Origin of the sequence: Azohydromonas australica DSM 1124 (assembly GCF_000430725.1) — a bacterium.
GTDB classification, from domain to species: Bacteria; Pseudomonadota; Gammaproteobacteria; order Burkholderiales; family Burkholderiaceae_C; genus Azohydromonas; species Azohydromonas australica.
Map to the genome: position 1 here is coordinate 33,714 of NZ_KE387216.1, position 113,332 is coordinate 147,045.

General features: G+C 67.2%; 103 protein-coding genes and 3 pseudogenes (1 of these 106 running past the window's edge). 64 read left to right on the forward strand and 42 right to left on the reverse strand.

Annotated features, from left to right (window positions below; translation table 11 throughout):
• The 7 genes and pseudogenes from H537_RS47870 to tnpB all read left to right on the forward strand — a co-directional run.
• Positions 1-2,010, forward strand: a 2,010-nt coding sequence (locus tag H537_RS47870) for a N,N-dimethylformamidase beta subunit family domain-containing protein (RefSeq protein ID WP_375136355.1), incomplete at its 5' end; no start/stop codon positions are given.
• Between the two features lie 236 nt (positions 2,011-2,246).
• A pseudogene (locus tag H537_RS47875) lies at positions 2,247-2,640 on the forward strand (helix-turn-helix domain-containing protein); the annotation flags it as partial.
• Positions 2,641-2,779: 139 nt separating this feature from the next.
• Positions 2,780-3,397: an IS4/Tn5 family transposase DNA-binding protein gene (locus H537_RS47880; RefSeq protein WP_169517173.1), complete on the forward strand. Its 618-nt coding sequence runs from the start codon at positions 2,780-2,782 to the stop codon at positions 3,395-3,397.
• 106 nt (positions 3,398-3,503) lie between these two features.
• Positions 3,504-5,168 carry an IS1182 family transposase gene (locus tag H537_RS0137090; RefSeq protein ID WP_029001896.1) on the forward strand — a complete coding sequence of 555 codons (1,665 nt, stop codon included), beginning with the start codon at positions 3,504-3,506 and terminating at the stop codon, positions 5,166-5,168.
• A gap of 37 nt (positions 5,169-5,205) precedes the next feature.
• Positions 5,206-5,526 (forward strand): IS66-like element accessory protein TnpA, encoded by a 321-nt coding sequence (tnpA, locus tag H537_RS56955; RefSeq protein WP_375136356.1) that lies wholly within the window; start codon positions 5,206-5,208, stop codon positions 5,524-5,526.
• A 34-nt stretch (positions 5,527-5,560) separates the two neighbouring features.
• The gene (locus tag H537_RS0137100) at positions 5,561-6,004 is read left to right on the forward strand and encodes a transposase (protein WP_029001897.1); all 444 of its coding nucleotides are present in this window, start codon (positions 5,561-5,563) and stop codon (positions 6,002-6,004) included.
• Positions 6,001-6,204 carry an IS66 family insertion sequence element accessory protein TnpB gene (gene tnpB, locus H537_RS53995; RefSeq protein WP_211235147.1) on the forward strand — a complete coding sequence of 68 codons (204 nt, stop codon included), beginning with the start codon at positions 6,001-6,003 and terminating at the stop codon, positions 6,202-6,204. Before H537_RS0137100 ends, tnpB begins: the two co-directional genes overlap by 4 nt.
• Before the next feature lie 63 nt (positions 6,205-6,267).
• Here tnpB and H537_RS54000 read toward each other — a convergent pair whose 3' ends face one another.
• The 4 genes from H537_RS54000 to H537_RS47890 all read right to left on the reverse strand — a co-directional run bounded on the left by H537_RS54000 (position 6,268) and on the right by H537_RS47890 (position 11,252).
• Complete coding sequence (locus H537_RS54000; protein WP_156902188.1) at positions 6,268-7,086, reverse strand: hypothetical protein; 819 nt, start codon at positions 7,084-7,086, stop codon at positions 6,268-6,270.
• A 550-nt stretch (positions 7,087-7,636) separates the two neighbouring features.
• Positions 7,637-8,569, reverse strand: coding sequence for a beta-1,6-N-acetylglucosaminyltransferase (locus H537_RS51930; RefSeq protein WP_084151242.1), 933 nt, complete (start codon positions 8,567-8,569; stop codon positions 7,637-7,639).
• Between the two features lie 171 nt (positions 8,570-8,740).
• Positions 8,741-9,688 carry an XrtA-associated tyrosine autokinase gene (locus H537_RS47885; RefSeq protein ID WP_043461846.1) on the reverse strand — a complete coding sequence of 316 codons (948 nt, stop codon included), beginning with the start codon at positions 9,686-9,688 and terminating at the stop codon, positions 8,741-8,743.
• Positions 9,689-9,707: 19 nt separating this feature from the next.
• The gene (locus tag H537_RS47890) at positions 9,708-11,252 is read right to left on the reverse strand and encodes an XrtA system polysaccharide chain length determinant (protein WP_169517174.1); all 1,545 of its coding nucleotides are present in this window, start codon (positions 11,250-11,252) and stop codon (positions 9,708-9,710) included.
• Between the two features lie 416 nt (positions 11,253-11,668).
• Between H537_RS47890 and H537_RS56150 the strand changes: the two genes are divergently transcribed.
• From H537_RS56150 to H537_RS0137195, 17 genes are all read left to right on the forward strand, one after another.
• Entirely contained in the window at positions 11,669-12,904 is a 1,236-nt protein-coding gene (locus H537_RS56150; protein ID WP_238446948.1) for a sugar transferase, read from the forward strand.
• Positions 12,905-12,926: 22 nt separating this feature from the next.
• On the forward strand, positions 12,927-13,907 hold the full coding sequence (locus tag H537_RS0137125) for an NAD-dependent epimerase/dehydratase family protein (protein WP_029001898.1): 981 nt from the start codon (positions 12,927-12,929) through the stop codon (positions 13,905-13,907).
• Positions 13,904-15,097: a DegT/DnrJ/EryC1/StrS family aminotransferase gene (locus tag H537_RS47900; RefSeq protein WP_084151245.1), complete on the forward strand. Its 1,194-nt coding sequence runs from the start codon at positions 13,904-13,906 to the stop codon at positions 15,095-15,097. Before H537_RS0137125 ends, H537_RS47900 begins: the two co-directional genes overlap by 4 nt.
• A gap of 236 nt (positions 15,098-15,333) precedes the next feature.
• Positions 15,334-16,956, forward strand: a complete 1,623-nt coding sequence (locus H537_RS47905; protein ID WP_084151246.1) for an O-antigen translocase — start codon at positions 15,334-15,336, stop codon at positions 16,954-16,956.
• 52 nt (positions 16,957-17,008) lie between these two features.
• Positions 17,009-18,037, forward strand: a complete 1,029-nt coding sequence (locus H537_RS51935; RefSeq protein WP_084151247.1) for a glycosyltransferase family 2 protein — start codon at positions 17,009-17,011, stop codon at positions 18,035-18,037.
• Between the two features lie 138 nt (positions 18,038-18,175).
• Positions 18,176-19,339, forward strand: coding sequence for a glycosyltransferase family 4 protein (locus H537_RS50480; protein WP_169517175.1), 1,164 nt, complete (start codon positions 18,176-18,178; stop codon positions 19,337-19,339).
• Positions 19,340-19,463: 124 nt separating this feature from the next.
• Complete coding sequence (locus tag H537_RS0137150) at positions 19,464-20,645, forward strand: glycosyltransferase family 4 protein (RefSeq protein WP_029001900.1); 1,182 nt, start codon at positions 19,464-19,466, stop codon at positions 20,643-20,645.
• Positions 20,642-22,054: an O-antigen ligase family protein gene (locus tag H537_RS0137155; RefSeq protein ID WP_029001901.1), complete on the forward strand. Its 1,413-nt coding sequence runs from the start codon at positions 20,642-20,644 to the stop codon at positions 22,052-22,054. The genes H537_RS0137150 and H537_RS0137155 overlap by 4 nt, the downstream gene beginning before the upstream one ends.
• 238 nt (positions 22,055-22,292) lie before the next feature.
• Positions 22,293-22,727: a class I SAM-dependent methyltransferase gene (locus tag H537_RS56960; RefSeq protein WP_169517176.1), complete on the forward strand. Its 435-nt coding sequence runs from the start codon at positions 22,293-22,295 to the stop codon at positions 22,725-22,727.
• Positions 22,720-23,559 (forward strand): hypothetical protein, encoded by an 840-nt coding sequence (locus H537_RS54010; RefSeq protein WP_156902189.1) that lies wholly within the window; start codon positions 22,720-22,722, stop codon positions 23,557-23,559. The genes H537_RS56960 and H537_RS54010 overlap by 8 nt, the downstream gene beginning before the upstream one ends.
• Before the next feature lie 92 nt (positions 23,560-23,651).
• Positions 23,652-24,773, forward strand: coding sequence for a glycosyltransferase family 4 protein (locus H537_RS0137165; RefSeq protein ID WP_029001903.1), 1,122 nt, complete (start codon positions 23,652-23,654; stop codon positions 24,771-24,773).
• Positions 24,760-25,647 carry a polysaccharide deacetylase family protein gene (locus tag H537_RS0137170; protein ID WP_029001904.1) on the forward strand — a complete coding sequence of 296 codons (888 nt, stop codon included), beginning with the start codon at positions 24,760-24,762 and terminating at the stop codon, positions 25,645-25,647. Before H537_RS0137165 ends, H537_RS0137170 begins: the two co-directional genes overlap by 14 nt.
• Positions 25,644-26,528, forward strand: a complete 885-nt coding sequence (locus H537_RS0137175) for a glycosyltransferase family 2 protein (protein WP_029001905.1) — start codon at positions 25,644-25,646, stop codon at positions 26,526-26,528. Before H537_RS0137170 ends, H537_RS0137175 begins: the two co-directional genes overlap by 4 nt.
• Positions 26,529-26,548: 20 nt before the next feature.
• Complete coding sequence (gene asnB, locus H537_RS0137180; protein ID WP_029001906.1) at positions 26,549-28,429, forward strand: asparagine synthase (glutamine-hydrolyzing); 1,881 nt, start codon at positions 26,549-26,551, stop codon at positions 28,427-28,429.
• A complete protein-coding gene (locus H537_RS0137185; RefSeq protein ID WP_084151250.1) occupies positions 28,429-29,391 on the forward strand; it encodes a glycosyltransferase family 2 protein in 963 nt (320 codons plus the stop codon). Before asnB ends, H537_RS0137185 begins: the two co-directional genes overlap by 1 nt.
• Positions 29,388-30,656: a polysaccharide pyruvyl transferase family protein gene (locus H537_RS0137190; RefSeq protein WP_169517177.1), complete on the forward strand. Its 1,269-nt coding sequence runs from the start codon at positions 29,388-29,390 to the stop codon at positions 30,654-30,656. The genes H537_RS0137185 and H537_RS0137190 overlap by 4 nt, the downstream gene beginning before the upstream one ends.
• Positions 30,653-31,933 (forward strand): Coenzyme F420 hydrogenase/dehydrogenase, beta subunit C-terminal domain, encoded by a 1,281-nt coding sequence (locus H537_RS0137195; protein ID WP_051244539.1) that lies wholly within the window; start codon positions 30,653-30,655, stop codon positions 31,931-31,933. Before H537_RS0137190 ends, H537_RS0137195 begins: the two co-directional genes overlap by 4 nt.
• Before the next feature lie 11 nt (positions 31,934-31,944).
• On the opposite strand, the gene H537_RS0137200 is transcribed toward H537_RS0137195, so the two are convergent.
• From H537_RS0137200 to H537_RS50120, 3 genes are all read right to left on the reverse strand, one after another.
• Positions 31,945-33,303 (reverse strand): hypothetical protein, encoded by a 1,359-nt coding sequence (locus tag H537_RS0137200; protein ID WP_029001910.1) that lies wholly within the window; start codon positions 33,301-33,303, stop codon positions 31,945-31,947.
• A gap of 43 nt (positions 33,304-33,346) precedes the next feature.
• A complete protein-coding gene (locus H537_RS47915; RefSeq protein WP_156902190.1) occupies positions 33,347-33,964 on the reverse strand; it encodes a fibronectin type III domain-containing protein in 618 nt (205 codons plus the stop codon).
• 1,281 nt (positions 33,965-35,245) lie between these two features.
• The gene (locus tag H537_RS50120) at positions 35,246-35,659 is read right to left on the reverse strand and encodes a hypothetical protein (RefSeq protein ID WP_051244540.1); all 414 of its coding nucleotides are present in this window, start codon (positions 35,657-35,659) and stop codon (positions 35,246-35,248) included.
• A 197-nt stretch (positions 35,660-35,856) separates the two neighbouring features.
• On the opposite strand from H537_RS50120, the gene H537_RS0137215 reads away from it, so the two are divergent.
• From H537_RS0137215 to H537_RS0137225, 3 genes are read left to right on the forward strand one after another with little or no spacing between them, the layout of a single operon-like run.
• The gene (locus H537_RS0137215) at positions 35,857-37,248 is read left to right on the forward strand and encodes an AAA family ATPase (RefSeq protein WP_029001912.1); all 1,392 of its coding nucleotides are present in this window, start codon (positions 35,857-35,859) and stop codon (positions 37,246-37,248) included.
• 7 nt (positions 37,249-37,255) lie between these two features.
• Positions 37,256-38,755 carry a VWA domain-containing protein gene (locus tag H537_RS47930; RefSeq protein ID WP_043461855.1) on the forward strand — a complete coding sequence of 500 codons (1,500 nt, stop codon included), beginning with the start codon at positions 37,256-37,258 and terminating at the stop codon, positions 38,753-38,755.
• Entirely contained in the window at positions 38,752-39,597 is an 846-nt protein-coding gene (locus tag H537_RS0137225) for a Rossmann-like domain-containing protein (protein ID WP_029001913.1), read from the forward strand. Before H537_RS47930 ends, H537_RS0137225 begins: the two co-directional genes overlap by 4 nt.
• A gap of 7 nt (positions 39,598-39,604) precedes the next feature.
• Here H537_RS0137225 and H537_RS0137230 read toward each other — a convergent pair whose 3' ends face one another.
• Positions 39,605-39,979: a hypothetical protein gene (locus H537_RS0137230; protein WP_064736122.1), complete on the reverse strand. Its 375-nt coding sequence runs from the start codon at positions 39,977-39,979 to the stop codon at positions 39,605-39,607.
• A 649-nt stretch (positions 39,980-40,628) separates the two neighbouring features.
• Here H537_RS0137230 and H537_RS0137235 point away from each other — a divergent pair.
• From H537_RS0137235 to H537_RS0137245, 3 genes are all read left to right on the forward strand, one after another.
• Positions 40,629-40,811 (forward strand): H-NS family nucleoid-associated regulatory protein, encoded by a 183-nt coding sequence (locus H537_RS0137235; RefSeq protein ID WP_169517178.1) that lies wholly within the window; start codon positions 40,629-40,631, stop codon positions 40,809-40,811.
• A 311-nt stretch (positions 40,812-41,122) separates the two neighbouring features.
• Positions 41,123-42,172, forward strand: a complete 1,050-nt coding sequence (locus H537_RS0137240; RefSeq protein ID WP_211235148.1) for an SGNH/GDSL hydrolase family protein — start codon at positions 41,123-41,125, stop codon at positions 42,170-42,172.
• 252 nt (positions 42,173-42,424) lie between these two features.
• Positions 42,425-43,621, forward strand: coding sequence for an acetylornithine transaminase (locus tag H537_RS0137245; protein ID WP_051244568.1), 1,197 nt, complete (start codon positions 42,425-42,427; stop codon positions 43,619-43,621).
• A gap of 341 nt (positions 43,622-43,962) precedes the next feature.
• On the opposite strand, the gene arsA is transcribed toward H537_RS0137245, so the two are convergent.
• The 8 genes and pseudogenes from arsA to H537_RS51945 all read right to left on the reverse strand — a co-directional run bounded on the left by arsA (position 43,963) and on the right by H537_RS51945 (position 52,039).
• On the reverse strand, positions 43,963-45,765 hold the full coding sequence (gene arsA, locus H537_RS0137250) for an arsenical pump-driving ATPase (protein WP_043461861.1): 1,803 nt from the start codon (positions 45,763-45,765) through the stop codon (positions 43,963-43,965).
• Between the two features lie 30 nt (positions 45,766-45,795).
• Positions 45,796-47,058: pseudogene (locus H537_RS47935) on the reverse strand (MFS transporter).
• Positions 47,051-49,006: an arsenic resistance N-acetyltransferase ArsN2 gene (gene arsN2, locus H537_RS47940; protein ID WP_084151252.1), complete on the reverse strand. Its 1,956-nt coding sequence runs from the start codon at positions 49,004-49,006 to the stop codon at positions 47,051-47,053. Before arsN2 ends, H537_RS47935 begins: the two are co-directional and overlap by 8 nt.
• A gap of 128 nt (positions 49,007-49,134) precedes the next feature.
• A complete protein-coding gene (gene arsB / locus H537_RS0137265; RefSeq protein WP_029001919.1) occupies positions 49,135-50,205 on the reverse strand; it encodes an ACR3 family arsenite efflux transporter in 1,071 nt (356 codons plus the stop codon).
• A gap of 18 nt (positions 50,206-50,223) precedes the next feature.
• Positions 50,224-50,727, reverse strand: coding sequence for an arsenate reductase ArsC (locus H537_RS0137270; RefSeq protein WP_029001920.1), 504 nt, complete (start codon positions 50,725-50,727; stop codon positions 50,224-50,226).
• A gap of 6 nt (positions 50,728-50,733) precedes the next feature.
• Positions 50,734-51,057, reverse strand: coding sequence for an ArsR/SmtB family transcription factor (locus tag H537_RS0137275; protein WP_029001921.1), 324 nt, complete (start codon positions 51,055-51,057; stop codon positions 50,734-50,736).
• A 58-nt stretch (positions 51,058-51,115) separates the two neighbouring features.
• Positions 51,116-51,892: a LysR substrate-binding domain-containing protein gene (locus H537_RS47945; RefSeq protein WP_051244541.1), complete on the reverse strand. Its 777-nt coding sequence runs from the start codon at positions 51,890-51,892 to the stop codon at positions 51,116-51,118.
• A gap of 27 nt (positions 51,893-51,919) precedes the next feature.
• Positions 51,920-52,039, reverse strand: a complete 120-nt coding sequence (locus H537_RS51945; RefSeq protein WP_084151253.1) for a LysR family transcriptional regulator — start codon at positions 52,037-52,039, stop codon at positions 51,920-51,922.
• Between the two features lie 146 nt (positions 52,040-52,185).
• On the opposite strand from H537_RS51945, the gene H537_RS0137285 reads away from it, so the two are divergent.
• Positions 52,186-52,614: a DUF2917 domain-containing protein gene (locus H537_RS0137285; RefSeq protein ID WP_029001922.1), complete on the forward strand. Its 429-nt coding sequence runs from the start codon at positions 52,186-52,188 to the stop codon at positions 52,612-52,614.
• Between the two features lie 22 nt (positions 52,615-52,636).
• Here the strand turns inward: H537_RS0137285 and tssH are convergent, their stop codons facing one another.
• Together tssH and H537_RS54015 are read right to left on the reverse strand one after the other, a co-directional pair.
• Complete coding sequence (gene tssH, locus H537_RS47950) at positions 52,637-55,243, reverse strand: type VI secretion system ATPase TssH (RefSeq protein WP_051244543.1); 2,607 nt, start codon at positions 55,241-55,243, stop codon at positions 52,637-52,639.
• 33 nt (positions 55,244-55,276) lie between these two features.
• On the reverse strand, positions 55,277-55,573 hold the full coding sequence (locus H537_RS54015; protein WP_156902191.1) for a type VI secretion system baseplate subunit TssG: 297 nt from the start codon (positions 55,571-55,573) through the stop codon (positions 55,277-55,279).
• Between the two features lie 5 nt (positions 55,574-55,578).
• On the opposite strand from H537_RS54015, the gene icmH reads away from it, so the two are divergent.
• Positions 55,579-56,337, forward strand: coding sequence for a type IVB secretion system protein IcmH/DotU (gene icmH / locus H537_RS0137295; RefSeq protein WP_029001923.1), 759 nt, complete (start codon positions 55,579-55,581; stop codon positions 56,335-56,337).
• Between the two features lie 169 nt (positions 56,338-56,506).
• Here the strand turns inward: icmH and H537_RS0137300 are convergent, their stop codons facing one another.
• The 4 genes from H537_RS0137300 to H537_RS56675 form a co-directional block, all read right to left on the reverse strand.
• Positions 56,507-57,163, reverse strand: a complete 657-nt coding sequence (locus H537_RS0137300) for an LbetaH domain-containing protein (protein ID WP_051244545.1) — start codon at positions 57,161-57,163, stop codon at positions 56,507-56,509.
• 9 nt (positions 57,164-57,172) lie between these two features.
• Positions 57,173-58,312 carry a DegT/DnrJ/EryC1/StrS family aminotransferase gene (locus H537_RS0137305; RefSeq protein ID WP_029001925.1) on the reverse strand — a complete coding sequence of 380 codons (1,140 nt, stop codon included), beginning with the start codon at positions 58,310-58,312 and terminating at the stop codon, positions 57,173-57,175.
• A 5-nt stretch (positions 58,313-58,317) separates the two neighbouring features.
• Positions 58,318-59,334 (reverse strand): Gfo/Idh/MocA family protein, encoded by a 1,017-nt coding sequence (locus tag H537_RS0137310; RefSeq protein ID WP_029001926.1) that lies wholly within the window; start codon positions 59,332-59,334, stop codon positions 58,318-58,320.
• Between the two features lie 129 nt (positions 59,335-59,463).
• On the reverse strand, positions 59,464-59,949 hold the full coding sequence (locus H537_RS56675; RefSeq protein WP_029001927.1) for an acyltransferase: 486 nt from the start codon (positions 59,947-59,949) through the stop codon (positions 59,464-59,466).
• Between the two features lie 924 nt (positions 59,950-60,873).
• Between H537_RS56675 and H537_RS56170 the strand changes: the two are divergent.
• Positions 60,874-61,040: pseudogene (locus tag H537_RS56170) on the forward strand (IS110 family transposase); the annotation flags it as partial.
• A 248-nt stretch (positions 61,041-61,288) separates the two neighbouring features.
• Here H537_RS56170 and H537_RS0137325 read toward each other — a convergent pair.
• A complete protein-coding gene (locus tag H537_RS0137325; protein WP_156902192.1) occupies positions 61,289-61,600 on the reverse strand; it encodes an HPF/RaiA family ribosome-associated protein in 312 nt (103 codons plus the stop codon).
• Between the two features lie 115 nt (positions 61,601-61,715).
• Here H537_RS0137325 and nhaR point away from each other — a divergent pair, with 115 nt between their 5' ends.
• From nhaR to H537_RS0137355, 6 genes are all read left to right on the forward strand, one after another.
• The gene (gene nhaR, locus H537_RS0137330) at positions 61,716-62,657 is read left to right on the forward strand and encodes a transcriptional activator NhaR (protein WP_029001929.1); all 942 of its coding nucleotides are present in this window, start codon (positions 61,716-61,718) and stop codon (positions 62,655-62,657) included.
• A gap of 123 nt (positions 62,658-62,780) precedes the next feature.
• Positions 62,781-63,854, forward strand: a complete 1,074-nt coding sequence (locus tag H537_RS0137335) for an NAD(P)-dependent alcohol dehydrogenase (RefSeq protein WP_029001930.1) — start codon at positions 62,781-62,783, stop codon at positions 63,852-63,854.
• A gap of 180 nt (positions 63,855-64,034) precedes the next feature.
• Entirely contained in the window at positions 64,035-64,733 is a 699-nt protein-coding gene (locus H537_RS0137340) for a Bax inhibitor-1 family protein (RefSeq protein ID WP_029001931.1), read from the forward strand.
• Positions 64,734-64,753: 20 nt separating this feature from the next.
• Positions 64,754-65,080: a hypothetical protein gene (locus H537_RS0137345; protein ID WP_029001932.1), complete on the forward strand. Its 327-nt coding sequence runs from the start codon at positions 64,754-64,756 to the stop codon at positions 65,078-65,080.
• A complete protein-coding gene (locus H537_RS54020) occupies positions 65,073-65,540 on the forward strand; it encodes a hypothetical protein (RefSeq protein WP_156902193.1) in 468 nt (155 codons plus the stop codon). Before H537_RS0137345 ends, H537_RS54020 begins: the two co-directional genes overlap by 8 nt.
• A gap of 152 nt (positions 65,541-65,692) precedes the next feature.
• Positions 65,693-66,097 (forward strand): FKBP-type peptidyl-prolyl cis-trans isomerase, encoded by a 405-nt coding sequence (locus H537_RS0137355; protein WP_029001933.1) that lies wholly within the window; start codon positions 65,693-65,695, stop codon positions 66,095-66,097.
• Between the two features lie 212 nt (positions 66,098-66,309).
• On the opposite strand, the gene H537_RS0137360 is transcribed toward H537_RS0137355, so the two are convergent.
• From H537_RS0137360 to H537_RS47960, 5 genes are all read right to left on the reverse strand, one after another.
• Complete coding sequence (locus H537_RS0137360) at positions 66,310-67,209, reverse strand: SHOCT domain-containing protein (RefSeq protein WP_029001934.1); 900 nt, start codon at positions 67,207-67,209, stop codon at positions 66,310-66,312.
• A gap of 97 nt (positions 67,210-67,306) precedes the next feature.
• Positions 67,307-67,780, reverse strand: a complete 474-nt coding sequence (locus H537_RS0137365; RefSeq protein ID WP_029001935.1) for a GFA family protein — start codon at positions 67,778-67,780, stop codon at positions 67,307-67,309.
• A 213-nt stretch (positions 67,781-67,993) separates the two neighbouring features.
• Entirely contained in the window at positions 67,994-68,473 is a 480-nt protein-coding gene (locus tag H537_RS0137370; protein WP_029001936.1) for a VOC family protein, read from the reverse strand.
• Positions 68,474-69,653: 1,180 nt separating this feature from the next.
• Positions 69,654-69,872, reverse strand: coding sequence for a hypothetical protein (locus tag H537_RS0137375; protein ID WP_029001937.1), 219 nt, complete (start codon positions 69,870-69,872; stop codon positions 69,654-69,656).
• A 470-nt stretch (positions 69,873-70,342) separates the two neighbouring features.
• Positions 70,343-71,011, reverse strand: a complete 669-nt coding sequence (locus tag H537_RS47960) for an SOS response-associated peptidase (RefSeq protein ID WP_064736123.1) — start codon at positions 71,009-71,011, stop codon at positions 70,343-70,345.
• Positions 71,012-71,155: 144 nt separating this feature from the next.
• Between H537_RS47960 and H537_RS0137385 the strand changes: the two genes are divergently transcribed.
• From H537_RS0137385 to recD, 4 genes are all read left to right on the forward strand, one after another.
• Positions 71,156-71,506, forward strand: a complete 351-nt coding sequence (locus H537_RS0137385) for an H-NS histone family protein (RefSeq protein ID WP_238446949.1) — start codon at positions 71,156-71,158, stop codon at positions 71,504-71,506.
• 356 nt (positions 71,507-71,862) lie between these two features.
• A complete protein-coding gene (recC, locus tag H537_RS0137390; RefSeq protein ID WP_029001939.1) occupies positions 71,863-75,270 on the forward strand; it encodes an exodeoxyribonuclease V subunit gamma in 3,408 nt (1,135 codons plus the stop codon).
• Positions 75,263-78,907, forward strand: a complete 3,645-nt coding sequence (recB, locus tag H537_RS0137395; RefSeq protein WP_029001940.1) for an exodeoxyribonuclease V subunit beta — start codon at positions 75,263-75,265, stop codon at positions 78,905-78,907. Before recC ends, recB begins: the two co-directional genes overlap by 8 nt.
• Positions 78,904-80,964: an exodeoxyribonuclease V subunit alpha gene (gene recD / locus H537_RS0137400; protein ID WP_310733042.1), complete on the forward strand. Its 2,061-nt coding sequence runs from the start codon at positions 78,904-78,906 to the stop codon at positions 80,962-80,964. The genes recB and recD overlap by 4 nt, the downstream gene beginning before the upstream one ends.
• A gap of 291 nt (positions 80,965-81,255) precedes the next feature.
• Here recD and H537_RS0137410 read toward each other — a convergent pair whose 3' ends face one another.
• From H537_RS0137410 to H537_RS0137420, 3 genes are all read right to left on the reverse strand, one after another.
• Positions 81,256-82,251 (reverse strand): Bug family tripartite tricarboxylate transporter substrate binding protein, encoded by a 996-nt coding sequence (locus H537_RS0137410; protein ID WP_051244548.1) that lies wholly within the window; start codon positions 82,249-82,251, stop codon positions 81,256-81,258.
• Positions 82,252-82,309: 58 nt separating this feature from the next.
• A complete protein-coding gene (locus H537_RS0137415; RefSeq protein ID WP_029001944.1) occupies positions 82,310-83,239 on the reverse strand; it encodes a dihydrodipicolinate synthase family protein in 930 nt (309 codons plus the stop codon).
• A gap of 77 nt (positions 83,240-83,316) precedes the next feature.
• Positions 83,317-85,053, reverse strand: coding sequence for an IlvD/Edd family dehydratase (locus H537_RS0137420; RefSeq protein ID WP_029001945.1), 1,737 nt, complete (start codon positions 85,051-85,053; stop codon positions 83,317-83,319).
• A gap of 110 nt (positions 85,054-85,163) precedes the next feature.
• On the opposite strand from H537_RS0137420, the gene H537_RS0137425 reads away from it, so the two are divergent.
• Positions 85,164-86,144: a LysR substrate-binding domain-containing protein gene (locus tag H537_RS0137425; protein ID WP_043461870.1), complete on the forward strand. Its 981-nt coding sequence runs from the start codon at positions 85,164-85,166 to the stop codon at positions 86,142-86,144.
• 12 nt (positions 86,145-86,156) lie between these two features.
• On the opposite strand, the gene H537_RS0137430 is transcribed toward H537_RS0137425, so the two are convergent.
• Positions 86,157-86,558 (reverse strand): dihydrofolate reductase family protein, encoded by a 402-nt coding sequence (locus H537_RS0137430; RefSeq protein ID WP_029001947.1) that lies wholly within the window; start codon positions 86,556-86,558, stop codon positions 86,157-86,159.
• Positions 86,559-86,880: 322 nt separating this feature from the next.
• Here H537_RS0137430 and H537_RS54785 point away from each other — a divergent pair, with 322 nt between their 5' ends.
• Positions 86,881-87,363 (forward strand): BON domain-containing protein, encoded by a 483-nt coding sequence (locus H537_RS54785; RefSeq protein WP_051244550.1) that lies wholly within the window; start codon positions 86,881-86,883, stop codon positions 87,361-87,363.
• A gap of 87 nt (positions 87,364-87,450) precedes the next feature.
• Here H537_RS54785 and H537_RS0137440 read toward each other — a convergent pair whose 3' ends face one another.
• Complete coding sequence (locus tag H537_RS0137440) at positions 87,451-87,678, reverse strand: hypothetical protein (protein ID WP_029001948.1); 228 nt, start codon at positions 87,676-87,678, stop codon at positions 87,451-87,453.
• A gap of 361 nt (positions 87,679-88,039) precedes the next feature.
• Here H537_RS0137440 and H537_RS0137445 point away from each other — a divergent pair, with 361 nt between their 5' ends.
• The 8 genes from H537_RS0137445 (at position 88,040) to H537_RS0137480 (ending at position 95,881) form a co-directional block, all read left to right on the forward strand.
• Positions 88,040-88,693, forward strand: a complete 654-nt coding sequence (locus tag H537_RS0137445; RefSeq protein ID WP_051244551.1) for a hypothetical protein — start codon at positions 88,040-88,042, stop codon at positions 88,691-88,693.
• Between the two features lie 82 nt (positions 88,694-88,775).
• On the forward strand, positions 88,776-89,801 hold the full coding sequence (locus H537_RS0137450) for a M14 family zinc carboxypeptidase (RefSeq protein ID WP_029001950.1): 1,026 nt from the start codon (positions 88,776-88,778) through the stop codon (positions 89,799-89,801).
• On the forward strand, positions 89,798-90,631 hold the full coding sequence (locus H537_RS47970; protein WP_051244552.1) for an alpha/beta fold hydrolase: 834 nt from the start codon (positions 89,798-89,800) through the stop codon (positions 90,629-90,631). Before H537_RS0137450 ends, H537_RS47970 begins: the two co-directional genes overlap by 4 nt.
• A gap of 64 nt (positions 90,632-90,695) precedes the next feature.
• Positions 90,696-91,664 carry a GntR family transcriptional regulator gene (locus tag H537_RS47975; protein WP_051244554.1) on the forward strand — a complete coding sequence of 323 codons (969 nt, stop codon included), beginning with the start codon at positions 90,696-90,698 and terminating at the stop codon, positions 91,662-91,664.
• A gap of 134 nt (positions 91,665-91,798) precedes the next feature.
• A complete protein-coding gene (locus H537_RS0137465; protein WP_029001951.1) occupies positions 91,799-92,863 on the forward strand; it encodes an isocitrate/isopropylmalate dehydrogenase family protein in 1,065 nt (354 codons plus the stop codon).
• A gap of 404 nt (positions 92,864-93,267) precedes the next feature.
• Positions 93,268-94,530 carry a 3-oxo-tetronate kinase gene (otnK, locus tag H537_RS0137470; RefSeq protein WP_029001952.1) on the forward strand — a complete coding sequence of 421 codons (1,263 nt, stop codon included), beginning with the start codon at positions 93,268-93,270 and terminating at the stop codon, positions 94,528-94,530.
• Positions 94,527-95,183, forward strand: a complete 657-nt coding sequence (locus H537_RS0137475; protein ID WP_029001953.1) for a class II aldolase/adducin family protein — start codon at positions 94,527-94,529, stop codon at positions 95,181-95,183. The genes otnK and H537_RS0137475 overlap by 4 nt, the downstream gene beginning before the upstream one ends.
• A 14-nt stretch (positions 95,184-95,197) precedes the next feature.
• Complete coding sequence (locus tag H537_RS0137480) at positions 95,198-95,881, forward strand: aspartate/glutamate racemase family protein (RefSeq protein WP_029001954.1); 684 nt, start codon at positions 95,198-95,200, stop codon at positions 95,879-95,881.
• Between the two features lie 477 nt (positions 95,882-96,358).
• On the opposite strand, the gene H537_RS0137485 is transcribed toward H537_RS0137480, so the two are convergent.
• From H537_RS0137485 to H537_RS0137495, 3 genes are all read right to left on the reverse strand, one after another.
• On the reverse strand, positions 96,359-97,357 hold the full coding sequence (locus H537_RS0137485; RefSeq protein ID WP_029001955.1) for a Bug family tripartite tricarboxylate transporter substrate binding protein: 999 nt from the start codon (positions 97,355-97,357) through the stop codon (positions 96,359-96,361).
• Between the two features lie 98 nt (positions 97,358-97,455).
• Positions 97,456-98,484: a porin gene (locus H537_RS47980; protein WP_051244556.1), complete on the reverse strand. Its 1,029-nt coding sequence runs from the start codon at positions 98,482-98,484 to the stop codon at positions 97,456-97,458.
• An 86-nt stretch (positions 98,485-98,570) separates the two neighbouring features.
• A complete protein-coding gene (locus tag H537_RS0137495; protein ID WP_051244558.1) occupies positions 98,571-99,578 on the reverse strand; it encodes a tripartite tricarboxylate transporter substrate binding protein in 1,008 nt (335 codons plus the stop codon).
• A gap of 664 nt (positions 99,579-100,242) precedes the next feature.
• Here H537_RS0137495 and H537_RS47985 point away from each other — a divergent pair.
• The 7 genes from H537_RS47985 (at position 100,243) to H537_RS0137530 (ending at position 106,526) form a co-directional block, all read left to right on the forward strand.
• Positions 100,243-101,157 (forward strand): amidohydrolase family protein, encoded by a 915-nt coding sequence (locus H537_RS47985; protein WP_051244559.1) that lies wholly within the window; start codon positions 100,243-100,245, stop codon positions 101,155-101,157.
• Positions 101,158-101,195: 38 nt separating this feature from the next.
• A complete protein-coding gene (locus H537_RS0137505) occupies positions 101,196-101,615 on the forward strand; it encodes a cupin domain-containing protein (RefSeq protein WP_029001957.1) in 420 nt (139 codons plus the stop codon).
• Complete coding sequence (locus H537_RS0137510) at positions 101,612-101,911, forward strand: antibiotic biosynthesis monooxygenase family protein (protein WP_029001958.1); 300 nt, start codon at positions 101,612-101,614, stop codon at positions 101,909-101,911. The genes H537_RS0137505 and H537_RS0137510 overlap by 4 nt, the downstream gene beginning before the upstream one ends.
• 36 nt (positions 101,912-101,947) lie before the next feature.
• Positions 101,948-102,922, forward strand: a complete 975-nt coding sequence (locus H537_RS0137515) for a Bug family tripartite tricarboxylate transporter substrate binding protein (protein ID WP_029001959.1) — start codon at positions 101,948-101,950, stop codon at positions 102,920-102,922.
• A gap of 51 nt (positions 102,923-102,973) precedes the next feature.
• Positions 102,974-104,038, forward strand: coding sequence for an isocitrate/isopropylmalate dehydrogenase family protein (locus tag H537_RS0137520; RefSeq protein ID WP_029001960.1), 1,065 nt, complete (start codon positions 102,974-102,976; stop codon positions 104,036-104,038).
• Between the two features lie 54 nt (positions 104,039-104,092).
• On the forward strand, positions 104,093-105,034 hold the full coding sequence (locus H537_RS47990) for a GntR family transcriptional regulator (protein ID WP_084151258.1): 942 nt from the start codon (positions 104,093-104,095) through the stop codon (positions 105,032-105,034).
• 100 nt (positions 105,035-105,134) lie between these two features.
• A complete protein-coding gene (locus H537_RS0137530) occupies positions 105,135-106,526 on the forward strand; it encodes an aldehyde dehydrogenase family protein (RefSeq protein ID WP_029001961.1) in 1,392 nt (463 codons plus the stop codon).
• A 45-nt stretch (positions 106,527-106,571) separates the two neighbouring features.
• On the opposite strand, the gene H537_RS47995 is transcribed toward H537_RS0137530, so the two are convergent.
• Genes H537_RS47995 through H537_RS0137550 form a run of 4 tightly spaced genes read right to left on the reverse strand, consistent with a single transcriptional unit; the run spans position 106,572 to position 108,482 of the window.
• Positions 106,572-107,261, reverse strand: a complete 690-nt coding sequence (locus H537_RS47995; protein ID WP_051244560.1) for a DUF599 domain-containing protein — start codon at positions 107,259-107,261, stop codon at positions 106,572-106,574.
• Positions 107,262-107,274: 13 nt separating this feature from the next.
• Complete coding sequence (locus H537_RS0137540; RefSeq protein WP_029001962.1) at positions 107,275-107,712, reverse strand: YeeE/YedE family protein; 438 nt, start codon at positions 107,710-107,712, stop codon at positions 107,275-107,277.
• Positions 107,713-107,721: 9 nt separating this feature from the next.
• Entirely contained in the window at positions 107,722-108,156 is a 435-nt protein-coding gene (locus H537_RS0137545) for a YeeE/YedE family protein (protein WP_029001963.1), read from the reverse strand.
• A 5-nt stretch (positions 108,157-108,161) separates the two neighbouring features.
• Positions 108,162-108,482 carry an ArsR/SmtB family transcription factor gene (locus H537_RS0137550; RefSeq protein WP_029001964.1) on the reverse strand — a complete coding sequence of 107 codons (321 nt, stop codon included), beginning with the start codon at positions 108,480-108,482 and terminating at the stop codon, positions 108,162-108,164.
• An 81-nt stretch (positions 108,483-108,563) separates the two neighbouring features.
• Between H537_RS0137550 and H537_RS0137555 the strand changes: the two genes are divergently transcribed.
• Positions 108,564-109,448, forward strand: a complete 885-nt coding sequence (locus H537_RS0137555) for an MBL fold metallo-hydrolase (protein WP_029001965.1) — start codon at positions 108,564-108,566, stop codon at positions 109,446-109,448.
• Positions 109,449-109,463: 15 nt separating this feature from the next.
• Here H537_RS0137555 and H537_RS48000 read toward each other — a convergent pair whose 3' ends face one another.
• Both H537_RS48000 and H537_RS54025 read right to left on the reverse strand, forming a co-directional pair.
• Positions 109,464-109,943 carry a hypothetical protein gene (locus H537_RS48000; protein ID WP_043461875.1) on the reverse strand — a complete coding sequence of 160 codons (480 nt, stop codon included), beginning with the start codon at positions 109,941-109,943 and terminating at the stop codon, positions 109,464-109,466.
• 14 nt (positions 109,944-109,957) lie between these two features.
• On the reverse strand, positions 109,958-110,515 hold the full coding sequence (locus tag H537_RS54025; protein WP_051244561.1) for a hypothetical protein: 558 nt from the start codon (positions 110,513-110,515) through the stop codon (positions 109,958-109,960).
• A gap of 103 nt (positions 110,516-110,618) precedes the next feature.
• Here H537_RS54025 and H537_RS0137570 point away from each other — a divergent pair, with 103 nt between their 5' ends.
• The 3 genes from H537_RS0137570 to H537_RS0137580 all read left to right on the forward strand — a co-directional run.
• A complete protein-coding gene (locus H537_RS0137570; protein ID WP_029001966.1) occupies positions 110,619-111,518 on the forward strand; it encodes a LysR family transcriptional regulator in 900 nt (299 codons plus the stop codon).
• Positions 111,519-111,641: 123 nt separating this feature from the next.
• Positions 111,642-112,643, forward strand: a complete 1,002-nt coding sequence (locus tag H537_RS0137575) for a Bug family tripartite tricarboxylate transporter substrate binding protein (RefSeq protein WP_051244564.1) — start codon at positions 111,642-111,644, stop codon at positions 112,641-112,643.
• Positions 112,644-112,663: 20 nt separating this feature from the next.
• On the forward strand, positions 112,664-113,332 hold the 5' portion of the coding sequence (locus H537_RS0137580; RefSeq protein WP_375136354.1) for a Bug family tripartite tricarboxylate transporter substrate binding protein. Its footprint extends 312 nt past the window's final position; the window shows 669 of its 981 coding nt (coding positions 1-669); its start codon is at positions 112,664-112,666; the stop codon falls past the right edge of the window.

Sequence of the window (113,332 nt, forward strand, 5' to 3'; positions counted from 1 at the left end):
GGCAACTGGGCCGTCTCGGGCTCCTGGACGGTGCCGGCCAATGCCGTCTCGGGCATCTACATCGCGCGCCTGGTGCGTGCCGACACGGGGGGCGCTAGCCACATCGTCTTCGTCGTACGTGACGACGCGAGCACTTCAGACCTGGTGTTCCAGACTTCCGACACCACGTGGCAGGCCTACAACACCTACGGCGGCGGCAGCTTCTACAGCGGCGGGCTCAACACCGGCGCGGGCCGCTCCTACAAGCTCAGCTACAACCGTCCCTTCAACACCCGGTCCGTGGACAACGGGCAGGACTGGGTCTTCAATGCCGAGTACCCCATGGTGCGCTGGCTGGAGGCCAATGGCTACGACGTGAGCTACATCAGTGGCATTGACACCGACCGCGCCGGTACTGTGCCTGGTGGTCGACTGCTCAACCATAAGGTGTTCCTGTCGGTGGGTCATGACGAGTACTGGTCTGGCGCGCAGCGCAGCCATGTCGAGGCCGCCAGGGACAAGGGCGTGAACTTGGCCTTCTTCAGCGGCAACGAGGTATTCTGGAAGACGCGCTGGGAGGCGAGCATCGACGGCAGCAACACGCCCTACCGGACGCTGGTGTCGTACAAGGAGACGCATGCCAACGCCAAGATCGACCCAACAGCGGCCTGGACCGGCACCTGGCGCGATCCGCGCTTCTCGCCGCCCTCCGACGGCGGCCGTCCCGAGAATGCGCTTACCGGTACGCTTTTCATGGCCAACAACACCGACGAGGGCTATTCCATCACGGTGCCACAGCCCGAAGGCCAACTGCGCTTCTGGCGCCACACTTCAGTGGCCTCGCTGGGCAGTGGTCAATCCGCCACGCTGCCCGCGGGTGTGCTGGGCTACGAGTGGGATTCCGATCTCGACAACGGTGCGCGTCCTCCCGGGCTGATCCGGTTGTCGCAAAGCACCATTACCAGCTCCAAGCAATTCGTGCTTCAGGACCATGGGTCGACCTACGCGCCTGGCACGCTTACCCACTACCTGACGCTCTACAAGCACAGCAGCGGCGCGCGTGTGTTCGGTGGCGGTACGGTCCAATGGGCCTGGGGCCTGGATGCGAACCACGACCGCGCCGGTACGCCCGCCGATGCGCGCATGCAGCAAGCCACAGTCAACCTCTTTGCCGACATGGGCGTGCAGCCTGCAACGCTGCAATCGCCGCTGGTCGTAACCACGGCCTCCACGGATACGATTGCGCCCACTTCCACCATTACCGCACCGGCGGCTGGTGCCAGTGTCCCGGCCAATAGCAGTGTGACCATCGGCGGCAATGCAGCCGACGCCGGCGGCGGCGTGGTGGGCGCGGTGGAGGTGTCCACCGACAACGGCGTCACATGGCACCCGGCCAGCGGGCGCGGCAACTGGAGTTACACCTGGGTGTCCGGCTCCAGCGGAAACGTCACGCTGATGAGCCGTGCGGTCGATGACAGCGGCAACCTGCAGGGTACGCCGACCAGCCGTACCGTAACGGTGACACCGCCCACCTGCCCGTGCACGGCTTTCCCGACATCCGCAACGCCGACCGTGCTGGGTGCTGAGGATGACAGCGTGGTGAACCTGGGCGTGAAGTTCCGTGTCACGCAGAACGGGCATATCACCGGCATCCGCTTCTACAAGGGGCCGAGCAACACCGGTACTCATATCGGTGCACTGTGGACGAGCACCGGTACGCAGCTTGCCACGCAAGAATTTTTAAATGAGACTGGCAGCGGCTGGCAGCAGGTCAACTTCGCCACGCCAGTGCCTGTCAACGCCAACACCGTTTACGTGGCCTCGTACCGGGCGCCGAGAGGGCGCTACTCGGTTGATTACAACTATTTCACCAACACCGGCGTGACCTCCGGACCGGTCCAGTTGCTGAGAAACGGCGACAGCGGTGGAAACGGCGTGTATACCTACGGTGGCAGCACGCTGCAGTTCCCCACGAGCACCTACCAAGCGTCGAACTACTGGATTGATGTGGTGTTCCAGCCATTGCCTTGATAGGGGTCGCATTGGTCTTGCCCCGGTAGTCCCGGACACGGCCTATGCGCAGGTTAACGCCTGGTCCATTGGTCGGTCCTGACGTTGTTCGCTCAATTGCCGGCGGTACTCGCGCGGCGATCTCATTTCCGCCTCTCTTGAATTTCGAGTGGGTAGACTGACCGGGTTTGAGGATGAAGGCCAGGGTCGATGAAGTGTGCTGACGCACCGGCCATCGCGATACGGGTACGTTTGGAATGCATGACAAGTTGTTCGAAGCCGCGCTGGGAATCACTGCACCGTGGTCTGTGAAGGGTGTGCAGTTCGATAGGGCGGCCAAGGTGCTGACGGTGGCTATCGACTTTGCTGTCGGCTCTCGCTTTGCTGTGGAGGGCGTGCCTGGCGAGCACCCGGTCCACGACACCGTCACCAAGACGTACCGGCACCTAAACTTCTTCCAGCACGAGTGCCTGCTGCAGGTGCGCACGCCGCGGGTGAAGCTGCCCGACGGCTCGGTGCAACTGGTCAAGCCGCCGTTTGCCGGCCGCTTGGTCGGGCTTCACGCTGCTGTTCGAGGCCTTGGTGCTGATGCTCACACCCGAGATACCGTTTGCAGCGGTGGCGCGCATCGTGGGCATCTCGCCGCACCGGGGGAGTAAGCGTCCAGTTCTCCTTGCTTTTACCTACTGATTTTTCAGCTGCCACAAGGGGTTAGCAGCAAACTGCTTGCTTTTTTCCCGGGTTCGAAGCCATGTCTCAGCCTTGCATAATCTGTCCGGCGGAGGCTGCGATGGTGACACCCCAAGCTGTGCAGCAGAGCCAGCCACCCGAGGGTACGCAGGGTGGCTGGGTTGACCAAGAATTGGACGAGAGCGCTTTCCAAGACGTGCGGCTGGGGCGGCGGCTGCGAGTGCTGCTGTCGCAGATGGCTCAGGGTCCGGGCCAGACGTTCTCCCTGGTATGCCAGGACTGGGCCAACACCAAGGCTGCCTACCGCTTCCTCAGCAACGAGCGGGTCAGCGAAGCCGATATTCTTGCCGGCCATTTCGCCGCCACACGCGAGCGCATTGCAGCCACCGGCGACGCCCTGGTATTGGTGCTGCACGACACGACCGAGTTCTCCTACAAGCACGACGAGGACCACAGCATCGGACTGCTGGGCAAGACCTACAGCCGTCCGGATGCGAAGGGGCGTCTACGTCAGCACACCTTCTGCGGCATCCTCATGCACTCGAGCCTGGCGGTGACGGTGGAAGGACTCCCGCTGGGCCTGGCGGCGGCCAAGTTCTGGACGCGCTCGAAGTTCAAGGGCACCACGGCGCTCAAGCGAAGCATCGTAAGCACGCGGCGATCCCGTGTTGATGCGGAATCATCGAGAGTTGCGGATTGCGTCCACGTCACGAAATGATCCTGGTGGCGAATTCGGGGCGGCAGGCGCACAGTCGAGACTCTGACCGCGCGGCGTGGCGGTAATAGTGGCGCCCGGGTGCACGGCAAGCTCCAGGAGGCAGGTGATGTCCATGCTTGCCCGGCGCAGAAGCGCCGTTCCCAAGGAGACGGCCCGGGTGGCGCGGTCGATCTACCCCGAAGGCAACACGGTTATGCACATGCTCGACGTGCTGCAGTTGGCCGTGGCGGATGAAGACTTCGCGGATCTGTTCCCCATCCGCGGTCAGCCAGCGGAGTCGCCTGCGCGGCTCGCCCTCGTGACGCTGCTGCAGTTCATGGAGGGGCTTGCTGACCGCCAAGCGGCGGACGCTGTCCGCACTCGCATTGACTGGAAGTACCTGCTGTGCCTGGAGTTGACGGACCCAGGGTTCGACCACACCGTACTCAGCGAATTTCGCGCGCGGCTGCTTGCCCACGGCGCGGAGCATCGGGTATTCGAGGCGGTGCTGGCATTGGCACAGGAGCGTGGGTTGTTGCATGGCGGCGGGCGACAGCGCAGCGACTCGACCCACGTGCTGGCCAACGTCCAGGCCCTGACGCGATTCGACCTCGTGATCGAGACGGTGCGGCATGCGCTCGATGCCCTTGCTCGGACGGATCCAGAGTGGCTTTGCAAGCACGTCACGCCGGCGTGGGTGGACCGCTATGCTCTGCCGACCGGCGAGCTGCGGGTGCCCAGGAGCGAGGCCAAGCGCCTCGCATGGGCCGCTCAGATTGGCGAAGATGGCATGGCAGTGCTCATCGCCTTGAACTCTCCGGAGGCCCCCGCGGACTTGCGCCATCTGCCGGCCTTGGAGGCGTTGCGCCAGGTATGGGTGCAGAACTTCATGGTCGTGTGCACGGCAGAGGGAGAGCGCGTTGCCTGGCGCTCCAGAGACAACATTCCTCGGGCCGGTCTCTTCGTCTGCTCACCTCACGATACGCAGGCGCGCCGCTGCAGCAAAGGCAAAACCGTGTGGACCGGCTACAAGGTCCACTTGACGGAGACCTGTGACAGCGCCGCTCCAAACCTAATCACCAACGTCGAGACGACCGCTGCTACCGTGTACGACGCCAACGTGACACCTGACATCCATGCTGCCTTGCAAAAGCGCGGCGTACTGCCAAGTGTCCACGTCGCTGATGCCGCGTACGTGAACTCGGCGCTGTTCAAGCAGTCCCGAGAGCTCTACCAGGTGGAGCTCATTGGACCGACCCGCAGCGACAACGAACGTCAGGCCAAAGAACGAGACGGCTTCGCAGCCAGCGACTTCCAGATCGACTACGACAATCACCGCGCCGTCTGCCCGGCCGGCAAGGAAAGCATCTACTGGAAACCAACGGCCAACTCCTTCGGAAAGCCCATCATCAAGCTTCGCTGGTCGCGTCACGATTGCGGCCAGTGTGCTGTGCATGCACGATGTACCAGTTCGATGCCACCGCAACGGCAGGTCACGATACGACCTCAAGGACAACGTGAGCTGCTACATGAGAGACGCGAGCAGGAAAAGCACGCCGCCTATGCCAGCGAGTATGCGTGGCGGGCCGGTATCGAAGGCACCATCTCGGAGGCAGTCCGCGGACACTCGGTCCGTCGCACCCGCTACATCGGCCAAGCTAAGACACATCTGGCCCATCTCATGACAGCTGCGGCGATCAATGTCGGCCGCCTGCTGCGCTGGGTCGCGGGTGAACCAAAAGCAGGCGTTCTCCTGACCGCGTTCCAGCGCCTGTTCACAGCCTCTGCCTGATGCCGAATCGGACGAATTCGCCACCAAGATCCACGAAATAGGTGGACACGATGGAAAGCGCAAACCCGCTACCAGGCGGCGCTACAGCGCAGCGATGAAGGCGCAGGTGATGGCCGAATGCGATGCTCCGGGCGCGTCGGTGGCCAAGGTAGCGATGGCGCACGGCATCAACGCCAACGTCGTACACCGCTGGCGGCAACTCGCACGCGAGGATGGGGCTGAGAGATCGCGACCAGCTCCCGCACCGCCAGCGGATATCGATGGCTTTGTGCCTGTGCCGCTGCCCGCACCGAGCGTTGTGGCGCCCGTGAACGGTAAGCGTGCAGCCGTCCCACAGTTGATCGCAGGCAGGGTGTAAAGGATGCTCGTGTCCGCTTATTCGGCGCGGACACATGGACACGAATACACCATCAACGACCCAGCGCCCGGGACGCACCCGGCGCCGCTACTCCAAGGAATTCAAGGCACAGCTTGTCGCGCAGGCCCAGGTGCCCGGCGTGTCGCTGGCCAGCGTCGCCATCAGCCACGGCGTGAACCCCAACGTCATGCGGCGCTGGGTGGCCGATGCCAACGATCGCGCGCTGCCCAGCGCAGGTACGGCGCAAGCCGTGCTGGCCCAGCCGGATGCCGAGGACGCGCTGGTGCTGCAACGGGACGCCGATGTGGCGACGTGTGCCCCAACCACCGCAACGAGCTTCGTGCCGGTGAAGGTCGAAGCCGCGGCGCCGGCGCAGCTGCACATCGAGCTTGTGCGCGACGGCGTACACGTAAAGGTCAGCTGGCCGCTGAGCGCGGCGGCACAGAGCGCGGCCTGGCTACGCGAGGTGCTGCGTTGATCCGTATCGACGCCGTGTGGCTGGCCACGCAGCCCGTGGACATGCGCGCCGGCGCCGACCGGCTGCTGTCCATGGTCGTGGCCGTCTTCGGTTCAGCACAAGCCCACCACGGCTACCTCTTCACGAACGTCCGCGCGGAACAAACAACATTCAGCATACCGATCACAGTTTGTCCTGATCGAGTATCCGTGGCACCCTAAGCACGGCGGCGTGCGCGATCTGCTTTGTGTGGAAGGAAACCGTCGTCGTCGACCGGCCGGCATTCAATGCCGCATGACCTCCGGTCGTACGCGCAAGCTCGCGGCTCCTTCCCGATCGGGTGACGCCGCGTGAAGCGACTTGCCTGCCGCGACGATAGCGATGTCGTCGTGAAAGCCGTAAGTGGCGAAGCGGTTGTCGCCCATAGTGGAGGCGCCGAGCTTGACGGTGTACAAGCCAGCTCTGGGGGCAATCCAACTCCAGCGGGTCCATTGCGAGGCGCTACCGAAGGGAACAGCATTCTGGTCATCCGGGCCTGTCCCGCCGGAATATTCAATCCAAGGCGTCGCCAGCCGTCGACCCCGATCGTCGAAAATGCGAACCCATACGGAGTCTTGGGCTGCGAAGTCACCGTTATAGTAAAAGGAAGATCCCGTGAGAGATTCGCCTCTGCGCATGAGAACGGTCTGCTTGGCGGAGATGTTGTACCGGAGCGTTCCAAGGTATTCCGTGTTGCCTGTGGCGACACTTAAATACTGGCTGCCGTGCACTGCCAAGCGCGGCGAGGCGACGCCGAAATTCCAAGAATCGATGACTTCAACGCTACCAGCAGGCCGATCGTAGGGCGGGAATTCGGAGATGCCCCAAGGAATTTGAGGCGTCCAGCCGAAATAACTTTTGCGCTCGAAACTGCGGTTGACGATGCGCGGGGCCGCAATTTTCGCAACGCCGTCGTCCAGTCCTTTCGCCACGTCTATATCTGCCGTTGCGTTTCCTTCCTGCGTCGGAACCTCCGTAGGGTGCGAGTCGTCTCCGCCACCGCCACCGCCACCGCCACAGCCGGACAGGACTGCGACAGCCAACAGTAAAATTTTCGTATCCATAAATTCCCTCCAAAATGATTCACTGGATCAGGAAAAATGCTGCAGAAATAGGATCCTCAAAAGCTCCAAAGCCTCTTCAGTTTGCATGGATCAAACGTCTATGAGAACAGCTTAGCCTTGTCGCATGCGTGGAGACGAAAAAACACCGTTGCGGCTCGGGCTAATGTGACTTTTGGCGACAGGACAGGGTTTTTACTGGTTGGGAACCCATAGGCCATGGGATTGGTCTGAAATTTAAAGACATGAGACACAAGGCGCGTCCACAAACCTCGCCAATTTTTTTGCCACGGTTTGACCAGCCCGGACGTGATACGCTGAGGCAAGGGCGAACAGCGGGAGCAAAAAACGACGGGGGCCGCCCCGCGTGGCTGGATAAAGACAGGCGGGACGCACACCTGATCAAGTTTTGCCCGGACACTTGTGCCCGTGAGAGCGGTGGGAAATACGCGACGCGTCATGCTTGGCTGGTTGGCCTGGCATCCTTCGTGGCTGCACGTGGTGCAGCTGGGGCTGGGGACAATGAGGCCAGTTCCGTGCCCGTGACTGTGCCTCAAGCCACCCCGAGCAACCGCTGGTCGATCAGATCAAGTATTTTTGAATCCAGTGACGCATCAAACTTTCTGGCAATCAGTGCCTCACTGGAGGCAAGGGTTGGAAAGTCTTCTGTGCACCATATTCGGGGTAAGCGTCCGCCGCGACCTTTAGATGACCAGTCGATGCAGCGCAGGTCGTTGTTCACGACGCTATTCTTTAGCGGTGAATTGAGAATAAGAGTTTGGAAAAATATTTCGTCTGGAACGAATACATGTCTGAAGAAATCAAGGAATTGTGGGTTGGTTCGTATATGATTGTGGACATATAAGGCGCAATTTCGGGTCATGCACCAGTAACTGCTGCCGCCGAATGGTTGTAAATATTGGGGTAGTTTTCTCCCGGGTATTGCTTTTTTTAGAAGTTTCCAGGTCGGTGTGCCCAAGGTGGACTTGTAGCGAGTGGGCGGTGGAAGGTGAATCCATCGCTTCAGCACACCGACATGAAGGCTCCAAGATTCAATGCGATCCAGACCTCCGTTTTCATCGACCCATCCGAGGCGTGGGTCGCATGGTATAGGTGTATAGCTTAAGAACTGCGTTTTTTCATGCTTGGTTAAAAAGTTTTCAATATAATTATTGGATTTGATTGGATAATCCTGCCCCGTCAGCAGCAATACGTAATCGAATGCAATCCGTTGTTCAATGGCCGCAGCGATGCCTTTAAGGGATGCAAGCACGTGTCCAATATCACCCCAATGGCAGACATGCCGCTCCAAAAAATGAACATTATTTAGGCTGCGCAAGCCCGCCACCATTCTGTCACACGTAAAAGCGTCTGTCTTCTTATCTACATGCACATGAAAGCGCGCATTCGGGGTATTCAAGCGGCGCACGAGCCGCACCAGTTGATCGGGTCTCTTGTATGCCGAAATAATGTAGAGAATCTTCACGGTGCTCGGAGTGCGAGGTTAGGAGCTTGGGCGATAGAAAAATCGATGAGGCGAGTTGGAAAAAGCAAGATTTCCAAAATAGCCTGTTATTGGTATTTTCAAAAAGGCAAGCGGTTAATGATTATTGAAGCAGCCGCCGCTGGGTTGCAAAGCTTTCTGCTACCAAAACCCCTAGTCGTAATAGCTTCCATAATCGTGGATGGACTGTTTCCTTTTATTGAGCACGGGTAGCACGATCGGGCAATGTTCGATTGCTGAGAAGGCCTGTGAAATTGCGCTGGCCGGCGTTTTCGCTTCCTCAACAACCACGACGACCTGGCCCATGCGCGAAGCGAGAACCTTGGCTTCGGAGGTCAGTAGCAAAGGCGTCGTATCAAAAATAATAATCCGGTCCGGATAGCGGCTGGCTAACTCAACCATAAGAGCGTCCATGGCGCTGCTGGCCAGCAACTCCGTTGAGCGCAAATTACGGGTGCCCGCTGGCAGGATTGACAGATTCGGAACATTGGTTCTCAGCAGCACCTGTGACAGGTCGGTGCTAGGGGTGGTCAGCACGTCAAGCAAACCCTTGCGCGGTTCGATGCCCAGCGTCTGGAGCAAGTTGGCCCGTATCACGTCGGCATCGACCAGGAGCACCGAGGTGTCGACCTCGATGGCCATGCTCATGGCCAGATTGATGGAGCAAAAAGTCTTGCCTTCACCCGGCAGGGCACTGGTCACCATGACCAGCGAACGTCGCTGCGTGGGATCAGAGGCTCCTGCGCGGATGTTGCTTAGCAAGGGTCTTTTAATATGGCGGAACTCCTCTGCCATGGTGGAGCGGGACCGGATTGAAGCCAGCACGCCCGAATCTTCGAGGTGTTGCAGGTCCAGCGTGATGGCGGCGGAAGTGGCCCCTGAGGAGACAGCGGGCCTGCTGGGAAAGGCACTGTTGCGAGCAGTGCGCATGTCCGAATCCGCGACTTCGTCCTGCTGTCCATGACTTTGCCCCTCGACCGCTTCTGCACCCGCCTGGCCGCCGCGCTTCAAAACGAGAAGGTCCTCAGCCATGCCAGGGATTTCCACGCCAGTCTGTACAAGCTGCTGCAGGCGAATGGATGCAAGTTCAATGATGTTCATGGTCAGTATGTCGTCCCATTCATTGGCCCAAAGCAATCCAGGCGACCCATCCCGCCTGCAGCAGCATCAGCGCGCCGGCCACTGCCTTGAACTTCAGGGCTTCGGCATGCTGGTGCGATGTCACACTGGGTCCGGACTGCATCGAGATCATGCCCAGGACCGGCCGTCGAGAAATGCGTGCCAGCGCCGCGACGCTGTCCACGGTGGGACGCAGGATACTGACCGCGATGGCCGTGCCAATGCCGGTGACAAGAGTCAGGACGACGGCGATCAGGGCCAAATGCAGTCGCGACGGGAATGCCGGAGCGCCGGCAGCCTGAGCAGGTTCAATGATCCTGAATTGAGCCAGTTGCGAGGTTTCATTGAGTTTCGCGCCCAACATCGCCGCTTCACGCCGGGCAACCAACTGCTCATAATTTTTTCGGATCACGTCGTAGTCACGGTTGAGCTGGACCAGTTCGGCTTCCACCTGCGGCATCCGGTCGCCCACAGCTCGCGCTTGGTCCAGGGTGCTTTGCTTGGCCGCAAGCTGTGAGCGCAACGAGGCCACTTGTGCCTCCGACTCTGCCAGCGACAGCCGCAGCTTCTGGTAGACGGGGTTGATGCTGCCCTTGCCATCGACCGACTGCGGTGTCCGTGCCTCCGCGTCCCGACGCTGGTGAAGTTCCGTCGTCAGCCGCTCTACGGACCGGCGGGCATTGATCACGTCCGGATGATGATCGGTGAACCGCTGCAGCAACTCCTCCAGCAGCTTGCGCTGGGCCTGCAGCCGCGTATCGATCTCGGCCACGATCGGCGACATATCTGCCGCCGTCTGCTGTGTCGCTTCCAATTGAAGGGAGTTCCTGTAAGCATCACGGGATTTTTCTGCGGCAGCAAGTTCGCTGCGAAGCCTGTTGACCTCCTCGGACAGAACCGACATGCGTGTGAAATAGTCCTGTGCTGAGACCCCGCTAGTACCGAAGTTGCGAATCTTGAATTCCTTCAGCCGGTTTTCTGCCTCTGCGAGCTTGGTTTCATAGCTTTGGATCTGATGCTCGATGAATTCCTCGGCATCCTGGGAATCGCGCTGCTTGGACGAAGCGCCGGATGTCACAAACAAGTCGACAGTGGCCTTTACCAGGCGTTGCGCGTGTTCCGGCGAATCACCGCGGTAGCTGATCTGGTAGAAATTGTCATTGCCGGTCGGCACGATATTGATTTTGGTCATCAGCCGGCTGACCGTTGCTTCGCGCCGCTCCGCGTCGCCATCTGCGAGTCCGAGTTCTGGCATCTCTACCAGACGCTGCACGTTGGGCCGGGAAATCAACGTGCGGGCCAGCATACGCACCTGCTGATCCATGTCCGGCTGATAGGTCAGGGCGTTCATCATCGGTTTGAGAACCGACTGCGTGTTCACCCAGACCCGGGCCGTTGCTTCGTATTGGTTCGGCACGAGAGAGATGCCGATGGCCAGCAACGGGGCCACTGCACAGGACACGGACAACGCCAGCCATCGCCGGCGTTGCACGGCCGCGACCAAGCTACGGATCTTTTCTGGAACGGAATCTGCAGCTGCGCTCATCGGTGTCCGTTTCGGCTGAAGTCTTCTCTTATCGCAACCGGGCCAGCAACGCCGCCCGGATTGCGTCCCATCCGAAACCAGTGTGCACCCGACGCGCCCAGGTGAAAGCAAGTATTGCTGCCTTCTCCCCCACGAATCAGGGTTCATCGCATCAGACCGGTTGCACTTCGACACCGTAACGACGACCCTTACGCCATTCGCCGGCTCCTCTTGGTGGTCTCACCATGCGAGAGGTAGGCTGGCCGCAAAACAAGACAAACAATCCCGAGGCCGGAGCGTATCGGTATGGGAGTCGAAGTCCTGATGTGTCCACACACATCACTGGAGGGGCAAGTGAAGTCCAGACGCTGCAGTCGCGTGCATACCAAGCCCGTGCTTACCGCCATCGGTTGGCTTATCCACAAGTGAGTCAAGGAATGAAAAACCAAAGCGGATTGCGGTCCTCGCCGATTTTGGAATTTGCGCACCTGACCCCAGAGAACCGATTTCTGCCATGCGAAGTGGTTGACAAGGCCGACGTTCCCACTGCCGCTTCTGGCGAACAGCCCGGGAATTGGGAAAAGCCCGTGCATGCATCCTTCTCTGCACCGCGGCTGCATCTCAAGAGCACCTTACCGACCAACGATTTCCATGCGCAGTTGTTCCGCGAGAAGAGGCTGGCCGAACGCACGAAGCGCCCCTTGTCCATTGCGTTGTACAGGATCGATGAGCAAGCCATTGCCAACGATCAGGCAACCGGCGCAGACCAACTGCTCGAGGTTCTCCACCAGGCTTCGCGGGAAACCGACATCATCGGCCACGTCAGCCATGACTTGATCGCGGTACTCTGTCCCGATACCGACGCGGCCGGTATGCGGGCGTATGTGAGCAAGGTGGAAAAAATCACTGCTGGGTGTTGGACCGTCGTTGATATCGCAACCTATCCCGATCGCCTTTTTGACGGCCTGGAAACCTTGAGCCAGCTCAAGCCTGAATTGCATCACCTGGTCGTTGGCGATCCCGGGACCCATCACGGCGGCTACCGTTCGAAGCGGGCACTTGACATACTGGGAGCCGCGCTTGCGCTGGTGCTACTGGCTCCCTTGATGGGCTTGGTGGCGCTGGCGATTGCGACAACGTCCCCGGGCCCTGTCCTCTTCAAGCAAATCCGCCTTGGCCGTGGTGGCGCCAAGTTTCTCTGCTACAAGTTCCGTTCCATGGTCGTCGATGGCGACGATGAGATCCACCGCAAATTCGTGGCCTCGCTCATCAAGGGCGGACAAGACGACAAGAATGTAGGCCACGACGGCACGCCCGTCTTCAAGATGCGTTCTGATCCGCGGGTGACGTGGATTGGCAGAGTCATCAGGAAGACCAGCATCGACGAACTTCCCCAGCTCTTCAATGTGCTCAAGGGAGAAATGAGCTTGGTGGGGCCGCGGCCTCCAATCCCCTACGAGGCAGAAAACTACCAGGCTTGGCATTTGCGCCGCATCCTGAGCGCGACCCCTGGTATCACGGGACTGTGGCAGGTAGAGGGACGCAGCAAGGTGACTTTCAGCGAGATGGTAAGACTGGATCTACGCTATATCCGCGAGTGTTCGCTGGGTCTCGACGTCAAGATTCTGATGAAGACGATCAAGGTAGTGCTTCAGTGTGATGGTGCGGTCTGAATAGAGGAACGGAAGCAAAGCAATGGAAATCAACGGCGCAAGCATTCTCGTTACCGGGGGGGCGGGTCTGATTGGATCCTCCACCATCGACCGGCTCCTGCGGGAACATTCTCCAGGCCGGGTCGTAATCTTGGACAACCTTAGCCGAGGATCGCTGTCCAACGTCACCGAAGCGCTTGAGGACCCGCGGGTGACTTTGGTGCAAGGCGACATCCGCGACATGGACGTCGTGCGCAAGGCGATGCATGGCATGGACGCCGTTATCCACATGGCCGCGTTGCGCATCACGGCGTGCGCGGCCAATCCTCGCGAGGCCATGCAGGTGATGTGCGACGGCAGTTTCAACGTCGTTGAGGCCGCCACCGAGGCGCGGGTGAAAAAGATCGTAGCCGCTTCGTCGGCTTCGGTTTACGGACTGGCCGAGCAGTTTCCGACGCCAGAGGAACATCACCCGTACAACAACCAGACTTGGTACGGCGCCAGCAAGGTTCTGCTCGAGGGCTTGCTTCGCTCCTATCACGCTATGCACGGGCTGCCCTATGTGGCCCTGCGGTATTTCAACGTCTACGGCCCGCGCATGGACCTGCACGGCAAGTACACCGAGGTGCTGATCCGGTGGATGCAGCGTATCGATGCAGGGCAGCCGCCCATCATCCTGGGCGACGGCAAGCAGACCATGGATTTTGTCTACATCGACGATGTGGCGCAGGCCAACGTGCTGGCCCTGGCCTGCGATGTGGAAGACGAGGTTTTCAATGTGGCCAGCGGCATCGAAACCAGTCTCAATGACTTGGCAGCGGGGCTGATTGAGGTAATGGGCTCGGACACGACGCCCGAGTACGGTGCCGAGCGCGCGGTTAACCCCGTGTCGCGCCGCTTGGCTGACACCAGCAAGGCGCAGCGCCTGCTCGGTTTCAGGGCGCAGGTGGCGCTGGATGACGGGTTGAGACAGCTGGTGCAATGGTGGCATCGCAACAAGAACTGCATGGAGCTCGCAGCATGATTCCCATTGCAAAGCCCTGCATGGGCGAGGCGGAAGCCGATGCGGCGCGACGCGCCATCTTGAGTGGCTGGACCACGCAGGGACCCGAGGTCGCGGCCTTCGAACGAGAATTCGCCGCCTACGTCGGCGCCAACCATGCGTGCGCTGTCTCCAACTGCACGACGGCGCTGCACTTGGCGCTGCTGGCCGCCGGCGTCAAACCTGGAGACGAGGTCATCACGGTCAGCCACTCCTTCATCGCTACCGCGAACAGCATCCGCTATTGTGGAGCGATTCCGGTCTTTGCGGACATCGAGCCGCAGACCTACAACATCTCCGTCTCCCAGGTCGAGGCCCTCATCACGGAGCGCACGCGTGCCATCCTGTGCGTCCACCAGATCGGGATGCCTTGCGACCTGCGCGCCCTGGTGGACCTGGGACGCCGCCGCAGCCTGTACGTGATCGAGGATGCCGCCTGTGCCATCGGCTCGGACATCCTGTGGGACGGCTGCTGGGAGAAGATCGGAAAACCGCATGCAGACGCAGCCTGCTTTTCCTTCCATCCCCGCAAGGTCATCAGCACTGGCGACGGCGGCATGATCACCACACGCCACGCGGACTGGGATCAGCAATTCCGGTTGTTGCGCCAGCACGCCATGAGCGTGCCTGATACGGTGCGCCATGCCGCCTCGCAAGTCGTGTACGAAACGTACCCCACGGTAGGCTTCAACTACCGCCTGACCGACATCCAGGCCGCGGTCGGGCGGGAGCAGCTCAAGCGGCTGCCTGACATCGTGCGGCGGCGGCGCGAACTGGCTGCTCGGTATTGCGAACTCCTGTCAAATGTCCAGGATCTCGAATTGCCGTGGGAGCCGTCCTGGGCTCGCAGTAACTGGCAAAGCTTTGCCGTGAAGCTGCCCCGAGGTGCGGACCAGCGCGCGGTGATGCAGCTCCTGATGGATCAGGGCGTGAGCAGCAGGCGTGGAATTATGTGTGCGCATCGCGAGCCTGCATACGCTGCGCAGTCGTTGCGCCGCCCGTTACCGCATTCGGAAGCGGCACAGGACCATGACCTGCTGTTGCCACTGTACTCGGACATGAGCGATGACGATCAGGTGCGGGTGGTGGCGGCACTGCGCATGGCCTTGACCAACAGCGCGGCCATGAGAGCGGAGGGTGCCATCCCAGGAGTGCTGGAGATCAATACCTAGTGGCGCCCAGGCCGGCACACCTTCAGGATGTTCGATGCAGGCAGCACTGGAACGCCGAGCGAAAGAGGAGTCAGGAGATCAAGGTGGCCTCGCATGACTGCATGCCGGGCCGCATGGGCGCACTGCTCGATGCACCCTGCATCCGTGAGAGTCGCTGACACGTACGCCGGTTGCGGGCGTGTCCTTGATTTCCCAGCTGGCGTTCGCGCACAACAGCCCAAGTAACAGAGGAAGCAATGACGAATGAAAGCGCATCGCTGGATGCTGGCTCGCCGCATCAGGGCCAAGCATCAGTCGGCGAGGCGGCATCCCGGCAAAGACAAAGCTATCGGGACATCATCAAGTCGTCGTTGCTCATTGGTGGCTCGTCGGCCACCAATGTCCTCGTCAGCATCGTCCGTACCAAAATCCTGGCCGTATTGCTCGGCCCTGGTGGCTATGCCATCGTCGGTACCTATTGGCAAATAGTCGATTTGACCCGGACGGTTGCCCAGATGGGCATTAACAGCAGTGGCGTACGACAGATTGCCGACGCACTGGCGAGCAGCAATGAGGCCCGTGTTGCACGTACCGCGCAAATTCTGCGGCGTGTCTGCGTGGTGAGCGCCATTGCTGGTGCCGTGCTGCTCGTGGGCGGCGGCGGGTTGATTTCGCAGTTCAGCTTCGGTAACGATGCGCATGCCTCGCACATCATGTGGCTCTCCTTGGCTGCGTTCTTCGCAATACTGTCAGGCGGTCAAGGCGCCTTGCTGCAAGGAGTTCGCCGTATTGGAGACCTCGCCAAGTTGACTGTCATCGGTGGGCTACTGGGTACATTGGCCAGTATTGTGTCGGTGTATTTCTATGGCAATGCCGGCATCGTCCCGAGCGTGATTCTCACTGCTGCCTGCACGACAGTCGTGGCATGGTATCTCAGCCGCAAGATTTGCTTCGCGAAAACGCCGCTGAGCTTCTCGGAGTTCAGGGAGGGGGCGTCTGAGCTTCTTAAGCTCGGTTTGGCATTCATGGGGAGCGCCGTGCTGACACAGGTGTCAGCTTACCTTGTACGCATCATAGCGGTCAGGAAAGCCGGGCTTAATGACGCAGGCATGTACCAAGCGGCATGGGCCATTGGGGGTATGTACACCACGTTTATCTTGAGCGCGCTGGGCACGGATTTCTATCCCCGTCTTGTCAGCGTCGCCAGCAATCACAAGCTTTGCAATCGATTGGTGAACGAACAGGTGCTGGTAAGCGGACTGTTTGCGTTGCCCGGCGTCTTGGCCACTATCGCCCTTGCTCCCTTGGTGATCAACGTCTTCTACAGTTCTGAATTTAATGGTGCCATCGATATCCTACGTTGGATATGTCTAGGTATGATGTTGCGAGTGTGGATTTATCCTTTGGGATATATCCTTGTCGCAAAAAACAAGCGCTGCCTTTTTCTTACCATCGATGCCACGTGGTCAGTATTGAGCGTCGTGCTGGCCTGGTTCTGCTTGTCTGCTTTCGGAATCAATGGCGCTGGCATGGCCTATTTCGCATCCTATGTATGCCATACCTTGTTCGTCTGGATCGCCGTACGCAGGATCACAGGATTCCGCTGGACATCAACGAACCTACGGATTGCGATTTTCTCGTCCGTTGCCATTGGTGTTACTTTTGTTGGGGTCGGCACCTTACCGACTGCCGCCGGTATTGTCTTGGGTTGCTTAGTGACACTGGTGTGCGCGATGCTAGCGATGCACATCTTGGTCAGCTTGTCCGCACCCGATCGTGTACCCAAGTTCGTCACACGCCTGATTAGTGCATTGCCCTTTTTCTTCAAGCGCTTTGGCTTCGTGCAGCGTGCTGCAGAAAAACCCTCGTCCCCCCCTTGAGTTGCATAAGTTAGATTTCAAGGACGACTCACACATTAAGGATAAACGGGCTATGAATGCTATTGACGTCGTAATTCCGTGCTATCGCTACGCTCACTACTTGGATGAGTGCGTAGGCAGCGTTCTTAGCCAAGCCGGAGTCGACGTCCGCATTCTGATCGTTGATGACGCGTCGCCGGACGACACACCGATCGTTGCGCAGCGGCTCGTGCAGCGGGATTCCAGAGTAAATTACGTGCGAAATCCGTCGAATATCGGACATATATCCACGTACAACAAGGGCATAGCTTGGGTCGAGGCGCCCTATATGTTGCTGCTGTCAGCGGATGACTTCGTTATGCCGGATATGCTGCGCCGGGCGGTATCGCTGATGGAAACGCATCCCGACATGTCACTGTGCTTCGGCGAGGCACTAGAGCTCTATGACGATTACAGTACCAAAAGGGTCCGTATCGATCTTAATCTGCCGGAAGGAGCCACCAAGATACTGACCGGGGAGGAGTTTGTACGTCTTTGCGTCAATAGCGGTGCTACCAATATAGTTCCGACACCATCGGCTGTTGTCAATGCAAAATGGCTAAAACAGCTGGGTGGCTACCGTGCCGATCTGCCTCACAGTGGTGACTTGGAGATGTGGCTTCGCTTGGCTGCCCATGGCGGTGTGGGATTCATTAAGGACAAGGTGGCCGTATACCGAAGACATGGCTCTAATATGTCGTTGGGTTACTGCGATAACGAATGTATTCTGGACCTGCAGCAGCGGAAAGCCGCGTTCGATGCTTTCTTCGAAACTTGCTCGTCGGCGCTGCCTTCAGCGTCCGTGCTGCATCGAGAACTGATAAACCCTCTGGGTTATCAAGCGGTCATGTCGGCCTGCAGCGCATTTGACCACGGTCGCATGGACTTGTGCTCAAGCCTGCTGGCCCTGGCTTCAGAAATCGATCCTAGTATTCACCGGACCAGGGTTTGGAAAAACCTGGCCTATAAGCGTTTTATCGGCCCTTCAGCCACTAATGCACTTCGGTTCTTGTTTTCGATTTTGCCTTTGAAGAAGCGCGATCCGAAAGCGGTGCAAACGTGAAACTGGTTGCTTGCCATGTGCTTGTGCCGAATTGCTTACCCGTGTTGCTTTGAGGTCCCGTGCGGGCGTCTCGTGCAATTAGTGGCGTAACTCATCATCATGCAGAGCCATCAAAGGACTATCGCTTTCATAAGCACCATGAGCAATGCTCCTTGGGGCGGTTCGGAGTATTTGTGGAGCGGTGCTGCTGCATATCTCAGTGTGCAAGGTCACCGAATTTTTGCCAGCGTCTGTCGCTGGAGAAAGCCCTCTTCTCACCTTGAGAAGTTGCGCAGCGACGGAGTTCACATCACGGAACGCCACTGTGATGTGTCGGGATTGCGCTCCCGGCTTATGCGCAAGTTGGGGCGTGAGGCTGTAAATTACGCTGAGCCGCTGCTGCTTCATATGTGGCTTCTTAAGGTAAAGCCGGATTTGGTTTGCATATCAAATGGTTGTTTCGCGGACAACCTGCGCTTAGTCACTGTATGCAGAAAAATGGGAATTCCATATGTTCTTATCGCCCATGCCAATGGTGAAGTTATGTGGCCGGACGATCGTTTTGCTGACGAGGTGATGACGGCTTATGGCAGCGCCGTGCGCTCATTTTTCGTCTCAAGACATAATAAGGACCTTCTTGAAACCCAGCTCGGCACTAGGCTCAGGAATGCCGAGCTGGTATGGAATCCAGTCAAAGTGCAACGCGACGAGCAACTCCAGTGGCCTAGTACCGACGATGGCTGGCGACTTGCTTGTGTCGCGCGTCTACATCCTAAATCGAAAGGACAGGACCTGCTGCTCAAGGTGCTGGCACGCCGTCAGTGGCAAGATCGTCCAGTCCATGTTTCCTTCTATGGCAAGGGCGAAAACGAAGAATGCCTGCGCAGGGAGGCCCAACAATTGAGCGTCTCTGGTAGGCTGAGTTTTTGTGGGCATGTGGAAGACATTGACAACATCTGGGCGACGCACCACGCGCTGGTATTACCCTCGCGGTACGAAGGTCTGCCCATTTCACTGGTGGAGGCGCTGCTCTGCGGCCGAACGGCCATCGTCACCGACGTGGGCGGCAATGCCGAAGTGCTCAGGGACGATATGGACGGGTTCGTCGCCGCGTCGCCCACCGAGGCGCATCTGCACGAAGCTATGGAGCGTGCATGGTCCCGGCGCGATGAATGGCAAGCCATGGGCCAGCGCGCACAGCATAGGCTCAACACCATACTGCCGCCGCAGCCGGCGGCAGCATTTGGGTCGCGGCTGCTGGAACTGGTGCAGCAACTCAACGCCTCGCCGTCGCGCGTCGCTTCGAGTTTCAAGGCGCCCTGAACACAAAGCGCGCTGCGATGAACTCGCCAACGCACCGCGCTGCTGGTCGCCTTCCGCTGGGCGAGCAGGCCACGGCGCAAGCGCCCGATTCATGCTCAGCGGCAGGCATAGGAGTTGACTGACCATGCAGGCCGAACAGCGCACCATACTATTCCTTGGACACTCGGCTTCCCGTAACGGTGCAAGCATCCTGTTGCTGCACCTGCTGCAGTGGCTGCGACAAAACACAAGCTTCCGGTTCGAGGTGCTTCTATTGGGAGGCGGGCCACTGGTGAACGAGTTCCGCGCAGTGGCAACCACGCACGTGGTGCGAGATCCGTTGTCTGTGTTGCGCAAGCTTAACCGCACCTGGGCAAGCGCTTTGTCTTCTCAGCTCGAGCACTTGCTTATCCAAATGCGGCTGCAGGGGCGCCGCTACGACCTGGTGTACGCCAACACAGCCGCGACTTGGCGACATGTGGCGGCGCTGGGTCGGCACCGCAGTGCCTTGCTGTGGCATATCCATGAGTTGGCCTATGCGCTGGACCTCACCCTCGATGAGACGAAGGCACGTGAGCTTTTGCGCTCGGCGTCCCGGGTCATTGGTGTGTCCACGTCCGTGGTCGATACGCTGGTCAAACAATACTCTGTGACAGCCGACCGCGTCGACCTCGTGCATGGCTTCGTGCCTCTCGCGGAGGTTTCTGAAGGCGAACGCCGCCTGCGGCGGCGCCGGCTATTGGAGCGTCTGAATTGGCCTAGCCACGCCTTTGTGGTCGGCGGATGCGGCGGCCTGGGATGGCGAAAGGGAACGGACCTATTTCTGCAGCTGGCCAGCCGTTTCAAGCGCAACCATCCTTCAAGCCCGGTCCGTTTTCTATGGGTAGGCGGCAGCGAGCGAGGGGGGAGCGAAGTGTTGCAGTTTGAGCATGACCTGCACCGCATGGAACTCGCCGATGTGTGCCGGCGTGTAGCCTCGACGGCCGATGTCGATGCCTACTACGACGCCATGGATGTGTTTGCTCTCACCTCGCGTGAAGATCCGTTCCCCCTGGTGATGCTGGAGGCTGCCGTCCACGCGGTCCCTACGGTGTGTTTCAAGGACGCCGGTGGTGGTCCGGAATTCGTGGCTGGCGATGCAGGCATAGCTGTTCCGTATCTCGACCTCGATGCATTCATGGAAGCCCTACGCGCGCTGCAAGCGGATCCCGAGCTTCGCAGGGTCTGCGGGCTCGCCGCCCAACGAAAGGTCCGCCATCACCACGGCATCGAGGCGCAAGGACCTAAGCTATTGCTGAGTATTCAGCGCTGCATGGCAGGTGATTGACGAAGCGCACCGGCAGCATGTTTGCCACTGACAACACCACTTTCATCAACGGCATCGGCATCGCCTTTTGCCTGTTGATGTGCGTCCTGATGCTGGTACTGCCTCGACGTTTGGCGCTGCTTCCCGTGATCGCCATGGTGTGCTACATGACGATGGGTCAACGCGTCTTGGTATTCGGCTTGAATTTCACGCTCATTCGGATCTTGCTGCTGTTTGGCTTTGTACGCGTCGTGATCCGTAGCGAGGCTTCTTTGGAGAACCTGAATCGCATCGACAAGATACTGCTTGGGTGGGTGTTGTCTAGTGTGGTCACATACACACTCCTCTGGAAGACTGGCGATGCGTTTGTCAACCGGTTGGGACTTGCCTATGACGCCATAGGCTTGTATTTCTTGTTTCGATTCCTGGTCCGGGATGCGGACGATATCAGGTCCGTTATCGTTCAGTTCGCATGGCTGACGCTGCCGCTGGCGGCGTGCATGTTGATTGAGAAAAGAACGGGGCAAAATCCTTTTGGTGCCTTGGGTGGCGTGCCGCCGGAGACCCTGGTGCGTGAAGGCGTCCTAAGATGCCAAGGCCCATTTGCACATCCCATTTTGGCTGGGACTTTCGGAAGTACACTGCTACCATTGTTTGTTGGCTTGTTCTGGCAACGCAGGCACCGGTTGCTAGCTGTGGCTGCGGTGATTTGTGCGGCAACCATCGTTATTTGTGCAGCGTCCAGTGGTCCCGTGGGAGCCGCCATTGCGGGGTTGCTGGGTTTAGTGATGTGGGGGATGAGAGACCATATGCGCGCGGTACGCTGGACTATGGGCCTCTGCCTCGTGAGTCTGCATCTCGCCATGGCGGCACCCGTGTGGTTCTTGCTGTCGCGTGTAGGTATTTTCGGCGGTTCTACGGCCTACCACCGTGCTATTCTTATTGATAATGCAGTGCACCGTTTTCCGGAGTGGTGGCTATTAGGAACCTATTCGACCAGCCATTGGGGGTATCAGATGTTTGATGTCACCAATCAATATGTACTTCAGGGGGTCCAAGGCGGCATCGTGACTATGGTGTTATTCATTGCTGTTATTGCGCGTTGCTTCGGTGCGGTGGGACATGCAGCAGGAAGTGAGAGCAAGGCGGTGCGCAATGACAAGATATTGGCCTGGAGTCTTGGCGCATCGCTGCTTGTGCATGCCATCAATTATATTTCGGTGGTTTATTTTGATCAGAACATGGTGAATTGGTATCTGCTGTTGGCCATGATTGCCACCTTGGGCATCAGTCAAAAGGTGCCGTCCGAGCGAGCCGAAGGGGATGTGGGTATGAACCTGGAGCAAAGCAAGTCTGTCTATATTGGAGGACGTATGGAGCATATATCGCGTCTGCCTGGTGTCAATTGTATGTCTGCTGGAAAGCAGTGATTTTCGAATTCCCATGAATTAGCATCGATTTGGCTTGATAAATATTGATGACCAACCAACGCATATAAAGGTGCTATCGAAGATGCCTATAATCAAAAGGGTGTATTGGCGCCTTCTCAGGGCTGCCGGCTTCAAGCAAGCGTCTTGGGATAAGCAATATCAAGCTGGCGTTTGGTGCGACGGTCCGCGCAGTCCGCGCACAGTCGAACTAGCGGTGAAGTTGTGCAATGGGGGCTTCATGGTCGAGTTTGGATGCGGTGATGGTACGCTTCCTTTGGCATTGCCTCCACAGGCATATTCTAAGTACATTGGGTATGATATCTCTGAGGTTGCTACTCGCACAGCGACAGATCGGGCGCAAGCGGCAGGCTTGAGTAATTGCAGTTTCAAACAGTGTGACATGGCGCAGTGGAAAGGGGACAAGGGCGTTGCACTGTTTGTGATCGAGGAGTGCTTGTATTACTTGAATTCGTCTGAAGCCGAATCGTTTCTTCTCAGATGCTGTGACAGTCTGGCGCCAGGAGGCAGTGTATTAGTGGTGGTTCATTCAGCATCGAAGCATGCTTCCACTGTCTCACTCTGCAAGTCTGTATGCCTTGTCCAAGAAGAATTAACGATTGGAGACCGGATATTCCTGGTACTTGCGCCTATGAGAGTCGGCGTGTATGAATAAGGAGGCAGGCTACGTCATGAAGTGCACGGTGCTTGGATGTATGGATGAGAGTGGCCTTTCATTGGAGGTGGTTGCTGCGGTAAATGACGACTCCATACTTAAGTGCAACCTCATGCGTTCACCGTTGCTGAAGGAGCGTGGTGTACCCCTGCATGTGCAATCGGGTTTTGTATGCGCTTCTTTGGCATACAACGATGCATTGCTGCGCTGCCAAGCCGATGTCGTTGTGTTCGCTCATCAGGACGTCTACCTGCCCGCTGGGTGGGAGGAGCGCCTGTTCAAAAGTATTGCCCTTATAGAGCGCTACGACCAAGACTGGGCAGTTCTCGGTGTTTACGGAGTGACGGATCAAGGAAAGCACATAGGTCATGTCTGGAGTTCGGGACTGCAATCCATGGTCGGCGAGTCGTTCAATGAGCCCGTGCCTGTTGTTAGCGTGGACGAGGTGCTGATTGTCATCCGGCGAGCATCGGGATTGCTATTCGATTCGTCTTTGCCGGGTTTCCATTTGTACGGCACAGATATTGTTCAAGCGGCCATTTCATTGGGTAAGAAGGCTTATGTTGTCCATGCGCCTCTTGTCCATAATTCGCGCCCGATCTTGTATCTCGGTGAGGACTACTTTGCGGCGTATAAGTATTTGGTGAGAAAATGGTCGCGAAGGCTTCCCATTCCCAATAATGTGATGGTCATCATGAGGCCTAGATTGTTTTATGCATGGAAGCGTCTGCGCCAAAAGATGAACGAGTACCGCTATAGGAATATTCCGAGGAGGAATTTCGATCGACAGCTTGACTGTGTAGGTTTGGCCCACCGTTTGGGATTCGAATGAATACATATCGTTATACTTCAGTGTCGAATCCGGTCCGTCCGCTTCGGGTCTGCATGTTGGCCTATACTTTCTATGAGAATGACGGTCGCGTCATGCGCTACGCTGAAGCCCTGGCCAGGACGGGTGCGCAGGTGGACGCTATCGTGCTGCAGCGGGAAGGAAAACCCTGCCAGGAAACCATCGATGGCGTGCGCGTGCTTCGCATCCAGAAGCGAGAAAAGAATGAGCGGGGAAAGCTTAGTTATCTATGGCGTCTTATCCAGTTCTTTTTCCGTTCCATGGCGGTGCTGACGCGCGAACATCTGCGCCACCCTTACGACTTGGTTCACGTGCATTCGGTGCCGGATTTCGAGGTGTTCGCGGCGCTGGTTCCGAAGTTGGGCGGCGCAAAGATCGTCCTTGATATTCACGACATCGTGCCGGAGTTTTATGCGGCCAAGTTTGGTGTGACTAGAAATTCTGTTGCGTTCAGGGCTCTCACCTGCTTGGAGCGTTGGTCGACCGGGTTTGCGGATCACGTGATCGCTGCCAACGACATCTGGCTGGAGAAAATTGTGAACCGCTCCTCGCACAGGGAGAAATGTTCGGCGTTCATTAACTATCCGGATACTGCCGTGTTCCACGCCGGGCTGCGCAACCGCGCACCGGACGGCAAATTCATCATTTCCTACCCTGGAACGCTGAACTGGCACCAGGGCCTGGATATTGCAGTCAAGGCATTTTTGCTGGCTCACCAGCAGGCGCCTGGTATGGAGTTGCATATCCACGGTGAGGGCAGCGCCAAGCCTATGCTGACCACATTGGTGAGGGAGCTGGCGTTACAGGACAAGGTCTTTCTACATGACCCGTTGCCACTCCGCGAAATTGCTACGGTAATGGCCAATGCCGACCTCGGCGTGGTGCCAAAGCGAAATGACGAGTTTGGAGGGGAGGCCTTCAGCACCAAGATCTTGGAGTTCATGGCGGTAGGCGTTCCCGTAGTCGTGGCGCGCACCAGGATTGACGATTACTATTTCAACGAGTCTCTGCTGCGCTTTTTCGAGCCGAACGACGAGCAAGACCTTGCACAGAAGATGTTAGCGGCTTATCAAGGGCGAGAACAGAGCCAGGAACTCACTGCCTCGGCACTTGAGCATGTGAAACTGAATAATTGGGGAGTGCGTCAGCACGCTTATCTTGGCATCGTGCAGGGGCTGGTCCATGGGCATGCTTGATCTGCACTCCCTACGGATAGATAGGCTGTTGACGCTGTCACTGGTCGCGCCGATGTCGCGCCTGCTGCCTCCGGCTCGATGCCCCATCATTCCCGTCTTGATGTATCACAGTGTCGCGCCGGATCTTGATTCCGACGTGCACCCGTATTTCCGTACCGTGACGTCGCCAAGGAGTTTTGCGCGCCAAGTGGAATTTCTCAAGCGCGAAGGTTATGAGGCAGTCACGATGTCAGAGGCGGCCCGTTTGCTGCGCCAAGCTGATACCGATGCTTCCTCAGCATGGGCGTGCAAGGTGGTACTGACCTTCGATGATGGTCTGCTTGATTTTCTCACGATGGCTTTTCCGGTGCTGGAATCGGCAGATTTCACGGCCACCGTTTTCATCACCTCAGGCTGCATCGGTAAGCCTTTCCTCAACGGGCGTCCCTGCCTAGGCAAGCGGGACATCCAGTTATTAAGCCAGCGGGGCATCGAGTTCGGCTCGCATTCGGTGACGCATCGACGGCTGGTGGATCTGGACTGGGCTGAGGTTACGCAGGAAGTGGTGGCTTCCAAGAAAACCATCGAAGACATTGTTGGGCGCGAGGTATCCCTATTTTCATATCCCTACCGCTTTCCGGAAGAAAACGCTGCGTTCACATGCCGGCTTCGGGAGGTATTGATCGATAGCGGCTACAGCGGCGGAGTGACTACCGTCATCGGCCGCCCCCGGGCGGGCGACGACGTTCTCTTTCTACCCCGCTTGCCCATGAACGACTGCGACGATGCGGCGCTGTTGCGGGCCAAGCTCGCCGGCCATTATGACTGGCTGCATGCCGGACAGCTTATGCGCAAGAAGTCCCGCACGCTGTTGCGCAACTGGAGACCGGCATGAGTCTGCGCTATGTCCTTGTGACCCCGGTGAAAGACGAGGCGGCCTTCATTCGGGAAACGCTGATGTCGGTGAAGCGGCAGACCCATCTACCCTTGCGTTGGGTAATCGTGGATGACGGCTCCTGCGACGACACTCCACGTATTCTCCGCGAACATGCCGATGACGTGCCATGGCTTACCGTCGTGTCGACCGGCGCGAAAAAGCGCAAACTCGGAAGCGCCGAGGTGTTGGCCTTCCAGCGCGGGTTGGAACACATTGATCCAGCGTTGCAGTACGACGTGGTGGTGAAGCTTGACGGTGATGTGCGCCTGCCCGAAACATATTTCGAGCGCGTGCTGGAGCGGATGGCGGCCGCTCCGGATTGGGGCATCGTGTCGGGCGTGTATTGTGAGGAAAAGGACGGGCAATGGCTCCCCGTGCCGATGCCCGGATACCACGCGGCGGGTGCCTCTAAGGTGGTGCGCCGCCAATGTTTTCAAGACATTGATGGTTTTATTGCCCGCAAAGGGTGGGATACTGTGGACGAGATCCGCGCTGGCCTGCACGGTTGGCGTACTGGTCATTTTGAAGACATTCAATTCTATCACCTGAAGCCTGAGGGTCAGGCCATGGGCCGTTTGTCCACGCACCGGTTTCATGGCGAAATATATTACCAAACTGGTGGCGGCTTGCTTTTCCTCTTGCTCAAGGTCGCGCATCGCATGATGGCAGGGCAGCCCCGGATTCTGGGGGGCATGGCAATGCTCTGGGGCTATGCGGTCTCGGTGCTTTCCAATAAAGATCGCTTGGTCAATCGCGAAGAGGCACAGTATTATCGAAGTATGTTGAATCGCCGTCTTGCGGCGCCGGTGATAAAGTTGATCACCTCTTTGAATACCTGAAAAACGGGGAAGAATACGCCATGTGTGGGATCAGCGGCATTTACGACTTCAAAGGGCGGCCGGTCGATGCGGGCGTATTGCAATGCATGACCCACGCGCTGGCACATCGCGGGCCGGATGGCTCGGGTCATCTTCTGCGCGGGCCGGTGGGTCTGGGCCATCGGCGGCTGAGCATCATCGACCTTGACGGCGGTGCTCAGCCGCTGGCCAACGAGGACGAGAAGGTGCATATCGTTTTCAACGGCGAGATCTACAATTTTATCGAATTGCGTGAGGAACTGCTCAAGTCAGGCCACAGTTTCAAGACACGCTCCGACACCGAAGTTATCGTCCACGCCTACGAGCAGTGGGGCGATGCCTGCGTGAATCGCTTCAACGGTATTTTCGCGTTCGCGATCTGGGACGAAAGGCAGCAGCGGCTGCTCATTGCTCGGGACCATTTGGGCATTAAGCCGCTGTATTACATCGAGGTGGACGGGCAGCTGCTGTTCGGGTCGGAGATCAAGGCACTGCTGGCGCATCCGGCATGTCCTCGCGGCGTGGACACGGCGGCGCTGGGTCAGTTGTTCACCTTCCGCTACGTGCCTTCGCCGGCCACGCTGTTCGATCGAATCCGGAAACTGCCGCCTGGACACCGCATGACGGCGGACGCTGCTGGCCTGCGGATCGAGCGGTATTGGAACTGGATTCCTTCGCACCGCGAGTCCGTCAATGAGGAGGCGCTGGCCGAGGAATATGGCGCTCTGGTTGAGGACGCCGTTAAGCTGCAGTTGCGCAGCGACGTACCGGTGGGGCTGTTCCTGAGTTCGGGCGTGGACTCGGCGGCCTTGCTGGCAATCATGCGCAGCCATCTCAGTGGGCCCATCAACACCTTCACCATCGGATTCGAAGGCGGCGAGCGCAGCAACGAAAATGAGGATGCCCGGGCCCTGGCACGCCGTTTCGGTGCTGATCATTCCGAAATGATCGTGAGCCCCCGGGACTACGAAGAGTATTTCACGCGCTACATCTGGGAGTTGGAGGAGCCGGTCGGCAACGAGACGGCTGCCGCCTTCAACTTTGTCAGCATGATCGCCAGCCGGCGGGTCAAGGTGGTGCTCACGGGCCAGGGCGCGGATGAGCCTTGGGCGGGTTACCACCGCCATTTGGGTGTCAAGCTGTCGGAGTACTACCGGCAGTTGCCTGGTCCGTTCGGCCGGAACGTGATCCGCAGCGCCGTGATGGCATTGCCTAGAAACGAACGCCTCAAGCGCGGCGTGCTGGCACTCGATGAGGGCGATACGCTGACCCGTTTCGCGAAAATATATTCCTTTTTCACGCCGGACATGCGGGAGCAACTATTCCATTCGCAAGTGAAAGGCGGCATGTCCTACCAGAGTTACGAAACACGGCAAGCGCTGGCGCATCTACAGCATGATGTCCGGCAACTCGATCCCGTTAGTCAAATGCTGTACATGGATACGCGGGCCAATTTGCCGGACGATCTGCTCATGGTTAACGACAAAATGTCGATGGCCCATTCTATCGAATCGCGCGTGCCGTATCTCGACGTGCGGCTGGTTGAATTTGTGGAAAGCCTGCCGACCCGCTACAAACTGCGCTTCACGACAGGCAAGTACCTGCACAAGAAGGCGCTGCAGCGCTGGCTGCCGCGGCAGGTGGTACACCGCAAGAAGAAGGGTTTCGACAACCCCATTGATATTTGGCTGCGTGAGCGCATGAAAAGCAGGGTGCAGGAACTCCTATTCAGCGCCGACTCGGCAATTCGCCAGTATTTCAACGTTGACTACATCCGCCAGCTCGTGCGCCAGCACGAGGAGGGCAGCCGGAATTACATGCGGCACATCTATCTGCTGATCTCCTTCGAGATGTGGCATCGTCGCTTCATGGGAGGGGCGTGATGGACGTCTCGGTATGCATCGTCAACTGGAATACCCGTGAGATGCTGCGCCGCTGCCTGCGGTCGCTTCGGGATCACACCCGTGGGCTGGAGTTCGAGGTCATCGTCGTGGACAACGCATCGTCCGACGGCAGCGTGGCCATGATGGAAACCGAATTCCCGGAAGTGATTGTCGTGGCGTCCGCAGCGAACCTGGGATTCGCCAAGGGTTGCAACCGCGCGGCGGCCGAGGCGCGAGGTTCCTTCGTCCTGTATCTGAACCCCGACACCGAGCTGGTGAGTAACGCCATCCACGGCATGTGGCGGTTCTTACTGGCCCACTCGCACGTTGGCGCAGTGGGCTGCAAGCTGCTCAATTCCGACGGCTCCATCCAGCTGACGTGTGCCAGCAGTTTTCCCTCCACACGCAACGAGCTGACGTCGCTGCTGTTCCTGGACCGGCTGTTCCCGCGCAGCCGGCTTTGCAGCTCGCGGGAGCTCAACCACTGGGACCACCTGGACAGCCAGGAGGTGGAATGCCTGTCCGGCGCCTGCATGCTGATGTCCCGCGACCTGTCGCGGCGGCTGGGCGGCTTCGACGAGCAGCTGTTCATTTACGGCGAAGACCTTGACTTGTGCTGCCGCATCAGCCGCCAAGGCTTGTCGCTGTACTACCTGGCCACGGAAGCCATCTATCACCACGAGGGCGCGGCTAGCAGGAAGAAGGGACGCAGCTTCGCGCCGCTGTTCCAGCGCGCGGCTAACTACTACTTCCTGCGCAAGCATTTCGGGCGTGCCGCCGCTGTCGGCTACCGGGTTGCGGTGACGTTGGGAGCGGGCGCACGGGTGGTTTTGGCGGGGCTGCTGTCGCCGCTGTGGTTGCTTGGGCACGTATCCAGCCGCGAGCGCTTCGCGGCCTTCCTGCTCAAGCATGTGGACGTGCTGTTATGGTCGGTCGGTTTGCGGAGCGTGCCCTCGCGATGAACAAGATTCTTTTGCTCGGTGCCAGCTTCGGCACAGGAAACATGGGCGTGGGCGCGCTGACGGCCGGGGCGCTGACCGTGATCCGCAGGCGCTTTCCCCAAGCGTCCGTCTCGCTGCTGGACTACGGGCGCGAGGCGGCGTTGTCGCAGACGCGCATCGACGGCAAGACGCTCTCTGTGCCGCTGGTGAACCTGCGCTTCTCGTGGAAGCTATTCCTGCTGAACAACGTGGCTCTCCTGCTTGCGCTGTCGGTGCTGATGCGCTGCCTGAGCGCCCAGGGCCGGCGCTGGCTCGTGCAGCGCAACCCTTGGCTGCGTGCCGTCACCGACGCGGACGCGGCCGTAGCGGTCTCGGGCGGCGACAGCTTCAGCGACATCTATGGGCTGGGGCGCTTTTTCTACGTGGCGCTGCCACAGCTGCTGGCTGTAAGCCTCGGGGTAAAGCTGATCATGCTGCCCCAGACCATCGGGCCCTTTCGTACCGGCCTGGCCCGCCGCGTCGCCGCTTTTCTGATGCGCCGTGCCGAGCTGGTGTACTCGCGCGATGCCGTGGGCATAGATGAGATCGGCAAGCTCGTCGACCCAGCCGCGGCGTCCAAGGCGCGCTTCTGCTACGACATAGGTTTTGTACTTGAGCCCCACGCCCCGTGCGCGCTGGAGGTGGACGTGTTGCGCCAGCTGCCGCGCCAGCGGCCGGTCGTAGGCCTGAACGTCAGCGGCTTGCTCTACATCGGTGGCTACACCCGGCGCAACATGTTCGAGCTCAAGCTCGACTACAACGAGCTCGTGGAGTGCCTGGTGGCTTACTTCACCGAGGTCGAGGAGGCGGACGTCGTGCTCATCCCGCATGTCTTCGGCGCGCACCAAGAGAGCGACGTAACCGCAGCCCAGGCGCTGTATGAGCGGTTGCGTCAGCGCCATGGCCAGCGTCTGCACGTGATGCAGGGCGACTTCGACCAGAACGAGGTCAAGTACGCCATCGGGTGCTGTGATTTCTTCGTCGGGGCGCGCATGCACGCCTGCATTGCAGCGCTCTCCCAGGCGGTGCCCGCCGTGGGCGTCGCTTACAGCGACAAGTTTGCCGGCGTGTTTGACAGCGTAGGCGTGCCGGAGCTGGTGGTGGACCCGCGGCGCATGTCGCTGGACGAGGCACTGGCCGCGGTGCGCCAGGCATTTACCCGGCGCAACGACATCCACGCCGAGCTCGGCACCTCCATGCCACGCATCAAGGCCCGTGTACTGGCCCTTCTGGACGACATCGCATGAAGCAGATCGCCATCGCCCGCGCACCGCTGAACTTCCACAACGCCACCGAGGTGGCCCAATGGCGCATGTGCGTCGGTTGCGGTGCCTGCGTATACGCCTGCCAGGACAAGAAGCTCTCGCTGCTGGACATCGAGGGCGAGGGTCTACGCCCGGTGCTTTCCAACGACGCCTGCGGCAGTTGCAACGACTGCGTCAGTGTCTGTCCAGGCGTGGGTATCGATCACCAGCCCGTAGGCCGTGGCGGCGAGGGGCTGATCAACGAGTTGGCCCAGAGCTGGGGGCCGGTGCTTGAAGTGTGGGAAGGCCATGCCTCAGACGGTGACCTGCGCCGCGAGGGCTCCTCGGGCGGACTGGCCAGCGCGTTGGCGCTGTACTGTATCGAGCGCGGCGGCATGCACGGGCTGCTGCACGTGGGCAGCGACGACCAGGCCCGCTTCAAGAACAAATCGTCGTTCAGCCGCAGTCGCGCCGCTATCCTGGCAGCCACAGGTTCGAAGTACGCACCGGCCTCGCCCTGCGACCAGCTTCAGGCCATCGAGGAAGCCGAAGGCCCTTGCGTGTTCGTCGGCAAGCCCTGCGATGTTCAGGCGTTGCGGAAGGCCCAAATACTTCGCCCACGGCTGGACGACAAGGTCGGTGCCGCAATTGGCATCTTTTGCGCCGGCACGCCCAGCACACAAGGCACCATCGACCTGTTGCGCCAGCACGGCATCGAGCCTGAGCAGGTCGAGGAACTGCGCTACCGCGGCCGGGGCTGGCCAGGCACCTTTGCCGTGCGGCTCAAGGACAGTACCGAATGGAAGGACTTGGCCACCTACGCCGAAGCGTGGGGCTTCCTCCAGAAGTACCGACCCTATCGCTGCTACCTGTGTCCGGATGGCACCAGCGAATTCGCCGACATCGCTTGTGGCGACCCTTGGTACCGCGACGTTGGTGAGGGCGAGGAGGGCTCGTCGCTGGTGGTGGTACGCACCGCGCGCGGTCGCGACATCGTGCGTGCCGCCATCGCGGCCGGCTACGTGAAACTCTCACGCATCGACCCGGCCCTGCTGCAGCGTTCGCAGCGCGAGCTGCAGTACAAGCGCGGCGCGATCTGGGGGCGGCTGCTGACGATGAAAGCCCTGGGCGTGGCGGCGCCACGCTTCCAGGGCTTCTCGCTGTTTCGCAACTGGCTGCGCATTCCGGCCAGGGACCAGATCCGGGCTTTCGTCGGCACGGCCCGGCGCATCATTGCGCGCGGTTACCGGCAAGCCTACGACTATCCGTCACGCAGATAGCCGGGGCGGGTTCAGTTCACCGAGAGGTTGGTGGGTGGCTGCACGGTCGCCACCGTCCCGCCGACGCTGAACTCGAAGGCGCCGCGGTCCCAGGTGCCGTCCTTGCCGCGCGTGGAGCCGTACATGTCCACGTTGTACGGCGCTGCCAAGCTCATGCCGCCGCCCAGCGGTGTCTTCAGACGGAAGTCCTTGCTGACGATGGACGAGAAGACGTCGCAACCGGAGGCGCACACCGTCTTAGTGGCGCTCGAGTCGCCATCAGCTTGCGTGTTGTAGTACCAGTTGTTGCTCATCGTTCCGCTGAACGAATTGTTAGTGCGCACGCTGCCGTACCAAATGTTGTTGCGCACTTCGTGACCTGTTCCTTTCTGGATCACGACACCGCTCCACGTGCCCTTCAAGTTTACGAACGTGTTGTTGTAGACCTGGAAGTTATTTCCGGTATTGTTGTTGGTGGCGTCGTTAGCCACAAAGACAAAGCCGGAGACTCCATAGTTGTGTCCAGGCTTGCGACCCGTGTCAGCGGCATAGGCCGCAGAATGTACCGCCACGTTACCGAAAATCTTCCAGTTCGCTACCGTGCCCCCATTCAGGCCGGCGATGAACGCCGTCCCCTCGATGTCCTCCATGACGTTGTTGCTCCAAACAACGTCAGTGCTCTCCGTCATTGACAACATCTCGCCATGGATGGCCGGCGTGCTGGTGTTGCGCGCGATGTAGTTGTGGTCGACCGTCAGGTTGCGCCAGTTGCCCCGCATCAAAAAGATGGTGCGGTCCGAGTCGTGCAGGGCGCAGTTCTGGAATGTGATGTAGCTGTTGCCTGAGAGGCCGTAGATCACATCGTCGCCGGCGCCGGTGTCGCGGCCACCACCCTGGAAGTCGATGTGACGGAACGTCAGGTAATCGCCGCCAGTGCCGCTGCCGTTGTCCAAGCGCACGGGCCGCGTGCCCGCCACCTTGATGCCGTACTGGCTCGTGGCGCCGGTCTGCCAGTTGCTGTTGCGGGTCTGCCCCTCAAAGACGTAGTAGTCGGTGTAGATCTGCCAGTTGTTGAAGACAGCCTGCGTGCTGCCGAACGTCGGGGACCAGCCGGTGCCGGTGCCGTGGTCGGCTTCTGTAGCCTTCTTGATCGTAATCGTGGCCGTGCCGCTGTTGGCATCGTCGAAGACATAGTTACCGTAGCTGCCGCCGGCTAGGTAATAGGTGTCGCCGCGCTTGAGCGTGGCGGGCAGCTTAGTGTAGGCGTTGGCCCAGTCGGAACCGTCGTTGCGGCCCGTAGCGCCCGGACGCACATATTGATTGGCGGCGTTTGCGAAGACGGGAATCAGGCAGGCAGTCAGGGCGACGGAGAGAAGGATGCGGTTTTTCATGACTTGCTTCTGAATGTTTTAGGACTGTTGCGGGCGGATACGATCAAGGAATTACTTTCGAATCCTCGTTCGAATAAGCGCTTTCCATTCCCGCTGCATCGACGGCCGTGACGGCAAAGTAATAAGTATGTCCCGAGGGCAGGCCGCTGAGCGTAATGGCGCTGGTAGACGAATAGGTGCCGCTGCCCATGGCCTGGCTGTAGGTGCGCGAGGCGGTGCCGTAATATACGCGGTAGCCCGAGACGCTGCCGGCTGGAGCCGTCCAAGTGAGCTTGGCGGTGCCAGCAGTGGGCGTGGGCGTGGAGGTCGCAGCGGTGTAGGTGTCGCATTGCTTCACCACGCCATAGTAGGGGTCGGTGCCGAAAAAGGTGTTGGTGCATCGCACGGTGCCGGACACCCACTTTCCAACCCAGCGCGTGCCGCTGCCGTAGCGGACATAGGTAGATGTGCTCAACGTGAACGAACCGCCTTCGCTAGCCCTCTTGATCCACGTGCCGTCGGTCGACGTGGGCGTGACTGCCTGTTGGGTTTCCAGCGAAGAATAGGTGCCCGCAGCGGACTCTTCTTCACTGTTGCCGCCACCGCAGGCGGCAGCCAGGAAAACAGTGGCGGTTAGCGTCGAGAGCAACGCAATACGGGGCTTGTTCAGGTTGGATTGCATGGTGTCCACAAAAAAAGAGACAAAAATACCCAAACGACCTGAAATCAATTCGGCCGTTGGCGCAATTTGTAGTGCTTGTTGCCCGGGTATATTCGGCTGAGAAATTAGCCACAGCTTGCCGAACTTCGCTACAACAGGTCCCGGGCTTAGGTATCTAGAGGCTGTCGCGGGACGCCTTGTTGATCGGCTTCAGCTGGTGATTTTTGAAGCAGTCGGCTCGTTACGGTGCGTAATAAGCCCATGTACTTCCGATACCGATTTTGGAGATTCGGCTCACATATCTTATCCGATGCCTAAGGTGCGCAGCGGATTTGTGAATTATTTCTCGCAAACTTGACTCACGGCCGCAAGTGAATCCCGATCGGGAAACACGCATGGAATTGGACAGGCTTCGACATCGTCCCGTTCCCACAGCCGTGAGCCAAGGGAAGGAAAACATTCCTTCATTAGACTCACTCATGGTTACTTCCTCTCGGTTGCGGAATTGGATCGGAAACTTTTGGGCGGCTCAGGCGCCATTCCGCAAGCTCGGTGACAAGCTATGGACCGAGATGATAGATATGATCAAAGTTCAGGGCAAGCAGTGATAACAATGCTTGTCATTGGATACGCAATACACATTTTCCATAGGCCCTACCTAATGTGTCGGCTGCTGACGCATGTATCGGTCTCCAGGAAAGGAGGGAATCCTCCGATGTACCGGCGACTGTTCGTGGGTCCTTGCTTTCGGCTTGCCATTAAGGAGGAACTCGGTCGCGGGGTTACATCTCGATGGTGTGGCAGCGGCTTAGCCGAGTTCTGGGCCCAGAGGGCTGCCACGCACCACGATCCAGGCTTCTGTGGCGTGAGGTGCTCACAACCTGGGGCTGGCTGCGGCTTTCATCAGGGGTTGTCCATGGCCGCGCCGCGGCAGGGTGCGCATGCGTGTGGGCCGTCCCGGGCGCGCGCCGGTATCTGTCGACACGGACGGGATGGAAAGCGAGATCGGGAACCAGGTATGCCGGCAAAAGCAATGGTGTTGCACTTCCGACTTCCGCGCCGTCGCGGCCGGATAGTCACGAGCCGGTTTAAAGGCCGGACCGGCCCTGCACATTCCGCCAGGGCTCGCTGTACGGAAACCCGACCGTGTTGGACATGGCAGGGACCGTGCACAGCTTTGATGCCTACGCCGCGCGTGAAGGCGGGCGTGGGAATCTGGGGAATGTTTGGCCTCGCGCTGGCGTGAGGCCCGGGGGTGCCAAGCCTTCGGCGCTGCAAATCAGGAGTACCGCGTCGCGCGGCTCAGCGGCGGTCGTTGCGCCGGTCGTACCAGTTCGGGATGCCGTCGCCGTCCCGGTCGCGGCGCAGGTTGTTGTAGCGGTCGTAGCGGTTGGGCACGCTGTCGCCGTCGCGGTCCCAGGCCGGGTTGTAGAGATGATCGCGGCGGTTGGGGATGCCATCGCCATCCGTGTCCCAGCGCGTGGGATGGCGATAACCGCGCGGACGGCTCAGTGGCGCCGGCTGCATGTAGACCGGGGCCGGGATGACGGCCGGCGCCGGCACGTACACCGGCGCGGGCTGGCGGTACACCGGCACGCCGACCGGGCCGCCGATGGTCACGGAACGCTGCACATCGCCGCCGTGGGCCCGTGCCAGGCCGCTGCCCAGCGCGCCTGCCAGTGCCAGCACCGTGGTCAGGAATGTCTTGCAACTCATGAACGCAACTCCTTGACTGAGGGCCTGCCTGTTACGAGGCAGGGCTGAGTCAGGAAACGGCGCGGCGTCGCGCGCGGTGCACCAGTGCCATGTAAAGGCCAGGTAAAGCTGCGTAAAGCCGGCTGACGCGTCACGCGCGCCGCAAATTCTTGATCCCGTTTCTTTTTCAGCCCCTGACCCGGTGGCGACAATCGCGCATGACTTGCCTTGACTCCGCGCGCCTGGGCGCGCTGCTCGAATCCCTGGAAGCCGGTCTGCTGGAGCGCCAGACTGCCGTGCGGCTGGCCCTGCTGGCGGCGCTGGCCGGCGAGCACGTGCTGCTGATCGGCCCGCCCGGAACCGCCAAGAGCGAGCTGGCGCGGCGCCTGCACCGGGCCTTCGACGGCGCGCGCTACTTCGAGCGGCTGCTCACGCGCTTTTCGACGCCGGAAGAGCTCTTCGGCCCGCTGTCGCTCAAGGCGCTGGAGGACGACCGCTACGAGCGCCTGACCGACGGCTTCCTGCCCACCGCCGGCATTGCCTTCCTCGACGAGGTGTTCAAGGCCAACTCGGCCATCCTCAACGCGCTGCTGACGCTGCTCAACGAGCGCGAGTTCGACAACGGCAGCGGCCGCGAGCGCACGCCGCTGGTGAGCGTGGTGGGCGCCAGCAACGAGGTGCCCGACGACGAGGCGCTGCAGGCCTTCTTCGACCGCTTCCTGCTGCGCGTGCCGGTGCAGCCGGTCACCGACGCCGCCTTCAGCGCGCTGCTGCAGCTGCAGCCGGCGACTGCCGCCGCGGCGCAGCCCCTGACTGCGACCGAGCGCGCGGCGGTGGCCGGGGCGGCGGCGCAGGTACGGCTGGGACCGGAGGCCGAGGCCGCCTGCCACGCCCTGCGCGCCTGGCTGCGCGCGCAGGAGCTGCCCCTGTCCGATCGGCGCTGGCGCCAATGGATCGGCCTGCTGCGCGTGGCCGCGGCCACCGAGGGCCGCGCCGAGGTCGATGCGCTGGACCTCTGGACCGCGCCCTACGTCGCCAGCACCGGCCCGCAGGACGTGCCGCGCCTGGCCGCCTGGTTCGAGCAGGAGCTCATCGGCGCGGTGCCGCAGGACGCCCCCTGGCTCACGCGCGCGGTGGAGGCCTTCGAGCGGCAGCTGGAGATCGAGCAATCCGCGCCGGACGACCCCGACGCCGCCAACGCCGCCGGCAAGCTGGCGCTGGCGCGCTCCATCAGCGGCAGCGAGCAGGGCGAGCAGCTGCTGCGCATGGCCTCCGGCACGCTGGAAGAGAAGCTGCGCCGCCGCTACAGCCCCGTGCACGTCGAGGCGCGCGTGGCGCAGGTGGACGAGGTACTGGCGCAGGCGCTCGAACAGCACGCGCTGGCAGCGCAGCAGGAGCAGGCGCTGGCGCGGCGGCTGCAGGGCCGCCTGTGGTTGCCGCCCGACCTGGCGCAGCGCCTGCTGGGCGCGCATGCACACACATGCGAGGTGCTGGCCGGGCTGATCGCGCGGCTGCAGCACGCGCGAGAGGAATTCAGCCGCCTGCCCGTGGACGTGCAGCTGGACGCCACCGCCCCGGCGCGGGTCGTGCTCGAAGGCGCCGCCGCCTGACGCCCGCATGGACGCCGCTCCCCTGGACCGTCCCTACCACCGGCTGGAGGCGTTGCCGCGCAGCCTGTGGCTGCCGGCCCTGATCACCAGCGCCGGCGAGCGCAGCCGGCGGCTGGCCGACGCCCGCACCTGGCTCGACAGCCTGGGCGCCGGCGCGCTGCCGCCGCCACAGGCGGACTTCGGCGACGCCGTGGCCGTCGAGCCGCTGCGCCGTGTGGTGGGCGAGCTGGGGCTGGCCGGACTGGCGCGTGGCGTGCCGGCGCTGGCCGAGCAGGTGCTGCGCACGCTGCTGTGGCACCTGGACCGCATCGTCGATCACCAGCCGCGGCTGTCGCGCGCGGAGGCCATCGCCCGCGTGGCGGAGGACTTCCGGGCCGAGTGGCAACTGGAGAGCGCGGGTCTGGAAGAGCACCTGGCGCTGCTGCGCAGCCTGGGCGACCTGGGTCACATGCGCTGGGATGAGCTGCACGGGCAGCTGCACTCGCGCTCCTGGCAGGCCGCGCGCAAGGCCAGCGAGTGGCTGCAGCAGCTGCCGGCGCTGGTGGCGCTGGTGCGGCGCCTGGGCCGTGCCGAGCGCAGCGCCGCGGCGCTCGCGCCACAGTCGCGCGAGAGCGCCTGCGACGCCCCGCCGCTGGCGCTGCGCGCCATCGAAACGCGGCTGCCCGATGCGCCGGGCGAGATCGTCGGCGTGCGCTTCTCGTCGCGGCCCGAGCGCATGCTCGCCAGCGAGGCGGTGATGCTGCACCACCCGGTACTCAAGAAGCTCTGGCGCGCGCGCCATGCCGAGGCGCGGCTGCTGAGCTGGGAGACGCAGGCCGTGCTCACCGACTGGCGCCCGGACCGGCACGCGCCGCCGCACCGGCGCAGCGCCCAGGCCGAGCCGGAGCCGCTGGAGCGCGGGCCGATCATCCTGTGCCTGGACACCTCGGGCTCCATGCGCGGCGCGCCGGAGAACATCGCCAAGGCCGTGGCTATCGCCGCGCTGCGCGCTGCCCACGAGCAGCGCCGTGCCTGCAAGCTCATCGCCTTCGGAGGCCCGGACGAGGTGCTGGAGCGCGACCTGGGCGCCGATGCCGCCGGGCTGCGCGCGCTGCTGGAGCTCATGGGCCAGAGCTTCGACGGCGGCACCGACATCCAGACGCCCATCGAGCGCGCCATCAAGCGCGTGCACGAGGCGCGCTGGCACCAGGCCGACGTGCTGCTGGTGAGCGACGGCGAGTTTGGCTGCGTGCCGCACACGCTGCAGCGGCTGGACGAGGCGCAGCGCCGCTTCGGGCTGCGCGTGCAGGGCGTGCTGGTGGGTGACCGCGAAACGATGGGCCTGCTGGAGGTCTGCGACGACATCCACTGGGTGCGCGACTGGCGCCGCTACGCCGACGCGGCCGAGGGCGGCGACGGCCGCGGCTTCTCGCCCGTGCACAGCAAGAGCCTCACGGCGCTGTACTTCCCCAACGCCCTGTCGCAGCGCGCGGCACGGCATGCCCCCTCCGCAGGAAACAACGAATGAGCTACGCTGACGACGCCCTGTCCCTGGTCCAAGCCCTGGCCGACCTGGGCCCGCTGCCGCGCGTGCACGCGCTGCACCTGCCGCCGCCGCCGGCCCCCGATGCCCTGCGCGGCGAATTCGCGGCGCTGGAGCTGGAGGACGGCACGCTGGGCCTGTCCTACGTGCTGCTGGGCGACACATGGGCGCGGCTGCACGGGCAGGTGAATACCGCCGCGCTGGCCGGCGGCGACGCCCTGGCCCTGGCGCGCTGCTACGCCGAGGCGGACCCGATCCGGCGCACGCTGGGCTTCGCGGCGCTCAACGCGCTCACGCGCTGGCTCTTCGACCGTGCCGGCTTCGAGCCCCCGGCCAGCGGCGACTCGCTGGGCGCGCTGGACCCGCAGCCCGGCGAGACGGTGGGCATGGTCGGCTATTTCACGCCGCTGATCCCGCGCATCACGGCCCGCGGCGCGCGCGTGCTGGTGGTCGAACTGCGCGCTGACCTGGCCGGCGAGCGCGAGGGCGTGCGCGTCACGCTGGACCCGGCCGAGCTGGCCGGCTGCGCCAAGGTGCTGTGCACTGGCACGCTGCTGCTCAACGACACGCTGGACGCGACGCTGGCGCACTGCCGCCACGCGCGGGCGCTGGCGATGGTGGGGCCCAGCGTCGGCTGCCCGCCCGATCCGCTGTTCGCGCGCGGCCTCACGTTGCTGGGCGGCAGCTGGGTCAGCGACAGTGCCGCCTACGTGCAGGCGCTGTGCGCGGGAACGTCCACCGGCGGCTTCGCCCGCAAGTTCTCGCTGGCGCCGCGGGACTATCCGGGCTGGCCGGCGCTGCTGGCGAGCGCGCGGCGCGGCGGCTGAGGCACGGTCACTGCGCCTGGCGGCGCGGACGCCAGTGGCGCAGCGGGCGCGGCGCGTGCGACATCAGGCCCGAGACCGCCAGCACCAGCCAGAACAGCAGTGGCGCCACGGCCGGGTCCAGCGCCATCCAGGCCACCGCGGCCAGCTTCAGCAGTACCACCACGCCGGCGAGCTCGCCCAGGTGGATGCGCGTGTCCGCCAGCTCGGCCACGAACAGCGCCAGCCCGGTGAGCAGCGTCACGGCCGCGCCGATGCGCAGCGGCAGCGGCGCGCCCAGCAGCGCAGCCCCCAGCAGCACCAGGCCGGCGATGTGCGCGCAGCGCAGCACGATGGCGATCCAGCGCCGCCAGGCGGGAGGTTTGGGAGCAGGCACGCGATTCATGGACCGCGATTGTGGCTGCGTCGCCATGAGAGGCCCCGCGGCACCGGCGGCCGATTTACCGATCCGCTGACCAATTCCCGGAAATTCGTGAAACAATGGGGCGTTTGTTGAATGTCCCCACACCCAGCCCGTACCTCGGGCCGCCGGCCGGGACGGTGTTGAAAGTGGAAGTTGTTCGAGTGTGGATTCAAGCCCTAAGGCGCTGAATCGGCATCAAGTTCTGTATCGTGAGATTGGCATCGCCTCGCGAAGCTGGCCGTCAATTGCAGTCCGGCAGCCGCGCACAGGATGCAATCAATAACGGGAATCCATGTTGCGGAAACAGTCCTCCCCACCTTGGCGGTATGCTGAAGGCACCGTGTACGTATCGGACGGGCATGCCGTCCCGTTCATATGTGTGCTCGCGGGTACGACAAGGCACAGGTCAGGGGTTTGCGAATGCCTTTACCCTCGGTAGTCTGGCCAGGGGTGAGAATGCAGTGCGATAACCAGAAAAACTAACAAGGAACCTCCATAACCTTGCAAGACTTACCGCAGCCTTGGCAGGGTTCAGGGTGGATCTTCATTTGATCTTTGAGCGAGAGATATGGCAGCAGTAGAGCAAACCGGTTGGGTCAAGCCGCAGCGGGCCCCCACGTACGACGAAATCATGGTGCGCATTGGCGAGTTGCGCAGCGAATTGCAGGAGCTGGAGCAACAGGCCAGCGACATGCGCGAGGCCACCAGGCTCGAAGCCCTGGTGAAGATCCGCAACATCATGCGGGCGCAGCAGCTCACCATTGAGGACATCCTGCCGGAGCTGCGCCGCCCGGTGCGCGCCGGCCGCGACTGAGGCCGCATTCCGCGCCGCGGGTCCAAACCCGTTATCTGCGGGCTTTTTCATTTGCAAACGGCGACTTGAAATCTTGCCCGGCATAAAGGAGCGGACTGCCGAGGAGCCGCTTCATGAAAATCGCCGTGTTTGCCCGTATTCCGGTCCGCCGCTGGGTCGCCATGTTGCTGGCGTTTACGGTTTGGCACGCCGCGGCCCAGGATATGGAACCCGAAGCCGCCAGCCTGCATTGGGTCGGCACCTGGAGTGCAGCGCCGCAGCAACCCTGGTACAACGGGGCACCACTGGCGAGCGGGTTTTACAGGCAGACCTTGCGTGAAATCGTTCACGTGAGTATCGGCGGCAGCCGCGTGCGCGTGCGCTTTACGAATGCCCATGGCCAAGCGCCGCTGCAAATTGGCGCGGCCCATGTCGCGTTGCGCAGCAGCGGCGCGGCGACCATGCCCGGCTCGGACCGTGCGCTGGCTTTCGGCGGCAAATCCAGCGTCACCATCGCGCCCGGGGCGGCGGTGCTGAGCGACCCGGTGAATCTCGACGTGCCGCCACGCAGTGACCTCGCCGTAAGCATTTACTTGCCCGTGGCCACCGGCCTGCCCACGCTGCATTTCCGGTCGCGGCAAACCAATTACGTATCGCCCAAGGGCAATTTCACCAGCGCGGCCAGCATGCCGGTGGCGTCCACCACGGTGTGCGCCGACCAGTTCGCGAACCGGGTTTGCACCTCGCCCTGGTATTTCCTGGCGGGCGTGGACGTGCGGGCCCCCGCCGGCGTCGGCGCCGTCGTGGCGCTGGGCGACTCCATCACGGCCGGGGCGGGCACCAACACCGACACCAACCGCCGCTGGCCCGACGTGCTGGCGCGGCGGCTGCTCAACCAGGGCCCGGTGACGGGCGTGCTCAACCAGGGCATCGGCGGGAACGCGATCTGGAGCTCGGAGCTGGGCCCCAGCGCGCTGGCCCGTTTCGACCGCGACGTGCTGGCCACCTCGGGCTCGCGCTTCGTCATCGTGCTGCTGGGCATCAACGACCTGATCGACGGCACTTCGGCCGCGCGCGTCATCTCCGGGCTGCAGCAGCTCGCCACCCGGACGCAGGCCGCCGGGCTCAAGGTCTACGGCGGCACGCTCACGCCCTTCCAGCGCGGCTCCGACACGCTGGAGGCGCAGCGCCAGGCCGTGAACCGCTGGATCCGCACCAGCGGCGCCTTCGATGCCGTGATCGACTTCGACGCCGTGCTGCGCGACCCGGCCTTGCCACGGCGCATGCGCCCCCTCTACGACAGCGGCGACACGCTGCACCCCAACGCCGCCGGCTACGAGGCCATGGCGGGCGCGATCGACCTGTCGCTGTTCAGGCCCTGAAGGCGCATTTCAGCGCGCGCCCGACGGGCGCTTTGCAATCCCCTGTTACGATGGCCCGATGATTTCCGCTTCCCGCCTTTCGCGACGCCGTGCCGCGGACCGACGCCGGTCCCGCAAGCCGTGGCGCGTTCGTGCGAAGCGTGGGGTGAGGTCCGAAGCAGCGGACCGCTAGCAGTCCCCCAGGCAGTTCCCCCGACCAGGCCACGGCTCACCCCCGTGGCCTTTTTCTTTGTCCCGTCCGACCTGAAGGAGATGCCCGTGCAAGCTCAAACCCCCTCGTCCACCGCCAGCCTGATGCCGGTGGCGCCCCGTCCCGAGACGCTTTTCGTCCGTGGCGAAGGCGCGTTCCTGTTCGACAGCGAGGGCCGCCGCTACCTCGACTGGGTGCAGGGCTGGGCCGTCAACGGCCTGGGCCACTCGCCCGCGCCGGTGGTGAAGGCGCTGGCCGAGCAGGCGGCGACGCTGATCAACCCGAGCCCGGCCTTCTTCAACCCGCGTGCCATCGAGCTGGCGGACCTGCTCACCGCGCACAGCTGCTTCGACCACGTGTTCTTCGCCAGCTCCGGCGCCGAGGCCAACGAGGGCGCGATCAAGCTGGCGCGCAAGTGGGGCCAGCTGCACAAGCAGGGCGCCTTCGAGATCATCACCTTCGCCGATGCCTTCCACGGCCGCACGCTGGCCACCATGTCGGCCAGCGGCAAGCCCGGCTGGGACCGGCTCTTCGCGCCGCAGGTCGAGGGCTTCCCCAAGGCCCGCTACAACGACATCGACTCCGTGCGCGCCCTGGTCGGCGAGCGCACCGTGGCGGTGATGCTGGAGCCGGTGCTGGGCGAGGCTGGCGTGTTCCCGGCCAGCACGGCCTTCATGCGGGCGCTGCGCGCGCTGTGCGACGAGGCCGGGCTGCTGCTGATCGTGGACGAGGTGCAGACCGGGTGCGGACGCACCGGGCCGCTGTTCGCCTACCAGCGCCACGGCATCGAGCCCGACATCATGACCCTGGGCAAGGGCCTGGGCGGCGGCGTGCCGTTGTCGGCGCTGCTGGCCAAGCGCGCGGTCTCGTGCTTCGCCCCGGGCGACCAGGGCGGCACCTACTGCGGCAACCCCCTGGCCTGTGCCGCCGGCAAGGCGGTGCTGGAGACGCTGCTGGCACCGGGCTTCCTCGAGGCCAGCCAGGCCGTCGGCGAGCGGCTGGCGCAGGAACTGCGGGCGCTGTCGGCCGAGCTGGGCCTGGGCGCCGTGCGCGGCCACGGGCTGCTGCTGGCGCTGGAGCTGGGCGATCTGCCGTCGGCGCAGGTGGTGGCGCTGGCGCGCGAGCGGGGCCTGCTGATCAACGGCCCGCGCCCGAACTGCCTGCGCTTCATGCCGGCGCTCAACACGACGGCCGAGGAAATCCAGCTGGGGCTGGAGCTGCTGCGGCAGGTGCTGGAGGCGGTGAGGGCAGAGGGCTGAGGTGCACTGGGGTGCGGGGAAACTTCCAGGCCGCGGCATCTCGTGAGCCAAGCCGTTTCGCCCCCTGATTCGTCACTCCCGCGAAGGCGGGAGTCCAGGCGGTCCCCAAGCCGCCTGCAGCAGATTGGGCTGAACGCCAGGGCTTGGGTCCTGGTTCGCTGCACCCAGGCTTCGTGCTGACGTGGGGCCGCCTGGATTCCCGCCTGCGCGGGAATGACGAACTAGTGGAGCGGCCACCTGTGCTTCGTCCTGCAGAAATGCCTCGACTTTTCTTGGACAGCACTGCGCCTGCGCATGCATGACGAAGCCGTTGCCAAGGCAGCGCAGCTTTCAGCCAGCGCTCAACCGCTTCCCTCCCGTCCCGCTTCTCCCTCCACCAGCCCCCGCAGCGCCTCCACCCCGATCGGCGGCTGCGGGCGCCACGGCACGACGCAGGTGCGCTGCGCCAGGCCGCCTGCCACGCGGCGCAGCTGCGCCAGCTCGCCGGCAACGCGGGCGCGCAGCACCGGCGAGGTGGTGCCCGAGGCGGCCAGGCTGCGGTTGACGATCCAGGCGAAGGGCTCGATGCGGGCGCGCCGCAGGTCCTCCTGCAGCGCCGCCGCCTCCGACACCGGCGTGGTCTCCGGCAGCGTGACCAGCACCACGCGGGTGTAGTCCGGGTCCTGCAGCCGCATCAGCGGCGTCACCAGGCGCGTCGTGCCGCTGCCCTCGAAGTCGCGCAGCATCTGCCGGTGGTACGCCCCCGTGGCGTCCATCAGCAGCAGCGTGTGGCCGGTGGGCGCGGTGTCCAGGATCACGAAGGCGCTGCGCGCCTCGGACACGATGCGCGAGAAGGCGTGGAACACCGCCACCTCCTCGGTGCAGGGCGAGCGCAGGTCCTCCAGCATCAGCGCGCGTGCCGCCTCGTCCAGGCCCCGGCCCTTGGAGGCCATCACCTTGTCGACGTAGCGCTGCGTCTCCGCCTGCGGGTCGATGCGGTCCACGCGCAGGCCCGGCACTTCGCCGTCCAGCGTCGCGGCCAGGTGCGCGGCCGGGTCGGTGGTGGAGAGGTGCACCGACTTGCCGCGCCCGGCCAGGGCCACGGCCAGCGCGGCGGCGATGGTCGTCTTGCCCACGCCGCCCTTGCCCATGACCATCACCAGCGCATGCGGCTGGCGCGCCAGCTCGTCCACCAGCGCGTCCAGCGGCTGCACGCCGGGCAGGTTCGCCACGCCCTCGGCGGCGCCGTCGCGCACGGGCACCGGCGGTGCGCCGTCGTCGAGCAGGGCGCGCAGCGCCGGCAGCCCCACCATGTCGAAGCCGCGCAGCGGCACCAGCGTGCGCGGCAGCCCGCGCAGGCCGTCGGGCAGCGCGTCCAGCGCCGCCTGCTGCCGGACCTGCCAGGCGGCGGCCACCGCGTCGTCGCCGGGCGCCTCGGCCAGCACGCCGTTGACCATCAACCACTGGTTGGCCAGGCCCAGCGCCAGCAGCTCCGAGCGGCTGCGCGCGGCCTCCTTCAGCGCCGGCGCGTCCGGCCGCGTCACCAGCACCACGCGCGTGCGCTGCGCATCGGCCAGCGCCTGCATCGCCTCGCGAAAGCGCGCCTCCTGCATCTTCAGCCCCGAGTGCGGACCCAGGCAGGAGGCGCCGCGGTCGTTGCCCTCCAGGAAGCCGGTCCAGGCCTTGGGCAGGCTCAGCAGCCGCAGCGTGTGGCCGGTGGGGGCGGTGTCGAAGATCACGTGGTCGAAGCCCTCGGCGTCGCCGGCGAGCAGGCCCACGAACTCGTCGAAGGCCGCGATCTCGGTGGTGCAGGCGCCCGAGAGCTGCTCGCGTACCGTGCCGCGCTCGGCGTCGCTGCTGCCGGGCGCCATCTGCGCGATCACGCGCGCGCGGTAGGCCTCGGCGGCAGCCTCGGGGTCGATGTTCAGGGCCTGCAGCCCCGGCGCGCCTTCGACGGGCCGGGGCCGCCGTCCCAGCGGCGTGCCCAGCATCTCGTCGAGGTTGGAGGCCGGGTCGGTGCTGACCAGCAGCACGCGGCGGCCCGCGTCGGACAGCGCCAGCGCGCAGGCGCAGGCCAGCGAGGTCTTGCCCACGCCGCCCTTGCCGGTGAAGAACAGGAAGCGCGGCGCGTCCCGCAGCAGCGCCAGGGAATCGGTCCAGGCCATGGTGAAGCTTCTCCCGTGGTGAAGGTCTCGTTATGGCCGCTGTGCGGCCGAGGCGCCTTGACGGCCCGCAGGGCGCGGCGCTTCCCCGGCCGCCGCAGGGGCGCGCAGCAGCAGGAGCGCGGCGAAGGCCGCCAGGCTCAGGGCCAGCGACAGCCCCAGCGCCACGCTGCCCAGCCGCTGCAGCGCCAGCCCGAACAGGAAGGGCGACAGCGCCTGCACCACGCGCGCCGGCAGCATCAGCCAGCCCTGGCGCGCGCCATAGCCGTGCGCGCCGAACAGCAGCAGCGGCAGCGTGCCCTTGGCGATGGTCAGCATGCCGTTGCCCACGCCGTGCAGCAGTGCGAACGGCGCCGCCGCCGTGCCGCCCGCCAGCAGCAGCGCCGCGGCCCCCAGCGGATGCGCCAGCGCGGCCAGGCGCGCCGTCAGCAGCGCATGCAGCCGGCGCAGCACGCCCAGCTCCAGCAGCCGCCCCGCCACCTGCGCCGGCCCGACCAGCGCCCCCAGCGCCACCGCCGTGGTCAGGCTGACGCCCGCGGCCTGCAGCACCCCGGGCAGGTGCGTCGCCATGGCGGTGGTGACGAGCGAGGTGCAGGCGAAGGTGAGGCCCAGCAGCACGAGCACCAGCCGCGGCTGCGGGATGGCAACGGGCGGCTCGGGGGCGGACGGCGCCGCCACAGCATCCCCGGACGGCTGCGGCAGCGGGGCTGCGGCAGCCGCACGCGGCAGCCAGGCGTTGAGCGGCAGCCCCAGCAGCAGGTGCAGCGCGGCCCAGGCGAAACAGGCCTCGCGCCAGCCCCAGTGCGCAGCCATTCAGGCCGACAGCGGCCAGCCCACGGTGCTGGCGAAGCCGCCGAACAGCGTCACGCCGGTGATGGCGTTGCGCGCCTGCGGCCCGTACAGCCGCACCAGGGTGGAGAAAGCCGCCTCGTACAGGCCGCAACCCATGCCCAGGCCGAGGAGCATCCAGCCCGCGAACAGCATCCAGACGTCGGCCGACAGCCCCAGCACCGCCAGGCCCAGCGCGAACACCACGTTCGACACCATGAGCACCGGGCGACCGCCCAGGCGGTCGATGGCGCGCCCGGCCCAGGGCCCCGTCAGCGCCGCGACGCCCAGCGCCACCGAGAAGGCCGCGAAGACCGTGGGCTCGCCCAGCCCGAGCGAACGGGCCATGGGTGCGGCCAGCACCGCGGGCAGGTACTGCGACGAGGCCCAGGCCAGGATCTGGGCCGTGCCCAGGAGGGCCACGGCCCGGCCGCGGTGCCACGGCGCCGGCGTGCTCGGCTCAGCCACAGCAGCGGGTGGCGACCTTGATCTCGGCCCTCACCGGTGTGCCGCAGCAGGCCGCCGGCTGGGCGGGCGCCGTGGCGGCCGGCGCGGGCTCGCCGCAGCCGCAGCCGGCCTCGCCGTCGGCCTTTTTCTGCGCATCGAGGGCGCAGCACGCAGCGCTTTGCGCGCTCTCTGTGCTCGTTGCTTGCGCCGGTCCGCCGCAGCAGCCGCTGGCGCCGGCGTCCGCGAAGTCCGGGCCGGCGCTGCACACGCCCGTTTCCGGCAGGTCCAGCTCCACGCGGTCCGCGGCTTCCAGGTCGCCGGCGATGGCCGCCGCCACCGAGCGCGCCTGCTCGAAGCCGGTGGCCATCAGGAAGGTCGGAGCGCGGCCGTAGCTCTTCACGCCCAGCGTGTAGAAGCCGGGTTCTGGGTGCGCCAGCTCCCGGTGTCCGTGCGGGCGCACGGTGCCGCAGCTGTGCAGGTTGGGGTCGATCAGCGGACCCAGCGCCTCGGTCGATTCCAGCCACGGGTCCAGCTTCAGGCGCAGCTCGCCGACCAGGCCCAGGTCCGGGCGCTGGCCGGTGGCGCAGACGACCTGGTCGATGCCCTCCAGCACCAGCGGCCGTCCGTCCGCCCCGGTGCCTTCGACCACCAGGCCGTCGGGCTCGCGCCGCAGCGCGGCGATGCGCAGGCCGCTGACGAACTCCATGCGCCTGCTGTCGCGCAGCCCCTGCAGCGCCGAGCCCAGCGCGCCGCGCGCCGGCAGCGCGTCGGCCGCGCCGCCGCCGAACACGCGCGCCAGGTTGGGCGAGCGCACGGCCCAGACGAAGCGCGTGGCGGGCTCGGCCTCGGCCAGCTCGGCCAGCGCCAGCAGCGCGTTGGCGGCCGAGTGCCCCGCGCCCACCACCAGCGTGCGGCGCCCGGCATAGCGCGCGCGGTCGCGGCCGAGCACGTCAGGGATGCCATAGAAGACGGCGTCGCCCAGCTCGCGCTCGCCCAGCGCCGGCAGGCCGCTGGCGCCCAGCGGATTGGGCTGCGACCAGGTGCCGCTGGCGTCGATCACGGCGCGGGCGCGGAATTCGAGCGGCTGGCCGCCGCGCTGGGCGCGGATCAGGAAGGGCGCGGCCTCGCGCCCGGCGCTCTTGACCTTGTCGAAGCCCTCGCGGCTGATGGCCGTGACGCGGGTGTTCAGGTGCAGCGCCCGCGCCACCGCCGGCAGCGCGGCGTAGGGCTGCAGCACGCGCTCCACCACCTCGCGCGCCAGCGGCACCTCGTCATCGGGCGGCGCGCTCCAGCCGGTGGGCGCGAGCTGCGCCGCCATGGCCGGGTCGACGTCGTAGCGCCAGGGCGAGAACAGGCGCACGTGGCCGTAGTCCAGCAGGTGCGCGCCCACCTGCGCGCCGGCTTCGAACACCAGGGGCTCGATGCCGCGCTCGATCAGCCGCGCCGCCGCCGCCAGGCCCACCGGGCCGGCGCCGATCACGGCCACGGGCAGCTCCCGCGGCGGCTGTGCCGGCGTGGCCTCGCGCAGCGCCAGCGCCATCGGCACCGCGCTGGCCGGGCAGGCGCCCTGGAACTCGGCCGAGGCCTTCAGCGCCTGCGGCACCTGTGCCGCGGTGATGCGCTGGAAGCCGTGGCGGCGGAAGTAGTCCGGCGCGGTGACGGTGAGCAGGTACAGCGCGCGGATCTCGCGCCGCCGCGCTTCCTCGATCAGCGTGCCCACCAGCGCCCGGCCCAGGCCCCGGCGCTGCAGCCCCGGCGCGACCGCCACCGAGCGCAGCAGCGCCACGTCGCCGTAGACCTCGGCGCCGGCGCAGCCCACGACCTCGCCGTTGCTCACGGCCAGCACGTAGGTGGACAGGTGCTCGCGCGCGCCCGCCGTGGGCAGCTGGTGGGCTTGCAGCAGCGCCTGCACGGCGCTCCAGTCGGACGCGCCGGCCTGGCGCAGGGTGATGCTGGGGCTCATCGACATGGTCGATCTCCTGGATGGGCGCGGGTGTCAGGACGCGCAGCGGACCGCGACGCGCCCGCGCTCGCGCTGGGCTTCGGACAAGGGCTACTGCAGGGAAGCCGGGGCGGTGGCGCCCCGGTGGAAAAGCTTCAGCGGCAGGCGCCGGCCTCGTACCAGGCCTTGCTGCGGTTGACGAGGCGCACCACCAGCAGCATCACCGGCACCTCGATCAGCACGCCCACCACGGTGGCGAGCGCGGCACCCGACTCGAAGCCGAACAGGCTGATGGCCGCGGCCACCGCCAGCTCGAAGAAGTTGCTCGCGCCGATGAGCGCCGACGGGCAGGCCACGCTGTGCGACTCGCCCAGCCGGCGGTTGAGCCCGTAGGCCAGCGCCGAGTTGAAGAAGACCTGGATCAGGATCGGCACCGCCAGCATGGCGATCACCAGCGGCTGCTTCAGGATCGCCTCGCCCTGGAAGGCGAACAGCAGCACCAGCGTCGCCAGCAGCGCCGTGATGGACCAGGGGCCGATCTTCGCCAGCGCCGCGTCGAAGGACGCCTGGCCCCGGCGCAGCAGCGCCTTGCGCCACAGCTGCGCCACGATCACCGGGATCACGATGTAGAGCAGCACCGAGGTGACCAGCGTGTCCCAGGGCACGGTGATGGCCGACAGCCCCAGCAGCAGCGCCACGATGGGGGCGAAGGCGAACACCATGATCGTGTCGTTGAGCGCCACCTGCGACAGCGTGAAGAGCGGGTGCCCGTTGGTAAGCCGGCTCCACACGAACACCATCGCGGTGCAGGGCGCCGCGGCCAGCAGGATCAGGCCCGCGACGTAGCTGTCGAGCTGTTCGGCCGGCAGCCAGGGCGCGAAGACGTGGCGCACGAAGATCCACGCCAGCAGCGCCATCGAGAAGGGCTTCACCAGCCAGTTCACGAACAGCGTGACGCCGATGCCCTTCCAGTGCCGGCGCACCTGGTGCAGCGCGCCGAAGTCCACTTTCAAAAGCATCGGGATGACCATCACCCAGATCAGCAGGCCCACCGGCAGGTTGACTCGGGCCACCTCCATGCGGCCGATGGCCTGGAACGGACCGGGCAGGAGCTGTCCCAGCGCGATGCCGGCGACGATGCAGAGGAAGACCCAGAGCGTGAGCCAGCGCTCGAACAGGCTCATGGGAGCGGGCGCGGCAGCGCGGGCGGGGAGGGTGGTGTCCATGGCGTGGAATCCCTTTGCTCAGCTGCGGCCGATGCCGATGAGCGCTGCTTGCAGCGCGGCGCGGTCCAGACTTTCCAGCGGCAGCGCCAGCAGCTGCAGCATCCGGTAGCCCAGCGCCTGGCGCGTCAGCTCGAAGGCGCGGCGTTTCCCGTCGTCGCCACCCTCGGCGTTGGACGGGTCCGGGTAACCCCAGTGCACCTTCACCGGCTCGCCCTGGGCGCCGAAGAAGACCGGGCAGCTCTCCGCCGCGGCGCTGTCGCACACGGTGATGACGACGGACAGCGGCGGCGCGCCGTCGGCCGAGAACTCGTTCCAGCGCTTGCTGCGGAAGGCGCCGGTGTCGATGCCGGCGCTGCGCAGTGCCTCCAGCGCGAAGGGGTTGATGTGCCCGCTCGGCGCGCTGCCGGCGCTGTGGGCGCGCACGTCGCGGCCCAGCCGCGCGGCGAGGTGGTTGAGCATCCCCTCGGCCAGCACGCTGCGGGCGGAGTTGTGGGTGCACAGGATCAGGACGTGAAAGGTCATGGCGTTTCAGCAGTCGGTGCAGGACTTGGGGCCGGGCAGGCAGCCCGCGCCCTGGCAGCAGTTCTCGGTGAGGTAGGCCAGCAGCGCGTTCATGTGCTCGAAGGCGGCGTGGTAGATGAGGTTGCGGCCGTCGCGCTCCGGGCTCACCAGGCCGGCATTGGCCAGCTCCTTGAGGTGGAAGGACAGCGTCGAGGCCGGCAGGCCCAGCGCTTCGGCCATCGCGCCGGGTGTCAGGCCCGCCGGGCCGGCCACCACGAGGCTGCGGAACACCTGCAGCCGCACCGGCTGGGCCAGCGCGGCCAGGGATCGGACAACGTCTTTCTCTTCCATATTTCGAGAATAATGGAAATATTGGAAGGATTCAAGCCGCGCATCGCTTCGCGGCGGCTCAGGGGTGGCGGGCGTCCTCGGCCATCTCGGCGCCGAGCCAGTCGCGGAACGCGGCCACGCCGGGGAGCTGGCGCTTGCGGGCCGGGCAGACGAAGTAGTAGGCGCGGTCCAGGGGCAGCACCACGTCCAGCGGCTGCACGAGCCGGCCGCTGCGCAGCTCCTCGCGCACCAGCAGCGTGTGCGCCAGCAGCAGTCCGGCGCCCTGGATCGCCGCATCGACGGCGTGGTCGGCGCTGTTGAAGTGCAGGCCGCGCTCCACCGCCGTGTCCGGGTCCAGGCCCGCGGCCTGGAACACGTCGCGCCAGCCGGGCATCTCGGGGCTGCCGGCGAGCTGGTCGTCGTGGATGCGCGGCAGCCGGTGCCAGGGCTGGCCGGCGCCGCGCGCTGCTTCCAGCAGCCGGGGGCTGCAGACGACGACCATGCTGGCGTCGATCAGCTTCTCGTAGGACAGGCCCGGCTCCCGGGAGCGGCGGTGGGAGGTGCTGCGGATCGCCGCGTCCACGCCGTCGGTGGTGAAGTTGGCGTAGGCGGCCGAGGCGGCGACGCGCAGCTCGATCTGCGGATGCCGCTCGGCGAAGCGGTACAGCCGCGGCGCCAGCCACTTCGAGGTGAAGCCCGGGGGGGCGCTCAGCACCAGCACCTGCTGCTCGCCCGCGGCGCGCAGGGCCTCGACGGCCTCGCGGATCTGGACGAAGCCGCTTCGCAGCCCCGGGAACAGCACGCTGCCGTGCTGCGTGAGCGCCATGCCGCGCGCCTGGCGCTCGAACAGCGTCACGCCCAGGACCTGCTCCAGTCCGCGGATCTAGTGGCTCAGCGCGCCCGGGGTGACGTGCAGCTCCTCGGCCGCCTTGGTGATGTTCGCGTGCCGCGCCACGGCCTCGAAGGCGCGCAGCGCGCCCAGGGGAGGAAGGGAGTTCGTCATGAGGTGTGAGCTGGACTCAACGGTCGGTGTCGCAAATCTCCATTGTTCGCAGAGCGGGCTGGGCCTTCAATGCGGGCTATCCAAGCTTTGAGCCGGCTTCAAGGGCTGCGGGCGCAGCGCCACGGCCGGCCGTGGAAGGAGCCGCCATGAGCCTGTTTCAATCCGCCTTTGTGCCGGCTTGGCCGCGCCTACCTGCCGCCGCCGGGGCCGCGATGCCGTTCGAGCCGGTAAAGGCGTTCCTGCGCCGGGTGGTTGCCGAGCGCGGGGAGCGTGCGCTGGAAGTGGGTTTCTGCTGCCGCGCCCGTCTGGCGCTGGCGCGCAGGGAGTGGGTGGTGCTGTCGCAGGTGCGCCGCCGGACGCTGGTGTGCGAGGCCGGCGAGCTGTGGGTGACGCTGGACGGCGACGACGAGGACCACGTGCTGCGCCCTGGCGAACGCCTGGTCGTGGCCGAGAACGCCAGCGTGATCGTGTCGGCCACCCGGGAGGCGGTGCTGCGCGTGGTGGCGTCCGCGCCCGGGGGCTGCGTGGAGAGGGGCGGGTTGCGGCTGGCCGTTCCTGTCGCGGGCCGGGCCTGAGGCCCGCCCGCTCAAGCGCCCCTCAGCGGCCTTGGGGCGCGGCCGGCCGGCTGGCCACGGCGGCGCCGATGCCGATGTGGATGCCCTGCGGCGCCCGGCCGCCGGCCATGCGCTGCAGCACCTGCTCGGCGATGGCGGGCAGCAGCGTGGCTTCGAGGAACTGGTCGATGGGATGCGCGCCGGCCGCCGTCCCGCTGCAGCGGGCCTGGATGGCGACGACGACGGCGTCGTCGTAGTGCAGCGGCGCCTGGTGCTGTGCCGCCACGCGCATGGCGATGCGGTCGAGCTTGAGCCGGACGACGGCCTGCAGGGCGGCGGCATCCAGGGGCAGATAGGGCACCAGCGTCAGGCGCTCCAGCAGTGACGGGCTGAAGCGATGGGCCAGGGCGGGGCGCAGCGCCTCGGCCAGCCGGGCGGTGTCGGCGCCGGCCATGGCGCAGGCCTGGCGGATCGGCTCCGCGTCCAACTGGCTGCTGAGGATGAACAGGCAGTGGCGGAAGTCCACGCTGCGGCCCTCGGCGTCCTGCAGCGCGCCCTGGTCGAGCACCTGGTGCAGCAGCGCCAGCACCTCGGCTGGCGCCTGCTCGGTCTCGTCCAGCAGCACCACGCTGTGGGGATGGCGCCGCACGGCCTCGGTGATCACGCCGCTGCCGCGCCAGCGCAGCGGCGTGTGCTCGGGGGCGCCGAAGGCGTGGATCTCGCGGTAGTCGTTCATGCGCAGCGTGACGAGCCGGCGCTCGCTGCCGCAGAGCAGCTCCGCCAGCGCCCGCGCCGTCTCGGACTTGCCCACGCCGCCGGGACCCACGAGCAGGAACACGCCCCGGGGCTGGTTCTGCGCCTGCAGGCCGGCGCGGTTGCTGCGCAGGCGCTGCGCGATGGCGGACAGCGCCTGCGGCTGGGCGACGACGCGCTGCGCCAGCAGGGCTTCCAGGTTCACCATTGTCTGGATCTCGTCCTGGAGCAGCCGTGCGGGCGGGATGCCGGTCCAGTCGGCCACCACGGCGGCCACCGCGTTCGTATCCACCTCCAGCAGCACCAGGCCGGCTTGGGCCTGCAGCCCGGCCAGCGCGGCCCGGCCCGAGAGCAGGCGCTGCGCCGTGCGCCACGACAGCGCCTGCGGGTCCGACAGGGTGGCATGCAGCGTGTTGAGCTCCTGCACCAGCGCGCGCTCGGCCTCGAAGCGCTCGCACAGCGCGTCGAGCCGGGCCTGGGCCACGCCGCGCTCGGCCTGCAGGGTTTGCAGGCGCTGCGCTTGCCTCTCGCTGAGCGTTTCCTCTCGCTGCAGCGAGGCGGTCTCGGCTTCCAGGCGCTCGATCTGGCGCCGCTGCGCCTCGATGGCGGCCGGCACCGTGCTCTGGCTCAGCGCCACGCGCGCGCAGGCGCTGTCGAGCACGCTGACGGCCTTGCCCGGCAGGTGCCGCTCGCCGAGGTGGCGCGTGGACAGCCGCACGGCCTCGGTGAGGGCGTCGTCGCGGATGCGCAGGCCGAAATGCCGCTCCATCCGCGGCGCCAGGCCACGCAGCATGGCCACGGCCAGCGCCGGGCTGGGCTCCTCCACCTTCACCACCTGGAAGCGGCGCGCCAGCGTGGCGTCCTTGCCGACGTGGCGCCGGTATTCGCTCCAGGTGGTGGCGGCGATGGTGCGCAGCTCGCCGCGGGCCAGCGCGGGCTTGAGCACGTCAGCGGCGCCGGTGCCCAGGAGCGTGTGCGCCTCGTCGATGAACAGCACGACGGGCTGCGGGCTGGCCTGCACCTCGGCGATGAGCTGGCGCAGCCGCCGCTCCAGCTCGCCGGGGAAGCCGGCGCCGGCCTGCAGCAGCGCCGGGTCCAGCGCGCGGATCGCCACGCCGCACAGCTCCGGGGGCACCTCGCCGGCGGCGATGCGCAGCGCCAGCCCGGCCACCACGGTCGTCTTGCCCACGCCGGGCTCGCCGATGAGCAGGGAGTTGTTCTGGCGCCGGCGCAGCAGGATGTCCATGAGCTGCCGGATCTCGGCGTCGCGGCTGATCACCGGATCGATGCCGCCGTCGCGGGCCTGCTGCGTGAGGTCCAGCGTGTACTGCTCCAGCGCCGGTGCCTCCGCGGCCTCGGTTGCGGGCGCCACCGTGGCGCTGATGGGAGGTGCCTGCAGCGTCGCCCTCGCGCTCTCCGGCGCCTCGGCCGAGCCGAGCGTGAGCTCCTCGGCGGCGTGCGTCAGCGCCTCGGCCGGGATGCACGCGAACTGCGGGCTGGCGCGGCGGGTGACGCGGCTCAGCGCCGGCTGCGTGAGCAGTGCCTGCAGCAGGTGGACGCTGCGGATGCGAGCGTCGTGCGCGTCGCGCGAAGCGAGGCTCCAGCCCTGCTCGAACAGCGTGCGCAGCCGCAGGCTGAACACGGGCATCTGCTCATGGCCGGCGGGCAGCGCCGCGAGTTCCTGCTCCAGCTCCGCGCGCAGCTGCTCGGCATCCACCCTGAAGCGCCGGCACAGCCCTGAGAAATCGCTGCCGGCGCTTTCCAGCAGCGCCAGCAGCAGGTGTTCGATGTCCACCTCGTGGTGGCCGCGGGCCATGGCGATGGCGGCCGCGCGGGCCGCCGCGTGGCGGCAGGTGTCGTTGAGCTTGGAAACGAGCTGATTGAGGCGGTGGCTCATGGCTTCTTTCTGAAGCCGCGGCGGGCACCACGCTCAGGTAGCCGTGGCGTGCAGGTCGTAGACCGCTTCTTCCCGCTCGCGGGGACTGGGGCTGGAAAGTAAGAAAGTGTTCCAACCGAGCCGGGCAGGGAAGCCCGTGTTCCCGCGGTTCAGTGGTGTGGGTACCACTGCGTCGCTGCGCAAGCGCAGGTGCACCTCGTATTCCAGGCTCACGCCGCTGGCCAGCGTCAGCAGCTCCCGCAGCGCCAGCGCGCCGCTCTGGCCGGGCAGGAAGCGCTGAGCTGTCCATGAAAGACATGCCCGTGCCTTCACTGTTGACGGCGGGGCCAAAGGGAATGGCGCTCCAACGCCCGGTGCTGCCTGCTGCCGTGACCGGTGAGCCGCGCAGCCTGCTGGACCTGATGCATCCCGGCTTCTACATGCTGTTGCTGCTGCGCAATGGCCACGCGCCTGCGGATGCCTCCGCTTTCCGCCACCAGGTCTGCCAGCTCCTGGAAGGCATCGAGCGCAATGCGCGGGAGTTGCAGATCGCCGCTGGTGACGTGTCCGAGGCCCGGTTCGCTTTCTGTGCTTTGCTGGATGAGGTGGTGCTGAACTCGAAGCTGCCGCTCCGCGGCGAGTGGGAGTGCAGGCCGCTGCAGCTGGAACTGTTCGGCAAGCACATGGCCGGCGAACGCTTCTTCGACAAGCTGGAGCTGTTGCGGCGCGAGGGCGTGGCGCGCCTGGGCGTGCTGGAGGTGTTTCACCTGTGCTTGTTGCTGGGCTTCCTGGGGCGCTACGCCCTTGAAGGGCGCGAGAAGCTGGACTACCTCACGGCCCGCCTGGGCGACGAGATTGCACAACTGCAGGGGCGGCGCACGGCTTTCGCCCCGCACTGGGCCGCACCGGATCGGGTGGTCCACAAACTGCGTGGCGAGCTGCCGCTGTGGGCCATGGCGGTGGTGTTCGGGGGCTTGGCGCTGGCCGCCTTCGTTGCAATGCGCTTGCAGTTGGACCGCAGCACCGAACGCGACTTGGCTCCCTACAGTGACGTCGTGAAGCTGGCGCCTCAAGCCGCGCACGTGACGATCACCTGGCCTTTATGGCGCATTTGATGCAAAGGGCCGCTTGAGTGAAGCGGGGCCACTCGATATCGACGCTGCAGACGGGCCGGTCAACAGGCAACAAAAGTTAAGAGAAAGCCCGCCGGGGCGGGGGCCGCGGCGGGCTGAGATGAAGCCGTGAACTGGGCGGTGCTCGGCAGCCCGGCACCCTTGGCTGGATCTACGCCCTCAGCAACCGGGCCGGGTTGCCGGCGATGCAGGCACCGCCGCCCACGCTGCGGATGACGTTGCTGCCCAAGCCGATCAGCGTTCCGTCGCCGATCTCCACGCCGTTCATGATGCTGGTGCCGCTTCCGACGTAGCAGTTCTCGCCCAGCATGACGCTGCCCGCGATGGTCACGTTCGAGCCGATGAGGCTCCAGCTTCCGATGTGCGCGTCGTGGTGGATCACGGTGTTGGGCAGCACGCACACGTGGTCGCCGATGACGGCGTTGCTGGTGATCACCACGCCGGCCATGATCAGAACGTTACGACCGATCGTGGCCAGCGGTGACACGCGCGCGCTGGGGTGGATGACGCGGGCGAAGCGGCTGCTCGGCAGTCCCAGCGCCTCCACGATCGAGCGGCGCGAGCGGTACGACGTCGGACTGCCCGGCACTGCCAGCACCTGCGCCTCGGGCCAGCGCTGCAGGGCTTCGCGACCCGTCACGAGGCAGCCGTGGCGGTCAACGCCTTGCTTGCCCGGCGTATCGTCCATGAAGCCGACAAGGCGATACGCCTGGCCCAGGCAATCCAGCGCCTCAAGCCCGTTGCCGTTGTACGGGAAGATGAGCAGGGGTTGCGCCGTTGACGGTGCAACCTGGTCAGCACCGCTCATCGTCCTGCCTCAGGCGACGCCCACCGGGCTTGCTTCCGACATGGCTGGGACTGGCATGGCCAGTTCCTGCACCGCCTGTGCTACGCGCTCACACTGCTCAGCCGTCAGTTCGGGGAACATCGGCAGCGACAACACTTCGTTGGCTGCTCGTTCCGCATGCGGGAACTGCCCGGCCTGATAGCCCAGGTCGGCGAAAGCAGGCAGCAGGTGTACTGGCGTGGGGTAGTGAATGCCGGTCTGGATGCCCTGCGCCAGCAGCGCGTCCTGCCAGGCTTGGCGGTTCTGCGTTCGGATGGCGTAGAGGTGATAGACGTGGCGCACGTCCGGACGGGCGTAGGGCGTCGGGACGCCGGTGCCGGCCAGCAGGCTGTCATAGCGGGCGGCGGCCGTGCGGCGCGCCTCGGTCCAGCCTTCCAGGTACTTCAGCTTCACCCGCAGCACGGCTCCCTGAATGCCCTCGAGGCGGAAGTTGTAGCCCTTGAGCACGTGCTGGTACTTCTTTTCCGCACCCCAGTCGCGCAGCATGCGGATGGTCCGTGTGAACTCGGGGTTGTTGGTCACCACCATGCCGCCTTCGCCGTAGGCGCCCAGATTTTTTCCCGGGTAGAAGCTGAAGCAGCCCATGTGGCCCATGCTGCCGGCGCGGCGGCCCTTGTACTCGGCGCCATGGGCTTGGCAGGCGTCCTCGATCACGACCAAGTTGTGCTTGCGCGCAATTTCCAGGATCGGATCCATGTCCGCTGTCTGGCCATACAGGTGTACCGGAATGATGGCCTTGGTCTTCTCGGTGATGGCGGCCTCGAGGGCGTTCACGTCCATCGTGAAAGTCTTGGGATCGATATCGACGAACACTGGCGTGGCGCCCGTGTAGTCGATGGCCGATACCGTGGCGACGAAGGTGAAGGGCACGGTAATTACTTCGTCGCCTTTGCCCACGCCTGCAGCCAGCAGTGCCAGATGCAGCGCACTGGTACCGGTATTGACGCCAATGCCATGCTCAACTTGGCAATAGGCGGCAAATTCCTTTTCAAAGGCAGCAACTTCACTGCCCAGCGTGAATTCGCAGCGTTCGATGACGCCCTGGATGGCGGTATTCACCTCGTCCTTGATGGAGCGGTATTGCGCCTTGAGATCGACAAAAGGAATCATGATTTTCAGCCCCTCTTCTGAATGGTGACGGTATCGCCGCGGCAGCGCATGGAGCGATTGGCGGCTTCGATCAGTTCCACGACCCGCACGCCGAGATGACCGTCTGTCATGGGCGTGGTGCCGTTCTTGATGCAGTCGACGAAATGTTCGCTTTCGACGCGCAAGGCTTCGGAAACCGCCAGTTTGGGCGCCCACATATCGCCCGTGCGGTAGCCGATGCGCATTTCCCGGATCTGGTTTGGATCGTCGGTGAAGCTGACACCCTTGTCATAAACCTTGATTTTCTCGCTGGGTTCGAGGTCGTCGTAGGTGATCATCTTGTTGCTGCCGCCGATGAGAATCTGGCGCACTTTTACCGGTGCCAGCCAACTCACGTTGGCGTGGGCAATGGTTCCGGAATCGTAGAACAACGTCACGTAGGCCAGATTTTCCGGCGTACCGGGGAAATGGTTCGTGCCGCTGGCGGTGACTGCCGCCGGATGCTCGCCCAGCAGATAATCCAGGATGGAAAAATCATGTACGGCAAGATCTGAAATCACGCTGACGTCGCGCTGGAACAGACCGAGATTGACGCGTACCGAGTCGTAGTAATAGATCTTGCCCAGTTCGCCGTTGCGGATGATCTCGCCCATCTTGCGGACGGCGCCGGTGTAGATGAAGGTGTGGTCGACGATGAGCACGAGGCGGCGGCGTTCCGCTTCCTCGACCAGGCGTCGTGCCTGCACCGAGGTTTCCGTCATCGGCTTTTCCAGCCAGACATGTTTGCCGGCCTGGAGGGCAGCGAGCGCAAGCTCGTAATGGGTATTGACGGGGGTGGCGATGGCGATCGCGTCAATCGAGCTGTCGTTGAGCAGGTCGCGGTAATCAGTGGTCGTGTTGCAGGCGTGGCGCTTGCGCACCAGTTCCAGCTTGGACGAGTCGAGATCTGACACCGAAGCCACATTGAGCCCCGGCGTTTCCGCGAAATTGCGCACGAGGTTCGGACCCCAATATCCGTAACCGATGACGCCGATGTTGATCATCTTGATTCCCTCGCTAGTAAAAACCTTGAGCCGCGGCCTCGATGACAGGTGACACCGCTCAGCCCGTCCTGCCTGAAGTGCGTTTTTTGGTTAGGTGAACCGCTGCCGAAATGAGTATTCCGGTGGAATTCAGGTCTTCTTCATCTCACGGGTGTCGCCTACCACGCGCGCTGGTACGCCAGCAACGACGGCATAGGGGCGGACATCCTTAGTCACCACCGCGCCGGCACCTACCAAGGCACCTTCTCCGATCGTGACTCCTGCGACGATGGTGGCGTTGCTGCCGATGGAAGCACCGCGCTTGACGTAGGTTGGCTCGACCTTCCAATCCGCTTCGGTCTGCAGCCCGCCATCGGTATTGGTGGCACGAGGATAAAGATCGTTGGTGAACATTACACCGTGCCCGATGAATACTTCGTCGGATATCTCAACGCCTTCACAGACGAAAGTGTGCGACGAAATTTTGCAGCGAGCTCCGATAAGAGCATTTTTCTGAATTTCGACAAATGCGCCAATTTTCGTATCGTCGCCGATGGTGCAGCCGTAGAGGTTGACCAGCGTCGGCTGGAAAATCTGCACCTTGTGGCCAAGCTTGACGTTCTCGCTGATGGGCATGGGTATTTGCCTTTGCGTGAGGCACACGCCGTCAGCAGCCTTCGGTCTCAGCGATCCGGCTGGCTGATTGCGGTATGCCGACTGAATTCACAGGACTGAAAAAATACCGAGTGTGATCGATGCAGTCGCTGTGCCCCTCGAAGTGATGTTGTTGTTCGGCGTCACCCTGGAACCGGCTTGAGCGCAATTCAATGGGACGTCTTGTGGTGGTTTCGTGCCGTGTCTGGATGAGCCTGAATCACAGCACGGGGCCATTTTGTTCCCGAAGGCGCAGCCGCTGCGAACCCGCAAACGCGGGTTTTCGCAACAACCGCGTGCTGCCGTTTCAATATGGATACGCTGTGAATATTGTTGCTTTTTGTGTCTACGGCTCGCTGTCCATTCAAGGGTCCGGGGGTAGCTGCAGCGTCATCTGGACAGGGGGTTATGTTTTTACCCGGATTGGTGGCATGCCCGATCCAGCGGTTGCGCTCGGAACTCGGCATGCGTCGAAAGTTGGCTGCCCGCACGATGAAATCGCTTTGCTCTGGCCCCATGCTGTGGGCAAGGCATTACGCCGTGCGGCGTTCTTCTTGCCTTGCCGGGCATACGCGGCTCGGACGTGCCGTTACGCTTTTCTACACTTCCGACCCCCGCTGCGCTGCATACGCACGTTGACAGTAGCAGAGGCCGCGAGCGACGAACTCGGTATAGGCAGGATCTCTGCGGCGCCTCAGCCGCCACGGTGGCTGCGCAGGCGCAGAGGGCGAAGGAACAGATGTACAGCAGCACCGCGCTGCAAGGCCGGATCCGACCACAACGGATCTACTTCTTCGCCACCTGCTTGGTCGATGTGATGGCTCCCGGGGCTGGCATGGACGCCATTGCGCTCATTCGCGCCGCCGGCATCGAGAACGTGGCAGGCGCGTCTTCAGTCGTCAGATCAAGCACGCGCAACTCATCGAGTTCTTCGCCCAGTTGCCCCTGTGCGTGGTCGGCATGGAAACCTGCTCCAGCGCGCACTACTGGGCACGGCGGCTGCAGCAGCTGGGCCACACCGTGCGACTGATGGCCCACAGCTGGTCAAGCCGCCCTGCGTGAAGGCGAACAAGCAGTGCTGCGCACGGCGCTGCATGCCGAGTACGACCAGATAAAGGTGCACGCGCACATCAGGCACATGCAGCAGCTGCTGGGACAGTGGCATCAGACCAGCGCGCCCAGCCCGCGGCTTGAACGCATCCCGGGCAGCGGCACGCTCGCCGCCAGGCGCCCTGGTCGCTTCCATAGGGGATGGGCGCGAGTTCGCCCATGCGTGCCAGGCCAGCGCCCACTCCGCGCGGCCCGCGCGCCGGGGCGGGATTCAGGCCGCCGCCGGCTGGGCGACGCGCAGGTGCTCCACCGCGAGGCGGCCGGCGCGGTCCACCGCGCGGTCGATGGCGTCGTAAAGGTCCTTGCCCACGTCCACCACCGAGGCCACGCCGGCGTGCACCAAGCGCAGCTGGACGCGGCAGTAGCCCTCCTTCTGGCCGTGGCGGCTGCGCGTGTCGCCCAGGCGCACCTCGACGCTCTCAACCTGGTGCTCGCGCGACCGCAGCACGTAGAGCAGGCGGCGGCGTGCGTGGTCGGCCAGTGCGGCGGCACGGGCACAGGCGGCATGCACTCGGATTTCCATTCGGCGCTCCGGATTCCCGGGGAAGTGACGACCAGACCACTGTAGGGCGCTGATCCAATCCAAGTAAATCCGATTATTCCGGGCTTGCGTGTAGGAAAAGTCTGATGATTGGTGCATGAACTACAAGCACCTCCACTACTTCCTGCAGGTGGCCGAGACCGGCAGCGTGGCCCGCGCCAGCGAGCAGCTGCACCTGACGCCCCAGACGGTCAGCGGCCAGATCCAGCTGCTGGAAGAGCGGTTGGGCAGCCCGCTGTTCGCGCGCAGCGGGCGCCGCCTGGTGCTCACCGATACCGGGCGCATGGTGCTGGACTACGCCAAGGACATCTTCGCCCTGGGCGCCGAGCTGGAAGCCTCCGTGCGCGAGCGCACCACGCACGGCCGGGCGCTGGACTTCCGCATCGGCGTGGCCGACGCCGTGCCCAAGGCCATCGCCTACCACCTGGTGGAGCCGGCCTTCGCGGTGGAGAACGTGCACCTGGTGTGCCGCGAGTGGAAGCTGGACCTGCTGCTGGCCGAGCTGGCGCTGCACAAGCTCGATCTCGTGATCGCCGACGCGCCCATCCCGTCCTCGGTGAGCGTGCGTGCCTTCAGCCATCGCCTGGGCTCCTCGACGCTGAGCTTCTTCGCCACGCCGGCGCTGCGCGAGCGTCACCCCGGCGACTTCCCGGCCTGCCTGGACGGCGCGCCGGTGCTCATGCCGGGCGAGGACTCCGCCATGGGCCAGCGCCTGCGCGCCTGGTTCCAGTCGCAGAACGTGCGCCCGCGGCTGGTGGGCGAGTTCGACGACAGCGCGCTGATCCAGGAGTTCGGGCGTCGCAGCGCCGGCTTCTTTGCCGCGCCGGGCGTGATCGCGCCCGGGATCGAGGCGCAGTTCGGCGTGCGCAGCGTGGGTGTCGCCGAGGGCGTGGAAGAAGACTTCTTCGCCATCTCGGTGGAGCGCCGCATCACGCACCCCTGCGTGGTGGCGATTACGCAGGCCGCGCGCAACGAGCTGTTCCAGATGGCGCGCAAGCCGGTGCGCGCGACCGCGCCGCGGCGCCGCCAGGCGGCCTGAGCCCGCAGGCGTCCGCCGCGGCCTGGCCCGCCAAACTGGCGCTGCCGCGCTTGCGCCAGCGCAAGTCCGGCATCCCATGTCGGCCTAGCCTGGAGGGCTTGATCCCTTGGCCAGGAGTCCGCCATGCCCATGATGAAAGCCGCCGTCTTCGTCGAACCGGGTCGCATCGTGCTCGACGACAAGCCGATTCCCGATGTCGGGCCCCAGGACGCGCTGCTGCGCGTGACCACCACCACGATCTGCGGCACCGACGTGCACATCCTCAAGGGCGAGTACCCCGTGGCGCGCGGATTGACCATCGGCCACGAGCCCGTGGGCGTGATCGAGAAGCTGGGCTCCGCGGTCAAGGGCTACCGCGAGGGGCAGCGCGTCATCGCCGGCGCCATCACGCCCAGCGGCTGGAGCAACGCCTGCCAGTGCGGCTTCTGCGCCCAGGACGGCGCCGGCAGCGCCCACGGCTGGAAGCCCATGGGCGGCTGGCGCTTCGGCAACACCATCGACGGCTGCCAGGCCGAGTACGTGCTGGTGCCTGACGCCATGTTCAACCTCGCGCCCGTGCCCGACGGATTGAGCGACGAGGCGGTGCTGATGTGCCCGGACATCATGTCCACGGGCTTTGCCGGCGCGGAAAGCGCGCACATCCGCATTGGCGACGCCGTGGCGGTGTTCGCGCAGGGGCCCATCGGTCTGTGCGCCACGGCCGGCGCCAAGCTCAGCGGCGCCAGTCTCGTCATCGGCGTGGACCGGCTGCCCGAGCGGCTGGAGATGGCGCGGCGCATGGGGGCGGACGTGGTGGTTGATGCCGGCAAGGTGGACCCGGTGTCCGAGATCCTGCGCCTGACCGGCGGGCGCGGCGTGGACGCCGCCATCGAGGCGCTGGGCACGCAGGCCACCTTCGAGGCGGCGCTGCGCGTGCTGCGGCCGGGCGGCACGCTCTCCAGCCTGGGCGTGTACTCCACCGACCTGCGCATTCCGCTGGACGCCTTCGCTGCCGGGCTGGGCGACCACCGCATCGTCACCTCGCTGTGCCCGGGCGGCAAGGAGCGCATGCGCCGGCTCATGGCCGTGATCGAGGCCGGCCGGGTGGACCTGGGCGCCATGGTCACGCACCGCTTCAGGCTCGACGACATCGAGGCCGCCTATGAGCTGTTCGGCCACCAGCGCGACGGGGTGCTCAAGGTGGCGGTCACACCCTGAGCGGCGGCGTTGTCCGCGGTGCCGGGGCAGGGCGGCCACGGGGACAACGATGCGGTTTTTTCGATCAAACGCATCGTAACCTTCTGATTGTTTCGATGTAAGGACGCCCCTAGATTAGCGTTGCCGTCCCAAATCCGTGGCCTTCGCCGCGGGGGCGGCGAGCGAGTCTAGGGAGCCTCCATGAACCTTCAGCAGATCGACCTTCGTGCCCGCGCCGCGCAGGCGCCGGGTTTGGCTGCGCAGCAGCAGCGCGTGCTGCGCAACACCTACTGGCTGCTCGCGCTGTCGATGGTGCCTACCGTGGCGGGCGCCTGGCTAGGAATCGCCACGGGGTTGTCGAGCGCGATGTCGCCGCTGGTGAGCCTGGTGGTGTTTCTCGCGGGTGCCTTCGGCTTCATGTTCGCCATCGAGCGCACCAAGGATTCCGCCGCCGGCGTGCCGGTGCTGCTGGCCTTTACCTTCTTCATGGGCCTGATGCTGTCGCGCCTGGTGGGCACGGTGCTGGGCCTGTCCAACGGCGCGAGCCTGGTGATGACGGCCTTCGCCGGCACGGGCGGCATCTTCCTGGGCATGGCGATGCTGTCCACGGTGATCAAGCGCGACTTGACCTCGATGGGCAAGTGGCTGTTCGTGGGCGTGGTGATGCTGATGGTGGCGGGCATTGCCAACGTCTTCATCCAGTCCAGCGCGCTGATGATCACGCTGTCGGTGCTGGCCATCGGCATCTTCTCGGCCTTCATCCTGCATGACCTCAAGCGCGTGCAGGACGGCCTGGAGACCAACTACATCACGGCCACGCTGGGCGTCTACTTGAGCCTGTTCAACGTCTTCCAGTCGCTGCTGGCGCTGTTGGGTATCTTCGGCGGCAACGACGACTGAACGTCCCCTGAAAGAAGCTGATGCATCTGCCTTACTCCACGCGCGCGTCCTCGGGCCCGGCGCGCCTGCTGCAAAGCCTGGCGAACGCGGTCCGGGGCCTGGTCCTGGGTTTCGTCGGCCTGCTGGTGCTGGCCTTCACGCTGCTGGCCGGCATGGTCACCGCGGGTGTGCTGCTGGTGGTGGCGCTGGTGGCCCGACGCCGGCTCCAGCGCGGCGCGGTGCGCTTTGTCTGGCCGGGCCGCATGGGTGCCCGGCCGGATGCAGCAGCGACGCCGTTCCGCCATGGGCGCGGCAGCGGTGGAGCGGGCGAGATCGTCGATGCTGAGGTGCGCGAGATCCGTGATTGAGGGGCGTCCGGCCCCCGCGCCTTACCTCTATTGCGGCATTGTTCGCACCCCCTGGGCCCGCGAACTGCTCCAGGCGGAAGGGCCGGCGCCGGTGCCTTTGGCGTCGGTCACAATGGTTCAACCCATGGCGGGCTCCAGAGGAGGCAGCTTGATACATTTGCAGGCAACCATTCCCGACGGCGTCAACTTCGAGGACCTGCGCCTGTCGCGGGATATTCGCGACGGCGCCGTGATCTTCGATCCCCAGCCGATCGAGGCCATCTGCATGGCCAGCGGTTTCGATATCGATGAGCTGGTCCAGGGCCCTGATCCCATCGTGTGCGCCCTCATCACGGCCTGGTACCAGGAGCATCTCAAGCGCGGTGGTGCGCCTGATCCGGTGCAGGAAGACTTGATGGAAGAAACCCGGCTCGAACAGGAGCGCGGCGGCGGCTTCAGCTACGCGCCGGGCCACGCCTGAGCACGTGTGCCGGCTGCGCCCCGGCGGTTGCAAGTGCAACCGCCGGGGCTGGTGGTGGTAGTCGGTCGCATGCGCGGTAACCGGCGCTGCGGCCGGTCGGTGCGAAAGCAGCGACACTGCGCGCCTTCATCACCCTTGCGCTTCTTCACTGCATGAAAACGTCTTCCGCACTCTGCGCCGCGCTGCTGCTGGCCGCTACGCTTCCCGTGACCGCCCAGACCGAAACCGAGAAGCTGCCCTCGGGCGTGGTCGTCGAGCACAGCGTCAAGGGCCAGGGCGCGCAGCCCGGGCCGACCAGTACCGTGCAGGTGCACTACCGCGGCACGCTGCCCGACGGCAAGGAGTTCGACAGCTCCTACAAGCGCGGCCAGCCCGCCACGTTCCCGCTCAACCGCGTCATTCCCTGCTGGACCGAGGGACTGCAGCGCATGAAGGTCGGCGGCAAGGCCAAGCTCACGTGCCCGGCCGACACCGCCTACGGCGCCCGCGGCATTCCCGGAACCATTCCCGGCAACAGCACCTTGACCTTCGAGGTCGAACTGCTGGCCGCACGCTGAAATCGCCAATTTCAGCGTTTGTTGACATAACGAAGATTGGGGCGCCAGGAGTTGTAGGCGCCAATCGGTGACGTCGCGTTCCTGCCGGGCTGAAATGCCGCATCGTCGGCCCCTGTGGCCCCTGTGGCCCCTGTGGCCCCTGCGGCCGGTGCTCCGGCTGGCCCGGTGGGCTCTCGATCCGGCTGCTCTTTGCGAAGCTGCCGTCGCCGTGCTCAGAGCCGGCTCAGCAGCTCCGCCTTCTTGGCCGAGAACTCCTCGGCGGTGAGCACGCCGCGCGCGTGCAGCTCGGCCAGCCTCTCGATCGCCGCGAACACGTCCAGCCCCTGCGGCAGCCCGCTGGCCGTGCCGGCCTGCGGCGCGGGTGCGGTGGATGCGGCCATCGGCGCTGGCGTGGGCGCTGCATTCGGTGACGTCGGAGCCGACGCGGCGGCCGGCGGCTGGCCGTCCACCGACACCACCGGCAGGCGCTCCACGTTGACCAGCCCGTGCTGGCTGGTGAAGCTCAGCGAGCCGCTGCCCGACTGCTGCTGCGAGACGCCGCCGATGTGGTGGTCCAGCGTGTCGTAGACCGTGACCCGGCCGCGCAGCTCGATGGCCAGCCGCCGCGCCTGCGCGAAGTAGGCGTAACGCACGCCGTTCTGCGCGCCGCTGCTGTTGGGCCGGCCCAGCCCTGGCCCCCACCAGTCGCTGCTGCCGGCGGCCGGCACGAACAGGCTGGCCGTCGGCGGCGGCATGCCCTCAGCGGGCGGCTGCGTGCCGCCGCTCCAGGCCGACTGCTGCTGTCCCGGCATTCCGCCGCTGCCCTGGCTCTGCGACTGGAAGCTGCCGCCGCCGTGCAGCAGGTCAGGCTGGCTGGCGACCAGGCCGGCAAGCTCGTTGCACAGGCCGTCCACGCGGGCCTTGAGCGCGTGGTTGAACATGTCCGACACCATCGTCATGCCGCCGCGCATCCATTGCCCCGGGCCGCCGAACTCGGGATGTCCGAACTGCGCCATGCCGCCCTGGCCCTGCACCACGGCCCAGAGCATGGCGGTCACGGCCTCGGCGCTGAAGCCGTGGCGCCGGGCGATGTCGTCGATGGCCTGCCTGCCTTGCGGCGTGAGTTGTTGCATCCTGAACCTTCCATGCCGTGAGGCCCACCGCTGCAGGCCGGAATCGAGCTTTTCGCGCTGCCCAGGGCAAGCGGCGCGCCGCATCGGGGCCGCGGATTCAGCGCGCCAGCCCATGGCGCCGGTGCCACTCGGCCAGCGACTCGTCCGGATAGGCATCGAAGGTGGCGTCCTTCGGACCGGCCTGCACCTGCACCCAGGCCGGCTTTAAGCCCAGCATCATGTGCGTGAGCTGAGGCACCTCGGGCAACGGCGTGTCGATGGCGCCGGCATGCGGATGCACCAGCGCCGGCCAGCGCGGGTCCCACAGCCACAGTGCCGTGCCGCAGTGCTTGCAGAAATGGCGCTCGCCGCTGCTGCGGCTGCCGTCCTCCATGCGCGCGCGGTACACGCTCAGATGCTCGCGTCCTTGCACCTGCAGCGTGGCGTTGTCCGCGCCGAGGTTGATCGCGTAGCCGCCGGTGCCCGCGGTCTTGCGGCAGATCGAGCAGTAGCAGCGCATGAAGGGCACGGGCTCGTGCGACTCCACGGAAAAACGCACGGCGCCGCAATGGCAGGAACCTTCGAGTCGCATGGCATGGCCTCCTGGCGCGGGCAGCGGGCCGGCCTCGCGCGGTACGCCTGCGCTGCCTTCCGGCGGGCCGCCCCGTATCGCCGGTGCGCGATCCCGAGCACGCCGCGCACCCGGCTACGCCATGCGGGCTGCTGCAGCCCGGCGGCACCCGTTCCAGCCGCTGGCGGCCCTGAGCGGGCCGGCTGTCCTGGCGCCGTGGCACGCGCCCGGCGCTCAGCCGGCGCAGCTGCCCTCGAACAGCTTCGCGGCGCGGCGGCGGATCTCCTCTTCCGACACGTCCTCCACGTGCGTGGCGATGTGCCACTTGTGACCGAAGGGGTCCTTCAGCCCGCCGGCGCGGTCGCCATAGAACTGGTCGGCCACCGCCATGGTGAGCGTCGCGCCCGCCTCCACGGCGCGCTGGACGCAGGCGTCCACGTCGTCCACGTAAAGCATCAGGCTGCACGGGGAGCCGCCGAGCGTTTGCGGACTCAAGGCCTGCCATTGCGGTGCCTCGTCATGCAGCATCAATACCGAATTGCCAATGCGGATCTCGGCATGCATCACCGAGCCGTCCGGTGCCCGCAGCTGCATGTTTTCCTCGGCGCCGAAGGCCCGCTTGTAGAAATCGATGGCCTGTGCCGCACCCTTGATGGTCAGGTAGGGCGTCACGGTCGAGTAGCCGTCGGGAATCCTCTTCACCGGGTTTGCCATCACGAAATTCTCCAGGGCTGAGGACAGGCACGCCGCGCCGCGTCAGCCCAAACAAGCGGCGGGGCGTCATGGCTGTATGGATGTACAGCATAGGCGCCTTTATGCCGCATGCAAGCCGGCGGTTGTTTCCGGGCCGATGGCGATGGCGGCGGTATCGCCATGCACTCCTGGCCCGGGTTTCATCCGCGTTCCGCGCTGGCAGCGGGCGTACTGCACGGGGATGTGCAACAGCGGATGGTCTCTTGCTGAAAGACCGGAACACCCGGACTTCGTGCCTGGTCCAATGGCCGCCAAAGCATGGCGCGCACGTCCCGGGCAAATCCGGGGAGCCGCCCGGGAATTCAAGGCCGCGGATTGCAACCGCCGCGGTGTCCGGCATTCGCTTTTTGCTGGCCCTGCGTCGTGGATTGCGGCGTTCGATCCGCGCGGATCGGTGCAGCAGTAGAGCTTCTATTTCAGTTCCGGTGCCAGGGTTGCCAGGCCGGTGGCCAGCGCCAATCCAATGATGTCCCAGAGACCCGCGCCCAGAGGAATTCGCCCGATATTGCGCTGCGCACCCACCACATTGCCGAAGCCGCCATGCCTCAAATCCGCCGGCTACCGGGCATTGGGCGCGAGTGTCCTCGTTCGTTAGCGAACGACAACATTCACTGGCGGGAACAGGGATTGGAGGCCTTTTACGGTGAATGGCCAGGGGCCATGGCCGCCATGCGTTGCAGTACCGTCGTCTGGGCACACAGACTGTTATTGGATGAAACCCTGGTGCAATCCCGGCAGCGCTACTTCGAACCCTGGAGTTCCGTGGCCGCCGGGCTGGCATTGAAAGCCAGGTACTGGAGTCCGCACGATGCCGCAATGTCCAGGACGCCACGGGCTTGGACGGCAGCCCATTTGACTGCTTTCCCTCGCAAGCACTTCACACGCCGCTTGCCGGGGCAATGGCGTACCGGGGGTGTTATGGATTTCGGGAATCCCCGCCGGACGACGGGGTTATTGCGCCCATGGAGTACGGCGGATGGATGGCCACCTGCAGGCTCAATTCGTGAGCCCGCCGAGGCGCTTTTGCTGGAATCCGTACCCGTGCGGTACGGAGGAAGGCCCGGAATGCTGCGCTGCGGCAGCTGGGGCGTCGATCGCGCCCGTGTGGATTCACTGCGGGACGCGGAGCGGTTTCAGCCGCTCAATGCCGGGTCGAGTGTGGGCTCAGGCCGTGGCGCGAGGACACCACATCGGCCTCCAGGGAGCCCTGGGCGTAATGGTGCCGATCCAGCGCATTGGCCGCGCCTTCAATCCAGCCGCCGTACCAATCCAGCGCCTCAAACGAACCCTGCACGTACGGGCACTGTTCAGCGAATATCCCGCCAGCCAGAAAGCCGGCGGTCCAGGCCCTCTTGTCCATGCTTTGCACGCTTTTCCTCCGCATTGTTGCCAGGTCTGCGCCGGCCATCTGGCTTCGAATGGGCATTGATTCCCGCCCTGACATTTCGTGTCTTGCGCGACCTTTCGCCAACGATATCGGCCATTGCCCAGTGAACTGTTCCAGCGCCCGCTGCAATGTGTGACGGCCTGTGTATCCTCCATCCGGGCCGCCGAGGTTCTCGACTCTTATCACCGGGTTGCATTCAATTCAAGCAAACTTTGCAAATTTTTTTCACATGACCATTCTGAGCATTCAACGCGCCTCGGGCTGGTGTGAAGTTTTCACGCCCAAGCTTGCGCGAAACCGACGACCGTATCTGCGGCGGATCCCGCACGGGAAAACGGTCCGGCAGCGGCTGTAACACAAGAATCTTTCAACCTGTTACATGAAGGTGGCGGGCTGGACGCCCGCCTAGCCCGCAGACGGCCGCCCTCGGGAACCTGGGCGGCTCAGGCGGCATTGCTGGGCCCGGCCGCGGGCACCCGGGGCGGACGTGGCGCCGGAGTGGTGACGAATTGTTCGGCCTCCATGGGTTGCAGCAGCGCCCGTGCTTCGCGCTCGTCGGCATACAGCCAATCCCGGTAATGACTGGGTGGCAGCACGACCACCGAGCGCTTTTCTTCACCGGGCTTGTGAAAGCGCCGCATGAGCTCATGCGCGTCCGCATTGATGGTGAGCATGGAATACGACCACACCGTGCCGCTATCCCGGTGCGCTTCTTCCCATATCCCCGCCAGGCAGAACGGCAAACCGTCCACGCGTGCAATGCGCCAGCGCTCGGCGCGGCCTGATTCATAGTTGGGTTCGAAGATAGCCTGGACCGGTATCAGGCAGAAGCGGCGTGCCTTCCAGGCGGACTTGAAACTGGGTTTCGAATCCACCGTTTCACTGCGGGCGTTGTAGGTGTGGCGCGCCAGGCTGGGTTCGCGTGCCCAGGGTGGCAACAACCCGAACACTCCGGGCCAGGGCGAGAAATGCGATTCATACTCCGGCCCCGCCGTGATGAACACCGCACTGGAACCTGGATATGCCTCATTCGTGTAGCCGAAGTCGGGTTCCTCACTTTGCAGATGAACCCGAAAATTCTTTGGCGACGGAGGTTCATAGTTCGCGCACATTGTGGCATTATCCGTTCCGCGCAAGCCCGGAGGAGATACGGGCCGGAACTTGAGGGTTCCACGGCAGTCCAGGTCAGTTCAACACAACCGGTCCAGGAACCTGCTATTCGTATCAATCCCAGGGCTTGTCGTTACAGATCAGAAATGTCCCAGACATTCAACGAAGGTGCAAAGCGTATGGCAAACATCCAAGACCTCCTCAAGCAGCGCGAAGAACTCGAGCGTCAGATCAAGCAACTGCAGGAGAACTCTCGTGCGGAAGCCGTCAACACCATCAAGGAGTTGATGGCCCAGAACAATCTGACCATCGAGGACCTGTCCTCCAGCTCCCGCAGCGGCAAGAAGGAATCCGGTGGCAAGACCGGTACCGTGGCCCCGAAATACCGTGACCCGGCTTCCGGCAAGACCTGGACCGGCCGCGGCCTGAAGCCGAAATGGGTTACCGAAGCCCTGGAAAGCGGCAAGACGCTGGACGACCTGTCCATCAAGGCCTGATGCTCCAGGTTCAAGCCTGAATTACCCGCGGTCCACACCGGCCGTGTTGAAGCCCCGCCTCGGCGGGGCTTTTTGCTTTCTGCCTCGCATTTCAAGCGCAGTTCAGGTTCGAAGCGCATGGATTTGTTCACGCCGGCGCCGCAGTTGCGCTCCCGGGTTCGCCAGCAGGCTACCCTATTACCGGGTCGTAAGAATCGGTGCAGAACGCGCGCTCCATACCCGGGCGCCGCGGCGGGGTTTAGGCCAAAACGAGACATCGGTCCAGGGGCCGGGCGGCCGAGGCTGCGAAAATCCGCCCCCTGCCGGCAGCGGGCCGGCAGCGCGTGTGAAGAATCTGGTTGAGGGAGGTCGGCCTCATGAGCGCCGAAATCGGCACGGGGTTGCTGGTGTTGCACGGCAACCGGCTGGAGTTGCTCAAGGAGGCGGTGGTGGACTGGCTGCAGCGCCAGCCCCTGGCGCCGCTGGAGGCCGAGGTGTTCCTGGTCCAGAGCAACGGCGTGGCCGAGTGGCTCAAGATGGCCCTGGCCCAGGCGCGCGGCGTCTGCGCCGCGGCGCGGGTGGAACTGCCTGCGCGCTTCCTGTGGCGCAGCTACCGCCAGGTGCTGGGACGCGCCTCGGTGCCACCGCTTTCGCCGCTGGACGAGATCCCGCTGACCTGGCGCCTGATGCGGTTGCTGCCGCGCCAGCTCGAACGCCCCGAGTTCGCCCCCCTTGCCCGCTTCCTGGACGGCGGTGACGTGGCGCGGCGGCTGCAGCTCGCGCGCCGCCTGGCCGACCTGTTCGACCAGTACCAGGTCTACCGCGCCGACTGGCTGGAGGCCTGGGGCGAGGGCCGCGACGACGTGTGCCGCGCCGACGGCGAGGCCATGGCGCTGGCCGAGGACCAGCGCTGGCAGCCGCTGCTGTGGCGCGAGCTGCTGCAGGAGCTCAGCGACGACGAGCGCCTGGTGGTGCGCCCGGCGATCCACAACCGCTTCCTGGCCGCACTGGAGTCCGGCACCGCGCCACGCAGCCCGGTGGCGCGCCGCGTGGTGGTGTTCGGCATGTCGCAGCTGCCGATGCAGATGATGCAGGCGCTGCACGCCCTCTCGCGCCACGCCCAGGTGCTGCTGGCGGTGGTCAACCCCTGCCAATACCACTGGGCCGACATCATCGACGGCCGCGAGCTGCTGCAGATGCAGCGCCGCCGCTTCCAGCACCGCGCCGAGCGCGACCTCGCCGCCGTGTCCCTGGAAGAGATGCACGCCCACGCCCACCCGCTGCTGGCCGCCTGGGGGCGCCAGGGCCGCGACTTCGTGCACCAGCTCGACGCCTTCGACGCCCACGCCCTGGGCCACGAGACCACGCTGCCGCGCATCGACCTGTTCGACACCGAGACCCCGTCCGACGCCCCGCTGCTGGCCCAGGTGCAGGCCGCCATCCGCGACCTGCTGCCGCTGGCCGAGCACGCCAGGACGCCGCCGGCGGCGTCCGACCGCTCCATCGTCTTCCACGTCGCGCACAGCGCGCAGCGCGAGGTGGAGGTGCTGCACGACGAGCTGCTGGCGCTGCTGGCCGAGCCGCCGGGCGGCAAGCCGCTGCGCCCGCGCGACATCCTGGTGATGGTGCCGGACATCGACCGCTTCGCGCCCTGCATCCGCGCCGTGTTCGGCCAGTACGGGCCGGGCGATCCGCGCCACGTGCCCTACGGCATCGCCGACCTGCAGCAGCGCGGCCACGTGCCGCTGTTCGTGGCGCTGGAGTGGCTGCTGCGGCTGCCGCAGCAGCGCTGCCGCCTCACCGAGATCCGCGACCTGCTGGACGTGCCCGCGCTGGCGCGGCGCTTCGACGTGGGCGACGACGACCTGCCGCGCATCGCGCAGTGGCTCAGCGGCGCGGGCGTGCGCTGGGGCCTGGACGAGAAGCACCGCGCCGCGCTGGGCCTGGGCGCCTGCGGGGCGCAGAACACCTGGGTCTTCGGGCTGCGCCGCATGCTGCTGGGCTACGCCGCGGGCGACGGCGCCGCCTGGGCCGGGATCGAGGCCTACGGCGAGGTCGGTGGCCTGGAGGCGGCCGGCGCGGGCTCGCTGGCGGTGCTGGTGGACGAGCTGCACCGCTGGCACGAGCTGGCGGCCACGCCCGCCACGCCGGCGCAGTGGGGCGAGCGCGCCCGCGCGCTGCTGGAGAGCTTCTTCGAGGCCACGGACGAGGCCGAGCGCCAGCAGCTGGCGCTGCTGCAGGAGGCGCTGGAGGGCTGGCTGGAGGCGGCGCAGGCCGGCGGCTTCGAGGAAGCCATCCCGCTGGAGGTGCTGCGCGAGGGCTGGCTCACCGGGCTGGACGAGCCCACGCTGCGCCGGCGCTTCCTCGACGGCGGCGTCACCTTCTGCACCCTGATGCCCATGCGCTCCATTCCCTTCGAGGTGGTGTGCCTGCTGGGCATGAACGACGGCGACTACCCGCGCCGCACGCACCGCGCCGATTTCGACCTCATGGCCCTGCCCGGCCAGCGCCGCCCCGGCGACCGCTCGCGCCGCGACGACGACCGCTACCTGATGCTGGAGGCGCTGCTGTCGGCGCGGCGGCGGCTGTACGTCAGCTGGAGCGGGCGCAGCGTGCGCGACAACAGCGAGCAGCCGCCCTCGGTGCTGGTGTCGCAGCTGCGCGACTACCTGGATGCCGGCTGGGGCGAGGAGCTGTGCAGGAAGCGCCTCACCACCGAGCATCCCTTGCAGCCCTTCAGCCGCCGCTATTTCGAGGCCGGCGCGGCGCTGCGCACCTGGGCGCGCGAGTGGCGCGCCGCGCACCACGCGGGCGAGGCGGCGCCGGCCGAGGCCGAGCTGCCGCGCTTCGAGGCCGAGACGCAGGTGCTCACCGTCCAGCGCCTGGCGGCTTTCCTGAAGAACCCGGTGTCGGACTACTTCGTGCGCCGCCTGGGCGTGAATTTCGACGAGGGCGAGCCGCCCGGCGAGGACGACGAGCCCTTCGGCCTCAACGGCTTGGAGGCCTGGACGCTGATCGGCGAGCTGCTGGCCGACGCGCACCGCTGCACGCCGGAGGAGATCGAGCGCCGCGCTCGGCGCATCCAGCGCAGCGGCCGGCTGCCCATGAACGCCATCGGCGAGCGCCAGCGCCAGGCGCTGCTGGCGCCGGCGCAGTGGATGCACCGCCAGTGGCTGAAACTGCAGCGCGACTTCTCGCAGGCCGCGCCCAAGGAGGCGCTGGCCTTCGAGCACGAGGGCGTGCGGCTGGAGGACTGGCTCACCGAGCTGCGCCAGGGCGACGGCGGCCCGGTGCTGCTGAAACTCTCGCCCAGCGTGCTGCAGCGCGAGGGCCAGGCGCGCACCGACAAGTTCATCGAGCATTGGGTGCGGCACCTGGTGGCCAGCGCCTGCGGCGTGGCGCTGCAGGCGCGCATCGTCTCGCGCGACGCGGTGCTGGCGCTGCAGCCGCTGCCGCAAGAGGCCGCGCAGGAGACGCTGCGCACGCTGCTGGCGCTGTGGCGCCAGGGCATGGAGGCTCCCCTGCCGCTGGCCTGCCGCACCGCGCTGGCCTTCGTGACCGACGGCAAGGCGCAGGAGGTGTACGAGGGCGGCGGCTTCAGCCCCGTCACTCCCGAGGGCGAGGAACCCTGCCTGGCGCGGCTGTACCCGGATTTCGAGACGCTCACGCGCGACGGCCGCTTCGAACAGTTCGCGCCGCGGCTCTACGGCCCGCTGGTGTCGTGGGCCGGTTCGGGCGTCGCGGTGCTGGCGCAGGCCGGCGCCGGGGAGTCGGGCGATGAGTGAGATCCTCGACCCGCTGCGCCTGCCGCTGTGGGGCAGCCGCCTGATCGAAGCCAGCGCCGGCACGGGCAAGACCTACACCATCGCGGCGCTGTACCTGCGCCTGGTGCTGGGCCACGGCGGCGAGGATGGCGCCTTCCACCGCCCGCTGCTGCCCAGCGAGATCCTGGTGATGACGTTCACCCGCGCCGCCACGCGCGAGCTGTCGGACCGCATCCGCGCGCGGCTGTGCGAGGCGGCGCGCTGCTTCCGCGGCGAGCTGGCGCCCAAGGAAAGTGACGCGCTGCTGCGCGAGCTGCTGGCGTCCTACGCGGAAGGGCCGGAGCGCACGCGCGCGGCCTGGCGCCTGGCCTGCGCCGCCGAGGCCATGGACGACGCCGCGGTGCACACCATCGACGCCTGGTGCCAGCGCATGCTGCGCGAGCACGCCTTCGACAGCCGCAACCTCTTCGACGAGGAGCTGCTGGCCGACGAGAGCCGGCTGCAGGAGGAGGCGGTGCGCGACTACTGGCGCCAGCAGGTCTATCCGCTGGACGACACCGCGCTGGACGCCGTCTTCGAGCTCTGGCCCGACGTGGGCGCGCTGCACGGCGACGTGGCGGCGCTGGTGCCGCGCATCGGCGCGGGCGACGCGGTGCCGCCGGCGCTGGGCGAGCTGTGCAGCCGCGTGCTGGCCGAGCAGATGAAGCACCTGCAGCGGCTCAAGTTGGGCTGGCCGGAGAAGGTGCAGGCGCTGCGCGAATGGTTCAGCGCCGAGCAGGCGCGCAAGGTCTGCCTGCTGGACCGGCGCAAGCTGCAGCCGCGCTACTACGAGCCCTGGCTGGACGCGTTGGAGGCCTGGGCCCTGGCGCCGGGCCAGCTGATGCCGGCGCTGGGCGACAAGGGCCGCGTGCGCTTGTCGGTCCAGGGCATGCGCGAAGCCGTCAAGCCCGAGCTGGCGCTGCCGCCGGAGTTCGAGGCCATCGACCAGCTGTACGAGGCGCTGGCCGCCCTGCCCGACCTGAAGGCGCAGCTGCGCCGCCATGCCGCCCAGTGCATCGCGCGGCGCCTGGCGGAGCTGAAGACGCAGGCCGGGGCCTACGGCTTCGCCGACATGCTGGTGCGGCTGGACGTGGCGCTGCACGACGACGGCGCGGGTGAGCGGCTGCGCGAGCGCATCCTGTCGCAGTACCCGGTGGCGCTGGTGGACGAGTTCCAGGACACCTCGCCGCTGCAGTACCGCATCTTCGACCGGCTCTACCGCACGGCCGCGTGCGAGCGCGAGAGCGCGCTGCTGCTCATCGGCGACCCCAAGCAGTCGATCTACGCCTTCCGCGGCGCCGACATCCACAGCTACCTGGGTGCCCGCCGCGCCACCGCCGGGCGGCACTACGTGCTGGGCACCAACCACCGCTCCACGCAGGCGCTGGTGCGGGCGGTGAATCAGCTGTTCGAGCAGGCGGAGGCGCGCCAGGGCGGCGCGGGAGCCTTCCTGTTCCGTGCCGGCGCGGAGAACCCCCTTCCCTTCCAGTCGGTGGACGCGCGCGGGCGCGATGAGCGTTTCCTCTGCGGTGCGGGCGAGGTGCCGGCGCTGTCGCTGCACGTGGACGCCGAGCTGGGCAACGCCGAGAGTCACCGCCAGCGCGCGGCCGAGCGCTGCGCCGAAGGCATCGTCACGCTGCTCAACGACCCGCGCGCGGGCTTCGAGCATCCGCGGGACGGTTTCGCGCGGCTGCGCCCGGCGGACATCGCGGTGCTGGTGCGCACCGGCGTGGAGGCCGAGTGCGTGCGGCGCGAACTGCGCCGGCGCGAGATCGCGTCGGTCTACCTCTCGGACAAGGATTCCGTCTTCGCCAGCGCCGAGGCGCGCGACCTGCTGCGCTGGCTGCGCGCGGTGGCGGCGCCGCTGGACATGCGCCTGGCGCGCGCGGCCTACGCCACGGCGCTGGTGAACCTGAGCCTGGCGGAGCTGGCGCGTCTCGCCGTGGACGACGAGGCCTGGGAAGAGCGGCTGGAGACGCTGCGCGAGCTGCGCTCGGTGTGGGAGCGCCAGGGCGTGCTGACCATGCTGCGCCAGACGCTGCACCGCCTGGCGCTGCCGGCGCGCTGGCTGACAGCGCCCGATGGCGAGCGGCGGCTGACCAACGTGCTGCACATCGCCGAGCTGCTGCAGGCGGCCAGCGCGCAGCTCGACGGCGAGCAGGCGCTGGTGCGCTGGTTCGCCGAGCAGGTCGAGAACGAGGACGCGGCCGAGGGCGACGAGCGCATCGTGCGGCTGGAGAGCGATGCCGACCTGGTGAAGGTGGTGACGATCCACAAGTCCAAGGGCCTGGAGTACCCGCTGGTGTTCCTGCCGTTCGCTTGCGACTTCCGGCCGGTGGACAAGCGCGGGCGCAGCTTCATCGAGCTGATCGGTGAGGACGGCACGCGGCAGCTGAGCTTCGACCTGAGCGCCGAAGCGCTGGAGCAAGGCGACCGCGACCGGCTGCGCGAGGACCTGCGGCTGCTGTACGTGGCCTTGACCCGTGCCCGGCATGCGCTGTGGGTGGGCATTGCGGCGCTGAAGAAGGGGCAGGCGAAGAACTGCGTGCTGCACCGCAGCGCCTTCGGGCAGCTGCTGGGCGGGGGCGAGGCCATCGCCGAGGGCGAGATCCTGGCGCGGCTGCAGAGCGCCTGCGGCGAGTGCGCTTCTATTGCGGTGCTGGAGGCGCAAGCCGCCTGCGCCGCCACGCCGCTGCTGCCGCGCGACGACGCGCCGGCGCTGCAGCCGGGGGCGGAGTACGCGGCGCGCTTTGAGCGCGACTGGAGCATCGGCAGCTTCAGCAAGCTGGTGAAGCACCTGCCGGCGCTGCCGCTGGAGCGGCTGGAAGACGCGCCGGTGCGCGAGAGCGACGAGTTCCAGGAGGGGCAGCCGTCGCTGCCGCCGGCCTCGGCCCTGGCCTGGCACCGTTTCCCGCGCGGCAGCTTCGCGGGCAACTTCCTGCACGACCAGCTCGAATGGCTCGCCGGCGAGGATTTCGATCTGGCGGACGAGGCGGTGCGCGAGCAGCTCAAGCGCCGCTGCGAGTGCCAGGGCTGGGGCAACCGCGCCGACGAGGTGCTGGCGTGGCTGTCTGAAGCGGTGAAGGTGGAGTTGCCGCCGCTGGGCGTGCCGCTGTCGGGGCTGCGCGGCACGCTGCCGGAGATGGAGTTCTGGCTGCCCAGCCAGGGGCTGGACGCGGCGCGGGTGGACGCCCTGTGCCGCGAACACCTGCTGCCCGGGCGCGAGCGCCCCGCGCTGCCGCAGCGCCGGCTGAGCGGGATGCTGATGGGCTTCGCCGACCTGGTGTTCGAGCACGAGGGGCGCTACTGGGTGCTGGACTACAAGTCCAACGCGCTGGGCGCCACGGACGACTTCTACGGCGTGAATGCGATGGAGGCTGCGATGGCGGCGCACCGCTACGACGTGCAGGCCGCGCTGTACCTGCTGGCGCTGCACCGGCAGCTGCGCTCGCGCCTGGGCGAGGCCTACGACCCGGCCGAGCACCTGGGCGGCGCGCTGTACTTCTTCCTGCGCGGCATCGGCCACGCGCAGCGCGGCTGCCTGCTGGTGGCGCCGGAGCTGGAGCTGCTGGAGGCGCTGGATGCGGCGCTGGGGGCGGATGAGGAGACCGATTCGTGAAACCGCGCAAAGACGTGGACACCCTGGACTGGATCGACGCGCTGGATCGCCTGAGCGCGCAGGACATGGTCGATGAGCTGCTGCGCTGGGCGCGCGCGGGCTGGATCCGCCACCTCGACGCCGCCGTCGCGCGCTTCGCGCTGGAGTTGAACCCCGACGCCCCTCCCCTCGTGCTGCTGTGCGGCGCGCTGGTGGCGCACATGGAGAGCCGCGGCCACAGCTGCCTGCTGCTGCAGGAGCTGCACGCACGTCCGCATGAGCTGCTGGGCTGGAGCGCCGACCAGCAGCAGGCGCTGGGCGACCTGCTCAAGCGGCTGCCGGGCAGCCTGGACGACTGGCTGCAGACGCTGCACGCCTGCCCGCTGCTGGAGGCCGGGTCCGCGGACGGTTCCGGCGCAGCGACCGGCGTGACCGACGCGGCCGGCCCGGACCGCGACACCCCGCTGCTGGTGCTGGCCGGCACGCGGCTGTACCTGCGCCGCTACTGGGACTACGAGCAGCGCGTGGCGGCGCAGGTGCGCGCGCGCGGCGCGCTGCGCGAGGACGTGGACCTGCCCGCGGCACGCGACTGGCTGGACCGCCTCTTCGCGCCCGCTCCCGGCCAGCGGGCGCCGAAGCCCGACTGGCAGAAGATCGCCTGCGCGGTGGCGCTGCGCGGGCGGCTGTCCGTGATCACCGGCGGACCGGGCACGGGCAAGACCTACACCGTGGCGCGGCTGCTGGCGCTGCTGCTGGCCACCGCGCCGGCGCCGGAGCGGCTGCGCATCGCGCTGGCCGCGCCCACGGGCAAGGCGGCGGCGCGGCTGAAGCAGTCCATCGAGGGCTCGCTGCAGGCGCTGGCCGAGCGGCTGGGGCCGACGCCGGACCTGGCCGGGCTCACGGCGCGCATCGGCGCGGCACGCACGCTGCACGGGCTGCTGGGCGGGCGGCCGGACACGCGGCGCTTCGCCTTCGACGCCTCGCATCCGCTGGACGTGGACGTGCTGATCGTGGACGAGGCCTCCATGGTTCACCTGGAGATGATGGCCGCGCTGCTGGACGCGCTGCCCGCCTCGGCCCGCGTGGTGCTGCTGGGCGACAAGGACCAGCTCGCCTCGGTGGAGGCCGGCGCGGTGCTGGGCGACCTGTGCGGCGAGGCCGAGCACGGGCACTACGACGCGGACACGCGCGCCTACGTGGAAGCGGCCTGCGGCATCGAGCTGCACAAGGACTTCTGCCAGGGCGGCGGGACGGCGCTGGCGCAGCAGACGGTGATGCTGCGCGAGAGCCGCCGCTTCGGCGGCCCCATCGGCGCGCTCGCGCTGGCCGTGAACCAGGGCAAGGTGGCCGCCGCGCAGCGCGTGCTGCGCGATGCGCAAAGCCCCGAGGCGCAGTGGCTGGAGAGCGTCTCGCCGCAGGCCGTGGTGCGTCTGGCGCTGCAGGGCCGCCCCGGCGCGCCCGGCGGCTACGCGCCCTACCTGGCGCTGCTGCGCGAGCGGCCCGCCGACGAGGACGAGGCCGCGCACGCCGAGTGGACGAAACGGGTGCTGCTGGCCTTCGAGCGCTTCCGGGTGCTGTGCGCGGTGCGCGAGGGCGAGTGGGGCGTGGAGGGCCTGAACCAGGCCATCGAGGCGGGCCTGGCCGGCGCGGGGCTGCTGCGCAAGAGCGGCGAGTGGTACGAGGGCCGGCCGGTGATGGTCACGCGCAACCAGGGCGCCCTGGGCGTGTTCAACGGCGACATCGGCATCGTGCTCAAGGCGCCGGGCGCGCGCACCGCGCTGCGGGTGTACTTCCTGGAGGGGCCGCAGCTGCGCTCGGTGCTGGCGAGCCGGCTGTCGGATGTGGAGACCGCCTTCGCGCTGACGGTGCACAAGTCGCAGGGCTCGGAGTTCGAGCACACGGTGCTGGCGCTGCCCGAAGGCGGCGCGGCGCAGGTGCTCACGCGCGAGCTGGCCTACACCGGCATCACGCGGGCACGCAGCGCGTTCACGCTGGTGTCGCCGCAGCCCGGGGTGCTGGCCGCGGCGGTGGAGCGCAGGACGCGCAGGGCCAGCGGGCTGAGGGAGGCGCTGGCGTAGGGCTCGCGCCCGGCCTTGCCCAGGCCCTCGGTGAGGCCGGAGGCGCGCACCGTTTCCACCACCAGCCACAGCACGAAGCCCGCGGCGATGGCCAGGCACGCCCGCAGGAACCAGACGTAGATCCGCATGACCGTTTGCATCGGGCGCCTCCTGCGATCACGGTTGAACCGGGAACCTCACCAAGCCTGGGTTCACCGTAGTGGGCTGGTGCGGAGGGCTCCATAGGCGCTTTGTCCCGCGCGGGCGGGACAAACATGGGGAGTATTTCGGCCGGGGCGTGCGGCGCCAGGGCTAGAGCGCCTTGATGTTGCCCTTGCGGGCGATATCGCCCCAGAGCCTGTAATTGTCCCGGGTCAGGTCGCCGAGGCGCTCAGGGCTGCCGCCGCCGACCAGATCGCCGTTCTTCGTGATCAGCTTGCCCACCGCGGGGTCCGAAAGTGCCGCGTTCATGGCGGTATTGGCCTTGCGGACGATGTCCGCGGGCAACCTGGGCGGCCCCCACAGCCCGACGAACACCGTCACCACGAAGTCCTTCACGCCCAGCTCGGCCGCGGTGGGAACGTCAGGCAGTGCGGGCAGCCGCGAGCTGCCGGTCACGAGGATGGGCCGCAGCTTCCCGGTATTGATGAAGGGAATGAGCAGCGATGCCGCGTCGATCAGGCACGGCAGCTGGTTGCCCACGACATCCTGGATGGCCGGCGCGCTGCCCTTGTACGGGACCTGGTTCATGGGGGGCAGGCCGGTGCGCTCGCGGAAATATTCCATGGCCAGGTGGGTATTTCCGCCGTTGCCCGCGGAGGCATAGCTGAATCCCTTGGTGCCGGCTTCCGCCTTGACCCAGGCGAGGAACTCCGCCAGGTTGCGCGCCGGTGCCAGCGGGTTGACGACCAGGACCAGCTGCGATTCGAGAATCAGGCCGATGGGCGTGAATTCCGTCGGATTGGGCGACGGCGAAGCAAAGGTGTGCGGGTTGATGGTGAGGCTGGTATTGGCCACCAGCAGCTTGTAGGGGTCGGACGCCCGGTGCACTTCGCTGGCCGCGAGATTGCCCGAGGCGCCTGGCTTGTTTTCCACCACCACCGGCTGCCCCAGCGAGCTGGCCATGCTGCCGCTGATGAAGCGCGCGCCGGCATCGGTCAGGCCGCCGGGCGGATAGCCCACGAACAGTGAGACCGCCTTCGTCGGCCACGGGGTGCCTTGTGCCCAAAGGGGGCCCGGATAACCGGCCGACATCGCGGTGCCGGCGGCGGCCATTCTCAGGATGTCGCGCCTGGAAGTGGTTCTCATGGAAGTCTCCTCGTTGATGAAATCGGGTCGTGGTCGCGCGCTTGTCCGGCCGCGGGGGCTACCGCGCCCAGCGCAGCACCAGCGGGTCGAGGCGCCGGGCGATGGCGATGAGCTCGCTGCGCGTGGCCGGGTGGAGCGCGGGCCAGGGATGGCGCGGGGCCTCGCAGGCGATCACGCCGCCTTCCTTCATGAGCGCCTTGGCCGCGAGGAAGCCGGCCTGGCGGTTCTCGTGGTTGATGAGCGGCAGCCAGCGCTGGTAGAGCGCGAAGGCGGCATCCGCGCCGCCCGCGCGGTGGGCATCGACGATGGCGCGCATCGCGTCGGGAAAGCCCGCGCCGGTCATGGCGCCGGTGGCGCCGGCCTCCAGGTCGGCCAGCAGCGTGATGCCTTCCTCGCCGTCCCACGGCCCTTCGACGGCAGCGCCGCCGAGGCGGATCAGCTCGCGCAGCTTGTTGGCCGCGCCCGGCGTCTCGATCTTGAAGTACGACACCTGCGCCACCTCGCGCGCCAGGCGGGCGAGGAAGGCGGCCGGCAGCGGCGTACCGCTGCAGGGCGCGTCCTGGACCATGACGGGAATGTCCAGCGCGTCCGAGAGGCGCCGGTAGAAGGACTCGATCGCGGCTTCGGGCACGCGGAAGGTGGCGCCGTGGTAGGGCGGCATCACCATCACCATGGCCGCCCCCTGCGCCTGCGCACGCCGGCTGCGGGCGATGCAGACCTCGGTGCTGAAGTGGGTCGTGGTGACGATCACCGGGACGCGGCTGGCCACATGCTCCAGCACGGTGCGCGTGAGGACCTCGCGCTCCTCGTCGGCCAGCAGGAACTGCTCGGAGAAGTTGGCCAGGATGCACAGCCCGTCGGAGCCGGCGTCGATCATGAAGTCCACCGCGCGCTTCTGGCTGTCGAGGTCCAGCGCGCCGGTGTCGGTGAAGGTCGTGGGCACGACGGGGAAGACGCCGCGGTAGCGCGGCGCGGGAATGGCGGCCATGGGCTCGTTTCCTTGGGGGGTCGTTGGAGGCTGGAGGGCCGGGGCGCGGTGAGCGGCCCAGGCCCGCGGCACGTGAATCAGTGCGAATGGCGTGGCACGGCGTTGCCGCGGCAGCCGACCAGGAAGTCCAGGTCGCAGCCCTCGTCGGCCTGCAGCACGTGGTTCACGTACAGCTTGCGGTAGCCGCCGTCGGCGGGCGCGGGCAGCGGCTGCACGTCGGACAGGCGGCGCGCGAGCTCCTCGTCCGGGATGTCCAGGCGCAGGGTGCCCGCCTCGCAGTCGAGCTCGATCCAGTCGCCGTCGCGTACCGCCGCCAGCGGGCCGCCGGCTGCGGCCTCGGGCGCCACGTGCAGCACGACCGTGCCGTAGGCGGTGCCGCTCATGCGCGCGTCGGAGATGCGCACCATGTCCTTCACGCCCGCGCGCAGCAGCTTCGGGGGCAGGCCCATGTTGCCCACCTCGGCCATGCCGGGGTAGCCGCGCGGGCCGCAGTTCTTCAGCACGAGCACGGAGCTGGCGTCCACCGCCAGCGACTCGTCGACGATGCGTTCCTTGTAGTGCTCCAGGTTCTCGAACACCACGGCGCGGCCGCGGTGGCGCAGCAGCTCGGGCGATGCGGCCGAGGGCTTGAGCACGGCACCGCGCGGCGCGAGGTTGCCGCGCAGCACGCGGATGCCGCCGTCGTCGATGAGCGGGCGCTGCAGCGGGCGGATCACCTCGTCGTCGGTGATGGGGGCCTCCCTGACGTTGTCCCAGAGGCTGTGGCCGTTGACGGTGAGCGCGCCGGGGTGCGGCAGCCGGCCCGCCTCGCCAAGGCGGCGCAGCACGGCGGGCAGGCCGCCGGCGTAATAGAACTCCTCCATCAGGAAGCGCCCGGAAGGCATGAGGTCCACGATGGTGGGCGTGTCGCGCCCGATGCGCGTCCAGTCCTCCAGCTCCAGCGGCACGCCGATGCGTCCGGCGATGGCCTTGAGGTGGATCACCGCGTTGGTGGAGCCGCCGATGGCCGCGTTGGCGCGGATGGCGTTCTCGAAGGCCTCGCGCGTGAGGATCTTCGACAGCGTCAGGCCTTCCAGCGCCATCTGCACGATGCGCTGGCCCGACATGTGCGCCAGCACGTAGCGGCGCGCGTCCACCGCCGGGATGGCCGCGTTGTGCGGCAGGCTGGTGCCCAGCGCCTCGGCCATGCAGGCCATGGTGGAAGCCGTGCCCATGGTGTTGCAGGTGCCGGCCGAGCGTGACATGCCGGCCTCGGCCGACAGGAACTGGTGCAGGTTGATCTCGCCGGCCTTGAGCGACTCGTGCAGCTGCCACACGGCCGTGCCCGAGCCGATGTTCTTGCCCTCGAGCTTGCCGTTGAGCATGGGACCGCCCGAAACCACGATGGCGGGCACGTCGCAGCTGGCCGCACCCATGAGCAGCGCGGGCGTGGTCTTGTCGCACCCGGCCAGCAGCACGACCGCGTCGATCGGGTTGCCCCGGATGGCCTCCTCGACGTCCATGGCCGCGAGGTTGCGCGTGAGCATGGCCGTGGGGCGCAGGTTCGACTCGCCGTTGGAGAACACCGGAAACTCGACCGGGAAGCCGCCGGCCTCGTACACGCCGCGCTTGACGTGCTCCGCGAGCTTGCGGAAGTGCGCATTGCAGGGCGTGAGCTCGGACCAGGTGTTGCAGATGCCGATCACCGGGCGGCCGTCGAACAGGTGCTCGGGCAGGCCCTGGTTCTTCATCCAGCTGCGGTACATGAAGCCGTTCTTGTCGGCTGTGCCGAACCACTGGGCCGAGCGCAGCTTGGGCTTGTTTGTCGAGCTCATCTTTGAAGCGTGGTGGAGTGCAGTGGGGCGAACTCTAGATATCGATTTGTTATCCTTCCAATGAAAAGTTAGCCGTTTTGGATATTGATTCGGATATTGAGGAGAACCCTATGGCCTCGGCGGCTGAGCGTTGGTACCTGCGATCGCGGCTGAAGACCCGCCACCTGCTGCTGCTGGTGGCGCTGGGTGACGAGGGCAACATCCACCGCGCCGCGGAGGTGCTGTCGGTGACGCAGCCGGCGGCGTCGAAGATGCTGCGCGAGCTGGAGGAGATGCTGGAGGCGCCGCTGTTCGAGCGCCTGCCGCGCGGCGTGCGGCCCACGCCCTACGGCGAGGCGCTGATCCGCCATGCGCGCCTGGTGGTGGACAGCCTGGACCAGGCGCGCGACGAGGTGCAGGCGCTCAAGAGCGGCGAGATGGGGCACGTGGCCGTGGGCGCGATCACCTCGCCCGGCGTGCGCCTGTTGCCCGAAGCCGTGGCGGCGCTCAAGCAGGCCCAGCCCGGCCTGCACGTGTGCGTGGAGATCGAGAGCAGCAACGTGCTGCTGGAGCGGCTGGCGCAGGACCGGCTGGACCTGGTCGTGGGGCGCCTGTCCGCGGAGCACGACCGGCTGCAGCTGCGCTACGAGCCCCTGACCTTCGAGCCGGTGTGCGCGGTGGTGCGGCCGGGCCACCCGCTGCTGCAGGCCCCCGGGCTGTCGTTGCCGATGCTGGCGCAGGCGGCGTGGATCGTGCCGCCGCTGGGCACCGTGCTGCGCCACCGCTTCGAGCTCATGTTCCAGCGCGCGAGCCTGCGCGTGCCGGCCAACCTCGTCGAAACCTCAGCACTGCTGTTCGTCACGCGCATGCTCGAGCACACCGACATGCTGGCCGTGCTCAGCGTGGACGTGGCGCGCTACTACGCGGCCCACGGGATGATCGCGGTGCTGCCGCTGGAGCTGCCCTGCCACATGGACGACTTCGGCATCATCAGCCGCACCGACCGCCTGCTCTCGCCCGCGGCCGAACGCATGGCCGCCGCGCTGCGCAGCGCCGGCCTGGGCATCTACGGCGACCCGCGCGAGGCGGCGGCGCCCTACCCGCCCCGGTGAGCACGCACCGGCTCAAGCCCCGCCGGCCGTGAGCCATTCGGGCTTGAACCAGCGGTCGGCGTCGCCGTCGTAGGGCAGCCGCGTCACGTCCCAGTGGCGGATGAAGGGCGCGTAGGCGTCCCACACCGCCGGGCCGCCGCCGATGAAGACCACGCGGCCGGGGTAGCGCGCCAGCACCTCGGCCGGCGCCTCGCCGGAGCGGATCACCGCCACCGTGCGCTCCGCCTTCGCGAACTCGGGGACGCTGGCGATGGTGCGCGGCCCGGCCAGCAGCACGTGGCCGCGGGTGATCTCGAAGAAGCGCGCCACGTCCTCGCGGAAGGCGCGAGCGCGCTCGCCCTCCCAGGGCATGCGCCCGTGCAGGCCGAGCTGGCCGCGCAGGCCGATGGCGCAGATGGCTCGAACGTCGGTCATCGCGGGACTCCTTTGCAAGGGCTGGGGCTGGGACGCCGGGCAGCGCGGTCGTGGTGCCGTACCACGGCGGGCTGCGCGGCGCTCGTCAGGAAACGTCCCGCACCCGGGGCAACCGCCGTGCTTGAGCTGGCGCAAGGCCGGCCGGCGGGGAGCGCGTGAATCATGCGCCGGCATGCCGTGCCTTTATCACGGCCAAGAACCAAGGGTTAACGAGCATAGGGTTTCGCCCTGCCGCGAGCGTGAAGTAAGCCCGCTGCAAAGCTGGCGGCGCACGCTGCGGCCCGCACCCCACCAAAGCACACAGCCCATCAAGGAGCGAGACATGGAAACCGATGCCGATCTGAAGCGAGACGTCGAAGCCGAGCTGGCCTGGGACGCGGCCGTGAAGGCCCTGCCGATCAAGGTGGCGGTGCGCGACGGCGTGGTGACGCTCTCGGGCCAGCTGGAGGCCTACACCGAGCGCTGCGCGGTGGAGCGTGCGCTGCAGCGCGTCAACGGCGCGCGCAGCATCAAGCTGGACCTGGAGGTGGTGCTGCCGCCGGAACTCCAGCGCGGCGACGCCGAGATCGCCCAGGCCGCGCGCGCCGCGCTGCAGTGGAGCGCGCCCTCGCTGATGGACGACGTGAGCGTGAGCGTGGACGACGGCTGGCTCACGCTGGAAGGCGAGGTCGATCGCGCCTCGCTGCGCAAGCGCGTGGAAGACGCCATGCGCGACCTCACCGGGCTGGTCGGCCTGACCAACCGCATCACGCTGCGCAGCCGTGGGGCGTCGGCCGTGCGCGTCGATGCCGTGATGGTGCGCTGAGCACGCCATCGGGGTTGCCGCCGCAACGGTCCCCGCAGGCTTGCTCCACGGCGGCCCTCGTGCCGCCGCCGTTGCTGCGTCACCGCATCACTGCAGTGGCTCGCGCAACATCCCGCGCAGCGCCCGCAGCACCATTTCCGGCGTCGGGTGCGCCTCCTGCGACAGCTCGGGCCGCGAGCGCACGATGCACAGCACGGCTTGCCGGTCCTCCCAGGAAGCGCAGCGGCAGGCCTCCACGAGCGCATCGCCGACGAAGTTGGAATCCGCCAGGTGCACCGCGTGCGCGATCAGCGCCATGGCATTGAGTGTGTGCATGTCCTGCCTCCGGTCGTCCCCTGCGACCCGTGCGATGGCGTTCACTGTGCGCCGCCGCACGTCCCTCGCAGCCCAACGCCCTGCTCCCCGGTGAATGCTTGTGTGGCGCCTGTCTGACGAGGTGTCTCACCTGTGCAGGGGATGGCGAAAGCTGCGTGGACCATTTTCCGGACTGGTTGCGCCCGGAACCGGACATCCAGGGTGCCCGTTCCGGGGTTCTCCGACCCCCTCACCAGAAGGCATCCGCGCGGATGCGGTATTGCCAGGCACCGTGTTTTCGGTCTAGGTGCAGCGCCAGGGGCCCTCGCGCCGAAACGGCGTGAAATGGTATAAATCATTTACACCATTTCAGGAGCAAACCATGTCCCGCAAGACCGAACACCCGGCGCCCGCCGTGCTGCTGTCCACCGCGGCGCCGGAGGGCACGGACGCCGCCCTGCCTGCGGCCGTGGACACCCCCAGCGCGCCGCCCGCGACGGTGGCGCCGCTGGCCGCGGCGGCCGCCGCCGTGGTGGCGTCGCCGGCCGAAGCGCCGGCCAGGCGGCTCAAGGCCGTCAAGCCGGCGGCCCGCAGCCTCCCGTCGGACAAGCCGGCCCAGGCCGCCAAGCCCGCGAAGGCTGAAGCCGCCGCCAAGGCCGGCAAAGCCGCCAAGGCGCCAGGCGAAGCCGCCGCGTCCAAGGCCGGCAAGCCGGTGAAGCTTGACAAGCCCGCCAAGGCCGAGAAGGTTGAGAAAGCCGCCAAGTCCGACAAGCCCGCCGCCCCGGGGGCGGACGCCGAGGCGGCCAAGGCCTTCGTCAAACCCAAGCTCGTGCGCGACAGCTTCACCATGCCGCGTGGCGACTTCGCGCTGATCGGCGTGCTCAAGGAGCGCGCGCTGGGCTTCAAGCGCCCGGCCAAGAAGAGCGAGCTGCTGCGCGCCGGGCTGCATGCGCTGGCCGCCCTGGACGACGTGAAGCTGCAGGCCGCACTGGAGGACCTCACGCCGCTGAAGGCCGGCCGCCCGAAGAAGGGCTGAGGCCGCTCCCGCCCGGGCCCGCCGGCTGCCTGGGCCGGGACGGCCACGCCGGTCCCGCCGCGTGACGAGGAGAACGTCCACCATGCGCCCCAGCGCAGTCACCGAACCCGTGGAGCTGGCCGAGCTGCAGCGGCTGCTCGATGGCGCGCCCGCGCCGGTGCAGGTGTGCATCCTGTGCGAGGTGGACGCGGGCGGGCGGCGGCTGCCGGTGCCGGCCTTCATGCTGGGCAACCCCGCGCCCCAGGTGCCGGCGGCGGGCTTCTTCGGCGGCGTGCACGGGCTGGAGCGCATCGGCGCCGCGGTGGTGCTGTGCTTCCTGCGCAGCGTGCTGGCGCGGCTGCGCTGGGACGAACTGCTGCAGCGGCAGCTGGAGCGCATGCGGCTGGTGTTCATGCCGGTGGTCAATCCCGGCGGGCTGTGGGCCGGCACGCGCGCCAATCCGCAGGGCGTGGACCTGATGCGCAACGCCCCGGTGGACGCCGCCGAAGCCGTGGCGCCGCTGGTGGGCGGGCAGCGCCTGTCGCGGCGCCTGCCCTGGTACCGCGGCCCGCGCCACGCGCCGCTGCAGGCCGAGAGCCAGGCGCTGTGCGCGCTGGTGCGCCGCGAGCTGCTGAGCCACGAGTTCAGCCTCGCCGTCGATTGCCACTCCGGCTTCGGCCTGCACGACCGGCTGTGGTTTCCCTACGCCGGCACGCGCGCGCCGGTGCCGCACCTGGCCGAGCTGCACGCGCTCAGCCGGCTGCTGGACGAGTCGCTGCCGCAGCACCGCTACCTCTTCGAGCCGCAGAGCCGCCACTACCTAGCCCACGGCGACCTGTGGGACTACCTCTACCGCGAGGCCTGCCGCGAGCCCGGGCGCACCTTCCTGCCGCTGACGCTGGAGATGGGCTCCTGGCGGTGGGTGCGCAAGAACCCGCGCCAGCTGCTGTCGGCGCAGGGCCTGTTCAACCCGCTGCCCGAACACCGCCACGCGCGCGTGCTGCGCCGCCACCTGGGCTGGCTGGAGCTGGCGGCGCGCGCGGCCTGCAGCCACCGCGCCTGGTGCCCGCACGGCGCGGAGCGCGAGCGCCAGCAGCACTTGGCGCTGCGGCGCTGGTACGGCGCATGACCGCGCCGGCCGGGCTGCCCCGCGCGGCGCAGGCGCCGCGCACCTGGGTGCTGCTGCGCGGCCTCACGCGCGAGGCCGGGCACTGGGGCGATTTTCCGTTGGCGCTGGCGCGGCGGCTGCCCGGGCGCGTGTTCACGCCGGACCTGCCGGGCAACGGCGCGCTGCACCGCGAGCGCAGCCCGCTGCGCATGCGCGACATGGTCGCGTCCTGCCGCGGGCAGCTGCGCGCGCAAGGCGTGGACGGGCCCGTGCACCTGGTGGCGATGTCGCTGGGCGCGATGGTGGCGCTGGCCTGGGCCGAAGCCTTTCCGCGCGAGCTGGCCGCGGCCGTGCTGGTCAACACCAGCCTGCGCGGCCTGAGCCCGTGGCACCGGCGGCTGCGTCCCGCGGCGCTGGCCGCGCTGCTGGGCCTGCTGGCACGCGGCGACGCGGCGGCGCGCGAGGCGGCGGTCCTGCACCTGACCAGCCGCCGCGTGGCGCAGGTGCCGCCGCACTGGCTCGCGCTGGGCCGTGCGCGCCCGGTGTCGCGGCTCAATGCGCTGCGCCAGCTCCTGGCCGCGGCCGGCTTCCAGGCGCCCGCAGCTGCTCCGCCGGTGCCGCTGCTGCTGCTGGCTTCGCGGGGCGACGCGCTGGTCGATGCGCGCTGCTCGTTGGCGCTGGCCGCGCATTGGGGGCTGCCGCTGGCGCTGCATCCGGACGCCGGGCACGACCTGCCGCTGGACGACGCGGGCTGGTTGATCGAGCAGGTGGCGCACTGGCTGGCGCAGCGGGGCGATGCGGCTCCGCAGGCATCGGCGAAGCCGGCATCCGGCTGCATCACGAGCAGATAAAGTACAGCCGCTGCCGCCCGGTGCCCCGTGCCGGCGCGGGCATTGAAAACTTCCTGCCATCGCCATGCCTGACTCCTCTCCCCCCTCGCCGCCGGGCGGCATCGTTCCCGTCCTGGCCGGACGCGTGCTGGAGCTGCTGACCAGCGGCTCCTACGCCGTGGGCGACCGCCTCACCGAGCAGTCGCTGGCCGACCGGCTGGGCGTCTCGCGCTCGCCGGTGCGCAAGGCGCTGCAGTACCTGGAGGCGCTGGGCGCGCTGAGCTCGGTGCCCAACCGCGGCTTCCAGGTGGCGCAGGACACGGCGCAGCTGCGCCGCATCCGCATCGAGGACGAGGAATCCGACGAGGCGATCTACATGCGCATCGTGGACGACCGGCTGAGCGAGGCCATCGCCGAGGAGGTGTCGGAGGCGCAGCTGATGGAGCGCCACGGCCTCACGCGGCTGCAGGTGCAGCGCGTGCTCAACCGCATGGCGCGCGAGGGCCTGGCCGAGCGCAAGCCGGGCCGGGGCTGGCTGTTCCGCCCCGTGCTCAACACGGTGGACTCCCACCGCGAGAGCTACCGCTTCCGCATGATCATCGAGCCCGCCGCCATCCTGGAGCCGACCTTCAAGGTGGACCGCGCGCTGTTCGGGCAGGTGCGGCGCCAGCAGCAGCAACTGCTGGACGGCGGCATCGAGCGCTGGACGGCGGCCGAGCGCTTCCGCGCCGGCGCCGAGTTCCACGAGGCCATCGTGGCTTGCGCGCACAACCGCTTCCTGCTGGATGCGCTGCGCAACGTGAACCAGCAGCGCCGCGTCATCGAGTACCACTCCCACCACACCAGCGCGACGGCAGACCGCGAGCGGCTGTACCGCCAGTGCGAGGAGCACCTGGCGCTGCTGGACCTGCTGGAAGCCGGCGAGCGCATGGAGGCCTCGCACCGGCTGCGCCAGCACCTGGACGTGGTGCGCGCCATCAAGACCGACAGCACCGCCCCCGCCGCGCCGGACGCCCCGCGCGGCGCGCGGCTGGCCGTGGAGGTGCACCTGTAGCCGCCGGCGCGGCCGGCCGTGTACGTGGTTTCGCGGACCCGAATCTTTGTATTAACTGTTGATTTGGTGCAATCCAGTCTCTACACTGCGGGACATGGCAGGTGACGCCATGTCCTTTCGGTCTGGAGACAAGCATGAAGATCCTCGTGTTGCCGGGTGACGGCATCGGTCCTGAAATCGTCGAAGCCTCGGTGGGCGTGCTGCGCGCGGCGGACGCCAAATACAAGCTGGGCCTGGAGTTCGACTACGACGACGTGGGCTTCGCCAGCCTGGAGAAGCACGGCACCACGCTGCGCGAGGAAGTGCTGCAGAAGGCCCGCGGCTACGACGGGATCATCCTGGGCACGCAGTCGCATGCCGACTACCCGGCGCCCGAGAAGGGCGGCCGCAACGTGTCGGCGGGCTTCCGCATCGGGCTGGACCTCTACGCCAACGTGCGCCCTGCCCGCACGCGACCCTTCCTGGAATCGAACATGAAGCCGGGCAAGCGCATGGACCTGGTGATCATGCGAGAGGCCACCGAGGGCTTCTATCCGGACCGCAACATGGCGCGCGGCTGGGGCGAGGTGATGCCCAGCCCGGACATGGCGCTCTCCACGCGCAAGATCACGCGGCACTGCAGCGAACGCATCGCGCGCCGCGCCTTCGAGCTGGCGATGACGCGGCGCAGGAAGGTCACGGCCATCCACAAGGCCAACAGCTTCCACATGACCGACGGGCTGTTCCTGGAAGCCGTGCGCCACGTCGCCAAGGACTTCCCCGAGGTGCAGCTCGACGACCTGCTGGTGGACGCCTCCACCGCGCACCTGGTGCGCAGCCCCGAGCGCTTCGACGTGATCGTCGCCACCAACTTCTACGGCGACATCATCTCGGACCTCGCCAGCGAGCTTTCCGGCAGCCTGGGCCTGGCCGGTTCGATGATGGCCAGCGATACGCACTGCTGCGCGCAGGCGCAGCACGGCTCGGCGCCGGACATCCAGGGCCAGGACAAGGCCAACCCCGTGTCGATGATCCTGTCCGTGGCGATGCTGGTGCAGTGGATGGGCGAGCACCACCGGGCGCCGGCGCTGTCCGAAGCCGGCGCGGCCATCCACGCCGCGGTGGACCGCGTGCTGGAGAACCCCGCCACCCGCACCGCCGACCTCGGCGGCACGCTGGGCTGCAAGGCCTTTGGCGAGGCGGTGGCGCGGGCGGTTTGATTCCGCTGCTCGATCGCAGCTGAAACAGCCGCTCGTCATGCGGGCTTCGCTCGCTGCTGTCCGGGGAAAGTCGAAGCGCTTTTGCAGGACGAAGCACGGGTGCCCGCCCCTCTACTCCGTCATCCCCGCGCAGGCGGGGATCCAGGCGGTCCCCAAGCCGGCCGTGAGCAGATCGCGGGGCACGCTGGTGCCTGTTGGTGTGGCTCGCTGCACCTCTGCTTCGTCCCAAGGTGGGGCCGCCTGGATCCCCGCCTGCGCGGGGATGACGAAGTAGGGTGCACGGCGTCTTGGCTGACGAGATGCAGCCGGACCGCAACTGTCCCCCGACAGCAGTACGCCCTCGCAGGAATGACCAGGCAGCAGGCAAAGCGGTTCAGAACTCACATCACTTCAGGAGCCTCCCCATGCTGTTGGGTTGCATTGCCGACGATTTCACGGGCGCCACCGACCTGGCCAACAACCTGGTGCGCGCAGGCATGCGCGTGGTGCAGACCATCGGCGTGCCCGATGACGCCACCACGGTCGAAGCCGACGCGGTGGTGATCGCGCTCAAGTCCCGCACCATCGAGGCGGACGCGGCCGTCGCGCAATCGCTGGACGCGCTGCGCTGGCTGCGCGCGCACGGGGCGCGGCAGATCTACTTCAAGGTCTGCTCGACCTTCGACTCCACCGAGCGCGGCAACATCGGCCCGGTGGCCGAGGCGCTGGCGGACGCGCTGGACGCGCCTTTCGTCCCCGTGTGCCCCGCCTTCCCCGAGAACCAGCGCACGGTGTTCAAGGGCCACCTCTTTGTCGGCGACCTGCTGCTGAGCGACAGCAGCATGCGCCACCACCCGCTCACGCCCATGACCGACGCCAGCCTGGTGCGCGTGCTGCAGCGCCAGTGCCGTGGCCGCGTGGGCCTGGTGGAGCATGCGGTGGTGCGCCAGGGCGCCGAGGCCGTGCAGGCCCGCATGTCGGCGCTGCAGGCCGAGGGCGCGCGCTTCGGCGTGGTGGACGCCATCGCCAACGAGGACCTCATGGCCATGGGCCGCGCCTTCGCCGCGCTGCCGCTGCTGGTGGCGGGCTCGGGCGTGGCCATCGGGCTGCCGCAGAACCACGGCCTGGCGCCCAGCGCCGCGGCGGCCGAGCTGCCCCGGGTGCCGGGCGCGCGCGCCATCGTCTCGGGCAGCTGCTCGGCGGCCTCCAACGCGCAGGTGGTGGACTTCATGCAGCGCGGTGGCGAGGCCTTCGCGGTGGACCCGCTGCGCATCGCCGCGGGCGAGGATGTGGCCGGCGCGGCGCTGGCCTGGGCCGGGGGCCGGCTGTCGGAGAAACCGCTGCTCTTCTACGCCACGGCCGAGCCCGAAGCGGTCAAGAGCGTGCAGGCGCGGCTGGGCGTGGAAGCGGCCGGTGCGCTGGTGGAGCGCACGCTCTCCGCCATCGCCCGCGGACTGGTCGAGCGCGGCGTGCGCCAGCTCGTCGTGGCCGGCGGCGAGACCTCCGGCGCCTGCGTGCAGGCGCTGCAGGTGCCGCGCATGCGCATCGGTCCGCAGATCGACCCCGGCGTGCCGTGGTGCCACGCGCAGTCGCCCGTGGCCGGCGCGCAGGGGCTGCTGCTGGCGCTGAAGTCGGGCAACTTCGGCACGGTGGACTTCTTCACCAAGGCCTTCGGGATGCTGGCATGAGCGAGCTGGAACTGCGGGAAGAAATCTGCCGTGTCGGCCGCAGCCTGTTCGAGCGCGGCTACGTGCACGCCACGGCCGGCAACATCAGCGTGCGCACGGACGACGGCTTCCTCATCACGCCCACGGACGCCTGCCTGGGCTTCCTGCAGCCCGAGCGCCTGGCGAAGGTGTCGGCCGCCGGCGAGCAGCTCGGCGGCGACCGCGCCAGCAAGACGCTGGCGCTGCACCGGCGCATCTACGCGGCCGAGCCGCAGGCGCGCTGCGTGATCCACACCCATTCCACCCACCTGGTGGCGCTGACGCTCTCGGGCGTGTGGAGCGAGGAAGCCATCCTGCCGCCCATCACGCCCTACTTCGTGATGAAGGTGGGCCAGGTGCCGCTGATCCCGTACCACCGCCCGGGCGACCCGGCCGTGGCGGATCTGGTGGCCGGCGCCATCGACTCGGCACGGCAGCGCGGCGCGTGCCTGTCGGCCGTGATGCTCGACCGCCTGGGCCCCAACGCCTGGGCCGCCACGCCCGCGGCGGCGATGGCGGTGCTGGAGGAGCTGGAAGAAACGGCCCGGCTGTGGCTGCTGTCGAACCCCAAACCCGCGCCGCTGGACGAGGCGGCCGTCGAGGAGCTGCGCCAGGTCTTCGGCGCCTCCTGGTGAACCGGACATCGCCCATGAGCACTGACGATCCCACCCCGCGCATCGCGCTCATCCATGCCGTCTACGTCGCAATGGCGCCGGTGGAATCGGCGTTCCTGGAGCGCTGGCCGCAGGCCCGGCGCGTCAACCTGGTGGACGACGCGCTGCCCGCCGACCTGGAGCGCGACGGCCGGCTGACGCCGGCCCTGCGCGCGCGCATCCGCCGCCTGGCGGAGCACGCCATCACGGACGGCGCGGACGCGGTGCTCTTCACCTGTTCGGCCTTCGGCGAGGCGATCGCCGCCGCGGCGGCCGAGCTGCCGGTGCCCGTGCTCAAGCCGAACGAGGCAATGTTCGAGGCCGCCCTGGGCGCGGGCCGGCGCATCGGGATGCTTGCCACCTTCGGTGCGGCGGTGCCGGCGATGGAGGAGGAATTCCAGGCCATGGCGCGCCAGCGCGGCATCGACGTGTCGCTGGAGGTGGTGTGCCTGCCCGAGGCCCTGGCCGCGGCCAAGGCCGGCGACATGGCGACGCACGACCGCCTGCACGTCGAGGCGGCGCCGCGCCTGGCGCACTGCGACGCGGTGATGCTGGCGCACTTCTCCAACTCGCGCGCCCTCGATGCCGTGCAGGCGGTGCTGCCGTGTCCAGTGCTGAGCGCGCCGGGGGCGGCGATCGAGGTGCTGCGGGAACGGGTCGGGGTGTTGAGAGAGGGCTGAAGGCGCTTGGCGGGGATGCGGGCCACGCCACTGCCTTGGTACGCGTGGATGCCGGCTTTTGCTTGGAAAAAGCGGTTGAACGTTGGCCGTGAGCTGGGTTGCCTCGCCAACCACTTCGTCATGACCGTGCAGGCGCGCTGCTGTCCTGGGAAAGTTGAAGCGTTTGCGCAGGACGAAGTACGGGTGGCGGCCTCTCTGCTTCGTCATTCCCGCGAAGGCGGGAATCCAGGCAGCCCCACGCCAGCGCGAAGCCTGGGTGCTGCGAACCACGACCCAAGCCCCGACGTTCAACCCCCTCTGCTTGCGGCGGCTTGGGGACCGCCTGGACTCCCGCCTGCGCGGGAATGACGGATCAGGGTGCGAAGCGGCTTGGCTCACGCGCTGCCGCTACTTGGATTTCCCTGCACGGCAGTGCGCCTCCGCCGGAGTGACGAAGCCGGGTACAAGCCAACTCGGCATACGGAGACGCCCTTCATCTCAATCCGGCCGAATTCCCCGCGCCTTGATCAGCTGCCCCCAGCGCTGCGACTCCGAGGCGATGAGGCCGGCGAAGTCCTCCGGCGTGCCGCCGCCGATGACATTGCCCGGGTCGGTGATGCGCTTGGCCAGGTCCGGCTCCTGCAGCGCCTTGTTCACGGCCTGGTTGAGCTTGGCGACGATCGCCGGCGGCGTGCCCTTGGGCGCCACGATGCCGAACCAGTTGGAGATCACCATGTCCTTGATCCCCAGCTCGGCGAAGGTCGGCACGTCCGGCAGCGAGGCCAGCCGCTTGTCGTGCGCCACCGCCAGGGCGCGCATGCGCGGCGGGCTGGACTTCAGGTAGCCCATCGCCGCCGGGACCATCTCGAACATGTAGTCCACCGTGCCGCCCAGCAGGTCGTTGGCGGCCGGGCCGCCGCCGCGGTACGGGATGTGCGCGGCATCGGTGCCGGTGACGATGTTGAACATCTCGCCGGCCAGGTGGAACGAGCCGCCGGAGCCCGCCGAGGCGTAGCTGAGCTTGCCCGGCTGCGCCTTGGAGGCGGCGATCAGCTCCTTCAGGCTCTTGTGCGGCGACTTGTCCGCGCTGACCACCAGCACCAGCGGGCCCCTCTCGATCAGCGCCACGGGGATGAGGTCGCGCTGCGGGTCGTAGCTGAGCTTGGGGAACAGCGTCTTGTTGACCGCCAGCGGCGCGAGGTTGCCGATGCCGATGGTGTGGCCGTCCGGCGCGGCACGGGCGATGAAGTCGGTGCCGATGTTGCCGTTGCCGCCGGGCTTGTTGTCCACCACCACGGCCTTGCCCAGGATCACGGCGAGCTTCTCGCCCAGCTGGCGCGCCCGCGTGTCGGAGCTGCCGCCCGCGGCGTAGGGCACGACCAGCGTGATGGGTTTCGTCGGGTAGTCCTGCGCCATTGCGGACAGGGGACAGCCGGCTGCCGCGAGGGCGGCGGCGAGCAGCACGGCGCGGCGCGCCGGCAGGTGCGGGTAGGTCATGGGTTCTCCTGGGGGTGGGATCGGCGGCCGGATCCGGCGCAGCCGTGTGGCCGGGCCGGGTGCGAAGCGCAAGCCGGCCCGGCGGGAGCTGGTTCAGCTCAGAAGCGGTGGCGCAGGCCCACGCTCACGCCGGTGGCGTTGCGCGTGCCCATGAAGCCGGGCTGCGGATAGGCGCCGCTCAGGCGGTTGTTGTCCACCTCGGCATACAGGTCGGTGCGCTTGGAAAAGTTGTAGTCCAGGCCCACGTAGCCCATCTTGCGCTTGCCCGCGTTGACGACGCTCTGGCGGTCCTGCGCGTAGCTCACCGTCAGCACCAGCGGGGCCGCTAGGTTGTAGTTCAGGCCCAGGCTCCACACGTCGTTTTCCTGCGCGCTGGTGCCGCGGTCGTTGCGCTTCATGTAGCCCAGGAAGGCCTTGAGCTCCTTGCTCACGGCGTAGCTGCCGCCCGCGCCCGAGATGCCGCGCGTGGCGGTGTTGGCCGCGTTGTTGATCTCCTGGTAGTACGCCACCAGGTCCAGCGCGCCGGCGCTGTAGCTCGCGCCCACGCCGCGCCCGCGGCCGTTGGCCTCGTTGAAGGTGTAGCTGGCGTACAGGCCCACGGGGCCGAGCTGCTTGTAGTAGCGCGCCATGTTGTCCTGGCGCGAGACGTGGTGGCTGCTGAACATGGAGATCGCGTCCAGGTTCGGGTTGGGCTGCGGCTGGAAGCGGCCCGACAGCGGGTGCGCCAGCGTGTACTGGCGGCCCAGCGTCACCAGGCCCAGCGGCGAGTCCAGGCCCACCGAGGCCTCGCGGCCGAAGAGCCGCCCGCCCGGGGCGGCCGAGGAGCCGTTGCTGGCGCTGCCGCTGGCCTGCTGCAGCGTGCCGCTGGAGGGATCGAAGCCGCTCTCCAGCGTGAACACGGCCTTCATCCCGCCACCCAGGTCCTCGCTGCCCTTGAGTCCCCAGCGGCTGCCGGTGTAGGCGCCGTCGCCCACGCTGGTGAGCGAGTCGCCGGCGGCGTTGGCGTTGCGCTGGTGGCGCACCGTGGCGTCCACGATGCCGTAGACGGTGACGTTGGACTGGGCGGCGCAAAGCGCAGGCACGAAGGCAGCCGCGCACAGCACGCCGTGCGTGAATCGTTTTTTCATGAGTGGCCCTCTCCTTCAGGGCGTGGCGGAAAGTCGCGCGCTGGCGCGTGAGAGCCCGCCGGCGGCAGGCTCCGGGGAAGCCTTGCTTAGTCGGCCTGGATGCGCGCCTCGCGGATCACCCGCGTCCAGCGCCCCACCTCGGCCTTGACGAACTCGTCGAACTGCTCGCGCGGACCCACCGCGGGCTCCGCGCCCAGCTCGGCGAAGCGGGCCTTGACGTCCTCGGCGGCCATGGCCTTGGCGACCTCGCGCTGCAGCTTGTCGAGCACCGGCGCGGGCGTCTTCGCCGGAGCCGACAAGCCGACCCAGTGCAGCATCTGGAACTCGGGCAGCCCGGCCTCGGCGAAGGTCGGCACATCGGGCAGCTTGGGTGCGCGCCGGGTGCCCGTGACGGCCAGCGCGCGCAGCTTGCCGGCGCCCAGGAAGGCGCCGCCGGCGGTGATGCTGTCCAGCAGCACGTCGATCTCGCCGCCCATGAGCGCGGTGATGGACTGGCCGCCGCCCTTGTAGGGCACGTGCTGCAGCTCCATGCCCGCGGTGGCGTCCAGCAGCGCCATGGCCAGGTGCGAGGTGCTGGCCACGCCGCCGCTGCCGTAGTTGAGCTTGCCCGGCTGGGCCTTGGCGGCAGTGATCAGCCCCTTGAGCGACTTGTGCGGCGAGTTGTTGGCGGTCATGAGCGCCAGCGGGGACTCGGCCACCTTCGTCACGCCGGTGAAGTCCCGCAGCGTGTCGTAGCTCAGGCGGCTGCCGTAGAGGGCCGGCGCGGTGACGAAGGGCGCGCTGTTGAACAGCAGCGTGTAGCCGTCCGCGGGCGCCTTGGCGACCTGCGCCGTGCCGATGGTGCCGCCCGCGCCCACCTTGTTCTCGACGATGAACTGCTGGCCCAGGTTGGCGCTGAGCTTGGCGGCCAGGATGCGCGCCATCACGTCGTTGGGACCGCCCGGCGAGAAGGCCACCACGATGGTCACGGGCTTGGCGGGGTAGGCCGGCTGCGCCTGCGCCCAGGAAGCGCCGCCGGCCAGCAGCGAGGCCCCGAGCGCAAGAAGGCACCGGCGCAGCGGGGCCGGCGCGGCAGGTGGGGGCGAGTGATGCATGGGCTGTCTCCGTGGCCTGTGTGAACACGCCCACCCGGCAGGTGGGTTCGTCTGTGCGTTATTGTATGAAGGTAAACTTTAGTACAAAGACTAGGGTTTGCCCTTGACCATGTCGAGCGAAGAAACAACGCTCACGCGGCCTGAAATGGCCGGTAGGTGTCATCCGGAGGAGCGAAGCGAATGGGTTCAGGCACTGAGGTAATACAAAGTAATGGGCTTTTTGAACTCGCGGGGCAGAGGGTTCCGGCCGCGCGGCTCCGCTGGCGGGATGCAGGGCACGCGTGACGTACCGGCTGGTCCGTCCCTGGCGGGCCATCCACGCGCGACATGCCGGAGCTTAGGGAGAAAATTTGGTATTTTGGATAAATACAAGTCCAAACTACTCGGGTAATGCCGTCGCTTTTCCGCATGGGGCAGTCCCGGCGCCGGCCCAAGCGCCCCTCTTCGTGCCTGCTGCCGGCACTGTTCAAAACCACGATCGGGCAAGAGGACAAAGCCCGGTGCGAGGGCCCTTGTCAGCGCCCCGCCGCAGCCCCCGTGGAGTCCCAGCCCAACCGGGGCCTACGTGGAAGCACGTACTTTCCTGGTTTTGTTTGGTCTTTTATAGTTCAACAAAACCAAGCACTTTTTGATGTTTGGTGTTGCACCCCCAGAACCATCCGCCATGCCTTCCTGCACCTCCACCCTGCCGGTCGATGCCCCGCTTCCACGCGGTGCCACCGACGTGCATGTCCACGTGTTCGACCCGGTCCGCTTCGCCTATGCCCAGGGGCGCAGCTACACGCCGGGCGAAGCCGGCGTCGCGGCCTTGCGCGAACGGCATGCGCAGTTGGGCATCGAGCGCGTGGTGCTGGTGCAGCCCAGCGTCTACGGCAGCGACAACGCCTGCCTGCTCGACGCCCTCGCGCAGCTGGGCGCCGAGCGTGGCCGCGGCATCGCCGTGGTGGACCTGGAGCGCGTGACGCGTGCTGAGCTGCTGGCGCTGCATGCCGGCGGGGTGCGCGGCATCCGGCTGAACCTGGAGGTGCGCCACGAAGCCGACCCGGCGCGCGTGCTGGCCGAGCTGCGGCGGGCCGCGGCCGTCGCCGACCTGCCGGGCTGGAACGTGCAGATCCACTGCGCCGCAGCGCTGCTGCCCACCGTGGCCCAGGCGCTGGACGCTTTCCGCGTGCCACTGGTGCTGGACCACTTCGCCGGGCTGCGCGCGGCGCACACCGACACGGCGGCGCTTCCACTGCGCGAGCTGCTGGAGCTGCTGGCCACGGGCCGCGTCTGGCTGAAGCTTTCCGGCTTCTACAAGGCTTCGAGCGACGCGCCGCACCACGCCGACCTGGCGCCGCTGGCCCGCACGCTGATCGCGGCCCGGCCGGACCGGCTGCTGTGGGGCTCGGACTGGCCGCACACCGGCGGCGGCGGGCGCGAGCGCGACCCCGCCCGCATCGAGCCCTTCCGGCAGGTGGACCTGCCCGCCAGCCTTGCGGCTCTGCGCTCCTGGACCCCCGACGCCGCGGTGCTGCACCGCATCCTGGTGAGCAATCCCGCCGGGCTCTACGGCTTCGCCGTGGACGCCGCGGCCTGAGCGCCGCTCCTCCATCCAACGACCTGGAGACACAGACCATGACCCAACCCGACCAGCGCAAGGCCGCCGTGCTGCGCCCTTCCGAGATCAAGACGCACGACCGCGGCGGCGGCGCCAGCACCACGCCGCTGGTGGGCCCGTCGGTGGGCGCCACGGCCTTCATCAACGGCATCACGACCTTCGGGCCGGGCACCAAGATCCCCTTCCACAGCCACAACTGCGAAGAGAGCGTGATGCTGCTCGAAGGCGAGGCCATGCTGGACGTCGAAGGCCAGGAGTCGGTGCGGCTGCAACCGCTGGACACCACCTGGCTGCCGCCCAACCTGTCGCACCGCTTCCGCAACCTCTCCGACACCCAGCCGATGAAGATCCTGTGGATCTACGCGCGGCTGGACGCCACGCGCACGCTCACCGAGAGCGGCGCGACCAACTTCGTCTCCGCGGAGCACAAGAAGTGATCTTCGAAATCGCCCACATCGCCGTGAAGCCCGGCATGGAATCCGCCTTCGAGCAGGGCGTGGCCGAGGCCGCGCCGCTGTTCCAGCGCGCCAAGGGCTGCCACGGCCTGTCGCTGCAGCGCGGCATCGAAGAGCCCACGCATTACCGCCTGGTGGTGCGCTGGGAGACGGTGGAGGACCACACGGTCCACTTCCGCAACTCCGAGGATTTCCAGAGCTGGCGCGCCCTGGTGGGCCACTGCTTCGAGAGCGCGCCTCGGGTCGAGCACGTCGCCACGGTGCTGCAGCCGTTCTGAGCGCGCCGACGCCACACCCCCACCGGAGACAAGTCCATGAATCGACGCCTTGCCCTCGGGCTGGCGCTGGGCGCCCCTGCGCTCGCGGCGCTGCCCTCCATCGCGCTGGCCCAGGCCTATCCCCATAAACCGATCACCGTGGTCGTGCCCTTCGCCGTGGGCGGCGGCAGCGACAACGTCGCCCGCATGATCACGGCCAAGCTCACCGAGCGCACCGGCAAGAGCTTCGTCATCGACAACCGCGGTGGCGGCGGCACCAACATCGGCAACGAGGCCGCCGCGCGCGCCACGCCCGACGGCTACACGGTCCTGCTGGGCCAGTTCACGCTGTCGGTGAACCCGCACCTCTACGCGGGGCTGCGCTACGACGTCGACAAGAGCTTCGTGCCGGTGGTGCACGTCGCCGACGCGCCCACGGTGCTGGTGGTGCCGGCATCCTCGCCGCTCAAGGACGTGGCCGGCGTGGTGGCCGCGGCCAAGGCCCGGCCGGGCAAGCTCAACTTCGGCTCCGGCGGTTCGGGCACCTCGGTGCACCTGGCCGGCGAGCTGTTCAAGCTGCAGAACAAGGTCGACCTGGTGCACATCCCCTACAAGGGCAGCGCCCCGGCGATGACGGACCTCATCGGCGGCCAGATCGAGATGATGTTCGACACCTCGACCTCCGCGCTGCCGCACATCAAGGGCGGCAAGGTGCGCGCCCTGGGCGTGGCCGCCGGCCAGCGCCTGCGCGAGCTGCCCAACGTGCCCACCTTCGCCGAGCAGGGCTTCAAGGACTTCGACGTGCCGGCCTGGTACGGCTTCCTCGCGCCCAAGGGCACGCCGTCGGAGGCCGTGCAGTGGCTCAACGCCGAGGTCAACGCCGTGCTCAAGGACCCGGCCGTCGTGGCCAAGCTCGATGCCATCGGCGCTGTCGCCGTGGGCGGCACGCCCGCGCAGATGGGCGAGTTCATGAAGGCGCAGTCCGGCCGCTGGGCCAAGGTCATCAAGGACGCCGGCATCAAGCTCGACTGAGCCCCGGCACCACGCATCACCCCACTTCACTTCCATCCCAAGGCATCCACCATGAAGATTCTGGTTCTCCCCGGCGACGGCATCGGCCCCGAGATCGTCGAAGCGTCCGTGAACGTGCTCCAGGCCGCCGACGCCAAGTTCAAGCTGGGCTTCGAGTTCGACTACGAGGACGTGGGCTTCACCAGCCTCGAAAAGCACGGCACCACGCTGCGCGAGGAGGTGCTGCAGAAGGCCCGCGGCTACGACGGGATCATCCTGGGCACGCAGTCGCACGCCGACTACCCGGCGCCGGAAAAGGGCGGGCGCAACATCTCCGCAGCCTTCCGCGTGCTGCTCGACCTCTACGCCAACGTGCGCCCTGCCCGCACGCGCTCCTTCCTGGAGTCGAACATGAAGCCGGGCAAGACCATGGACCTGGTGATCATGCGCGAGGCCACCGAGGGCTTCTATCCGGACCGCAACATGGCGCGCGGCTGGGGCGAGATGATGCCCAGCCCCGACATGGCCCTGTCGGTGCGCAAGATCACGCGCCACTGCAGCGAGCGCATCGCGCGCCGGGCCTTCGAGCTGGCGATGAAGCGGCGCAAGAAGGTCACGGCCATCCACAAGGCCAACAGCTTCCACATGAGCGACGGCCTGTTCCTGGAGTGCGCGCGCAACGTTGCCAAGGACTTCCCCGAAGTCGAGTTCAACGACCTGCTGGTCGATGCCACCACCGCCTACCTGGTGCGCAGCCCCGAGCGCTTCGACGTGCTGGTGGCCGAGAATTTTTATGGCGACATCCTCTCCGACCTGGCCAGCGAGCTCTCCGGCAGCCTGGGCCTGGCGGGCTCGGTGATGGCCGGCGACGACCTCTGCTGCGCCCAGGCGCAGCACGGCTCGGCGCCCGACATCCAGGGCCAGGACAAGGCCAATCCCGTGTCGATGATCCTGTCGGTGGCGATGCTGGCGCAGTGGATGGGTGAGCACCGCAAGGTGCCGGCGCTGTTCGAGGCGGGCACGGCCATCGACGCGGCCGTGGACCGCGTGCTGGCCAACCCCGCCACGCGCACCGCCGACCTGGGCGGCACGCTGGGCTGCAAGGCCTTCGGCGACGCGGTGGCCCGCGCGCTCTGATCGGCCGGCACCGGGCCAGCAAGGCGCATTTGCACGGGGTCGATAATGACGGACATGGCACGTGGACTTTCTGAGCAGTTGGCAGCCAGCATCGAAACCTGGCTGGCCGAGGAGCAGGTGCCTGCAGGCACGCCGCTGCCCGAGCGGGCGGTGGCGGAGCGCTTGCGCGTGTCGCGCTCGCCGGTGCGCGAGGCCCTGCAACTGCTGGCGCAGCGGCAGGTCATCGCGCCGCGTCCCGAAGGCGGTTACGCCGTCAGCGAGCGCGTGAAGACCGCGCCGGCCCTGGCCTTGCCGGCGGCCGACGAGGACGAGCCGACCTACCTGAGGATCGCCCAGGACCGCCTGGAAGGGCGGCTGCCCGAGCGGCTGACGGAAAACGAGCTCATGCGCCGCTACGAGGTGACGCGCGCCCGCCTGGCCCCGGTGCTGCGCCGCATCACCAGCGAGGGCTGGATCGAGCGGCTGCCGGGCAACGGCTGGCAGTTCCTGCCCACGCTGAGCACCGGCGCCGCCTACGACCAGGGCTACCGGCTGCGCATCCTGCTGGAGCCGGCGGCGATCCTGGAGCCCACCTGGTCGCTGGACGAGGCTGCGCTGCGCAAGTGCCGCGCCGAGCAGCAGGCGCTGGTGGACGGCGCCGCCGAGTGGGCCTCGCCCGTGCAGCTCTTCGACGCCAACTCGCGGCTGCACGAGACCGTCGCCGGTTTCTCGGGCAACGTCTTCATGGCCGATGCGCTCAAGCGCGTGAACCGGCTGCGCCGGCTCATGGAGTACCGCAAGGCCGTGGACCGCAGCGCCACCGCGCGGCGCTGCAAGGAGCACCTGGTGCTGATCGACCTGCTGCTTTCCAACCAGCGCGAGGCGGCGGCCGACTTCATGCGGCTGCACCTGCGCGACGCCGCGCGCGAGAAGGCCGGCGGCGTCCAGCCGCAGCGTCCGGCCCAGGCGCCGGGCGCCGACGCGCTGGGCGCGCTGTTCTCGCCGAGCACCGACTGACGGCCCGCGCGCCCGCGCCGCCCTCACCTACTGCAAGACCTCCAGCCAGCCCGGGCGACCGGCGCCGGCGGAGCGGCTTCACCCTCACGAATCCCACGCCATGACCTCTCTCATCACCACCATCAACCCCGCCACCGGCGCCGTGCTCAAGACCTACGAGGGCTGGACGCCGGCGCAGATCGACCAGGCCGTGGACGCCGGCCACGCCGCCGCCAGGGCCTGGGGCCTGCAGCCGCTGCCCGTGCGCGTGGCCGCGGTGCGCCGCCTGGCCCAGGTGCTGCGGCTGCAGAAGGATGCCTTCGCCCGTCTGATCACCGAGGAGATGGGCAAGCCTCTCGCCGAAGCCGCCGGCGAGCTGGAGAAATCCGCCGTCACGGCGCTGTACTACGCCGACCACGCCGAGGCGCTGCTGTCCGACGAGAAGGTCGCCATCGAGGGCGTGGACGCCTGGGTCAGCTACGAGCCCATCGGGCTGGTGCTGGCCGTGATGCCCTGGAACTTCCCGGTGTGGCAGGTGATGCGCTTCGCCATCCCGTCGCTGACCGCGGGCAACGGCGTGCTGCTCAAGCACTCGCCCAACGTCACGGGCTGCGCGCTGGCGCTGCAGAAGCTGTTCATTGACGCCGGGCTGCCCGAGCACCTGGTGACGACGCTGGTGGTGGCCGAGCCGGAAGTGCCCGCCACCATCGACCGGCTCATCGCCGACGAGCGTATCGCCGCCGTGACGCTGACCGGCTCCAACCGTGCCGGCGCGGCCGTGGGCGCGGCGGCCGGGCGCGAGTCCAAGAAGTCGGTGCTGGAGCTGGGCGGCTCGGACGCCTTCGTCGTGCTCGACGACGCCGACGTGCCCGCTGCCGCGGCTGCGGCGGTGAAGGCCCGCTATCACAACGCCGGCCAGAGCTGCGTGTGCGCCAAGCGCTTCATCGTCTCGGCGGCAGTCGCTGAGCGCTTCACCGGGCTGTTCGTGCAAGGCGTGCGGGCGCTGGTGGTGGGCGACCCGACGGACCCCGCCACGCAGGTGGGCCCGCTGGCGCGCGGCGACCTGCGCGAGGCGCTGTTGCGGCAGATCGAGCGCTCGGTGGCCGCCGGCGGGCAACTGCTGGCCGGCGGCCGTGCGGTCGAGGGCCCGGGCTACTGGTTCGAGCCCACGGTGGTGGCGAACGCGGCGCCCGGCATGGCGGTGTTCGACGAGGAGACTTTCGGGCCGGCGGCGGCCATTGCCGTGGCGCGGGACGACGCGGACGCGATCCGGCTGGCCAACGCCACGCCCTTCGGCCTGTCGGTGAGCATCTGGACCGGCGACACCGGGCGCGGCGTGCAAGTCGCCAAGCGCATCACCACCGGTGCGGCGTTCATCAACGCCATCACCGCCTCGGATGCGCGCGTGCCCTTTGGCGGCACGAAGAAGTCGGGCTACGGGCGCGAGCTGGCCGCGGCGGGCGTGCGCGAGTTCTGCAACGTCCGCACCTACTGGGCGGCGGGCAGGGGCTAACGGGCCTGGGGCATCGCTCCAGGGACGGGGTTCGAGCCTGCGCCGTCAGCCCGCATCGGTTCCCGGGCCCTGCCCAACGTGGTGCCCGGCGCGTTCTTCCGGGTCGCCCACGGTGACCCGGTCCATGCGCAGCAGCACCGCGACCACCAGCAGCGCGGCCACCGGGCCGGCGGCCGGGTAGAGGATGGCGGCCACAACGGGCGCCACCAGGATCAGGTGCCGCAGCCCGATGCTGTAGAGCAGTCCCGCCTTGCGCACGTAGTCCAGGCCCGTCGCGTGCCATTGCCGCCGCGCGGGCGAGCCCACCGGCATGCCGCCGATGAAGCCGACGTGGTTGTAGTAGCGCACGGCCATCACCGAGGACACCAGCGAGGCAAAGAGCAGGCTCAGCAGCACCAGCTCCAGCACCAGGCGCGGCGTGAACCGGACCGCGCTCGCGAACGCCTCGTGCAGCGACGGTACCGCCAGCGTCACCGTGCCCATGAGGCCGAGCGCGGCGGTGGAGGCCGTCATGGTGGCGGACATGAGCGAGTTGCGCAGCGTCTGGACCGCCAGGATCTCGCTGCCCGGCTGCGCCGATACCGCCGCGAACCAGGCTTCGCGCAGCCTGGCGTGGGCGCTGCGGGCCCACTGGCCGGGCCGATGCCGTTGCGCGAGAAACAGCCATCCTTCGTAGGCCAGCAGCACGGCCACCGTCGCGAACGCCGGCCACCAGGGCCCTTCACTTCCGGTCATGGAGCCTCATCCTTCAGGCCGGCTGGCGCCGGCGCAGCGTCCCGCGCCGCTCCAGCAGCTCGAACAGCCCCATGCCGGCAAGCATGGCGAGCACGAAGACCAGCGCCTTGGCTTCGCCCATCCCCAGCGCCACCAGCCCCGGGCCCGGGCAGAAGCCCGCGATGCCCCAGCCGATGCCGAACAGCAGGCTGCCGCCCACCAGCCGGCGGTCGATGTGCCGCGCGGTGGGCAGCTTCATCTCCTGGCCCAGCACGGAGCGCGTGCGGCGCCCGGCCAGCGCGAAGCCCACCAGGCCGACACCGATGGCGCCGCCCATCACGAAGGCCAGCGACGGGTCCCAGGCGCCGGCCAGGTCCAGGAAGCCCAGCACCTTGGCCGGGTCGGCCATGCCGGAGACGATCAGGCCCAGCCCGAACACCAGGCCGGCCAGCAGTGCAGCGAAAGCGGTCATGTCAGCTCCTCAGGCCCCCAGCAGGTGGCGCAGCACGAAGACGGTCGCGAAGCCCGCGCCCATGAAGGCCAGCGTCGCCACCAGCGAGCGCGGCGACAGCCGCGACAGCCCACACACGCCGTGGCCGCTGGTGCAGCCCGATCCGTAGCGGGTGCCCACGCCGACCAGCAGCCCGGCCGCCACCAGCGCACCGTAGCCGGCATCGATGTGCGGCAGCGGCAACGCCGCCACGAGGCGGTACACCAGCGGCGCCCCGGCCAGGCCGAGCACGAAGGCGGCGCGCCAGGCAACGTCGCCCTTGGCGGGCTTGAGCAGTCCGGCGAGCACGCCGCTGATGCCGGCGATGCGCCCGACGAGCAGCACCAGCAGCACGGCGGCCAGCCCGATGAGCACCCCGCCGGCCAGTGCCGGCCAGGGCGTGAACGCGCTCCAGTCGATGGTCATGGCGCTTACTCCTTGGGGCAGTACAGGCGGTAGAGCACCGCCAGGATCTCCAGCAGGGACGGGTCCGCGACGCTGTAGAAGACGTTCTTCCCCTGGCGCCGCGTGCTGACCACGCCCTCGGCGCGCAGCACGCCCAGCTGCTGCGACAGCGTCGGCTGGCGGATGCCCAGCCGCTGCTCCAGCTCGCTCACGCACAGCTCGCCCTGCGAGAGCTGGCACAGCAGCAGCAGCCGCTCCTCGTTGGCCAGCACCTTCAGCGCGCTGACGGCACGCCCGGCGGCGTGGCGCAGCACGTCCGGGTCGATGGCGGTGGGGGTGTCGTGCATGGGCCTCTTCCTCGATTCGCTTGACGACACTTTATCAAAGAACATAATATGAGTCAATAGAACGTTGCCAAGGAGCCTTCCATGAGCACCCGCACCACCATCGCGCCCTTCTTCGATCCGGCCACCTGGACGGTGTCCTACGTCGTGGCCGACCAGGCCACGCGCTGCGCCGCCGTGATCGACCCGGTGCTGGACTTCGACTTCAAGTCCGGCCGCACGGGCACGGCGTCGGCCGACGCCATCGCCGAGTACGTGGTGGCGCAGGGGCTGACGGTTCAATGGATCCTGGAAACCCACGCGCACGCCGACCACCTGTCGGGCGCGCGCCACCTGCAGCAGCGCCTGGGCGGGCTGATCGCCATCGGCGAGCGCATCCGCGAGGTGCAGGCCACCTTCAAGAAGCTCTATAACCTGGAGCGCGAGTTCCTGCCCGACGGCAGCCAGTTCGACCACCTGTTCAAGGACGGCGAGACCTTCCGCATCGGCGAGGTCGAGGCCACCGCGCTGCTGGTGCCCGGCCACACGCCGGCCGACATGGCCTACCTGGTGGACGGCGCGGTGTTCGTGGGCGACACGCTGTTCATGCCGGACGTGGGTACGGCGCGGGCGGACTTCCCCGGCGGCGACGCGCGCACGCTGTACCGCTCGATCCAGCGCCTGCTGGCGCTGCCCCCGGCCACGCGCATGTTCGTCTGCCACGACTACCCGCCCGCGGGCCGCGGGCCGGCCTGGGAGACGACAGTGGCCGAGCAGCGGCGGGCGAACATCCACGTGCACGAGGGCGTGAGCGAAGGCGCCTTCGTGACCCTGCGCCAGGCGCGCGACGCCACGCTGGAGGTGCCCGCGCTGATCCTGCCGTCGATCCAGGTCAACGTGCGCGCCGGCCAGCTGCCGCCGGCCGAGGACAACGGCGTGGCCTACCTGCGCATCCCGCTCAACGCGCTGCCGGCGGCGCGGCGGGGGTGAGGACGGGGCCGCCGCTCACGCATCCACCGCCGCCAGCGCCGCGCGCACGCGCTCCGGCACCGGGGCGGCGGTATCGGGCAGCTGGTCGAAGTCGCCGCGCAGCGCCTTGAGCGCGTAGCGCTCGCGCTCGATCTCGCGCGTGGTGCGGATGCCCAGGCGCCGCATCACCGGCACCGGCGGGCACCAGCCCTGCAGCGCATGCTGGCCGAAGAAGCCGAACACCGCGGCGGGCAGCAGCAGGAAGCGCCGGCTCGCCGTCGCCGCCAGCAGCAGCCCCAGCGTCGACGCCACCGAGGCGTTGAGCTGCAGCCGGCGCTCGATGTCCCACTCGGCGTCCAGTGCCCGCAGCCGGTCCTCGATGGCTTGCGGCTCGGCCTGCTCCAGCCGCATCACCTCGGCCTCGGTGCGCTCGCGGATGGCCTGGTTCAGGTGCGGCGCGGTGTGCAGCTCCACGCGCCGGCTGGTGGGGGGCAACTGCTGGGCAATGTGGGGCATGGCGGGCTCCAGGCTCAGTGAAGGTCCGACCGCGGCGGCACGGCCGCGGCCACGGCGGGCGCCGGGGCCGCCTGGGCGGTGCCGGCGTCCGCCGCGTCGCCCAGGCCGGCGAAGTCGCCGCGCAGCGCCTTGAGCGCGTGGCGCTCGCGCTCGATCTCGCGCGCCGTGCGCACGCCCATGCGCCGCAGCAGCGGCATCAGTGGGTGGCGGCCGGTGAGCGCCTGCGTCATCAGCGCCAGCGCCACCACGCCGGGCAGCACCAGCAGCTTCGGCTTGGCCACGGCCAGCGCCAGGGCCATCAGGCCCATGGCGGCGGTCTTGGTCTCCAGCACGCGGTCGGCGTCCCACTCGCGCTCCAGCGCGTCCAGGCGCTGCGCGATGGCTTGCGGCCCGCCGGCGGCGCACTGCGCCAGGCTCGCCGCCGTGGCGTCGTCGATGCGCCGCAGCACCTCGTGCGCCGTGTGGCGGCGCACCCGGTCCCCTTGCAAACGCCCCTCGGGCGCCACCGGATGGGGCAAGTCCGTCACGCTGCCCGGCGCGTATGCCGCCGTGGACGAGGTCCCGAGCTCCATGGCTGATCCTGTGCGAAGTGGGGGTGCCGGCGGCGGGCAAGGCGCGTGCCGAAAGCGCCGCACCGTGCCGGCGGGCGCTTGCGGCCGTGAGAACCTTCGCCCCATGCGTCACGACCTCACCAGCCTGGAGCTTTTCGTTGCCGTTGCCGAGTGCGGCAACCTCACCCGCGCCGCGGAGCGGCAGCACCTGGCGGTGTCGGCGGTGAGCAAGCGCATCGGCGAGCTGGAGGCGCTGGCCGGCACGCCGCTGCTGGTGCGCCAGCCGCGCGGCGTGATGCTCACGCCCGCCGGGCAGTCGCTGCTGCACCACGCGCGGCAGATGCTGCAGCTGGTGCAGCGCATGGACGAGGAGCTGCACGAGTACGCCGGCGGCATGCGCGGCCACATCCGGCTGCACGCGGTGGCCTCCGCGCTGACGCAGTGCCTGCCCGGCGAGCTGGAGGCCTTCCTCGCGCGCTACCCGGACGTGCAGATCTCGCTGGAAGAGCGCACGGGCAAGGCCATCGTGCGCGCGGTGGCCGACGGCAGCGCCGACGTGGGCATCGTCGCCAGCCAGGTGGCGTCCAGCGGCCTGGGCACGCGGCCGTACCGCAGCGACCGCCTCATGCTGGGCGTGCCCGAGGGCCACCCGCTGGCCGGGCGCGGGCCCGTGAGCTTCGAGGAGGCGCTGGCCTATCCCTTCGTCGGCCCGCATGCCGACAGCTCGCTGGCCGTGCTGATGGCCCAGGGCGCGCAGGCCTGCGGCCGCACGCTGCAGCAGCGCATCCAGGTCAGCAGCTTCGACGCGATGTGCCGCCTGGTCGAGACGCGGCTGGGCATCACGCTGCTGCCTTCCAGCGTGCTGGACTCGCACATGGCGGCCGGCCGCATCCGCGGCGTCGAGCTCGACGAGCCCTGGGCGCAACGGCACATGTCCATCGTGTTCAGAGAACCCGGCGAGCTCAGCCACATCACGCGCGAGCTGATCGACCACCTGGAGCAGGCCGCCGCCACCGTGGCCTGACTGCCGCAGCGTTCTCCAATGGAGAACGCTCCCGTGGCAAAAGATCAATTTTCAGGCGAGAGGCGCGTGCCTAGCATTCGTCCACTTTCCGGCCCCGAGCCGGGCCACAAGAGGAGACATCGAATGCTGAGCAGGCGTCGCTTCACCACCCAGGGTCTGGTCCTGGGCACCGCCGCGCTGGCCGCGGCGATCCCCGCCACCGTGCTGGCGCAGGCCAGCTACCCCAGCAAGCCCGTCACGATCGTCGTGCCCTTCTCGCCCGGCGGCGGCGTGGACGTGATGGCGCGGCTGCTGGCCGAGAAGCTGCGCCCGCTGCTGGGCCAGGTGGTCAACGTGGAGAACAAGGCCGGTGGCAGCGGGATGATCGGCGCCGTCGCGGCCGTGCGGGCGCCTGCCGACGGCTACACGCTGCTCATGGCCACCGCGGGCGAGACCGCCATCAACCCGCACGTCTACAAGACCAAGATGCAGTACGCGCCGGAGAAGGACCTGGCGCCCGTGAGCCTGGTGGTCAAGGTGCCCAACGTGCTGGTGGTCAACCCGGCGCTGCCCATCAAGAGCACGGCCGAGCTGCTGGCCTACGCCAAGGCCAACCCGGGCAAGCTGAGCTACGGCAGCAGCGGCATCGGCAACCCGCAGCACCTCGCCGGCGAGCTGCTGGCGAAGCTGTCGGGCCAGAAGCTCACGCACGTGCCCTACCGCGGCGCGTCGAACCAGCTCACCGACACGGCGGGCGGCAGCGTGGACATGACCTTCGTGAGCCTGGCCGGCGCCCGCCCCTTCATGAAGGACGGCCGCGTGCGCGCCATCGCCATGACCTCGCCCAAGCGCTCGGCGCTGGCGCCCGACATCCCGGCCCTGTCCGAGACCAAGGGCCTGGAGGGCTACGCACTGGAGAACTGGTTCGGCCTGTTCGCGCCCGCGGCCACGCCGGCGGCGGTGATCGACAAGCTCAACGGCGCGGTGGCGCAGGCGCTGAAGGACCCGGACCTGGTCAAGCGCCTCAACGAGCTGGGCGGCGAGGTCTCGCCCATGGGGCCGGTGCCTTTCAAGGCCTTCATCCAGGACGAGTCCAAGCGCTTCGCCAAGATCGTCCAGGACGCCAACATCACCCCGGACAACTGAGCCCCCAGCGCCCCCGAACGATGACCATGCAACGCCGAAACCTCCTCGCCCGCGCCGCGTCCTTGGCCCTGCTGGGCGCCTGCGGGCTGGCTGCCCAGGCCCAGGAGTACCCCAGCAAGCCGATCACGCTGATCGTCTCCTTCTCCGCCGGCGGCAACAACGACCTGCGCGCCCGCCAGCTCGGCATGCCGGTGGGGCAGCTGCTCAAGCAGACCGTGGTGGTGGACAACAAGCCCGGCGCCAGCGGCAACATCGGGCACGAGTTCGTCTCGCGCGCCGCGCCCGACGGCTACACCCTGGGCATCGGCGCCATGGGCCCGCTGGCGGTGAACCCGTCGCTGTTCCCGAAGATGAACTTCGGCCCCAAGGACTTCGTGCCGGTCGTGCTCATCGAGAAGGCGCCGCTGGTGCTGGTGACGCGCACCGACAAGCCCTACAAGAGCTTCAAGGACGTGGTGGCCGCGGCCAAGGCCCGGCCCGGCGCCGTCTCCATCGGCAACGCCGGCACGGGCGGCGCGCACCACCTCTCTGCCGAGCTGATGGAGGACGCCGCTGGGCTGGAGATGCTGGCCGTGCCCTACAAGGGCGGCGGCCCCGCGGCCAACGCGCTGCTGTCGGGCGAGATCGACATGATGTTCGAGCAGACCTACGCCGCGCTGCCGTCCATCCAGGCCGGCAAGACGCGCGCG

Coding starts and splice junctions, on each gene's coding strand:
- H537_RS47880 (WP_169517173.1), top strand. CDS start 2,780: ATGGTGACACCCCAAGCTGTGCAGCAGAGCCAGCCACCCGAGGGTACG.
- H537_RS0137090 (WP_029001896.1), top strand. CDS start 3,504: ATGTCCATGCTTGCCCGGCGCAGAAGCGCCGTTCCCAAGGAGACGGCC.
- H537_RS0137100 (WP_029001897.1), top strand. CDS start 5,561: ATGGACACGAATACACCATCAACGACCCAGCGCCCGGGACGCACCCGG.
- H537_RS54000 (WP_156902188.1), bottom strand. CDS start 7,086: ATGGATACGAAAATTTTACTGTTGGCTGTCGCAGTCCTGTCCGGCTGT.
- H537_RS47885 (WP_043461846.1), bottom strand. CDS start 9,688: ATGAACATCATTGAACTTGCATCCATTCGCCTGCAGCAGCTTGTACAG.
- H537_RS47890 (WP_169517174.1), bottom strand. CDS start 11,252: ATGAGCGCAGCTGCAGATTCCGTTCCAGAAAAGATCCGTAGCTTGGTC.
- H537_RS56150 (WP_238446948.1), top strand. CDS start 11,669: ATGAAAAACCAAAGCGGATTGCGGTCCTCGCCGATTTTGGAATTTGCG.
- H537_RS0137125 (WP_029001898.1), top strand. CDS start 12,927: ATGGAAATCAACGGCGCAAGCATTCTCGTTACCGGGGGGGCGGGTCTG.
- H537_RS47900 (WP_084151245.1), top strand. CDS start 13,904: ATGATTCCCATTGCAAAGCCCTGCATGGGCGAGGCGGAAGCCGATGCG.
- H537_RS47905 (WP_084151246.1), top strand. CDS start 15,334: ATGACGAATGAAAGCGCATCGCTGGATGCTGGCTCGCCGCATCAGGGC.
- H537_RS51935 (WP_084151247.1), top strand. CDS start 17,009: ATGAATGCTATTGACGTCGTAATTCCGTGCTATCGCTACGCTCACTAC.
- H537_RS50480 (WP_169517175.1), top strand. CDS start 18,176: ATGAGCAATGCTCCTTGGGGCGGTTCGGAGTATTTGTGGAGCGGTGCT.
- H537_RS0137150 (WP_029001900.1), top strand. CDS start 19,464: ATGCAGGCCGAACAGCGCACCATACTATTCCTTGGACACTCGGCTTCC.
- H537_RS56960 (WP_169517176.1), top strand. CDS start 22,293: ATGGTCGAGTTTGGATGCGGTGATGGTACGCTTCCTTTGGCATTGCCT.
- H537_RS54010 (WP_156902189.1), top strand. CDS start 22,720: ATGAATAAGGAGGCAGGCTACGTCATGAAGTGCACGGTGCTTGGATGT.
- H537_RS0137165 (WP_029001903.1), top strand. CDS start 23,652: ATGCGCTACGCTGAAGCCCTGGCCAGGACGGGTGCGCAGGTGGACGCT.
- H537_RS0137170 (WP_029001904.1), top strand. CDS start 24,760: ATGGGCATGCTTGATCTGCACTCCCTACGGATAGATAGGCTGTTGACG.
- H537_RS0137175 (WP_029001905.1), top strand. CDS start 25,644: ATGAGTCTGCGCTATGTCCTTGTGACCCCGGTGAAAGACGAGGCGGCC.
- asnB (WP_029001906.1), top strand. CDS start 26,549: ATGTGTGGGATCAGCGGCATTTACGACTTCAAAGGGCGGCCGGTCGAT.
- H537_RS0137185 (WP_084151250.1), top strand. CDS start 28,429: ATGGACGTCTCGGTATGCATCGTCAACTGGAATACCCGTGAGATGCTG.
- H537_RS0137190 (WP_169517177.1), top strand. CDS start 29,388: ATGAACAAGATTCTTTTGCTCGGTGCCAGCTTCGGCACAGGAAACATG.
- H537_RS0137195 (WP_051244539.1), top strand. CDS start 30,653: ATGAAGCAGATCGCCATCGCCCGCGCACCGCTGAACTTCCACAACGCC.
- H537_RS0137200 (WP_029001910.1), bottom strand. CDS start 33,303: ATGAAAAACCGCATCCTTCTCTCCGTCGCCCTGACTGCCTGCCTGATT.
- H537_RS47915 (WP_156902190.1), bottom strand. CDS start 33,964: ATGCAATCCAACCTGAACAAGCCCCGTATTGCGTTGCTCTCGACGCTA.
- H537_RS50120 (WP_051244540.1), bottom strand. CDS start 35,659: ATGAGTTGCAAGACATTCCTGACCACGGTGCTGGCACTGGCAGGCGCG.
- H537_RS0137215 (WP_029001912.1), top strand. CDS start 35,857: ATGACTTGCCTTGACTCCGCGCGCCTGGGCGCGCTGCTCGAATCCCTG.
- H537_RS47930 (WP_043461855.1), top strand. CDS start 37,256: ATGGACGCCGCTCCCCTGGACCGTCCCTACCACCGGCTGGAGGCGTTG.
- H537_RS0137225 (WP_029001913.1), top strand. CDS start 38,752: ATGAGCTACGCTGACGACGCCCTGTCCCTGGTCCAAGCCCTGGCCGAC.
- H537_RS0137230 (WP_064736122.1), bottom strand. CDS start 39,979: ATGAATCGCGTGCCTGCTCCCAAACCTCCCGCCTGGCGGCGCTGGATC.
- H537_RS0137235 (WP_169517178.1), top strand. CDS start 40,629: ATGGTGCGCATTGGCGAGTTGCGCAGCGAATTGCAGGAGCTGGAGCAA.
- H537_RS0137245 (WP_051244568.1), top strand. CDS start 42,425: ATGCCCGTGCAAGCTCAAACCCCCTCGTCCACCGCCAGCCTGATGCCG.
- arsA (WP_043461861.1), bottom strand. CDS start 45,765: ATGGCCTGGACCGATTCCCTGGCGCTGCTGCGGGACGCGCCGCGCTTC.
- arsN2 (WP_084151252.1), bottom strand. CDS start 49,006: ATGTCGATGAGCCCCAGCATCACCCTGCGCCAGGCCGGCGCGTCCGAC.
- arsB (WP_029001919.1), bottom strand. CDS start 50,205: ATGGACACCACCCTCCCCGCCCGCGCTGCCGCGCCCGCTCCCATGAGC.
- H537_RS0137270 (WP_029001920.1), bottom strand. CDS start 50,727: ATGACCTTTCACGTCCTGATCCTGTGCACCCACAACTCCGCCCGCAGC.
- H537_RS0137275 (WP_029001921.1), bottom strand. CDS start 51,057: ATGGAAGAGAAAGACGTTGTCCGATCCCTGGCCGCGCTGGCCCAGCCG.
- H537_RS51945 (WP_084151253.1), bottom strand. CDS start 52,039: ATGACGAACTCCCTTCCTCCCCTGGGCGCGCTGCGCGCCTTCGAGGCC.
- H537_RS0137285 (WP_029001922.1), top strand. CDS start 52,186: ATGAGCCTGTTTCAATCCGCCTTTGTGCCGGCTTGGCCGCGCCTACCT.
- tssH (WP_051244543.1), bottom strand. CDS start 55,243: ATGAGCCACCGCCTCAATCAGCTCGTTTCCAAGCTCAACGACACCTGC.
- icmH (WP_029001923.1), top strand. CDS start 55,579: ATGGCGCTCCAACGCCCGGTGCTGCCTGCTGCCGTGACCGGTGAGCCG.
- H537_RS0137300 (WP_051244545.1), bottom strand. CDS start 57,163: ATGAGCGGTGCTGACCAGGTTGCACCGTCAACGGCGCAACCCCTGCTC.
- H537_RS0137305 (WP_029001925.1), bottom strand. CDS start 58,312: ATGATTCCTTTTGTCGATCTCAAGGCGCAATACCGCTCCATCAAGGAC.
- H537_RS0137310 (WP_029001926.1), bottom strand. CDS start 59,334: ATGATCAACATCGGCGTCATCGGTTACGGATATTGGGGTCCGAACCTC.
- H537_RS56675 (WP_029001927.1), bottom strand. CDS start 59,949: ATGCCCATCAGCGAGAACGTCAAGCTTGGCCACAAGGTGCAGATTTTC.
- H537_RS0137325 (WP_156902192.1), bottom strand. CDS start 61,600: ATGGAAATCCGAGTGCATGCCGCCTGTGCCCGTGCCGCCGCACTGGCC.
- nhaR (WP_029001929.1), top strand. CDS start 61,716: ATGAACTACAAGCACCTCCACTACTTCCTGCAGGTGGCCGAGACCGGC.
- H537_RS0137335 (WP_029001930.1), top strand. CDS start 62,781: ATGCCCATGATGAAAGCCGCCGTCTTCGTCGAACCGGGTCGCATCGTG.
- H537_RS0137340 (WP_029001931.1), top strand. CDS start 64,035: ATGAACCTTCAGCAGATCGACCTTCGTGCCCGCGCCGCGCAGGCGCCG.
- H537_RS0137345 (WP_029001932.1), top strand. CDS start 64,754: ATGCATCTGCCTTACTCCACGCGCGCGTCCTCGGGCCCGGCGCGCCTG.
- H537_RS0137355 (WP_029001933.1), top strand. CDS start 65,693: ATGAAAACGTCTTCCGCACTCTGCGCCGCGCTGCTGCTGGCCGCTACG.
- H537_RS0137360 (WP_029001934.1), bottom strand. CDS start 67,209: ATGCAACAACTCACGCCGCAAGGCAGGCAGGCCATCGACGACATCGCC.
- H537_RS0137365 (WP_029001935.1), bottom strand. CDS start 67,780: ATGCGACTCGAAGGTTCCTGCCATTGCGGCGCCGTGCGTTTTTCCGTG.
- H537_RS0137370 (WP_029001936.1), bottom strand. CDS start 68,473: ATGGCAAACCCGGTGAAGAGGATTCCCGACGGCTACTCGACCGTGACG.
- H537_RS0137375 (WP_029001937.1), bottom strand. CDS start 69,872: ATGGACAAGAGGGCCTGGACCGCCGGCTTTCTGGCTGGCGGGATATTC.
- H537_RS47960 (WP_064736123.1), bottom strand. CDS start 71,011: ATGTGCGCGAACTATGAACCTCCGTCGCCAAAGAATTTTCGGGTTCAT.
- H537_RS0137385 (WP_238446949.1), top strand. CDS start 71,156: ATGTCCCAGACATTCAACGAAGGTGCAAAGCGTATGGCAAACATCCAA.
- recC (WP_029001939.1), top strand. CDS start 71,863: ATGAGCGCCGAAATCGGCACGGGGTTGCTGGTGTTGCACGGCAACCGG.
- recB (WP_029001940.1), top strand. CDS start 75,263: ATGAGTGAGATCCTCGACCCGCTGCGCCTGCCGCTGTGGGGCAGCCGC.
- H537_RS0137410 (WP_051244548.1), bottom strand. CDS start 82,251: ATGAGAACCACTTCCAGGCGCGACATCCTGAGAATGGCCGCCGCCGGC.
- H537_RS0137415 (WP_029001944.1), bottom strand. CDS start 83,239: ATGGCCGCCATTCCCGCGCCGCGCTACCGCGGCGTCTTCCCCGTCGTG.
- H537_RS0137420 (WP_029001945.1), bottom strand. CDS start 85,053: ATGAGCTCGACAAACAAGCCCAAGCTGCGCTCGGCCCAGTGGTTCGGC.
- H537_RS0137425 (WP_043461870.1), top strand. CDS start 85,164: ATGGCCTCGGCGGCTGAGCGTTGGTACCTGCGATCGCGGCTGAAGACC.
- H537_RS0137430 (WP_029001947.1), bottom strand. CDS start 86,558: ATGACCGACGTTCGAGCCATCTGCGCCATCGGCCTGCGCGGCCAGCTC.
- H537_RS54785 (WP_051244550.1), top strand. CDS start 86,881: ATGGAAACCGATGCCGATCTGAAGCGAGACGTCGAAGCCGAGCTGGCC.
- H537_RS0137440 (WP_029001948.1), bottom strand. CDS start 87,678: ATGCACACACTCAATGCCATGGCGCTGATCGCGCACGCGGTGCACCTG.
- H537_RS0137445 (WP_051244551.1), top strand. CDS start 88,040: ATGTCCCGCAAGACCGAACACCCGGCGCCCGCCGTGCTGCTGTCCACC.
- H537_RS0137450 (WP_029001950.1), top strand. CDS start 88,776: ATGCGCCCCAGCGCAGTCACCGAACCCGTGGAGCTGGCCGAGCTGCAG.
- H537_RS47970 (WP_051244552.1), top strand. CDS start 89,798: ATGACCGCGCCGGCCGGGCTGCCCCGCGCGGCGCAGGCGCCGCGCACC.
- H537_RS47975 (WP_051244554.1), top strand. CDS start 90,696: ATGCCTGACTCCTCTCCCCCCTCGCCGCCGGGCGGCATCGTTCCCGTC.
- H537_RS0137465 (WP_029001951.1), top strand. CDS start 91,799: ATGAAGATCCTCGTGTTGCCGGGTGACGGCATCGGTCCTGAAATCGTC.
- otnK (WP_029001952.1), top strand. CDS start 93,268: ATGCTGTTGGGTTGCATTGCCGACGATTTCACGGGCGCCACCGACCTG.
- H537_RS0137475 (WP_029001953.1), top strand. CDS start 94,527: ATGAGCGAGCTGGAACTGCGGGAAGAAATCTGCCGTGTCGGCCGCAGC.
- H537_RS0137480 (WP_029001954.1), top strand. CDS start 95,198: ATGAGCACTGACGATCCCACCCCGCGCATCGCGCTCATCCATGCCGTC.
- H537_RS0137485 (WP_029001955.1), bottom strand. CDS start 97,357: ATGACCTACCCGCACCTGCCGGCGCGCCGCGCCGTGCTGCTCGCCGCC.
- H537_RS47980 (WP_051244556.1), bottom strand. CDS start 98,484: ATGAAAAAACGATTCACGCACGGCGTGCTGTGCGCGGCTGCCTTCGTG.
- H537_RS0137495 (WP_051244558.1), bottom strand. CDS start 99,578: ATGCATCACTCGCCCCCACCTGCCGCGCCGGCCCCGCTGCGCCGGTGC.
- H537_RS47985 (WP_051244559.1), top strand. CDS start 100,243: ATGCCTTCCTGCACCTCCACCCTGCCGGTCGATGCCCCGCTTCCACGC.
- H537_RS0137505 (WP_029001957.1), top strand. CDS start 101,196: ATGACCCAACCCGACCAGCGCAAGGCCGCCGTGCTGCGCCCTTCCGAG.
- H537_RS0137515 (WP_029001959.1), top strand. CDS start 101,948: ATGAATCGACGCCTTGCCCTCGGGCTGGCGCTGGGCGCCCCTGCGCTC.
- H537_RS0137520 (WP_029001960.1), top strand. CDS start 102,974: ATGAAGATTCTGGTTCTCCCCGGCGACGGCATCGGCCCCGAGATCGTC.
- H537_RS47990 (WP_084151258.1), top strand. CDS start 104,093: ATGGCACGTGGACTTTCTGAGCAGTTGGCAGCCAGCATCGAAACCTGG.
- H537_RS0137530 (WP_029001961.1), top strand. CDS start 105,135: ATGACCTCTCTCATCACCACCATCAACCCCGCCACCGGCGCCGTGCTC.
- H537_RS47995 (WP_051244560.1), bottom strand. CDS start 107,261: ATGACCGGAAGTGAAGGGCCCTGGTGGCCGGCGTTCGCGACGGTGGCC.
- H537_RS0137540 (WP_029001962.1), bottom strand. CDS start 107,712: ATGACCGCTTTCGCTGCACTGCTGGCCGGCCTGGTGTTCGGGCTGGGC.
- H537_RS0137545 (WP_029001963.1), bottom strand. CDS start 108,156: ATGACCATCGACTGGAGCGCGTTCACGCCCTGGCCGGCACTGGCCGGC.
- H537_RS0137550 (WP_029001964.1), bottom strand. CDS start 108,482: ATGCACGACACCCCCACCGCCATCGACCCGGACGTGCTGCGCCACGCC.
- H537_RS0137555 (WP_029001965.1), top strand. CDS start 108,564: ATGAGCACCCGCACCACCATCGCGCCCTTCTTCGATCCGGCCACCTGG.
- H537_RS48000 (WP_043461875.1), bottom strand. CDS start 109,943: ATGCCCCACATTGCCCAGCAGTTGCCCCCCACCAGCCGGCGCGTGGAG.
- H537_RS54025 (WP_051244561.1), bottom strand. CDS start 110,515: ATGGAGCTCGGGACCTCGTCCACGGCGGCATACGCGCCGGGCAGCGTG.
- H537_RS0137570 (WP_029001966.1), top strand. CDS start 110,619: ATGCGTCACGACCTCACCAGCCTGGAGCTTTTCGTTGCCGTTGCCGAG.
- H537_RS0137575 (WP_051244564.1), top strand. CDS start 111,642: ATGCTGAGCAGGCGTCGCTTCACCACCCAGGGTCTGGTCCTGGGCACC.